The following is a 113610-nucleotide window of genomic DNA, read 5'->3' on the forward strand; positions in this document are numbered from 1 at the left end:
GTAGCCGATCACGCGGTTGAGCGGCGTGACGATCGACGGCGACGCCTCGGCGTACCGGCGGGCGCGCTCGGTGTTGGCGGTGATGCCATCCACCGTGCGCGTCGCGAGCACCGTCGCCGCGTTGCCCAGGAGACGCATGGACTCGAGGACGCCCAGCGCCATGACGGGGATCTGGACGTTGAGCTCGAAAGCGCCGGATGCGCCGGCCCACGCCACGGTGGCGTCGTTGCCGACCGCGCGCGCGCAGACCATGAGCACGGCCTCCGGCACGACCGGGTTGACCTTGCCGGGCATGATGCTCGAGCCGGGCTGAAGGTCGGGCAGGGCGATCTCGGCAAGGCCCGTGTTGGGGCCGGAGCCCATCCACCGCAGGTCGTTGCAGATCTTCGTGAGCGACACGGCGATGGTGCGCAGCGCGCCCGAGACCTCGACCAGGCCGTCGCGCGCCGACTGCGCCTCGAAGTGGTCGCGCGCCTCGGTGATGGGCAGCCCGGTGTCCTCCGCGAGCAGCTCGATGACGCGCTGGGGGAAGCCGGCCGGGGTGTTGATGCCCGTGCCGACCGCGGTGCCGCCCAGCGGCACCTCGGCGACGCGCGGCAGCGCCGCCTGGAGCCGCTCGATGCCGTAGCGCACCGCCGCGGCGTATCCGCCGAACTCCTGCCCGAGCGTGACCGGGGTCGCGTCCATCAGGTGGGTGCGACCGGACTTGTAGACGTCGGCGAACTCGGCCGCCTTGGCCTCGAGCGATCCGGCGAGGCCCTCCAGCGCCGGGATCAGGTCGTTGACCAGCGTCGAGGTCGCGGCCACGTGGACGGAGGTGGGGAACACGTCGTTGCTCGACTGCGAGCAGTTGACGTGGTCGTTGGGGTGGACGTCGGCACCCAGCGTGCGCGTCGCGAGCGTCGCGATGACCTCGTTGGTGTTCATGTTCGAGCTGGTGCCCGAGCCGGTCTGGAACACGTCGACCGGGAAGTGCTCGTCGTGCGCGCCCGAGGCGACGTCGTCCGCGGCGGCGACGACCGCATCGGCGATGCTCTGGTCGAGGACCCCGAGCTCGGCGTTGGCGCGGGCCGCAGCCTTCTTCACGCGGGCGAGCGCCTCGATGTGGCGGCGCTCGAGCGTGGTGCCCGAGATCGGGAAGTTCTCGACGGCGCGCTGGGTCTGCGCGCGGTAGAGGGCGTGCGCGGGGACGCGCACCTCTCCCATGGTGTCGTGCTCGATGCGGTACTCGGCGGCGTCGTTGCTCTGCTGGGTCATGGGGACATTGTGGCAGTCCCGCCCTCGCGACACGTTCACGGAAATCGCGTCATCGCGGACGGGTATGGCCCTCTCACGTGGTGACGTTCGATCCGCAGCCCGCCAGGAGGAGCCGATGCACGAGCCGCGCAAGCCGTGGTCACCGCAGTCCCGCAGGGACCTGCGGGAGGTGCTCGCGCAGCCGTCCCACGAGCGGGCCGTGCAGCTGGCGGCCTCGCGCAACGCGCTGGTGCGGGCTACCCTCGCGGCGTCGCGCGAGACGCCCATCGGCGTGCTGATCCACCTGTCGACCGACGAGCACGCCTCGGTGCGCGCCGCCGTCGCCGGCAACCCCGCCGTGGCGACGTCCGTGACCACGGTGCGACGGCTCGCGACCGACCCGTCGCGTCCCGTGCGGGATGCGCTCATGATGAATGCGTCAGTGCCGGGATCGCTCGTGCGCCCCGCGCGGGTTCCCGTCCCCGTCGCCTGAGGCTCGGGCGGTCTAGCCCTCGCCGAGCTCGGCGCTGCCGGGAGGGTTCGCGCCCGGTCGCGACACCGTGATCGCGGCGATGCGCGCGCACCGGTCGAGGATTGCGCCCAGCGTCTGGTCGTCGATCGACCGCAGCGCTGCGCGGCGGTCGGCACCCAGCAGCCCCTCCGACCACAACCCGTCGATGAGCCCGCCCATGAACGAGTCGCCCGCTCCGACGGTGTCGGCGACCGTCACGGACGGAGCGTCGATCGACACCTCGCGGCCGTCGGCGACGAACGCGGTGGCGCCGTCGCCGCCGCGCGTCACGACCACGAAGGCGGGGCCTCGCGCGGCCCACGCGTGCGCGACGGCGTCGACGTTCTCGCCGCCGGTCAGCCAGTGGATGTCCTCGTCGGACACCTTCACCACGTCGGCGAGGTCGATGACCTGCTCGATGGTGGCCAGCGCCTGAGCGGCGTCGCCCATGAGCGCGGGGCGCGCGTTGGGGTCGTAGGTGATGGTCGATGTGCTGCGCGCATCGGCGAGCAGGCTCACGACGTCGGCGCCGCCCGGTGCGATGACCGCGGCGATGGATCCCGTGTGGACGACGACGGGCTCGGGCGTCGGAGCTGCCTCGGCGGGCACCTCCCAGGTGAGGTCGAAGTCGTAGGTCGCGGCGCCCGTGGCGTCGAGCGTCGCCGTGGCGACCGACGTGGCCGGTGCCGTGTCGGACCCGGCGACGAGACGGACCCCCGAGGCCTCCACGTGGTCGCGCACCTGCTCGCCGTGCGCATCGGCGCCCAGCCATGTCAGCAGCTCGACGGAACGGCCCAGCCGTCCCAGCCCGATGGCGACGTTGGCGGGGGACCCGCCCGGGTGCGCGTCGGTGGTGCCGTCCTGGCGGCGCACCACGTCGACGAGCGCCTCGCCGATGACCAGAGCCGTCTCGCTCACTCGTCCTCCTCCGTGTCCTGCGCCTCGGCGACCACCGCGACCACGCCGGCATCCGCGTCATCGTCCTCGCCGCGCGCCTGGGTGATGCGGTCGCGTGCTCCGTCGAGAAGGTCCTGGCAGCGCGCGGCGAGGGCCTCGCCGCGCTCCCACAGTCCGAGGGACTCGTCGAGGGTGGCTGCGCCCGCCTCGAGCTTGGCCACGATGGCGATCAGCTCGTCGCGCGCCTGCTCGTAGGTGAGGGTGTCGATGTCGGCCTGAGACATATGCCACACGCTATCGCGTCATCGTCGCTGGCTCGGGCACTCTCAAGGGGTACACCAGCATGTACGCCTCTTCACAATGGAGTGATGACCGATGTTCAGTGAGAACTACTCGCGACAGACCGCGCTGGCGAGCGTCCAGAAGGCGCTCGACCCCAACCTCTCCGACCACGAGCTCGCCGTCCTCGCCCGTTCCGAGGAGGCCAAGGTTCGTGCCGCCGTCGCCGAGCGACCCGCCATGCCGCTCACGTCGCTGCTCAAGCTCGCGCAGGACGTGTCCCCCGTGGTGCGCGCCGGCGTCGCCCGCAACCCGCGTCCCGACATCCCCGAGGACCTGCGCCGCGACCTCGCGGCGGACAAGTCCCCCGAGGTGGTGTTCGCTCTGATCGAGAACCCGGCGGTGCCGGACTCGATCATCGCCAAGCTCGCCCGCCAGGTGCACAAGGAGTACGCGGCCACCGCCCGCGCACGCCTCGCCTCCAAGGGCGGCAGCTCGCGCATCCTTGGACGGCTCGGCATCGCCACGAGCCACTAGACCGGAGGACGGGTCCCGCGGCCGTACTGAGGGGTGCCGCGCTGGAGCCCTGGGCGTCCCGTGAGGACGTCCGGCTCGCGATGGTTGGTCGCGGGACCCGCCTTCCTCCGGACTCGCCGGCGCTCGCGCCGCCTCCTGCCAGAGCTGACTTCGTCCTGAGTCGTCGTGGTCCCGAGTCGTGTTAGGACGGAGCCGTCAGGCGTCGTCCGACGCCGTCACCGCCGTGACCGCCGCCTCGAGCTCGCCGCGCGCGACCCGGACGTGGAGCGCATCCCCGTCGCTGAGGGTCGCCGCGTCCCTGACGATCGCGCCTGACGCGTCGCGCGCGATCGCGTAGCCCCGGTCGAGAGTGCCCTGCGGGCTGAGGGCGCGCAGGCTCGCCGACAGCTCACGCGTGACGGCATCGGCGCCGGTGAGCACGGACACGAGCGCGCGGCCGGCGTGCTGGCGCAGTTGGCCCAGCCGGTCCGCATGAGGGTCGAGCATGCGCTCGGGCTGCGCGAGCACGGGCCGTCCGCGGAACTGCTCGAGCCCGCTCGCCTCGCGGTCGAGGCGATCCTCGACCGCGCTGCGCATGTCCCGCACGGCACGGGTCAGCCCCGCCCGCTCCGCCTCGGCATCGGGGACGATGCGCTTGCCAGCGTCCGTGGGCGTGCTCGCCCGGTAGTCGGCGACCAGGTCGAGGACGGGGGAGTCCTTCTCGTGGCCGATCGCGCTCACCAGCGGCGTCTCGCAGGCTGCTGCGGCGCGCACGAGCGACTCGTCGGAGAAGGCGATGAGGTCCTCGAACGAGCCTCCGCCGCGCGCGACGACGATCACGTCGACCTCGGGATCGCCGTCGAGTTCGCGCATGGCCGCCGTCACCTCGCGCACGGCGTGAGCGCCCTGGACCGAGACCCGGCGGATCTCGAAGCGCACCGACGGCCAGCGGCGCGTGGCGTTGACCACCACGTCGTGCTCCGCATCGCCCTGCGTCGCGCACACCAGGCCGATGGTGCGCGGGATGAACGGCAGGGGGCGCTTGCGTTCGGCGTCGAACAGGCCCTCGCCCGCGAGCGTCTCCTTGAGCGCCTCGATGCGGGCGAGCAGGTCGCCCACGCCAGCGTGGCGGATCTGATCGGCGTCCAGCTTGAGCTGCCCGCCGCGCGACCACCACCGCGGCCGGGCATGCACCACCACGCGCGAGCCGTCCTCGAGGTCCGCGCCCATGCGGTCGAGCACGCTCGCCTGGGTGGACACCCCCAGCGTCATGTTCTCGGACGCGTCGCGCAGGTCGAAGAACACCAGCGACTTCCAGCGCGAGGGGCGCAGCACCTGGCCCTCGACCCAGACCGGACCCATGCGGTGGACGTACTCGCCGATCTTGGCGGTGAGGTGGCTCACCGGCCAGGGATGCTCGGCGCTCGTGTCGGCAGCCTTCGAGGGAAGCTCTCCGGGCCGGGAAGCATCGCCACCACCCGAGGCGTTGGGGGAGGAGAGGCCGTCGGTCACGCCCCCTAGCGTGCCACGTAGGATGGAGAACATGCCTGACACCACCGCCAAGCGCGTGCTGCTTGCCGCGCCCCGCGGCTACTGCGCGGGCGTCGACCGCGCCGTCATCGCCGTCGAGAAGGCCCTTGAGATGCACGGGTCGCCCATCTATGTCCGCAAGGAGATCGTCCACAACAAGTACGTGGTCGAGACGCTGTCCGAGCGCGGCGCAGTCTTCGTCAACGAGACCGACGAGGTGCCCGAGGGCGCGCGCGTCGTGTTCTCCGCGCACGGCGTCTCGCCCGCGGTCCGGGAGAGCGCCGATGCGCGCAACCTCCTCACGATCGACGCCACCTGCCCTCTGGTCACCAAGGTGCACAAGGAGGCGGTCCGGTTCGCCAAGGCCGAGCAGACCATCCTGCTGATCGGCCACGACGGCCACGAGGAGGTCGAGGGCACCGCGGGTGAGGCTCCGGAGCACACCATCGTCGTGAACTCGCCGGAGGAGGCCGACGCGATCGAGGTCGCCGACCCCGACAACGTCGTGTGGCTGTCGCAGACCACGCTGTCGGTCGACGAGACGATGGAGACGGTGCGCCGCCTGCGCGCGCGCTTCCCGAACCTCCAGGATCCGCCGAGCGACGACATCTGCTACGCGACCCAGAACCGTCAGGTCGCTGTGAAGAAGCTCGCGCCCGAGTGCGACCTCGTCATCGTCGTGGGCTCCGCGAACTCGTCCAACTCGGTGCGCCTCGTCGAGGTAGCGCTGCAGGCCGGTGCGCGGACGTCCTACCGGATCGACCGTGCCAAGGAGATCCGCGACGAGTGGTTCGAGGGCGTCGAGACCGTGGGCCTCACCTCCGGCGCGTCGGTGCCGGAGATCCTGGTCAAGGACGTCATCGCTGACCTCGCCGATCGCGGCTACGCGACGGTTGAGGAGGTCCGCACGGCGACCGAGGACCTGATGTTCTCGCTGCCGCGTGAGATCCGTGCGGACATGAAGGCCCAGGAGGCCGAGCGCGCCCTCCGCGCCTAGTGCCGAGCCGCGGCGCATGCGCCGCGTGCGCGAGCAGCGCGCGCGAGCCGGGCACGAGAGCGGGGCGTTGCGCGCGAGAGCGGGGCCTTGCGCGGTCGCGCCTGACGCGACCCGAGCGCCGGTCGCCCGTTCCTGCCTTAGCGTCCAGATGGTGGCTGGCTGTCGGTTTCGCGAGGGTCGTGTGCGGTGATGGTGCCTGAGCGTCGGGCGCGGCCGCGGCCGCGGGTCAGGTGGCGCGGTCGTCCGTGAGCTCGGGCGCCGCGAGCTGCCGGACGTCGGTCTCGACCTGGCGTGACTCCGCAAGCTCGTCCTCGATGTGCTGCATGGCGCCGAAGCGGCGCGCGCTGACGAGGACCCGAGACTCGAGCGACGCGACGGTGTCGTTGTAGGCCTTGCCGGCGGAGTCGATCGCCCGCCCGACCTTCGCGAGATGCGCGCCCATGGTCGACAGCCGGTCGTACAGCTCCTTGCCCGTCGCGAGGACCTGCTGAGCGTTCTGCGCGAGCGCGTCCTCCTTCCAGGCGTGCGCGACGGTGCGGAGCATCGCCACGAGGGTCGTCGGCGTCGCGATGACGACCCGCTTCCCGAACGCGTACTCCTGGAGGTAGGGGTCCTGCTCGACGGCGGACTGGTAGAACGCCTCCGACGGGACGAACATCACGACGAACTCCGGCGCGGAGTCGAACTGCTCCCAGTACCGCTTGCCTGACAGGTCGTCGACGTGACGCCTCACGTGCTTGGCGTGGGCCTGCAGCCGCTCCGCTCGCACCGCCTCGTCCTCCGTCTCGAACGCCTCGAGGAGCGCCGCGAGAGCGACCTTCGAGTCGACGACGATTGACCGCCCGCCTGCCAGCCGCACCGTCATGTCGGGCCGCAGGTTGCGCCCCTCGCTGTCGGTGACGGACTCCTGCTCCTCGAAGTCGACGTGCTGCACCATGCCGGCGAGCTCGACGACGCGGCGCAGCTGGACCTCGCCCCAGTTGCCGCGCACGTCCGAACGCCTCAGCGTGTTGATGAAGTCCGTGGTCTTGCGGTCCAGGCGGGCCGAGGCCTCGACCATCTGGCGCACCTGCTCTCCCATGGCCGCCTGGCCTGCGGCGCGAGCCTTGTCCGCCTCGGTGGTCTGCAGCTGCACCTTCTGCAGGGCCTCGGCCATCGGCTCCACGAGCTGGCGCACGGCCTCCTCGCGGCGCGCGAGGGCCTCCTGGCCCGACTGCTGCGCCCGCGTCAGCCGTTCGTTCGCCACCTGAAGGAAGGCCTCCTGGTTCGCCGCGAGGGCATCGGCGCTCAGCGCCTTGAACTGAGCGAGCAGCCTGTCCTGGTCCCCGCGGACCTGAGCCACGTACCTCTCGTGCTCCTGCTGAAGGCGTGTCTCCCTCCCAGCGGCCGCATCGGCCTCCCGGCGCAGCCGGTCCTCGAGCGCGGCTGCCTCCGCGCGTGCCTGGGCGAGGGCGGCTCCGCCCGTGCCGGAGCGTGCCCCGAGCACGTATCCGGCGCCCAATCCGAGCAGCACAGCGACGATCGCGATGATGGCTTCAGTCATGCGCCCATGGTCGCGCGGGGGTCTGACACGGCGGGGGAGAACGCGCAGGGGCCCCGCATCGTGCACGATCCACGCCTGAAGTGTGACGAATGTCACAGGAAAGCGCTGTTCTGTCACGATTCGGACACGATGACCGTCTTCACGGGTCTCTCGATACATCTGTGAAACAAACACCGACTTATCCTGTCCAGGCTGTCCGGCGCACCAGCCGGCACCACTGTCGCCGTCGCGAAACCCCGTGGCGGCGCCATCCAAGCCCGTCAATCACGGGCGCAAGGAGGAATAGTGAAGATCAACAAGAAGATCCTCGGGGGTGTGGCCGCGCTGAGCGCTGCGAGCCTCGTCCTCGCCGGATGCTCCTCGGAGGAGGAGCCGGAGAGCACCGCTTCCGGTTCGGACACGCCCGCGGAGTCCTCGAGCGACGCGATCATCCTGGCGAACGGCTCCGAGCCCCAGAACCCGCTGGTTCCCGGCAACACGAACGAGACCGGTGGTGGCAAGATCATCGACTCGATCTTCGCCGGTCTCGTCTACTACGACGGCGAGGGTGCTGCGCACAACGAGATCGCCGCCGACATCGTGGTCGAGGACCCCCAGAACCTCACCGTCACCCTTCAGGACGGTTGGGCGTTCACCGACGGTGAGGCCATCACCGCGAACTCGTTCGTCGACGCGTGGAACTACACCGCGAACCTCGACAACGCGTTCTACAACTCGTACTTCTTCGAGGACATCGAGGGCTTCTCGTGGGACGAGCCCGTCGAGGCCATGTCCGGCCTGACGGTCGTCGACGACCTGACCTTCACGATCGCCCTGAACAAGCCCGCCGCTGACTTCGCGCAGCGCCTCGGCTACTCGGCGTTCTACCCGCTGCCCACCGCGTTCTACGACGACCCCGAGGCGTTCGGCGAGAACCCGATCGGCAACGGCCCGTACATGCTCGCCGGTGAGGGCGCGTGGCAGCACGACGTCCAGATCGAGCTGGTCACCAACCCCGACTACGCGGGCCCCCGTGCCCCGCAGAACGGCGGTCTGACCTTCACGTTCTACGCCACGCAGGACGCGGCCTACGCCGACCTCCTCGCGAACAACGTCGACGTGATCGACGGCATCCCGGACTCGGCCCTCGCCGTGTACCAGGACGAGCTCGGTGACCGTGCGGTCAACCAGGCCGCCGCGATCTTCCAGTCCTTCACCATCCCGGAGCGCCTCGAGCACTTCTCGGGCGAGGAGGGCCAGCTGCGTCGTCAGGCGCTGTCGCTGTCGATCAACCGCCAGGAGATCACCGACGTGATCTTCGAGGGCACCCGCACCCCCGCGTCGGACTTCACCTCCCCGGTGGTCGACGGCTGGTCGGACTCCCTCGAGGGCGCTGACGTCCTGGGCTACGACCCCGAGCGCGCAGCCGAGCTGTGGGCCGAGGCCGACGCGATCAACCCCTGGACCGGCACCTTCCAGCTCGCGTACAACGCCGACGGTGGCCACCAGGCCTGGGTCGACGCGACCGTGAACTCGATCCGCAACACGCTCAGCATCGAGGCCGAGGGCTACCCCTACGCCACGTTCGCCGAGCTCCGTGAGGACGTCTCGACCGACGTGATCGAGTCGGCCTTCCGTACCGGTTGGCAGGCGGACTACCCGGGTCTGTACAACTTCCTGGGCCCGCTCTACGCGACCAACGCTGGTTCGAACGACGGCGACTACTCGTCGGCCGACTTCGACGCGCTCCTCGAGGAGGGCATCTCGAACGGCGACGCCGCGGCTCGCAACGAGCTCCTGCAGGAGGCGCAGGAGGTTCTGCTTCAGGACCTGCCCGCCATCCCGCTCTGGTACTCGAACGTGAACGGTGGATTCTCCGAGAACGTGTCGAACGTCGTGTTCGACTGGCACTCGGTCCCGCTGTACTACGAGATCACCAAGAACTAAGCGGTTCACACCGAGGGCCCGCCTCGCCTCAGCGCGGGGCGGGCCTTCGGTCGCCCGCATGACCCTCGCATCGGCCGATCGCCGATGCGCGTGCCGGGTTGTCGAGCGACGGCGCCACGTCTTCACAAGAGACGGTCGATGCGCGTCGCCCCGCCCGGGCGCATTAGGATGACTTTCCAAATGTCTACGAAACATCCCGCATCCGGGGAGGCCCGATGCTGAGGTACATCCTCCGCCGCCTGCTCCAGGCCATTCCCGTCTTCTTCGGGACCACCTTCCTGCTGTACTTCATGGTCTTCTCGATGCCGGGAGACCCGATCCTCGCCATGTTCGGCGACCGCACCCCGAACGAGGCGCTGTACAACCAGCTCGTCGCTCAGTACAACCTCGACCAGCCCTTCGTGGTGCAGTACCTGCTGTACATGAAGGACCTGTTCACGGGGAACCTGGGCGTCACCTTCTCGGGCCGCTCGGTGAACGAGGTGTTCGCCGACGCGTTCCCGGTCACGCTGATGCTGGTGACGATGGCCGTCATCTTCGAGTTCATCCTCGCTGCGGGCCTGGGCCTGATCTCCGGCCTCCGCGCCGGCAAGTTCTCGGACCAGCTCAACCTCGTGGTGGCGCTGGTGCTGAACTCGATCCCGGCGTTCGTCGCGATGTTCTTCGCCCAGTACTTCATCGCCCTGGGCCTCGGATGGGCGCCGGTCACCGTAGGCGCGAACGCGACATGGTCGACCATGTGGCTACCAGCGCTCACGATCGCGCTGACGCTCTACGTCGTCGGCATGCGCCTCATGCGCGGCTCGGTCATCGAGGCGCGCAGCGCCGACTACGTCCGCACCGCGTACGCCAAGGGCCTCACGTCGAAGCGCGTCGTGCCCGTCCACGTCGCGCGCAACTCGCTGATCCCCGTGGTCACCAACACCGCGGCGAGCTTCGGCGCTCTGATCGCGGGCACGACGGTCACCGAGGGCATCTTCAACATCCCCGGCATCGGCAAGGTCCTCTACGACGCCATCATCGGCGGCGAGGGCCCCACGATCGTGTCCTTCGTGACGATCCTCACCATCATGTACATCATCGTGAACATCCTGGTGGACCTGCTCTACGCCGTCCTGGACCCGAGGATCCGCTATGTCTGACAAGAATCCGCACTACGTCGCTCCGCACGAGGAGCTCGACGAGGTCCAGATCGACCAGGTCAAGCTGTCGGATCGCAAGTCGACGCTGTGGCTCGACGCGTGGCGCGACCTGCGCCGCCGCCCGCTGTTCTACGTGGCGCTGGCCATCGTCATCCTCATCACGCTGATGGCGCTGTTCCCCACCTGGTTCACCGACGTCATGCCCCGCGACGCGGAGCTGGCCAAGTCGAACATGCCGCCCGAGCCGGGTCACCCGCTGGGCTTCACCCGCCAGGGTGAGGACATCTGGTCCCGCATCGTCTACGGCGCCTCGACCTCCCTGTCCGTGGGCCTCATCACGGTGGCGATCACCGCCGTGCTCGGCATCCCGATGGGCGCCATCGCGGGCTTCTTCGGCGGCTGGGTCGACTCGCTGCTGTCACGCATCGGCGACATCTTCTTCTCGCTGCCCTACTTCCTCGCGGCCGTGGTCGTCATGACCGTGCTGTCGGACTACCGCAACGTGTGGGTGATCTCGCTCGCCATCGGAGGATTCGCGTGGGCGACGCTTGCGCGCATCGTCCGCGCCGAGGTGCTCCAGGTGAAGCAGCAGGAGTACGTCCAAGCCTCGACATCGCTCGGCAGATCGAGGATGAGTACGCTCATCAACCACGTCCTGCCCAACTCGATCACGCCCGCGATCGCGTACCTCACGCTCGCGTTGGGCGCCGCGATCGTCGCGGAGGCGACGCTGAGCTTCCTCGGCATCGGCCTTCCCAACACGATCATGTCGTGGGGCAACGACATCTCCCAGGCGAGCATCACGGTGCGCACCGCGCCCATGCCGCTCATCTACCCGTCGCTCGCACTCATCATCACGGTGCTCGCGTTCACCATCCTCGGTGAGCTGGTCCGTGACGCGCTCGACCCGAAGGCGAGGGCACGCCGATGACCACCGAAGTGATCACCACCTCCATCGACGACCAGCCGCACGACCTGGACCCGAACAAGCCGCTGGTCCAGGTCAAGGACCTCGAGGTCTCGTTCAAGACCCAGGGCGGCGACGTGCACGCGGTTCGCGGCGTGAACTTCGAGATCTACCCGGGTGAGACCGTCGCGATCGTGGGCGAGTCCGGCTCGGGCAAGTCCACGACGGCCACGGCGCTGATGAACCTGCTGCCGGGCAACGGCCGCATCTCGGGCGGCCAGGTCCTCATCGAGGACAAGGACGTCGCGAAGCTCAACCAGAAGCAGATGGCGGCGCTGCGAGGCCACGTCATCGGCTACGTGCCGCAGGACCCGATGTCCAACCTCAACCCGGTGTGGTCGGTGGGCTTCCAGGTCCGCGAGGCCGTGCGTGCCAACGGGCTTGCCACGGGTCGCAAGGAGGTCGAGGCGCGCGCCGTCGAGGTCCTCCAGCAGGCGGGTCTGGCCGACGCCGAGCGTCGCATGAAGCAGTTCCCGCACCAGTTCTCGGGCGGCATGCGTCAGCGCGTCCTCATCGGCATCGGCCTGGGAGCGAACCCCAAGCTGCTGATCGCGGACGAGCCCACCTCGGCGCTCGATGTCACGGTGCAGAAGACGATCCTCGACCGCATCGAGTCGCTGACCCGGGCGCGCAACACCGCGGTGCTGCTCATCACGCACGACCTCGGCCTCGCCGCCGAGCGCGCGTCGAAGGTCATCGTGATGCACAAGGGCAAGATCGTGGAGGCCGGCCCGAGCCGGGCCATCCTCGCCGACCCCCAGCACCCGTACACGCGTCGCCTGCTCGCGGCCGCGCCGTCGATCGCTTCCCAGCGCATCGGCGCCACGGTCGCGGAGGACGGGGACGACGAGGGCGTCATCGAGCTCGCGTCGATCGCCAAGGAGCGCCACGAGGAGGCCGAGGCCCACGCCGGCAAGGCCGTCGTCGAGGTCAAGGACCTCACCAAGGTGTTCTCGATCCGTCGCGGCGGCTTCAAGTCCGAGGACCTGACCGCGGTCGACAACGTGTCGTTCGAGGTGCACAAGGGCACCACGCTCGCGCTCGTCGGCGAGTCCGGATCGGGCAAGACCACCGCGGCTCGCATGATCCTCGGCCTCGAGACGCCCACCAGCGGAGAGATCTCCGTGGGCGGCACGCGCCTCGATGCGGCCAAGGGCAAGGAGCTCTTCGATCTGCGCCGCCGCATGCAGCCGGTGTTCCAGGACCCGTACGCCTCGCTCGACCCGCAGCGGTCGATCGGCGCGATCATCCAGGAGCCGCTCAAGGTCCACAAGGTGGGCAACGCCAAGTCACGCCAGGCGCGTGTCGAGGAGCTGCTCGAGCAGGTGGCGCTGCCGAGCGCGCTCGCGCACCGCTACCCGAACGAGCTCTCCGGCGGTCAGCGCCAGCGCGTGGCGATCGCCCGCGCGCTCGCGCTCAAGCCCGAGGTGGTCGTGCTCGATGAGGCGGTCTCCGCCCTCGACGTGCTCGTCCAGGCGCAGATCCTCCAGCTGCTCGCCGACCTGCAGACCGAGCTGGGCCTGACGTACCTGTTCATCACGCACGACCTCGCTGTCGTGCGCGTGGTCGCCGACGAGGTGGCCGTGATGGAGCAGGGCAAGATCGTCGAGGCCGGCACCACGGACGAGGTGTTCGCCAACGCGAAGCAGCCGTACACGCAGCGCCTGCTCGACGCGATCCCCGGATCGGGCATCGACTGGGGCGTGTGACGCACCGCTGAACAGACGTGTCGGCCCGGCCTTCCCTTCGTGGGGACGCCGGGCCGATGCGCGTTCTAGCTAGTCCTCGGCCGGGTGCTTGAGTCGGGGCACCTTGGGCAGGATCGCGTCGCCGGCGGGCGGGATGTAGACATGCTGGCCGTCCTCGGTCTCGAGCGGCCGGTCGCCGGGTGCGGGCGTCGGGGCAGGCAGGACCTTCTCCGAGTTCAGCTCCTTGGCCATCTCGGCCTCGCCGGGGTTGAAGATCGATCCGAGCTCCGTCATGTGCGCGACTCTACGCCGCGCCCAGGTGCGGCGCGAGGGAAACATGCGAGCGCATCGGCGCTGTAGAGGCCTGTCCACCCCGACAGTTTCGAACGCCATGACGTCCGACACCCCGCGCGCAGGGGCCGTCGAGCGGCTTCGCGCGGCGTGTCGCCCTCGCGATGTTCGGCACTGTCGGCGGTGGGGCCGCCTGAGGGCCGATGCGCGCGCTGGCTTTCGCTCCAACTAGACTTGTCGCCCGTGGCACTCACTATCGGAATCGTCGGCCTGCCCAACGTGGGCAAGTCCACCCTGTTCAACGCCCTCACTCGCGCTGAGGTGCTCGCCGCGAACTACCCGTTCGCGACCATCGAGCCCAACGTGGGCGTGGTCCCGTTGCCCGACGCGCGTCTCGGCAAGCTCGCCGGAGTCTTCAGCTCCGAGCGCGAGGTTCCCGCGACCGTGTCGTTCGTCGACATCGCGGGCATCGTCAAGGGCGCCTCGGAAGGCGAGGGCCTGGGCAACGCGTTCCTCGCGAACATCCGCGAGGCCGACGCGATCTGCCAGGTGACGCGCGCGTTCGACGACTCGGACGTGACGCGCGTCGAGGGCTCGACCGATGAGGCGGGCGACCTCGAGACGATCTCCACCGAGCTGATCCTCGCCGACCTCCAGACCATCGAGAAGGTGCTGCCGCGCCTCGAGAAGGAGGTGAAGATCAAGAAGGGCTCGCCGGAGCAGCTCGCCGCCGTCGAGCAGGCGAAGGAGGTCCTCGAAGCCGGCCAGACGTTGTTCGCGGGCGCGGAGGCCGCCGGGATCGACACCGCGGAGCTGCGCGAGTTGAACCTGCTCACGACCAAGCCCTTCATCTACGTCTTCAACACCGACGACGCGGGTCTCATGGACGAGGAGCGCAAGGCGTCGCTGTCCGCGCTCGTCGCGCCGGCAAAGGCGATCTTCCTCGACGCGAAGTTCGAGTCCGAGCTCATCGAGCTCGACGAGGAGGAGGCGCGCGAGATGCTCGAGTCGACCGGCCAGACCGAGTCCGGCCTCGACCAGCTCGCGCACATCGGCTTCGACACTCTCGGCCTGCAGACGTATCTCACCGCCGGGCCCAAGGAGGCGCGCGCGTGGACCATCCGCAAGGGCTGGACCGCGCCGCAGGCCGCCGGAGTCATCCACACGGACTTCGAGAAGGGCTTCATCAAGGCCGAGGTGGTCCACTTCGAAGACCTGATGGAGTACGGCTCGATGGCCGATGCGAAGGCCGCCGGCAAGGTGCGCATGGAGGGCAAGGACTACGTCATGCACGACGGTGACGTGGTCGAGTTCCGCTTCAACGTGTAGAAGTCACTCTCGAGTCGCCGCCACGCGGTGAGTGCCGAGCGCTTCTGTCAGTTCCGCCTTCGTGCGAGACTTCCCGTCCAGCGATTGCGCTAGCCTTGCCACTCCATCGTCGCCAGGGGAGGCAAGATGTGGAATCTCGACGGTGCTCATATGCGCCTGGCGCGCCCGACGCGCGACATCGATGCAGCAGTTCGATTCTGGGTGGACGGCTTGGGCATGACGCTCCAGGGGCGCAAGCTCGAGGACGGCGCGCCGTATGAGGAGCTGGCCTTCGTGGGATGGCCCGAAGCGGCCTGGCATCTTGAGATTGTCAAGGATGCGGTGGTCTCGCCGAACCCCACGGAAGAGGATCTCCTGGTGCTGTACCTGGCCGGCCCCATCGACGAAGCTCTCATCGGTCGGATCAAAGCCGCCGGCGGTGCTGCTGTCGAGGCGCGCAACCCGTACTGGAACGAACATGGCGTCACGGTCGAAGATCCCGACGGGTACCGGCTCGTCCTCTCGACGCGCGACTGGTCGTGAGGCTGTCGGCTGAGACCTGCTTCAGCCTCTGAACACTGGCAGGGCGCGGCTTCGAGGCATCCAGACGTTATTCGGCTACGGAACGTGGTGGAGTTCAGATTTAACGTGTAGTTCCGGTCCAACCTCTGGCCGCTGATCCCACGCCGATCCTCGGGTCGCGTTGCTAGGTGAACGCTGAGCGCGCTGATCTCTCGCGCGTCATACGAGTGCAGCGTCGGATACGCGAGACGTCTACGTGGTCGGCTGGAGTGCGCCGAAGCTGCGGCGCAGGAGGTCGACCGCGCTGTCTGCGGCATCGGCCTCTGCCCACGCGGTGAGCGCGATGTCGAAGCAGGCGAGAGAGGCCTGGACGATGGTCTCGGCGCGCAACTCCCGGTGGTCGCCCTCGAGGCGCTCCGCGACCACGGGCGTGAGCATGCTGGCCCACAGCAGGTGCTTCTCGAAGTTCCTTGCCCGCAGTGCAGGAGCGCTGCCAAGGACCCGCATCGCCTTCTTGCCCTGCGCCTGGTTTCTTCCCGGGGCGGCGAGCAGCGCTTCGTAGGACGCGAGCAGTGCTTCCCAGATGGGCTCCTCAGAGGGGCGGGCCACGAGTTGATCCCGCACGTGCTCGCCCCAGCCAGCGGGATCACCGATCACGGTGTCCTCCTTCGCGGGGAAGTATCGGTGCACGCTACGTGGCGAGACACCGACGGCGGCGGCGATCTGCTCGATGGTGACGCTGTCGAAACCCTGTTCGTCAAAGAGCTCCACCGCGACCTCGGAGATGCGCGCCCGGACGGCGTCGCGCGCGATCGCGCGAGTGCCGCTGGGCCTGGTGACATCGTTCATAGATTCATCATATCGCGCCATAAGTGGCAGAGACTGACAGAACGGGCGTATACTGTCGTCGTCTCACTCGAGAAGGGAAACTCCATGGAACAGCGCACTCTCGGCCGCCAGGGCCTGACCGTCTCCGCCATCGGCTACGGCGCGATGGGCACCGCGGTCGGCTACGGGCCGACCGATGACACCGAGTCCATCGCCGCGATCCGCGCGGCGCACGATCTCGGCGTCACTCACTTCGATACCGCGGAGATGTACGGCTGGGGCGTCGGGGAGCAGCTGCTCGGTACCGCGCTCGCTCCGATCCGCGATCAGGTCACCATCGCCACCAAGTTCGGCTTCACGCCGACGTTCGCCCCGAACTCACAGCTCGAACACGTGCGCAGCGTCGTCGACAACAGCCTGCGCAACCTCGGCGTCGACCACATCGACGTGCTCTATCAGCACGTTCACGACCCGGCCGTCCCCGTCGAAGACGTCGTCGGAGTGATGAAGGAGTACGTCGACGCCGGCAAGGTCAAGTACCTCGGACTGTCCAACACGACGCCGGACAACGTGCGCCTGGCGCATGCTGTTCACCCGATCTCCGTGGTGCAGACCGAGTACTCGATCTTCGCGCGCCAGTCCGAGAACTTCTTCCCCGTCCTCGAAGAGCTCGGCATCGGCTTCGTCGCATACTCGCCGCTCGCGCGCGGGTTCCTCAGCGGTGCGACCAAACCCCGTAGCGAGTACGGCCCCGACGACTTCCGTCAGCACATCCCGTGGTGGGCGCCGGAGAACTACGCAGCGAATGTTGCGATCGTCGACCAGCTCACCGAACTCGCCGCGTCCAAGGGTGCGACGCTCGCTCAGCTAGCGATCGCCTGGCTCCTTGCCCAGAAGGACTACATCGTCCCCATCCCTGGCTCGCGCAACGCCGCACGCGTGGCACAGAACATCACGTCGGCAGGCCTCGTCATCACGGACGCTGACCTTGTGCGCATCGCTGAGATCGCGCCGAATGGAGGAGTGGTGGCGGGAAGCTGATCCTGGCTCCGGCGTGACCGGCGGCTTCCTCGAGCGGTGCGACCCTCGAGGAAGCCGGGTCCCCACTCGAGAGCCGTCGCAGGTTATTCGGGTACGGAATGTGGTGGAGCTCCGCTTCAACGTGTAGGTGCAACCCTTGACTCTTCTCTTAACGAGAAGTCATCGTCACGTCTTGTGAAGACTCTGCCGTCGGCGCTCACGCCGTTCGTGAGGTCGGATGTCTCCGGTGCCCTGCTCGCGGAGACGCTGGGCCGTGCCGGCGAGGAGTTCTCACTGGCGGAGCTGAGCCGGCTCACAGGCGCGGGTGCAGGTGTCGTGCACAGGGAGATCGGCAGGCTGGTCGACGCAGGCGTCCTGCGAGACCGCACTGTCGGCCGCAACCGGATGGTGCGTGCCAACCCGGACCATCCGTTGTTCGCGCTGATGCGAGACCTCATCGCCGCCACCTACGGCCCAGTGCCGGTCCTCCGCGACCTTCTCGCCGGCGTCGGCGGCGTGGAGGAGGCATACGTCTACGGCTCGTGGGCGGCTCGACGTTATGGCGACGTGGGGGACTTTCCGCGGGACATCGATGTCCTGGTGGTCGGCTCGGCCTCGAGGCGGTCCTTGGCAGCCGTGGCTTCTGCCGCGACCGACCGCATCGGCGTCGACGTCAACATCTCGCGCATCTCGCGCGACGAGTGGCTGGCCGACGAACCGACGCCCTTCGTGGCGACCGTCAAGGGTCGACAGATAGTGGACCTGAAGAGCGGCGTTCACGATGACTGACGTCCCTGACGTGATCGCGCAGATGCTGGTCTCCCGCCAGCTCGAGCACGTCGAGGTGAACCGGGCCCATGCGCAGTCCGTCATGGTCACCGCGCAGCGTCACCTCGAAACCGCGGCAACCCTGGCAGGCACCGAGGATGTCGCCATGGCCTTCACGGCCGCGTACGACGGCACGCGCAAGGCGCTCGCAGCGGTCCTTGCTGCGCACGGGCTCCGTGTGCGACCGGTGGGCGGCGCCCACCGAAACACGGGCGTCGCTGCGGTTCACCGGCCGGTCGGGCGCGCCGCACTCGAGGAGACGACAGTGTCGCCTCGCGGCAGCTCTGTCAGCCCAGCGCCTTCACCCCAGCGACACGAGCCCCGCGACCCCGGCGACGAGCGACACCGCGGCGAGCACCAGCGCCGTCGTGATCAGCACCAGGTGCACGGTGTAGAACCGCGTCCGCGCGCCGGCGTCATCCGTCGACCGCTCGTCCGCCGCGATCCGCTTCATGAAGCGCGGCCACACGGCGAACGCGAAGAGGGCATTGACGAGCAGGACGATGCTGAGGGTCAGGACCATCCGGCCAGGCTAGTGGCGTCCAGCCTCGACCGGATCACGCCTGCCGGAATTCGATCCGGTTGCCGAACGGGTCGTGGGTGTGGAAGCGAACCACGCCGGGGATGTCGTCGGCCCGCACACACGCGTGCCCGGCGTCCTCGAGCCGCGCCTGCAGCGCGTCGAGATCGGTGGTGAGCAGCGCGGGGTGCGCCCGACCGGCCGGCGTGAACGGCTCGTCGATCCCGATGTGGATCGCTGCGGAGCCCGACTCGAACCAGCACGACGCTGTGAGGCCTTCCGGCACCGTCACCTCGGGCATGCCGAGCAGCACCCCGAAGAAGTGGCGCGCGCGCTCCACGCCGTCGGCGGGGATGGCGAGCTGCACGTGGTCGATCCCCGTGATCATGCGTCGCCCACCGCGCGTTTGACGAGCGCGGCGATCTCCTTCTCCTCCTTCGCCCCGACGGACAGCAGCGCGAAGGAGGCCGGCCACATCTGCCCGTCGTCGAGTGCGGCGACGTCCTGGAAGCCGAACGTCGAGTAGCGCGACTCGAACTTCGTCGCCGGCTGGAAGAAGCACAGCACCTTGCCGTCGAGCGACCACGCCGGCATGCCGTACCAGGTGCGCGGCTCGAGCTGAGGAGCGACCTCCATCACGAGGGAGTGGAGTCGCTCGGCCATCACGCGCTCCTCGTCTGGCATCTCGGCGACCTTCGCCATGAGGTCGGCCAGCGCATCGGCCTTCTTCTTGCCGCCCTTCTCTGCGCGCAACTCCTCCGCGCGCTCCTTCATCGCCGCCTTCTCGGCGTCGCTCCAGCCGCTGCCGCTCATGGTCGCCTCCGTGTTTGTGGGTCGCGCCGCGCTCGTGGGTCGTCTCGCCTACCGTAGCCCGCGACACTCGGCCGCTACTGTGTCACCAGCCGAGGGAGGTGGGCGTTGGGCGCGGTGGACGTGAGCACCACACGACAGGACGCGGTGGCGTCGAACGTCGCCCCACCCGAACCGACCCGTCCGTGGTGGCACGTGAGCCTGCTCGGCACCGGCGTAGGACTCGTGCTCGCAGGCCTCGCTACGACCCCGACCCTGCTTCCGCGTGACCCGCTCCACCAGGGCCTCGCCATGGCCCTCGCGTTCGCGGTCGGGTATCTCGTGTCGGTGATCCTGCTCTGGGCTATCGGCCGCTGGGCCCCCCCGCCCGAGTCCCACGGTGACGCGGTGGGCGTGGGCCGCGCTCGGCGTCGCCTGGACGGTCGCGGCGCTGCTCCTCGCGAGCCCCGCGATCGCGGCCCAGGACGATCTTCGGGCCCGCGCGGGGTGGGCGCCGTTGACGACTGCCGAGGTCGCAACCGCTGCGGGGGTCGCGGTGGGCGCGACCGTCGCCTTCGTAGCGATCGGCAAAGGCCTCGCGGCCCTCGCGCGCCGACTTGGCCGCGCGATGACAGACGCCCGCAGAGGGCCGATGCGCGGGCTGGGCTCGCGCGCCGGTGCGCTGGCTCTCGCGTGGGTCGCGGTGGTCACGGGTCTCGCCGTGGTCGTGGGCGCCGGCCTCGCGGCGTTCGTCGTCTGGTACGGCAACAGCTACGAGAAGTACAACGACTCCTTCGTGGCAGGACTCGACGAGCCCTCGGGAGCGTATCGATCGGTCGGTCCCGACAGCGCGCTGTCGTGGGACCGTGCCGGGCGCGAGGGGCGGTCGATCCTTGCCGGCGCCCCGACCGCCTCGCAGATCGAGCAGGTGACGGGCACAGATGCGGTGGAGCCGGTGCGCGTCTACGTCGGACTCGAAGACACGGACGCCGGCCCCACCGACTGGGACGCACGGGCCGCGGCGGCCGTGGCGGAGCTCGACCGACTCGGGGCCGACGAGCGTGCCGCGGTGGTGGTGGCCGCGACCACCGGCTCCGGCTGGCTCGACGATCAGGCGATCGACACCGTCGAGTACCTCTACGGCGGCGACAGCGCGATGGTCGCGATGCAGTACTCGGTCGCCGAGAGCTGGCACTCCTACGTGTTCGACCCCGGAGCGTACCGAGATTCGACGGGCGCGCTCGCGGCCGCCGTGCACGACTGGTGGGGCTCGCTGCCGGAGGCCAGCCGGCCGCACCTGTACATCTACGGCCTGTCGCTTGGATCGCGCGGCGTCCAGGACTCGTTCGACAGCTTCGAGGACCTCCAGTCGTACGGCGACGGCGTCGTGCTCGCCGGCACCCCTTATGGCACCGCCATGAACCGGGAGCTGACGCAGGCACGTGCCGACGGCTCGCCCGTGACCCTTCCCGTCGTCGACGGGGGAGCGCGCGTGCGGTGGTTCTCGCACGGCCCGGACATCGCGGCGCATACGGGTCTGTGGCAGGCGCCACGCTCCATCTACCTGCAGCACGGCAACGATGCCGTGGTCTGGGTGGGTCCCGACATGCTGTGGCGCCAGCCCGAGTGGCTCGAGCCGGGCGAGCGGTCGCCCGACGTGCACCCGGCGATGCGGTGGTACCCCGTGGTGACGAGCATCCAGACGATGTTCGACTCGGCAGTGAACCTCGCCGGGCCGGACGGCGTCGGCCATCGCTACGGCTCCGACACCGCGGAGGCGTGGATCGCGGTCACCGAGGGCGCCGGCCGTAGCGACGAGGAGCTCGACGCGATCCGTCGCGAGGTGATCGGCGAGGAGCTGCCCGCAGGCTCCGACGTGTAGCGCGCCGGGGTGCCGGGCATGCCTCCTGGGCCGCCCGCGTTGCCGTCACTACTGTGGAGGCGAGCGAAGGGAGCACCGCGTGGCCATCGGACGATCGCGATCGAGGGGGCACCGCAGCGCGGCGCCCACGGAGCGGGACGGCGCCGAGGGCGCATGCCTCGTCCGCGTGGTCGAGGGTGGCGACGCGGACTGCGCGCCGGCCGGCACCACCCCCGGTGAAGCGCTCGAGCTCGCGGCGCGAGGCGACGGCCGCATGGCGGTGCTGCTCTATCCGGACACCACCTCGACCGCCGTCCAGGAGCTCGCCGACGCGTGGGACCTTCACCCGGTGCTCGTCGAGGACCTCGAGCACGGCGGCCAGCGGCCCAAGCTCGAGCGCTACGGTGACGTGCTCTTCCTCGTGGTGCGGTCCGCGCACTACGACGACGCACGCGAGCAGGTGGACCTCGCAGAGTTCCACGTCCTCGTGCGTCCCGGCGCCGTCGCGATCCTGTGCCAGGACGGCCTGTGGTTCGACGGCACCCCGGCCTCCGCACTCGTCGACCCGGACAGCGCCGCCGGCGAGCGCGCGGTGGCGGCGCTCCTCGAGGGAGAGCTGACGCAGCTGGGGCCCGAGGCCGTCGCCTATCGACTCGTCGACCGCATCGTCGACGGCTACGTGCCCGTCCTCCAGGGCGTCGCGGTCGACAAGGACGAGATCGAGAAGCAGGTGTTCAGCGCGGACCCGGCGGTGGCCGAGCGCATCTACCGCCTCAGCCAGGAGGTGATCGACCTCCAGCACGCGACCAGCTGGCTCATCGACGTGCTCGCGTCGCTGCGCGGCGGCTTCGTCAAGCACCAGGTTCCCGAGGAGCTCCAGACCTACCTGCAGGACGTCGCCGATCACCTCGACCGGGTCAGCGCGCGCATCGCCGAGTACCGCGAGGCGCTCGCCCAGATCCTCAACGTCAACGCGACCCTCGTCGCGCAGCGCCAGAACGAGGACATGAAGAAGATCTCCGGGTGGGCGGCGATCCTGTTCGCCCCGACCCTCATCGCCGCCATCTACGGCATGAACTTCGACGCGATGCCCGAGCTGCACTGGTCCTTCGGCTACCCGCTCGCCGTGGTGACCATGGTGGGGTTCTCGGTGGCCCTGTACTTCGTGTTCAAGGCGAAGAAGTGGATGTGACCGAGCCGTTCGCCACCTCGATGGTCGCCACGGCGTAGACCCCGTCGTCCGGCAGGTGCAACGTGATCGCGTCGCGCGGCATCCCGGCACCCTCGATCACCGCGATCAGCTCCTCGAGGGAGCGCGGCACGATGTGCGGCCACTGGATGATGCGCTCGACGAACTCGAGATGAGGCCTGTCAGTGCGCATGTTGCCGAGGATCACTATGCCGCCGGGGCGCGTGGCTGCGACGGCGGCGCGCACGAGCTCGGTGGCCGACGGCACGCGTGCTCGGCGCGTGTGCAGCGGCTCGGCGGGCAGGTACTCGAGGAACCCGACCAGGTCGACGAGGTCGTAGCCGCCGGCGGCGCTCGCGAGCGCGCCCAGGTCGAACAGGTCCTGGCGCTGGGTGAGCACCGGCACCCGGCCGCGGTCGGACAGCTCCTCCGCGAGCGCCAGCGCCTGCTCGTCGCCGTCGCGGACCTCGAGCATCGCGGGTGAGCCGCACGCGCCAAGATCTCGCGCGGCCGCCATGAGCGCGGAGAGCCCACCGCTGCCGAGCGACAGCCACGCCGTCGCGCCCGCGCCGGCGAACCTGTCGCGCAGGATCGCGGACACCACGGCGGCGCGGGAGCGGATGCCCACCGCGTCCCAGGTGTGGGTGAGCACGGCCCAGTCGTCGGGGCTGAGGTCCAGGGCGGGCATCCCGGGAAGCTCAGGGTCGCCCGGGTGCTCGAGCGCCCACAGCGCCGCGGCCGACGGCACCAGGTCCCGCCATCGGGGCGCGTGCCGGAACGTGAAGCCGTCGGGCTCGGTGGCGTCCTGGTCGCCCCACCACTGCGCGAGCACGGGGTGGAGCGTGGCCATCGCGGCGCGCCCCTCGGGCCCGACGCGTGGACGCGACGACCGCGTCACTCCGGCCGCTGCGAGCTCGCTGAGCTGCCGTTCGACGATGTCGAGGACCCGCTGACGCGTGCGCGGGTCGCGCTGCGCGGCGAGGTCCGTGGTCCTCACCTCGTGCGCGGCGACGCCGAGCGTCTCGCGCCCCAGGAGGTGGCATCCGTGGAGCGTGACGTGGTCGGTGGTGCCGGTGAGGCCGCAACAGCGGCGCTGCGCACCGCGGGTGCGGAGGCGAGCCTCCCCGGTCGCAGGCAGGTCGGACAGGGTGGCAAGGACGGACATCGGGGTCTCCGAGCGATAGGCGCGCCGCGGTGTGTGCGGCTGGTCAGACCACTGTGCGCCGCGCGCCGCATCGATGCTTGGGGGTCGCCTGAGGAACCCCTGAGGATCGCGCGACAGGGACGCAGCGCCGATGCGCGCGCTGGCTCAGGCCGCCGGTACGGCCTCGGTGCCGGTCACCCAGGAGGGCCGCAGCGAGGCGAAGACGTGGGGGAACAGCTCGGATCCGCCCGACGTGTTCTCGAACCGGACGTCGACGCCGTCGGCCTCGATCAGCGCGGTGTCGAGCACGAGGATGACGAGGTCGGCTCGGTCGACGCCCTCGTAGTGGCGAGCGAGGACGCCCGGGAGCTGCGCGCGGGTCGAGCAGTGCACGAACCCCTCGTCCGCCACCGTCATGCCTCGCCCGGAGACGTCGTACGGCGCCCCGGCGAGCGCATCGGCCCACTGGGCGCGGAAGGCGAGGTGGAGGATCTCGGTCACGACGCCTCCTCGGCCTGGCGGGCGCGGTACGCGGCCTGCGCCGCGCGGTTGGTGCACGTGACCGAGCAGTACTTGCGCGAGCGGTTGCGCGACAGGTCGAGCACGATGCCGTCGCAGTCGTCGAGCTCGCAGCGGCCGAAGCGCTCGAACTCGTCGGCGCGGATGACGTCGATGACCGCCATCGCGGTCTCCACGAGGATGCGCTCCGCGAGCGGCCGGTGGTCGCTCGTCGCGTGGATGTGCCAGTCGCGCCCGTCGTGCCGCACGAGGCGGGGCAGGGCGCGCTCCTCCGCGAGGATCGCGTTCACCAGGGGCACCGCGCCGTCGCGCGTGGACTTGAAGAGCTCGCGGAGCCGGGTACGGATCGCTCGCACCGCCTCGAGGTCGCTGCTCGAGGGGCGTGAACCCGAGTAGTGGAACTCGTCGAAGAAGGCGACGAGCTCCTCGTGGGTGGTGAGCGTGTCCGGCTCGAGCTCCGAGTTCGCGAGGAACGCCGCCGACTCCAGAGCCTCGGCGCTGTCATGTGCGAAAACCATTTTGACACCTTACCAAACGGGCAGTAGTGTCATGACTCATGGCCCTGATGACTCATGACACCGTGACTGCGAAGCGCTCCTTCGGCGTGCGCCGCGTCAGCGACAGCCGCCTCGCCTCGGGGCTGGTCTTCGCGATGGTGTCTGCCGCGTCGTTCGGCATGTCGGGCTCGCTCGCCCGCGGGCTCATGGACGCCGGCTGGACCGCCGGCGCCGCGACGCTCGTACGCGTCGCGATCGCCGCGCTCGTGCTCGCCGTGCCGGGCGCGCTCGCCATGCGCGGGCGCTGGCACCTGCTCCGCCGCGGCTGGGGCGTCATCGTCGCCTACGGCGTCTTCGCCGTGGCCGGCGCGCAGCTGTGCTACTTCCTCGCGGTCGGCTACCTCGACGTGTCGGTCGCGCTGCTCATCGAGTACACGGCCCCCGTGGCCGTGGTGCTGTGGATGTGGGTGCGCCACGGCAACCGCCCCACGCGCCTCACCGTCGCCGGCGCGCTCATCGCGGCCGCTGGCCTGGTGCTGCTGCTCGACGTCCTGGGCGGCGGCGCGAACGTCGACCTCGTGGGCGTCGCGTGGGCACTCGCGGCCATGGTCGGCGCGTCGGTCTACTTCGTCATCGGCGGCGACGAGTCCAACGGCATCCCTGGCATGACCCTCGCGGCCGGCGGCCTCATCGTGGCGCTGGTCGTGCTCTCCGCCGCGGCGCTCACGGGAGTCCTGCCCATCGCGTGGTCCACCGAGACCGTGCAGTTCGTGCCGTTCGCCGCGCCCTGGTGGGCCGTCGCGCTCGTCCTCGGCATCGTGACCGCGGCCACCGCCTACGTGACCGGCATCGCCGCGACCCGTCGCCTGGGCGCCCGCCTGGGCTCCTTCGTCGCGCTCACCGAGGTGATGATGGCGACCCTATTCGCGTGGATCCTGCTCGGCCAGGTGCCGCTCGCGATCCAGGTGGGCGGCGCGCTGCTGGTCGTCGCCGGCGTGGTCGTCGTGAAGCTCGGAGAGCGTCCGGCCGAGACCGTGGCCGAATCGATCGCCGAGCCGCCCGCGCTCACCGACCCGCAGGCGCCCATCCCGCTGTGAACCGTGCGCGCCTGGACAGCGTGGTCCTGGCGCGTCTCACACGTGCGGCCGGGCCGGTGCACCCCCTCCTTGCGCACCGGCCCCGGCCGCAACGAACCTGAACGACGCCACGGCGACGGGTCGTGCTGACCCGGCGACCGCATCGGCGCTCCTCTCCGACAGTTTCGAACATCCGCGCGGCGACACGCCGCTGGCGGGGCAGCCATCGCCGCGCGCGCCGGGGTGTCGTCCTCGGCGACGTTCGGAACTGTCGGTACGGGCCAGCAGCTCCGATGCGCGTGCCGGCCTCAGCTGGAGTGCGGCAGCGCCCGCAGGGACTGGCGCAGGAGCGCGTGCTCGGCGTCGATCGCGCTCGGCACCCGCGAGCCCATCGAGTAGAGGAACTCGGCGGTGTCGTCGGCCTCGGCCATGAGGGCGTCGCGGTCGACGGCGAACAGGCCGCGCCACTGGTCCTCGCTGACGCCGGCCGCCGCGTAGTCGATCTCTCCCGCGGCGGGCACGATGCCGAACGGGCTCTCGGCGCCGCGCGCGGTGCCCTCGACGCGGCCGAGGATCCACGCGAGCACGCGCGCGTTCTCGCCGAATCCGGGCCACAGGAAGCTGCCATCGGCGCCCTTGCGGAACCAGTTCACCTGGAACACGGCCGGGGGACGGCCCGTCGAGCGCAGGCGCGCGCCCGTGTCGATCCAGTCCTGCCAGTGGTCGGCCATGTGCATGCCGCAGAACGGCAGCATCGCGAGCGGGTCGCGGCGCAGCTCGCCGAGCGTGCCCTCGGCAGCCGCCGTGCGCTCCGACGCCAGGGTCGCCCCCATGTAGACGCCGTGCTCCCACGTGCGGGCCTGGGCCACGAGCGGCACGTTCGAGGCGCGTCGCCCGCCGAAGACGACGGCGTCGATGACGACGCCGGCCGGGTCGTCCCAGGTGTCGGCGATGGTGGGGCACTGGGCCGCGGACACCGTGAAGCGCGAGTTGGGGTGGGCGGCCGGGCGGCCGCTGTCCGGGGTCCAGGACTCGCCGCGCCAGTCGGTCAGGTGCTCGGGCGCCTCGTCCGTGAGGCCCTCCCACCACACGTCGCCGTCGTCCGTGAGGGCGACGTTCGTGTAGATGACGTCCCGGTCGAGGGTCTCCACCGCGACGGGGTTGGTCGACTCGCCGGTGCCCGGCGCGACGCCGAAGAACCCGGCCTCGGGGTTGATGGCGCGCAGGCGGCCGTCCTCGCCCGGTGCGAGCCAGGCGATGTCGTCGCCGATGGTCTCGACCTTCCAGCCGGGGATGGTCGGCTGCAGCATCGCGAAGTTGGTCTTGCCGCAGGCGCTCGGGAAGGCGGCGGCGACGTGGAAGACGCGGCCGGTGGGCCCGGTGACCTTGAGCAGCAGCATGTGGGCGGCGAGCCAGCCCTCGCGGTGTCCCATCGAGGAGGCGATGCGCAGCGCGAACGCCTTCTTCGCGAGGATCGCGTTGCCGCCGTACGCCGAGCCGTAGCTCCAGATCTCGCGGGTCTCGGGGAAGTGCACGATGTACTTGGTGTCGTTGCACGGCCACGCGACGTCCTGCTCGCCGGGCTCGAGGGGGGCGCCGACCGTGTGCACCGCGGGTACCCACGGGGTGTCGGGGCCGATGTGCGCGAGGGCGGCGGCGCCCATGCGGGTCATCACTCCGGTCGACAGGACCACGTAGGGGGAGTCGGTGACCTGCACGCCGTAGCGCGCGAGCGGGCTGCCGAGCGGCCCCATGCAGAACGGCATGACGTACATGGTGCGGCCGCGCATCGAGCCCGCGACGACGTCGCGGAGGGTCTCACGCATGCGGGCGGGAGGCTCCCAGTTGTTCGTGGGCCCCGCGTCGGACGCCGACTCCGTGCAGACGAAGGTGCGCGACTCGACGCGCGCGACGTCGTCGGGGTGGGAGCGCGCGAGGTAGGAGCCGGGACGCTTGACGGGATCGAGGGCGATGAGCGTGCCGGCGTCGACCAGCTGCTCGGTGAGCTCCGCGCGCTCGCCGGCGGAACCGTCGCACCAGTGGACGGCGGCGGGCTCGGTGAGGGCGGCGATGCGCTCGACCCACGCGACGATGCTGGGGTCGGCCGAAGCGGGGGCGGCGGCCGCGATGGCGGTGCGCTCGGCGGTGGCGGTCATGGGCTCTCCTCGGTTGTCTTTCTGGGTGTGGTTCCTGTGCCGGATTCAGAAGTACCTCGCTTTCGACGATACGAAGGCCACACTGGACTTCCTGGCACATCGAGGTGGAAATTTCGACCGTTCTTTCGGTATCGTCAAGAACCATGGCCGACGCAGTGACGCTGGGACGCAGGATTCGACACTTCCGCACGCAGGCGGGCTACACGCTCGACCAGCTGGGGGAGCGGACTGGGGTGGCGGCGAGCCAGTGGTCGCTCATCGAGAACGGCAAGCGCGAGCCGCGGCTGTCGCTGCTGACCGACGCCGCGAAGGCGCTCGGGGTACCCGTGCAGGAGCTGCTCGAGGACGCCCCGCCCACCGAGCGGGCCGCCCTCGAGATCGAGCTCGAGCGCGCACAGTCGGGCCATGCTTTCCGCGAGCTGGGCCTGCCGGCCCTGCGGGCCTCGCGCACGATGCCCGACGACGTGCTGAAGACGCTCGTCGGGATGCACCGGGAGCTCGAGCGCCGCGCACGTGCCGCGCTCGCGACGCCCGAGGAGGCGCGCCGGGCCAACACCCGACAGCGCCAGTACCTGCGGTCCGTCGACAGCTACCTGCCCCAGATCGAGGCGCTCGCCGACCTCGAGACGGCGGCGGTGGGTCACACGGGCGGCGCCCTCACCCACCGCACCGTCGCCGAGATCGCCTCGCGCCACGGCTTCACGATCGTCCACACCGCGGACATGCCCCACTCGGCGCGCTGCGTCGTGGATCACGAGTCGGGCCGGATCTACATCCCGCCGGCCTCGATCCCCGGCGGCCACGGTCTCCGGTCGCTCGCTCTTCAAGCGGTCGCGCACTCGGTCCTCGATCACGAGGAGCCCTCCGACTACGAGGAGTTCCTCACGCAGCGTCTCGAGGTGAGCTACTTCGCGGCCGCGTGCCTCATGCCGCACGAGCCGTCGGTCGAGTTCCTGCAGGCCGCGAAGAACGAGCGCAACATCGCCATCGAGGACTTCCGCGACGCGTTCGGCGTCACGCATGAGGCGGCCGCGCTGCGCTTCACCAACCTCGCCACCGTCGACCTCGGCATCCCGCTGCACTTCCTGCGCGTGTCCGGCGACGGGGCCGTCGTGCGGGCCTACGAGAACGACCGGCTGCCGCTGCCGCTCGACGTGACGGGCTCGTGCGACGGCGAGATCGTGTGCCGCGAGTGGTCGGCGCGGCGCGCGTTCGCCCGCTCGACCAGGACCACGGAGTACTACCAGTACACGGACACCGTGAACGGCACGTTCTTCGAGTCGACCCAGACGGGCATCGCCGACGCCCAGGAGTTCTCCATCACCCTCGGCGTCCCCTACCGGGAGTCGCGCTGGTTCCGTGGGCGCGAGTCGACCGAGCGCTTCCAGTCGAAGTGCCCGGACGCGAGCTGCTGCCGCCGGCCCACGAACGACCTCGCCACCCGCTGGCGCGGCAAGGCGTGGGCGAGCGCCCGCGTCCACCAGCACACGTTCTCGCCGCTGCCCCACGGCACGTATCCCGGCATCGACGACCGCGAGCTGTACGAGTTCCTCGAGGCGCACGCCGGCGACGAGTCGTGACCGCGCCCGGGAGGTCGTTCGGCGCGGCCGCGGCCGACTACGAGCGCGGCAGGCCCGGCTACCCGGCCGATGCGGTCGCCTGGATGGTGGGCGCCTCACCTCTCGCGGTGGTCGCCGACGTGGGCGCCGGCACGGGGAAGCTCACCCGTGCGCTCGTCGCGGCGGGTCACGGCGTGATCGCCGTCGATCCCGACCCGCAGATGCTCGCCGCGCTCGCGGCTGCCGTCCCCGAGGCCGGTCGTGTCGAGGGCACGGCCGAGCGGCTGCCGCTGGCGGCACAGAGCGCCGATGCGGTCGTGCTCGGCCAGGCGTGGCACTGGGTCGACGTCGCCGAGGGCTCCGCGGAGATCGCGCGCGTCCTCCGTCCCGGGGGCACGCTCGGGCTCGTGTGGAACATCCGCGACGAGTCCGTGCCCTGGGTCGCGGAGCTGACCAAGGCGATGCACGGCTCCGCGGCCGAGCGCCTCCTGGCCGGGGACGGGCCGCGCGTCGGTGCGCCGTTCCCCGCGCTCGAGGAGCGCTCGTGGTCGTGGGTGAGGACCATGGCTGTGAGCGACCTGCAGGCGATGGTCCGCTCGCGCAGCTACTACCTGGAGGCCGACGCCCACCGGCGGGCCGTCATCGACGAGGCGGTCCTGCGCATCGGCTCCGCCGTCGCCCGCGACGGCACGATCGACCTGCCCTACGTGACGCGCGCGTTCCGCACGACGCGGCCCTGAGCTGACGCCGGGGGGACAGGCGCGGCGGTTCGCGAGCGACCGTGGGGGCGTCAGCCGAGCAGCGCGATGGCCGCGGCGGCGACGGAGGCCACGACGATGCCGATCCCGGCCCAGTCCGCCCGCTTGACCGCTGAGGGGCCGCTCGGCGCGGCGTCGGCGCTGCCTGCGGAGCGCGAGTCCTCCACGATGGCGCCGATCTCCGCGGCGATGTGCTCCGTGCTGCGCTCGTCGCCTTCCTGGCCGCGTGCGCGCAGGCGGCGCGAGGCGCCCGACACGGGCGCGGCGAACGAGCCGATGCGCTTGCCGTCGTCACCCACGAGCTCGAGCGACCACTTGAGCTCGACGCCGGCGATGCGGTCCACCGGCATCGAGGCGATCTGCACGACGTTGCGCAGCTCGATCTCGTCGGGACTCACGACCACCGACGGGCGCAGGAACGCCGCCCAGCCGAGCCCCGCCGCGGCAAGCCCGAGACCAAGACCCACGTGCGCATCGGCGAACCCGCTCGAGGCGAGCTGCACGATGGCGACCGCCGCGCCGAAGCCCACGGCGATCCAGCCCCAGATGAGCGATGAGCGCAGACGGTGGACGACCATGTCCACCATCGTCCCACGCAGGGGATGCGTGCCCGACCGGCCCGCCACAGCCGCGCCGCGCGCGACCGGCTAGAATGTCACCGGCTCTTAGTCCGTGCGCGGCGCGCAACGGCCCGCCCGCGTCCCCTCCCCTCCAAGGAATCGAGATCCTGTCATGCCCGTGCGCTCAGACCTGCGCAACGTCGCGATCGTCGCTCACGTCGATCACGGCAAGACCACCCTCGTGGACGGCATGCTCGTCCAGGGCGGCGCCTACGGCGAACACGCCCACATCGAGGACCGCGCCATGGACTCCGGCGACCTCGAGCGCGAGAAGGGCATCACGATCCTCGCCAAGAACACGGCGATCCGCTACACCGGCGAGGCGGCCGGTGCCGAGGGCGTGACGATCAACGTCATCGACACCCCCGGTCACGCCGACTTCGGCGGCGAGGTCGAGCGCGGCCTGTCGATGGTCGACGGCGTTGTGCTGCTCGTCGACGCGTCGGAGGGCCCGCTGCCGCAGACCCGCTTCGTGCTGCGCAAGGCGCTCGCGGCGAAGCTGCCCGTCATCATCGTCGTCAACAAGGTCGACCGTCCCGACTCGCGGATCTCCGCGGTGGTGGACGAGACCCACGACCTGCTCCTGGGCCTCGCGGCCGACCTCCACGACGAGGTCCCTGACCTCGACGTCGACGCCCTTCTCGAGGTGCCCGTGGTGTACGCGTCGGCCAAGGCCGGCCGCGCGTCGCTCGAGCAGCCTGCAGACGGCGAGCTGCCCGACAACGAGAACCTCGAGCCGCTGTTCCAGACGATCATGGAGCGCATCCCCGGTCCGGCCTTCGAGGACGGCCACCCGCTTCAGGCGCACGTCACCAACCTCGACGCGAGCCCGTTCCTCGGCCGCCTCGCGCTGCTGCGCATCTTCAACGGTGAGCTGCGCAAGGGCCAGCAGGTCGCCTGGGCCCGAGCCGACGGCTCGATCCAGAACGTCAAGATCACCGAGCTGCTCGAGACCAAGGGCCTCGAGCGCGTGCCCGCCGAGGTCGCCCGCCCCGGCGACATCGTCGCCGTCGCCGGCATCGAGGACATCACCATCGGCGAGACCCTCACCGACATCAACGACCCGCGCCCGCTGCCGCGCATCACGGTCGACGACCCGGCGATCTCGATGACCATCGGGATCAACACGTCGCCGCTGGCGGGCCGCGTCAAGGGTGCCAAGGTCACGGCGCGCCAGGTGAAGGACCGCCTCGACAAGGAGCTCATCGGCAACGTGTCGCTGCGCGTCCTGCCGACGGACCGCCCCGATGCGTGGGAGGTCCAGGGACGCGGCGAGCTCGCGCTCGCGATCCTCGTCGAGCAGATGCGTCGCGAGGGCTTCGAGCTCACCGTCGGCAAGCCCGTCGTGGTCACCAAGGAGATCGACGGCAAGAAGCACGAGCCGATGGAGCACATGACCATCGACGTGCCCGAGGAGCACCTGGGCGCCGTCACCCAGCTCATGGCGAGCCGCAAGGGCCGCATGGAGTCGATGGCCAACCACGGCACCGGCTGGGTCCGCATGGAGTTCATCGTCCCGGCGCGCGGCCTCATCGGCTTCCGTTCGACGTTCCTCACCGAGACCCGCGGCACCGGCATCGCCTCGTCCATCGCGCACGGCTACGCCCCGTGGGCCGGACTCATCGAGTACCGCACCAACGGCTCGCTGTGCGCGGACCGCCAGGGCGCCGTGACGACCAACGCGCTGCTGACGCTCCAGGACCGCGGCACCTTCTTCGTGAAGCCCACGCAGGAGGTCTACGAGGGCATGGTCGTGGGCGAGAACTCGCGCGGTGAGGACATGGACGTCAACATCACCAAGGAGAAGAAGCTCAACAACATCCGGTCGGCGACCGGTGAGGAGCTCGAGCGCCTGACGCCGCCCCGCGTGCTGACCCTCGAGGAGTCCCTCGAGTTCGCGCGCGAGGACGAGTGCGTCGAGGTGACGCCGGAGAACATCCGCATCCGCAAGGTGATCCTCGACGCCACCGAGCGCGGCCGCGCCGCCGCGCGCGCCAAGCGCCAGGACGCGTAGCCCCGTCTCCACCGTCAGCCCCGCCCGGCCTCAGTTGGGCGGGGCTGACGTCGTCTCGGACCTCCTCCGGGCGGCCGATGCGCGTGCCCGGCCGCAGTGGCTACGGTGCCGTCATGAACGTGGTCACGGTGGGGGCGGTCGCGGTGGCGCTCGTGCTCGCGGGCTGCTCGTCGAGCGCCACGAGCTCGTCTGGGGAGGACGCGGCGGCGGCGTGGCCATCGACCGTCTCGCTTCCGGAGGCGGACGCTCTCGCGTGGTACGCGAGAGACCCCGGCACCGGGTCCGGAGAGGTGCACGGCGTCGCCTTCCGCGACAACTCCGTCGCCAACGAGGTGCTCAACGCCGCCTACGACGACGGCTGGGAGCTCTTCACCGCGGGCGAGGGAGGAATCGCCGAGGGGATCTATGAGGGGCCCGCGATGCGCGACTGGGCGCTGTGCCGCGACGGCGACCTGCTGCACGTGTACTGGCTCCCCCAGGAGTCGACATTCGCGGACGGGACGCCGATCACGGTGCCATCGACCCAGGTGTACGTCACGAACGACTTCGGTGGCTGTGCATAGACCGGCGCGTCGCCGAGCGTGTCATCACCAGGACCTATCCTGGGACGCATGAAGGACGCACTCGCCTACCTCGTGCTCATCGCGGGCGGCATCATCACGGCGAGCGTGGGTGCCGTCGCGCACCGCGGCTACGTCCCGTGGGGACTCGTCGCGAGCATCCTGATGGTCGGCCTCGCCGCGGTGTTCTCCCGCGCGTGGCTGGGCTTCACGGGGCTCGGCGTGTTCGCCGGCGCGTGGCTGGTCGCGACCTTCGTGTGGTCGCTCAACGGTCCCGGCGGATCGGTGCTCATCGTGCAGGACGCGGTGGGTGTCGCCTGGCTCGCGGGCGCGACCGTGATGATCGTGGCGTCGGCCCTGGTGCCGACCCGAGTCTTGGTGGGGGCACATGGCACGCGGTAAGGATGCGGCGCGGCGCGAGGCCGAGCGTCAGCTCGCCAAGAGGCGCAACTCGGCGGCGCACCGGTCGCTGCGCAAGCGCGCCGAGCGCGGCAAGGGCGCGCATCTCGCCGCCCCCGACGGTGCCGATGCGCCGGACGCCGCGGCGCTGAACTCACAGCGCCTCGAGGCCGCCGCAGTCGTGCCCGAGACCGCCGACGCGCCCGAGAGCAACGAGCCGCCCGCCGACGCGATCGAGGAGCGGGTGCCGACGTCCGAGCTGCGCGCGCCCGCATGGCTCGCAGCCGAGGGCTTCACCGCGGAGGACGCGACGCCCGCCGATGATGCGCCTGAAGCGGCCGACGAGACTCCCGCGTGGGCGCAGGACGAGGCGGCGCCGTACACGCCGGTCTTCGACCCGGCTCCGCGCCCGGGCGACCCCGACTACGTCGACCCGGACAAGGAGGAGCCCGCCGGCACGGAAGCCGACGCGGAGGGCACCGAGCCGGATGACGCCGAGCTGAATGGCCCCGAGCCGAGCGATGCCGAGCCGGAGGCCACGGAGCCGGATGACGCCGAGCTGAGTGGCCCCGAGTCGAGCGACGCGCAGGAGACGGCGGTGCTCCCGGCGGTCGATGAGGCTGCCGTCATAGACGAGCCTGCCGCGGCCAAGACGCACGAGGTCGGCTCCCCGGCACCGGACGACGCCGACGTCACGGAGACCGCCGTGCTCGCACCCGTCGTCGACGAGGAGCCGAAGGACGAGTCCCCGTCCGTCGCGCGCGCCAGCCTGCTCGGGGGAGCTGCGGCGGCTGGCGCCGCAGCATCGGCGCAAGCCGCCTCCTCGGGCGACGCCGAGACCGCCGCATCCGAGTCGAGCGCGCCGGCGATCGAGGAGAGCGCTCCAGCGACCGACGCCGTCGCCGAGCCTGCGCCCGCGTCTACCACTGCTGCGAGCGCTCCGGAGGCGAGCAGCGAGACCGCGACCACGCCGCCGTGGGCCGCCGCCCCGGCCGCAGGCGCGGCCGCTGAGCCAGCGAGCGCATCGGCGCCCTCGTCGTCCGGCGACGACGGGACCGAGGCCCCTGCGCGCCGTCGCGGGCGGTGGGCCATCGTGCCGCTCATCATCGTCGCGATCGGCGTGCTGTACGTGGGCGCGCAGGCGCTGCTCTCCGGGACCGTGCCGCGCGCGACCGAGGCGCTGGGCGTCTCGATCGGCGGCATGAGCACCTCGGAGGCGACGGGGGCGCTCGACGACCACGTCGAGGCGGCTGCTGCCGAGGACCTGGTGCTCGAGACCACGGGTCAGTCGTACACGACGACGGCGACGGCAGCTGGGCTGGCGGTGGACGCCGAGGCGACCGTCGACGAGGTCACGGGCTTCACGCTCGCGCCACAGCGCCTGTGGATGCACATCGTCGGTGGAGGTCACCTCGACCCCGTGATCACCGTCGACGACGACGCCCTCGACGCGACCGTCGCCGAGGCCGCGCTCGCGATCGACGGCCCCGCGGTGGACGCAGGCGTCGCGATCGCGGGAGAGAGCATCGAGGTGGTGCCCGGTCGCCCGGCGATCGAGGTGGATCAGCCCGCCTCGGCGCAGCTCATCGCGGCCGCCTGGCCGGGCTCGCAGACCGTCGAGCTCATCGCGACCGTCGAGGACCCCGCCATCACCGACGAGGCCGCCGAGGGCTTCGCCGCCGCGCTCGACCAGGAGCTGCTCGCCGGACCCGTGACTCTCGTCGGCGACGACGTCGAGACGAGCGTGGACGCGGCGACCGTCGCGGAGTTCTCCTCGGTGGTCGCGGGCGACTCTGGCCTCGAGCTCCAGATCGACGGCGTCGGCCTCGCCGCGCAGATGGTCGCCGACGACCCGGACCTCGCGACGCAGGGGGAGAACGCGTCGGTCACGTTCGACGACGACCACGAGATCGTCATCGACGAGGGCCGCCCCGGCATCACCATCGACGGCGAGGCGCTCGCGGGGGTCATCACCTCCGCCGCGGGCAGCGCGGACCGGACGGGCGAGCTCCCGTACACGTCTGCTGACGCCGAGGTCTCGCCTGAGGACCTCGGCATCCCGGACCTCCGAGAGGTCGTCGCCTCGTTCGACACCCCGCTCACGGCGGAGCCCGTCCGCACCCAGAACCTGCGCACCGCGGCGGCCGACGTCGAGGGCACCATGCTCATGCCTGGCGACGAGTTCAACCTGCACGAGATCCTGTCGCCGATCACCGCGGAGGAGGGGTACGGCGACGCCCACGTGATCGTGGACGGCGTCCTCACCTCTGGGCTGGGCGGCGGCCTATCGCAGATGGCGACGACGAGCTACAACGCGGCATACTTCGCGGGCTACGAGCTGCTCCAGCACCGCCCGCACTCGGTGTGGTTCACGCGCTATCCGGCGGGCCGCGAGTCGACGCTGTGGGGCTCGACCATCAACGTCCGCTTCGTCAACAACACCCCGTACGCCGCCGCCATCAACAGCTACGTCTCGGGCGGCCGCCTGCACGTGGACATCTGGTCGACGCCGCACTTCGAGGTGCAGACATCCGCGAGCCCCAAGTCCAACGTGACGCAGCCGGGCACCAAGGAGGTCCGCGCGGCCAACTGCGAGGCCAAGGGCCCCGGTCAGCCGGGCTTCACCATCACGAACACCCGCGTCGTGACGCTCGACGGCGACGAGGTCGACCGCAACGTCGACACCTGGACCTACCAGCCCGACGACGCCATCAAGTGCGTCAGCGAGGACGACGACTCCTGAGCGGTGCGGACGGGTGAATCCGCCCGCACCCTCAGGGCTATGATGGTCCGGTTCGCACCCTCGCCTGAAACGGAGATGAAGTGACCTACGTCATCGCCCTGCCTTGTGTCGACGTCAAGGACAAGGCCTGCATCGACGAGTGTCCCGTCGACTGCATCTACGAGGGCGAGCGCTCGCTGTACATCCACCCCGACGAGTGCGTCGACTGCGGTGCCTGCGAGCCTGTCTGCCCCGTCGAGGCGATCTACTACGAGGACGACGTCCCCGACAAGTGGGCGGACTACTACAACGCGAACGTCGAGTTCTTCTCGGAGATCGGCTCGCCCGGCGGTGCCGCCAAGATGGGCCTCATCGAGCACGACCACGACCTCATCAAGTCGCTTCCGCCGAACCCCAACGGCTGATCGGCGGGCATGGGACTCCAGCCGGGCGCGCTGCCCGACTTCCCGTGGGACTCGCTCGCGCCGTACCGCGCGCTCGCCATTGAGCACCCGGACGGGGTCGTCGACCTGTCGGTCGGGACTCCCGTCGACCCGACGCCGGCGCTGATCCAGGACGCCCTGCGGGACGCGGCGAACGCCCCCGGATACCCCACGACCCACGGCACCCTCGCCCTGCGCGAGGCCGTCGTCGCGTGGTTCGAGCGCACCCGCTCCGTGACCGGGCTGAGCGCCGATGCGGTGCTCCCCACCGTGGGCTCGAAGGAGCTGGTGGCGTTCCTGCCCGCGCTCCTGGGCCTGGGCGACGGTGACACCGTCGTGCACCCCGCAGCGGCGTACCCCACGTACGCCGTCGGCGCGACCCTGGCGGGCGCATCGGCCCTCGCGACGGACGACGTCGCCGCCTGGGCGGGACGCGACGACGTCCGCCTGGTCTGGGTGAACTCGCCCTCGAACCCGACCGGCGCCGTCCTGAGCCGCGATGAGCTGCGGCAGGTCGTCGAGGCCGCGCGGCGCATCGGCGCCGTGGTCGCCTCCGACGAGTGCTACGCGGCCCTGTCCTGGACGGACGCTCCGGTGCCGTCGATCCTCGACCCCGAGGTGTGCGGCGGATCGCACGAGGGGCTGCTCGCGGTGTACTCGCTGTCGAAGCAGAGCTCGCTCGCCGGCTACCGTGCCGCGTTCGCCGCGGGTGACCCCGCGCTCATCGCCGGACTGGTCGAGACGCGCAAGCACGCCGGCATGATCGTGCCCGCTCCGGTGCAGGCGGCGATGACCGTCGCCCTGGGAGACGACGAGCACGTCACCGCCCAGCGCGAGACCTACCGCGCACGCCGCGAGACGCTGCTGACGGCCGTCAAGAACGCGGGTTTTTCCGTCTCCGCCTCAGAAGCGGGTCTCTATCTGTGGGCGACGCGTGACGAAGACTGCTGGAAGACCATAGAGTGGCTCGCGAGCCGCGGCATCGTTGCTGCGCCGGGATCCTTCTACGGCACCGCTGGGGACCAGCACGTCCGGATCGCGCTGACCGCGACGGACGAGCGCGTGCAGGAGGCGTCCCGGAGGCTTTCCAAAGACAGGTAAACTCGCTGCCAAGCGAACGCACAATGGCGCTGCGCAGCGCACGGGAGGACTCTGAAGATGACGAGAGTGGTCGACGCCCGACTCACGGTCGATGGGACGACGCGAGAGCTGCCGCTCGAGCGCTCCACCGTGGGCAACGACGGGGTGTCGGTCTCGACTCTCCTGAAGGACACGGGCCTCGTGACCGTGGACCCGGGGTTCATGAACACCGCATCGTGCGAGAGCGCGATCACCTACATCGACGGCGACGCCGGCATCCTGCGCTACCGCGGATACCCCATCGAGCAGCTCGCCGAGCACTCGACGTTCCTCGAGGTCGCCTACCTGCTCATCCACGGTGAGCTGCCCAGCGAGGACCTGCTCGCGGCGCTCAACAACCGCGTGGCGCGCCACATGCACGTCCACGAGGGCATCAAGACGTTCCTCGGCGCGTTCCCGCGCGACGCGCACCCCATGGCCGTGCTGTCCGGCGCGACCAGCGCGCTGTCGACGTTCTATCCCGAGTCGGTGGGACGCGGCGAGCACGAGACCGAGCTCGCGACCGTGCAGCTGCTCGCGAAGACCGCGACGGTCATCGCCTACCTGCAGCGTCGCGTCACCGGCGGCGACCTCATCGAGCCCCGCAAGGACGGCAACTACGTCGACGAGTTCATGCGCATCGCGTTCTCCGGCCCGGACGGCGAGCTCGACATCGACCCGACCATCCGCAAGGCGCTCGACCTGCTGCTGATCCTGCACGCCGACCACGAGCAGAACTGCTCGACGTCGACGGTGCGCATCGTGGGATCGTCGCAGGCGAACATCTACGCCTCGGTGTCCGCGGGCATCGGCGCCCTGTCCGGCCCGCTGCACGGCGGCGCGAACGAGGCGGCGCTGTCGATGTTCGACGGCATCAAGGAGTCGGGCGACACGGTCGAGCAGTTCGTCGCGAAGGTCAAGGACAAGGCCGAGGGCGCCCGCCTCATGGGCTTCGGCCACCGCGTCTACAAGTCCTACGACCCGCGCGGCGCGGTCGTGAAGGACGTCGCCAACAAGGTGCTCAGCGAGCTCGGTGGCAACGACGAGACCTTCCAGATGGCGCAGCGCCTCGAGGAGATCGCGCTGTCCGACGAGTACTTCATCGAGCGCAAGCTGTACCCGAACGTCGACTTCTACACCGGGCTGCTGTACTCGGCGATGGGCTTCCCGCGCCAGATGTTCACCCCGCTGTTCGCCCTCGGTCGCATGCCCGGCTGGATCGCGCACTACCGCGAGATGATGGCCGACCCGCGCACCAAGATCGGCCGTCCGCGCCAGATCTACACGGGCGAGGTCGAGCGCGACTACACGCCGCTCGCCGAGCGCTGAGCGTGACGGGCGGGCCCGACCTGCCCGGCTCGGGCGGCGCCGGACCCGTCGTCCTGCGCCACAAGGACGCGACGCGGCAGGCGGTGCTCTACGGCGCGTTCTCGGCGCTGGTGGTCGTGGTGATCCTCGGCGTCATGTGGCTGGGGGCCCCGGGCCGCTGGTGGACGTTGGTGCTCGCCCCGGTGGCGCTGTTCGGCGCCTACTCGGCGGTGCGCCTCGCGACGCTCAAGGTGCGCCTCGACGAGCGCGGGATCTGGGAGCCCAACCCGTTCCGGCTGACCTACCTCACGCCGTGGTCGGACGTCCGACGCATGGATCCCACGACCATCGACGGGCGCGTGCGCTTCGCGACGGTGCGCATCACGCACGCCGACGGCTCGAGCCACGACGTGGCCGCCCTGCACGTGCAGTCGGGCGCGGCCTACGCCAAGCCGGCCGTCGACGGCTGGGTGAGGGCCATGCGCGACGCCAAGGCGCGCTGGTCCTGACGGGCCGGCGCTCGCCCCTGACACGCGCTTCCACCGCGCTGGCGGCGCGGACCGCCGCCCGCGCTCGTGCCCGCCCCCGCGCCGCTCGTGCCCGCCCCCGCGGGTTGAACGCACTCTGCGCGCCTCTCTCGGTGCGAGCCTCCTCGACGAGCCTGCGCTCCCGAGGTGCGCCCAGCGAGCGCTCAGCCGGTGCGCAGCTCGACGGCCGGGACCTCGCCCGCGGCTGACACCGCATCGGCGTCCCGCGACCAGGCGACCTCGCCGAGCGCCGAGGCCGTCACGCCCTCCACGTCGGCGACCGCCACCGCCCAGCGCTGCACGGCAGCGTCGAGAGTCGCGTCGCCCGAGTCGACGGTGAGGCCGGTGGCCTCGGCATCGACGTCGCCGACCATGATGTCGTACACGCCCGCGCCGAAGTCGGCCTCGAGCCGGTCGCTGAACGCGCGCGCAGTCGTGATCGACGCCTCGCCGAGGTCGCAGGTGACGTCGCCGCCGTTTCCGGTGAGGGCGGATGCCCAGAGGCGGCCCTCCTCCTCGTGGTCCGCGTACGCGTCGGGGAACGCGGATCGCTGCACCGCCTGAGCGGCCACGGTGACCTCGAGCTCCTGCCACGCGGGGACCTTCACGAGGGCCTCGTAGAAGCGATCCGTCGAGTAGTAGGGATCCATGATCTCCTCGACGGTGCCCCACCCCTGCGACGGGCGCTGCTGGAACAGCCCGACGGAGTCGCGGTCGCCGTAGTCGATGTTGCGCAGCGACGACTCCTGGATGGCGGTCGCGACGGCGATCGTGGCGGCGCGAGCCGGCAGCCCGTTGCGGATGGAGCCCGCGACGATGATCCCGATGTTGTTCGCTTGCTCGGCGGTCTTCGAGTCGGTCCGCTCCCCGAGGGTCACCGTGCAGCGACCGGAGGGGATGACGTCGTCCCCATAGCGATCCCATAACCCGGGGCCCCAGATCACGGCCGCGACCCCGACAGCCCCGATGAGCAGCAGCGCTGTCGCGGTGCGGCCCCCGCGACGGCGAGCCATGTCAGTTCGCGTGGAGCGCGGCGTTGAGCTCGACGCCCTTGCCCTGGCGCGCGACCACCTCGAGCGCGCCGGAGACCGAGTTGCGGCGGAAGAGCAGGCCGTCGCGCCCCGCGAGCTCGGCGGCCTTGACCACCACCGGCTGCCCGTCGTCGGTGGACTGCCCCACGAGCACCACCTTCGAGCCGGCGGTGACGTAGAGCCCGGCCTCGACGACGCAGTCGTCGCCGAGCGGGATGCCGAGTCCCGAGTTCGCGCCGAGCAGCGACCGCTCGCCGATCGAGATCACCTGCTTGCCGCCGCCCGACAGGGTGCCCATGATCGACGCGCCGCCGCCCACGTCGGAGCCGTCGCCGACGACCACTCCGGCGGAGATGCGGCCCTCCACCATCGAGTGGCCCAGGGTGCCGGCGTTGAAGTTCACGAAGCCCTCGTGCATGACCGTCGTGCCCTCCGCGAGGTGCGCGCCCAGGCGCACGCGGTCGGCGTCGGCGATGCGCACGCCGGAAGGCACGACGTAGTCGACGAGTCGGGGGAACTTGTCGATGCCGTACACCGTGAGCTGCTGGCCGGCGGCGCGGAAGCGCAGGCGCACGTCCTCGAAGCCGTCGATCGCGCACGGGCCCGCCGACGTCCACACCACGTTGGTGAGGGCGCCGAACACGCCCTCGAGGCTGAGGCCGTGCGGCTGGACCAGACGGTGGGACAGCAGGTGCAGGCGCAGGTACGCGTCCTCGACGGAGGCGGGAGCTGCGTCGAGGTCGATCACTGTGCGCACGGCCCTGATCTCGACGGCGCGGAGGTCGTCGGTGCGCTCGGCGTCGATGAGCGCCTGCGGCGCGCTGCCTCCGGCGGGTGCCTCCCCCAGGGCGGGCGAGGGGTACCAGGTGTCGAGGACGGTGCCCTCGCGGTCGATGGTGGCCAGGCCGAATCCGTATGCGGGTCGCGTCATGGGCACCAGGGTAGTCGGGCAAGGACGGAGGGCCGATGCGCGAGTCGCCTCTCGGGGGCGTCCTCGGCCGAGCCGCGGCTGGATAGGCTGGCGCCATGGCCGACCTCGACCTGACCGCGCCCGTCGAGCAGCTCGCGGCACAGCTGATCGACATCCCCTCCGTGTCGGGAGGCGAGCACGCGATCGCCGATGCGGTCGCCGCGGCGCTCGCCGCGTACGCCCCGCATCTGCGGGTCACGCGCGACGGCGACGCGCTCATCGCGCGCGCGGAGACGGGCGCGGCCGAGCGGGTGATCGTCGCCGGGCACCTCGACACCGTGCCGATCAAGGACAACGTCCCCAGCCGGTGGGACGACGACGGCGCCACGCTGTGGGGTCGCGGCAGCGTCGACATGAAGGCCGGAGTCGCCGTCATGCTCTCGCTCGCCGCCGAGCTGCGGGCCCCGACCCGCGACGTGACGTGGGTGCTGTACGACCACGAGGAGGTCGAGGAGGCCAAGAACGGCCTCGGTCGCCTCAGTCGTCGCCACCCCGATCTCCTGCGCGCCGACTTCGCGGTGCTGTGCGAGCCGACCTCCGCCGCCATCGAGGGCGGGTGCAACGGCACGCTGCGCGTCGACGTCACCGTCGCCGGCCGGGCGGCGCACAGCGCTCGCGCGTGGAAGGGCGTCAACGCCATCCACGGCATCGGCCCGCTGCTCGCCGCCCTCAGCGCCTACGAGCCCGCGACCGTCACCGTCGACGGGCTCGACTACCGCGAGGGCCTCAACGCCGTGGGCGTGCGCGGCGGCATCGCGGGCAACGTCATCCCCGACGCCGCGACCGTCACCATCAACTACCGCTTCGCGCCCGACAAGTCCGTCGAGCAGGCGCAGGCGCACGTCGAGGCCGTCGTCGCCGAAACCGGCCTCGGGGACCACACGATCGCCTGGACCGACCTCGCTGCTGCGTGCCGCCCCGGACTCGACGCTCCGCTCGCCCAGTCGTTCGCCGCGGCGGTCGCCGCGTCGGGAGGCGGCGCTCCTCGCGCCAAGGAGGGTTGGACCGACGTGTCGCGGTTCGGGGCTCTCGGCATCCCGGCCGTGAACTACGGCCCCGGCGATCCCGAGCTCGCGCACGCGGACGAGGAACGCTGCCCTGTCGACCAGATCCGCGCGTGCCGCGCCGGCTTGGGGGCCTGGCTGACGGCCTGACCACGGGGCACGATGGGCACAGCAGGTCACGCACGATCCACCCACCGATCGGAGGACACGTCATGACGGACTATCGCAAGGGACCGGTGCTGCTGCGCGGGCTCAACGTCCCCCAGACCTCGACCTCGGGGCGGCTGCTCGGAGGCCAGGACGAACCCGACTGGCTGCACGGCGACCCCTGGCGCGTGCTCCGCATCCAGAGCGAGTTCGTCGAGGGCTTCGGCGCGCTCGCGGAGCTTGGGCCGGCCATCTCCGTCTTCGGTTCGGCGCGCTCGAAGCCCGGCGCGGAGGACTACGAGCAGGGCATCGTCGCCGGCCGTCGCCTGGTCGAGGAGGGCTTCGCCGTCATCACCGGGGGCGGGCCGGGCGTGATGGAGGCCGCGAACAAGGGCGCGAGCGAGGCCGGCGGCGTGTCGGTCGGCCTCGGCATCGAGCTGCCCTTCGAGCAGGGCGTCAACGAGCACGTCAACCTCGGCATCAACTTCCGGTACTTCTTCGCGCGCAAGACGATGTTCGTGAAGTATGCGCAGGGCTTCATCGTCCTTCCCGGCGGGTTCGGCACGCTCGACGAGCTGTTCGAGTCGCTCACGCTCGTGCAGACGCGCACCATCACCCGCTTCCCGATCGTCCTCGTGGGTCACGCCTACTGGGACGGTCTCGTCACCTGGCTGCGCGACACCATGGCGGTCGATGGCAAGATCGCCGAGACGGACCTCGACCTCTTCTACGTCACCGACGACATCGAGGAGGCGGTGCGCATCGTCAGCGAGTACGCCAGGGGAGAGGGCACCGGGCCCATCGAGCCCGCGAGCGGCCCCACCGACGAGGGGATGTAGCCGGAGGGCCGATGCGCGCGCGACCTTCGCGCCCACGCGTCGGGGAGGCGGCGGGCCGCGGTCGCGTCACGGCCCGCGCCGAGCGCGGGCGGGGCAGGCGGGGCGTCCGGGGGCGTGTTGGGAGAGGGTGCCGCGTCAGCGTAGAATGGTCCCGGCCCCGCGGCATCCGCGGTCGGCGCGATATTCCCGGAGGAGAACCACATATGGCTGCGATGAAGCCCCGTACCGGTGACGGCCCCATGGAGGTCGTGAAGGAGGGTCGTGGCTATGTGATGCGCGTCCCGCTCGAGGGCGGCGGCCGACTGGTCGTGGAGATCAACGCCGACGAGGTCGCGGAGCTCCGCGACGCCCTCGCAGGCGCGCTGCAGTAGCAACTGCTCCGAGGCCGGGCTCGTGCCCGGTCACCCCTCGACGAGGAAGCTCACGACCGCGGTCGACGGCGCGTCAGGCGGTCTTCACTGCGACCAGCAGGCCGTCGCCGCTCGTCACGAGCATCGGCTTGAGAACCTCGGACTCGCGCACGGCCTTGAGGGTCGTCCGCACCGCCGTGGTGTTCTCGTCGCGCTGCGCCGGGTCCGGGACGCGGCTGTGCCACAGCGCGTTGTCGATCGCGACGATGCCGCCGACCTTCAGCAGCCGCAGCGCCTGCTCGAGGTACTCGGGGTACTCGGCCTTGCGCGCGTCGATGAGCACGAGGTCGTAGCCGGCGTCGGTGAGCCGGGGCAGCACCTCGAGCGCGCGCCCGGTGATCATGCGGGCGCGCTCGGGAGCGAAGCCCGCGGAGGCGAGCGTCGCGCGCGCGGCCTTGTGGTGCTCGGCCTCGACGTCGATGGTGGTCACCACTCCCACGTCGCCCATGCCGCGCAGAAGGTAGGTGGTCGAGATCCCCGCGCCGGTGCCGATCTCGACGGCGGAGCGCACGCCCGCCATGCGTGCGACCAGCTCGAGGACGCGCGCGGCCCCGGGAAGGACGGGCACGCAGCCCAGTTGATCCGCGACGTCGCGTGCCGCGAGGATCACCTCGTCCTCGGGCAGAAAGTCCTCGCAGTACGCCCAGTTGGCGGCATCGGTGCTCATGGGGTCCTCCTTCAGGAGGAATGGTATCCGTCACATAGGCCTTCTGGCCGATGCGCCCTCAGGTTCGCCATGGGAACATAGAGGTGTAGGTAACCGTTGGGACAACCGTGGAGGAGGCACAGCATATGACGCAGACGCGCGCTCAGCACGCGACGGAGTCGTCCGCCTTCACGTCCGAGACCCTTCCCCCCGAGCTCACTTGGGAGCGGATCGTCGAGGAGCACTCGGGCCGGGTCTACCGGCTCGCCTATCACCTCACCGGTAACCAGCACGACGCCGAGGACCTCACGCAGGATGTCTTCATCCGCGTGTTCAACTCGCTGTCCCAGTACAAGCCTGGCACCTTCGAGGGCTGGCTGCACCGCATCACCACCAACCTGTTCCTCGACCGCGTGCGCCGCAAGAAGCGCATCCGGTTCGACTTCATGGCTGACGACGATGCCGCGGTCGCGACCTCCGACAGCTTCGACCGCCACGAGCGGTCGGGTCAGCCCGAGGACGCCTTCGACATGTCCCACCTGGGCGACGACATCGTCGCCGCGCTCGCCGACCTCCAGCCCGAGTACCGGGCCGCGGTCGTGCTGAGCGACATCGAGGGCCTGTCGTACGAGGAGATCGCCGCCACCCTCGGCATCAAGATGGGCACCGTCCGCTCCCGACTTTCTCGCGCCCGTGCGAAGCTCCGTGAGTCCTTGGCTCACCGCGCGCCGGTGCGAGGTGGGGTGTGAGCGAGCAGCATCTCGGAGAGTTGGTCCACGACCTCCTCGACAACCGTCTCAGCCCCGCGCAGGCGGCTCAGGCCATGCATCACCTCGAGGACTGCGCCGAGTGCCGCCAGCGGTGGGACGACCTGCGGGCCGCACGTGAGGCGCTCAAGACCTCCGAGGCCGGCATCGACCTCAGCTTCGCCCAGCAGCTGCTCGACCGCGAGCGCATGGCTCAGATCGCCCAGGGCGAGTCCAAGCAGCAGGCGCGCGCAGCCCGCCCGCCGGACCGGCGGCCGATGCTCGCCGTCGCGGCAGTCGTGGCCCTCCTCGCCGTCGTCGTCTCCGCTGGCTACGTCGCGGGCGAGCCGTCCGAGGTGACGCTCGAGTTCGCCGAGCCCGAGGCCTCCATCGCAGCGTCGTCCGCGGTGGTGCAGGTGGGCGCGCAGGGCATGCGTAGCGGCGACCAGCTCCGCAGCTGGGTGCACCCCGACTGGGAGGCCACCGACCTGGTACCCGTCGAGGCCGAGGTGCTCCGGGCCCCGAGCGGGGAGAACATTCTTGTGGCGACGATGCTGGCTCGGCTCGAGCCCATCCTCGTCACCGAGCAGCACGGCCGGTTGTCGCCGCTGTTCGCCGAGTACTACGCGAGCGTTGACCTCGGTCACGCCGCGGCGTACGTCATCGGCGAGCAGCCGCGTCAGCTGGTATGGCAGACCGGAGATGTGGTGATCTCCGTGACATGCACCTGCACCGCACGCACGCTCGAGGCCGTGGCCCAGGCGTTCCCGGCGCATGGCGAACCGAACTTTGTGGACCGCGTCACGGACGGACTCGGCGAGATCGCCGACCTCGTGACCCCCGATGCGTAAGGAGCATCCCCGTGTCTGACCATTCCTTCGCGCCTCCGGGCGCCGCCCCCACCGCGCCCTCGCAGCAGCGTGACGATGCGCCCGCCGCTGGCGCGCACACCGATCTCAACGCGACGCAGCCGCTGCCGCACGGCGCGGCGGTCACCTCGCCGGCGATGCCTCCGCAGGCACCCGCGCCGGGCTCCGGCAGCGCGCCGTCGAACCCCTTCGCGCCCGGTGCGGACGGCGTCCTGTACACCGCCGAGCCTCAGCACGACGGCAGCGGCTACGAGCCGCCCCAGCCTCCCGTGCAGGCCGAGCGTCCGGTCGGTCGGGTGCGCAAGTCGACCGTCGCCCTCATCATGCTGGCCGCGCTCGTGCTCGGCGCCGGGGCCGGACTCGGTGGCGCCTGGTTCTACGACGAGTACCTCGAGCCGACCCCTTCCGTCCAGGTCGCGGGCGGCGAGCCCGTGGACCGTCCTGCCGACTCCGTCGCGGCAGTGTCCGCCGCGGTCATGCCGTCGGTCGTGTCGATCGAGGCGTCGCAGGGCGCGATCGGCGCCGCGACCGGATCCGGCTTCGTGATCCGCGAGGACGGCTACATCCTCACCAACAACCACGTCGTGGAGGACGCCTCCGCCATCACGGTCGTCATGTCCGACGGCTCCGAGTACCCCGCCGAGCTCGTGGGCGCCACCGGCGACTACGACCTGGCCGTCCTGCAGATCGACGCCACGGGCCTCACGCCGATGACGTTCGCCGACTCCGACGAGGTCGTCGTCGGCGACGAGACCATCGCCGTGGGCTCACCGCTCGGCCTGCAGAGCACCGTGACCACCGGCATCGTCTCCGCGATCCACCGCCCGGTGACCGCCGGCGACAGCTCGGGCCCGGCCTACATCGACGCGATCCAGACCGACGCGGCGATCAACCCCGGCAACTCCGGCGGCCCGCTGCTCAACGCCAACGGCGAGGTGATCGGCGTCAACTCGGCCATCGCGGCCCTGCCCGGCGTCTCGTCCTCGAGCACGGGCTCCGTGGGCCTGGGCTTCGCCATCCCGTCGAACCAGGCGCAGCGCACCGCCGAGCAGCTCATCGAGACCGGCTCCGCGACCTACCCCGTGATCGGCGTGCAGCTCGACTCCCGCTACACCGGCGAGGGCGTCCTGGTCCTCGAGGGCGAGCAGGGTGTCGTGGCAGGTGGCCCGGCCGAGGCCGCGGGCATCGAGGGCGGCGACGTCATCACCGCGATCGACGGTCGACCCATCACCCAGGCCGACGAGCTCGTGGTCCAGATCCGCGCCCAGGCGGTGGGGGATGACATCACCCTCACCATCGAGCGCGACGGCGAGGAGCAGGACGTCGTCGTGACCCTCGACTCGAGCGCCGAGGTGGACTTCGAGACTGGAACCCCGCAGCAGGACACGCAAGAATAGGCAGCATGTTCGGCATCAACGGCTGGGAGTTCCTGGTCCTCATCCTGGTCGCGATCATCGTGATCGGGCCGGAGCGGATGCCGGAGTACGCCCGTCAGCTGCGGGAGTGGGTCGTGTCGATGCGCGACCTCGTCAACCTCAACAAGGACCGCCTCAAGAACGAGATCGGCGACGACGTCGACTGGAAGCAGTACGACCCGCGCCAGTACGACCCTCGTCGCATCGTGCGCGAGGCGCTCTACGAGCCCTCGCCGACGGCGGCGGCCGAGCCCGCGGCCGCCGCCGCCGCGGCGGGCGGCGCCGCGGCGGCGGGAGCGGCAGCGGAGACCGCGCGGCCGGCCCCCTTCGACAGTGAGGCGACCTGACCCAGGTGACGGCCCTCGCGTGCCCGGCGACCGCATCGGCCCTCCGCCATGCCCGCACCTGAGGACGGAGAGTCGGCCACCTCCTCCGTCCTGAGGGCGGGACGATGCCGGGGTTGGGTCGTCCCCGCGAGTACGGAATGATGGGGGACATGAAGCCCCGCGTGTTCTCGGCCATGCAGCCGACCTCCGACTCCCTGCACCTTGGAAACTACCTGGGCGCGCTGGTCAACTGGGTCGCGCTGCAGGACGACTACGACGCGATCTACGGCGTCGTCGACCTGCACGCCCTCACCGTGGCACCCGACCCCGCGGACCTCAACCGCCGCACCCGGCGCACCGCCGCGCAGTTCCTCGCCGCCGGCGTCGACCCCAAGCGCTCCCTGGTCTTCGCGCAGTCGCACGTCCCCGAGCACGCTGAGCTCGCGTGGTTGCTGAGCACCTTCACCGGGATGGGCGAGGCCGGCCGGATGACACAGTTCAAGGACAAGTCCGCGAAGGTCGGCGAGTCCGGCACCAACGTCGGCCTGTTCACGTACCCGATCCTCATGGCGGCGGACATCCTGCTGTACGACACGAACCTCGTGCCGGTGGGTGAGGACCAGCGCCAGCACCTCGAGCTGTCCCGCGACCTCGCGGAGCGCCTCAACACCCGTTTGGGTGAGGGCTCCGCCGTGGTGCCCGAGGCGTACATCGTGAAGGAGACCGCGAAGATCTACGACCTCCAGGAGCCCACCAAGAAGATGTCGAAGTCGGCGTCCAACGGCAAGGGCCTGATCGAGATCCTCGAGGACCCCAAGAAGGTCGCCAAGGCGATCAAGTCGGCTGTCACCGACACCGAGACGGAGATCCGCTTCGACCGTGACGCCAAGCCCGGCGTGTCGAGCCTGCTGAGCATCTACTCGGCGATCGACGGCCGCTCGGTCGAGCAGCTCGTCGAGTTCTACCAGGGCAAGATGTACGGCCACCTCAAGACCGACCTCGCGGACGTCGTGGTCGACTACCTCACCCCCATCCGCGACAACGCGATGGAATGGATCGAGTCGCCAGCGCGGTTGGACTCGGTGTTAGAGGAGGGCGCGGCCAAGGCTCGCACCATCGCCCAGGCCACCCTCGCCCGGCTGTACGACAGGGTCGGGCTGGTGCCGTCGGCGTTCCGGAGGTGAGTGTGTGGCAGGCGACGAGGAGACCCTGGTCGACCGCGGCAAGACCGCGGTAGCCCAGGCCAAGACTCTCAAGGAGCGCTTCGACGCGAGCCACCCGGGGCGGACGCTCGCGCGCTACACCGAGCGCAACGGCAACGTCATCGCCGGCGGGATCGCGTTCTTCTCGTTGACCTCGATCGCGGCCGGCCTGCTCATCGCGGTGACCCTCGCGAGCTGGTTCATCGCCGGCGACGAGGAGCTGTCGGAGACGATCTTCGAGTTCATCAACGACGCGGTGCCTGGCCTGGTCTCCACGGACGGCACCTCGGGCCTGGTCGATCCAGGCGCGCTTGCCCCGACGGCCGTCACGGGGATCGTGGGCATCGTCGCGTTCCTCGTGCTCTTCAACACCGCCGCTCGTTACATCAGCGGCATGCGCATGGGTGTGTGGGCGATGCTCCAGGTCGACGACCGCACGCCGCTCCAGGGCAAGCTGCGCGACTTCGCCGCCCTGCTCGGCATCGCCCTGATGGTGCTCGTCGGCGCGGGGTTGCAGGTGGCCACGTCGATCGTCGCGAACCAGGTGTCGGAGCTGCTGTTCGACACCGCGCCCCAGGAGTGGGCGGTGCGGCTGTCCGGTGCCTCCGTGCTGTTCGTGGTCGACATGCTGTTCGCCGCGATCGTGCTCGTCTTCCTGGGCGGCGTGAGACTTCCTCGCCGTTACGTGCTCACCACCCTCGCCGTCGCGGCCTTCGCGATGCTGATCCTGCGCCAGGTGATGTCGCTGATCATCTCCGGGGTGTCGGGCAACGCGGTGCTCGCTCCCTTCGCGGGCATCCTGACGCTGCTGCTCTTCACCAACTACACGGCGCGCATCATGCTGTACTCGGCGGCCTTCCTCGGGACCTACCGCAAGGAGGGGCCGCTGTCGGCCGACGAGCTGTCCGAGCCCTTCGCCGCATGGGCCAGGGACAAGGCCGAGGTGTCGATCAGGGACCAGGGCGCCGGCGTCGTCAACCTCGATACCGGGCCGAAGGACATCTCGCTCGAGCTCGAGCGCAACGACGACGGCCTCGTCTCCGTCGCGCTCGCACCCACCGTGGGCACGCCGTGGAGCGCGATGAGCACGCGCTCGCTGAGGGTTGCGGAGCGCTTCGCGGCGTTCAGCCTGGCCGGTCGCGCGCGCGAGCGCCAGGGGATCGAGCAGCGCCTCGTGGTGCACAGCGCCCGGGACGCGTGGCTGCCCGACGTCACGATGTCCCACGACGAGGACTCGCGGCACCCGTTCGTGCTGCTGATGCACGACGACGAGCTCGCGCGCTTCTCGCGGGCGAGCGACGCCCGCGAGGCAGCCGTGTACCTCGCGGCCCCCTTCGAGGAACTGGGACAGGCCCTCCTCGAGCCCGACGGGGGAACGCTCCTGGGCGAGCCAGAGTCGGGCCTCGCGCGGATCGGCGACCGCCTGCGGTCGTGGCTGCGCCGGTAGCGTCCCACTCCTTCGACTGCCAGGGAGATCACGCCTGCACGCACGCCCGCGTGCGTGGGGTGAGGCGTCCGCCACCCGTGTCTTCCGCGCGAGCGCGGTGCCCGGTACTGTCTGGTCGGGATCGCGCGAGGGCCGCGCGGCCAGCTGAGAGAGGACCCGCTCCGTGACCACGCAGGACCCGTTCCAGAACACGCCGTCGAACAACGGGTGGACCCCCGAGCAGACCCCCACGACCCCCGAGTACCAGGTGAACTCGTACGGCGCGGGCGACACGGCCGGCTACTCGACGCCGGCCAGCTACGACTACGCCGCGCCTGCGCCCTCGACCTCACCCGCGCAGACGACCTACGCGACGCCCACGTACCCGGCCTACGGGGCGCCCGCGGGCGGCACCTCCGGCAGCGCGTCGGGAGGCACGGACGGCGTGTCGATCGGGGCGTTCGTCACGGGCCTGCTGGGCCTCGGATTCGTCGCGGTCATCCTGGGCGCGTTCGGTCTGCGCCGGACTGCGAACGGCGAGCGCTCGGGCGGCTGGATGGCGTGGACGGGCGTGGTGCTGGGCGTCATCGGCACCGCCGCGTGGGGCATCTTCGCTGGAGTGGCCATCGCGGGCGCCACGGCCGCCATCGATGCCTTCGACGACCTCGACACGGTCGTGGACTCGGAGGCGACCTACGGCTCGGACGCGTACCTCGACGGGCTCTGGGACGCATGCGAGGCCGGCGACGACACGGCCTGCGACGACCTCTACGCCGAGTCGCCGTTCGGATCGGGCTACGAGGCCTTCGGCGAGAGCTGCGGCGGCCGCGGCCTCCCCGCCGACCAGTTCTGGTGCGAGGAGGGTCGCACCTTCTAGGCGCCGATGCGCCCCTGACGCCGCGAGGGCGGCACCCCGGGTGGGGTGCCGCCCTCGCGTTCTGTCAGGTGTGACGGGGTGCTCTGGCCCCGTGCTCAGACCTCGCCGCTGGTGAGCGCGCGCTTGACCTCGGAGATCGCCTTGGTGACCTCGATGCCGCGGGGGCACGCCTCGGTGCAGTTGAACGCCGTGCGGCACTTCCACACGCCGGCCTTGTCGTTGAGGATCTCGAGACGGTCCCACTCGCCCTCGTCGCGCGAGTCGAAGATGAACCGGTGGGCGCCGACGATGGCCTGAGGACCGAAGTACTGGCCGTCCGTCCAGAACACCGGGCAGCTCGTGGTGCACGCGGCGCACAGGATGCACTTGGTGGTGTCGTCGAACCGCTCGCGGTCCTCGGGCGACTGCAGGCGCTCGCGCTCGGGCGCCGGGCCGCTCGTCATGAGGAACGGCATGATCTCGCGGTAGGAGGCGAAGAACGGCTCCATGTCCACGATGAGGTCCTTCTCGACCGGTAGGCCCTTGATGGGCTCGACGGTGATGGGCCGCGCAGGGTTGAGGTCCTTGAGCAGCGTCTTGCAGGCGAGGCGGTTGCGCGCGTTGATGCGCATCGCGTCGGAGCCGCACACGCCGTGCGCGCACGAACGGCGGAACGCGAGCGAGCCGTCCTGCTCCCACTTGATCTTGTGGAGCGCGTCCAGGACGCGGTCGGTCGCGTGCGCCTCGACCTGGAACTCTTCCCAATACTCGGTCCCGGGCTCGCGCCCGTCCAGGCCGTCAGGGTCGTGGCGGAGGATCTTGAGGGTCACCGTCATCGAGGGGATGACGCCAACCTCGCTGGGGGCCTCGGCAGTCGCGGTCATGGCCATCCCTCCTAGTACTTGCGTTCCATGGGCTGGTACTTGGTCACCACGACGGGCTTCCAATCCATGCGCAGGCCATCGGGCGTCGAGTACGCCATGGTGTGCTGCATGAACTTCTCGTCGTCGCGGGTGGGGAAGTCCTCGCGGTAGTGGCCGCCGCGGCTCTCCTCGCGGCCCGCGGCGCCGGCGATGACGACCTCGGACAGCTCGAGCAGGAAGCCGAGCTCCACGGCCTCGAGCAGGTCCGTGTTGAAGCGGGTGCCGCGGTCGTGGATCGCGATCGACTCGTACCGCTCGCGCAGGCCCTGGACCACCTCGGCGGCCTCGGCGAGCGAGTCCGCCGTGCGGAACACCTGGACGTTGAGGTCCATCGTCTCTTGCAGCTCCTTGCGGATCTGCGCGACGCGCTCCGTGCCGGACCCGCCCACGGTCTCGCGCAGGGTGGCGACCATGCCCTCGACGCGCGCCGACGCGTCGGCCGGCAGCGCCGGGCCGGACTCGATCGAGGCGGCGTACTCGGCGGCCGCGATGCCGGCGCGGCGGCCGAACACGTTGATGTCGAGCAGCGAGTTGGTGCCCAGGCGGTTGGCGCCGTGGACGGACACGCAGGCACACTCGCCGGCGGCGTACAGGCCCTTCACGACGTCGGTGTTGTTGCGCAGCACCTCGCCCTGGACGTTGGTGGGGATGCCGCCCATCGCGTAGTGCGCGGTGGGGAACACCGGGACCGGCTCCGTGTACGGCTCGACGCCCAGGTAGGTGCGCGCGAACTCGGTGATGTCCGGGAGCTTCTCGTCGATGTGCGCGGGCTCGAGGTGCGTGAGGTCGAGCAGCACGTAGTCCTTGTTCGGGCCGCAGCCGCGGCCCTCGCGCACCTCGTTGGCCATCGCGCGGGCGACCATGTCGCGCGGCGCGAGGTCCTTGATGGTGGGCGCGTAGCGCTCCATGAAGCGCTCGCCCTCGGAGTTGCGCAGGATGCCGCCCTCGCCGCGAGCCGCCTCGGACAGCAGGATGCCCAGCCCAGCGAGACCCGTCGGGTGGAACTGGAAGAACTCCATGTCCTCGAGGGGCAGGCCCGCGCGCAGCGCGATGCCCATGCCGTCGCCCGTCAGGGTGTGAGCGTTCGAGGTGGTCTTGAAGACCTTGCCGGCGCCGCCGGTGGCGAACACCACGGACTTGGCGCGGAACGTGTGGATCTCGCCCGTGGACAGCTGGTACGCCACGACGCCGGCGACCGCGACCTCGTCGCCGTCGGCTGCCGCCTGCGGGTCACCGTCGAGGATCAGGTCGAGCACGTAGAACTCGTTGAAGAACTCGACCTCCTGCTTGATGCACTGCTGGTAGAGCGTCTGCAGGATCATGTGGCCCGTGCGGTCGGCCGCGTAGCACGCGCGGCGGACGGCCGCCTCGCCGTGGTTGCGGGTGTGGCCGCCGAAGCGGCGCTGGTCCACCTTGCCCGCGGTGGTGCGGTTGAACGGCAGGCCCATCTTCTCGAGGTCGAGGACGGCGTCGATGGCCTCCTTGCAGAGGATCTCCGCAGCGTCCTGGTCGACGAGGTAGTCGCCGCCCTTGACGGTGTCGAAGGTGTGCCACTCGGCGTTGTCGTCCTCGACGTTCGCGAGGGCCGCGGCCATGCCGCCCTGAGCGGCGCCCGTGTGGGAGCGGGTCGGGTACAGCTTGGTCAGCACCGCGGTGCGCGCGCGCTGGGAGGACTCCAGCGCCGCGCGCATGCCAGCGCCGCCGGCGCCCACGATGACGACGTCGTACTCGTGCTCGGTCATACAACACTCTCGCAGAAGCTCGGGACGCCCTCCAGCAGTGCACCGGAGGCGTCGACGGGACAGGGATCGAAGGTCCAGATGACGAGCGAGCCGAGCACGATGACGACGATCATCGTGATGCGCAGCGCCCAGTGAAGGGTCTCGCGCAGGAACGGCCGGGTCGCGTAGTCGTTGACGAGCATTCGCATGCCGTTGGTGCCGTGCACCATCGCCAGCACGAGCATCGCGAAGTCCCACCACTGCCACAGCGGCGAGGCCCACTTGCCCGCGACGAACGCGAAGTCGATCTGGCTGACACCGTCGCCCGTCATCAGGTTGATGAACAGGTGCGTGAAGATCAGCACGATGAGGATGACGCCGGAGACCCGCTGGAAGATCCACGACCAGCGCTCGGCGCCGCCCACCGTGCGGCGGTTCATCGGCTTCTTGGGAGCCGTCAGCTCGGGAGCGGTCATCAGTGGCCCCCTCCGAACACGACCATCAGGTGGCGCGGCAGGAACCCTGCCATCAGCACCGCGAAGATTCCCCAGACGATCCACACCAGGAGGCGCTGGTGGCGCAGGGCCCAGGTCCACCGGTCGACGGCGATGATCCGGAGGCCATTGAAGGCGTGGAGGATGATCGCCGCGACGAGACCGGCCTCGACGATGCCGTAGATAGGGGTCTTGTATGACCCGATGACCTCGTTGTATGCCTCGGGGGAGATCCGCACGAGCGACGTGTCGAGCACGTGCACCACCAGGAAGAAGAAGATCGCGACGCCGGTCGCGCGGTGCACGACCCACATCCACATGCCTTCGCGGCCTCGATACAGCGTCGGTGCGGGGGACACGGGTTTCTCCCTTGAAGATTGACGACAGGGTGGTGCGTCTGCGGTGGCCCCATCCTAATGTGGTGTCCGTGACCTCAGATTCCACGATCCCCGTCAAGATCGATGATTTTTACCCGGTGGTGCCCGCGGGCGGCGTCGGCTCGCGTCTGTGGCCGCTGTCGCGGCCCGACAGGCCCAAGTTCCTCATCGACCTTCTTGACACCGGGTCGACCCTCATCCAGGACACGGTGGCGCGCCTGGCGCCGCTCGGGTCGGAGCTCATGGTCGTCACCGGGGAGCGCCACGCGCCCGCGGTCGCCGAGCAGCTTCCGGCCCTCGGCGCGCGCGACATCGTCACGGAGCCGAGCCCTCGCGACTCGATGGCGGCGATCGCGCTGGCCGCGGCGCTCATCGAGCACCGCCACGGCGACCAGATCATGGGCTCGTTCGCTGCCGACCACGTCATCCCCGATGCCGAGGCCTTCCGGGCGGTCGTCGCGACGGCCGTCGCGGCGGCCCGCACCGGCAAGGTCGTCACCATCGGCATCGAGCCCACCGAGCCGTCGAGCGCCTTCGGCTACATCGAGGCGGGCGCCGAGCTCGACGGGACGCCCGGCGCGTTCGCCGTCGAGGCGTTCACGGAGAAGCCCGACGAGGACACCGCTCGCGAGATGCTCGCGACGGGCCGCTACTCGTGGAACGCGGGCATGTTCGTGGTGTCCACCTCGGTCCTTCTCGGCCACCTCGCGCGGCTGCAGCCCACGCTCGAGTCGGGTGTGCGCGCCCTCGCCGCCGCGTGGGACGGCGACGGTCGGGCCGATGCTCTCGCCGAGATCTGGCCGACCCTCACCAAGATCGCCATCGACCACGCGATCGCCGAGCCCGTCGCGGCCGAGGGCGGGGTCGCGATGGTCCCCGGCTCGTTCGCGTGGCACGACGTGGGCGACTTCGACTCGCTCGCCGCGCTGCTGACTCCTGCCGAGGACGGCGCCGTGCGCATCGGCCGCGACGCCGCGGTGTCGCTCGTCGACGCCCCGGGCGCGGTCATCGTGGGCGGCTCGAAGCCGGTCGCCGTGGTGGGGATCGCGGACGCGGTGGTGGTCGACACCGACGAGGCGCTGCTGGTCCTGGGGCGCGCAGCATCCCAGCGGGTGAAGGACGTCAATCTGTAGCGTCACGCACGAGATGTGCGCTACATCACACCTACCAGGCTGGATCGATACCGAACCGTTGCCTAGCCGCAACACCTGCGCGCGTACGTGAAACATTTCCTGCGTAGCATGGGAGCCAACGCTCCCGCCTGGCGTACCCAACAGGCTCGATCTATGTGAGGGATTCACTGATGAAGAACACGATTCGCTTCGGCGCAATCGCTGCCGCCGGCGCACTCGCCCTCGCGGCATGCTCGTCCGCCCCCGAAGAGGAGCCCACGTCCAGCGCGACGGGTGGCACCGAGACCGAGGCGCCGGCCGAGTCGGTCGACTACAAGGCCTGCATGGTCTCGGACCAGGGTGGCTTCGACGACGCCTCCTTCAACCAGTCGGCCTACGAGGGCCTCCAGCGCGCCGCCGCCGAGCTCGGCGTCGAGGTCGCCGAGGCCGAGTCGACCGCCGAGTCGGACTACGGCCCCAACCTCGACGCGCAGGTTGCCGCTGGCTGCGACCTGATCATCACGGTCGGCTTCCTCCTCGGTGACGCGACGGCCACCGCCGCCGCCGCGAACCCCGACACGCACTTCGCGATCGTCGACTTCGGCTACGACGAGCCCATCGAGAACATCAAGCCGATGTTCTTCGAGACCGACGAGGCCGCGTTCCTCGCCGGCTACGCGGCGGCCTCGGCCTCCGGCACCGGCACCATCGGCACCTTCGGCGGCATCAACATCCCGACCGTGTCGATCTTCATGGACGGCTTCCTCGCCGGCGCGAACTACTACAACGAGCAGAAGGGTGGCGACGTCACCGTTCTCGGTTGGGACGGCGCCGAGGGCTCGTTCTCGGGCGACTTCGAGGACCAGACCCAGGGCCAGAACATCACCCAGGGCTTCCTCGACCAGGGCGCTGACATCGTCATGCCGGTCGCGGGCCCCGTGGGCCTCGGTGCCGCCTCGGCGATCCAGGCCGACGGCAACTCGTGGCTCGTCGGCGTGGACTCCGACTGGACCCAGTCGGCTCCCGACTACGCCGACATCGTCTTCACGTCGGTGCTCAAGCAGATCTCGAACGCCGTGTTCGACACCATCGAGGCCTCGATGGCCGAGTTCACCAACGACCCGTACGTGGGCACCCTGGAGAACGGCGGCGTCGGCGTCGCCGACTTCGCTGAGGGCACCGTCTCCGACGAGGTCGTGACCGAGCTCGAGACGATCGCCGCAGCGATCATGAACGGCGAGATCGAGCCGTCGACCGCAGGCTAAACACCTGACAGGGGACCTGGTCCCCACCCCATCGCGAGGGGCGTGCCGCGTGGACGCGGCACGCCCCTCGTGCTTGACTTGAGGGGCCGCGGATGCGGCTCGGTGCTGAGAGGACGATGGCGTGAAACTTGAGCTCCGTGAGATCACCAAGCGGTTCGGTGACTTCACCGCGAACGATGCGATCAGCATCACGGTCGAGAGCGGGACGGTTCACGCCCTGCTCGGCGAGAACGGCGCGGGCAAGTCCACGCTCATGAACGTCCTCTTCGGCCTCTACGACGCCGACGGCGGCCAGATCCTGCTCGACGACGAGCCGGTGACGTTCGCGGGTCCCGGCGACGCGATGGCCGCGGGCATCGGCATGGTGCACCAGCACTTCATGCTGGTCCCGGTGTTCACCGTCGCGGAGAACGTCATGCTCGGCCACGAGCAGGTCAAGGGCCCGGCGAAGATGCTCGACGTGGCCGCGGCGCGCGCGAAGGTGCGCGAGCTGTCCGACCGGTTCGGGTTCGACATCGACCCCGACGCCATCGTGGAGAACCTCTCCGTCGGCGCGCAGCAGCGCGTCGAGATCATCAAGGCGCTGTCCCGCGACGCGAAGGTCCTGATCCTCGACGAGCCCACCGCCGTGCTCACCCCCCAGGAGACCGACGAGCTCCTCGAGATCGTGCGCCAGCTGCGCGACTCCGGCACCGCCGTGGTGCTCATCACCCACAAGCTTCGCGAGGTCAAGGCCGTCGCGGACACCATCACCGTCATCCGCCGCGGCAAGGTCGTCGGCACCGCCGAGCCGAGCGCCTCGCAGGAGGAGCTCGCGTCGCTCATGGTCGGCCGCGACGTCTCGATGACCGTCGACAAGGACGAGGCCCAGGTGGGCGACACGATGCTCGAGGTGAGCGACCTCACCGTCGTGGACGAGGACAGCCAGGTCACGGTGCTCGACAACGTCTCGTTCGAGGTCAAGCGCGGCGAGATCCTCGCCGTCGCAGGTGTCCAGGGCAACGGCCAGACCGAGCTCGCCGAGGCCATCCTCGGAGTCATCGCGGCGTCGAGCGGCAGCGTGCGACTGGACGGCGACGAGCTGACCGGACGTTCCATCCGCGACAACCTCGAGGCGGGCATCGGCTTCGTCCCCGAGGACCGCACCGAGGACGGCGTGGTCGCCACCTTCACCGTGGCGAACAACCTCATCCTCGACCTGTACCAGGGCGCCCCCTACTCGCGTCGCGGAGCGATCGACCCCAAGGTGGTCACGTCGCACGCCGAGGAGCAGGTCGAGCGCTTCGACGTGCGCACCACCTCGATCGAGGCGCTCACCGGCTCGCTGTCGGGCGGCAACCAGCAGAAGGTGGTCCTCGCGCGCGAGCTCGCGCGCGACCTCAAGCTGCTCATCGCGTCGCAGCCCACGCGTGGCCTCGACGTCGGCTCGATCGAGTTCGTCCACAAGCGCATCATCGAGGAGCGCGACAAGGGCGTCGCCGTCATCATCGTCAGCTCCGAGCTCGACGAGGTGTACGCGCTCGCCGACCGCATCGCGGTCATGTACCACGGGCGCATCGTCGACATCGTCGAGCCCGACACCGATCGCGACACGCTCGGCCTGATGATGGCCGGCGCGCACGGAGACGAGGAGGAGGCCGCGTGAGCGACCGGAAGAAGAAGTCGGGGAAGCCCGGGGGCACGCCAGGGCCCGAGGGCGTCGACGCCCCCGACGCCGGTGAGGCGCACGAGGACTCCGCGAGCGCATCGGCCTCCAGGACCGACGCGAGCGCCGTCGACTCGACGGCCCCCGAGCCCGAGGGTGCCGGCGGCAACGCCGAGTCGGCCGCCGTCGAGGAGGCGCCCAAGTCCCAGACCGTGCTGCGCGAGATCCTCGAGAGCTCGACACTGGTCGTCATCATGGCGATCGTCGCGTCGCTCGCCATCGGCGGCATCCTCATCGTCTTCGCCGACGAGCAGGTGCGCGAGGCCGCGACCTACTTCTTCGCCCGACCCGGAGACACGTTCTCCGCGATGGGCGACGCCCTGGGAAGCGCGTACTCCGCGATCTTCCAGGGCGCGGTGCTGAACTTCAACGCGGACACCTTCGCCGGCATGATCCGCCCCTTCACCCAGACGCTGACGATGGCGACGCCGCTGATCTTCGCTGGACTGGGACTCGGCATCGGCTTCCGCGCCGGCCTGTTCAACATCGGCGCCCAGGGCCAGCTGCTGATCGGTGCGACGCTCGGCGCCTACGTGGGCTTCGCGTGGCACCTGCCGTGGGGCATCCACCTCATCGTCGCGATCCTGGGCTGCGCGCTCGGCGGCGCGATCTGGGGCTTCATCCCCGGCTTCCTCAAGGCGCGCACGGGCGCGCACGAGGTGATCGTCACGATCATGCTCAACTACATCGCGCTCAACCTCGTCGCGTGGCTGCTCACGCTCGAGGCGTTCCAGCGCGAGGGCAGCGACAACCCGATCACCCCGATCGTGGACGAGACCGCGCAGTACCCGCTGCTGCTCGGCTCGGGCTTCAACCTCCACTGGGGCTTCGTGCTCGCGCTGGCGTGCGCATGGGGCGTGTGGTGGCTCATGGAGCGCTCGACGCTCGGCTTCGAGCTGCGCGCCGTCGGCGCCAACCCCCACGCCGCCCGTACCGCCGGCATGAACGTGTCGAAGGGCTACATCCTCGTCATGGTGATCGCCGGTGCGCTCGCCGGACTCGCCGGCTCGGCCCAGGTGCTCGGCACGGAGAAGGTGCTCACCACCGCGACCGCAGGCTCGCTCGGGTTCGACGCGATCACCGTGGCGCTGCTCGGACGCTCGCGCCCGGTCGGCACCATCATGGCGGCCATCCTGTTCGGCGGCCTGCGCGCCGCCGGCCCGACGCTGCAGGTGCAGGCGGGCCTGCCCGTCGACATCGTCTTCGTCATCCAGGCGCTCATCGTGCTGTTCATCGCCGCGCCGCCGCTGGTCCGGAGCATCTTCCGCTTGCCCGCGCCGGCCCACGAGAAGGAGGTGGCGGCATGAGCGCGCCAGTCGTCGACGCACCCGTCGCCCAGGGCCCCGGGGCCAGCCCCGCCGCGCCGCGCACCAAGTCGTGGAAGGCCTCGATCGGCCTCGGCGTCACCGCTCTGGTGTCGCTGCTCGTGTTCGGGCTCACGACCCCGAGCGGCGTGCAGACCACCTTCACGATCGCGACCAGCTCGGACTTCGTGCACCTGCCGAGCCTCACGGTGCCGGCGAAGGCGGCGGCGGTCACGCTGTCGCTCATCGCCCTCGCGCTCGCCGGGTACGTGGCGTTCCGCGCCAACCAGTACCGCAAGGTGGGGATCTGGCTTCCCATCGTGTTCGGCATGGCCGTCATGGGGGCGCTGCTCGCCTGGGCCGGCGCGGACCGGTCGGGTACGACCATCCAGCTCACGGGACTCCTGACCTCCTCGCTGTTCCTCGCGGTGCCGCTGGTGTTCGGCTCCCTCGCGGGCACGCTGTGCGAGCGCTCCGGCATCATCAACATCGCGATCGAGGGCCAGCTGCTCGCGGGCGCGTTCCTCGCGGCGCTCCTCGCCTCGATGATGGGCAACGCGTACGTGGGCCTCATCGCGGCGCCCATCGCCGGTGGCCTCGTCGGCTGGCTGCTCGCGGTCTTCGCGACCAAGTACTGGGTCAACCAGATCGTGGTCGGCGTGGTGCTGAATCTGCTGGTCCTGGGTCTGACGAGCTTCTTCTTCTCGACGCTCATGAGCGACAACCCGTCGCTCAACCAGCCGCTGGGCCTGCCGCGCGTCGACATCCCGCTGCTGTCGTCGATCCCCGTCATCGGCCCGGTCCTGTTCAAGCAGAACCTGCTGGTGTACATCATGTACGCGGCCGTCATCATCCTGCAGATCATGCTGTTCAAGTCCCGCTGGGGCCTGCGCGTGCGGTCCGTCGGCGAGCACCCCAAGGCCGCGGACACGGTCGGCATCAAGGTCAACCGCACCCGCGTGCGCAACACCGTCCTCGGTGGCGCCATCGCCGGCCTGGGCGGCGCGTTCTTCACCGTCGCCTCGGGCCTCGCGTTCGGCAAGGAGATGACGGCAGGCAAGGGCTACATCGCCCTCGCCGCCATGATCCTGGGCCGGTGGAGCCCCAAGGGTGCCCTCGCGGCGGCGCTGCTGTTCGGCTTCGCTGACGCGCTGCGCGTGCAGCTGGGCATCATCGGCTCCGACATCCCGAGCCAGTTCCTCGCCATGACCCCGTACCTCGCGACCATCTTCGCCGTCGCCGGACTCGTGGGGCACTCCCGCCCGCCGGCCGCGGAGGGCACGCCGTACAAGAAGTAGGAGGGCACGTGCCCGACATCGACTGGGAGGCCCTGCGCGCGTCGGCGCGGGAGGTCTCCACCCGGGCCTACGTGCCCTACTCGTCGTTCCCGGTGGGCGCCGCGGCCCTCACCGACACCGGCGAGGTGGTGGTGGGCGCCAACGTCGAGAACGCCAGCTACGGACTCACCCTGTGCGCCGAGTGCGCGCTCGTGTCAAAGCTGCACGTCGACCACGGGGGCGCACGGCTCGTCGCCTTCACGTGCGTGGACGCCAACGGCGACCTGCTGGCCCCGTGCGGGCGCTGCCGCCAGCTGCTCTTCGAGCATGGCGGGCGAGCGCTGCTGGTGGACACCGCGGACGGCGTGATGACCATGAACGAGTTCCTGCCCGGCGCGTTCGGGCCCGACGACCTGGGGAGAGTGTGATGACCGAACGGCACGATGCGGTGGACGTGATCCGCACCAAGCGAGACGGCGGCACGCTCTCGGACGACCAGATCGACTGGGTGGTCGACGCCTATACGCGCGGCGTGGTCGCGGACGAGCAGATGAGCTCCCTCGCGATGGCGATCCTGCAGCGCGGCATGGGCCGCGAAGAGATCGCGCGCTGGACCGCCGCGATGATCGCCACGGGCGAGCGCCTCGACTTCTCCGGTCTCGGCAAGCCCACGGCCGACAAGCACTCGACGGGCGGCGTGGGCGACAAGATCACGCTGCCCCTCGCCCCGCTCGTCGCGGCCCACGGGGTGGCCGTGCCTCAGCTGTCGGGCCGCGGGCTCGGCCACACGGGAGGCACGCTCGACAAGCTCGAGTCCATCCCGGGCTGGCGCGCCGCGCTGTCCAACGAGGAGATGCACGCGCAGCTGAAGGACATGGGCGCCGTGATCTGCGCTGCGGGCTCGGGCCTCGCGCCGGCCGACAAGAAGCTCTATGCGCTGCGCGACGTCACCGGCACGGTCGAGTGCATCCCGCTCATCGCCTCGTCGATCATGTCGAAGAAGATCGCCGAGGGCACCGGGTGCCTGGTGCTCGACGTGAAGGTCGGGTCGGGAGCGTTCATGAAGGACCTCGACCAGGCACGCGAGCTCGCGGCCACCATGGTCGACCTCGGCACCGACGCCGGCGTGCGGACCTCGGCGCTGCTGACGGACATGTCCACGCCGCTCGGCCTCGCGATCGGCAACGGCAACGAGGTCGCCGAGTCGGTCGAGGTCCTGGCCGGCGGCGGCCCGGCAGACGTGGTCGAGCTCACCGTGGCGCTCGCGCGCGAGATGCTCGCCGGCGCGGGCATCACCGGCGTCGACCCCGCCGAGGCGCTGCGCGACGGACGAGCGATGGACGCCTGGCGCCGCATGATCGAGGCGCAGGGCGGCGACCCGAACGCGCCCATGCCCGACGCGCCGCACGTCGAGGAGGTCCGCGCGGAGGCCGACGGCGTGATCACCCGGCTCGACGCCCTCGGCGTCGGTGTCGCGGCCTGGCGCCTTGGCGCCGGACGCGCGCGCCAGGGCGACGCCGTCGAGGTCTCGTCCGGCGTCATGCTCCGCAAGACGCTCGGCGAGACGGTCGCGAAGGGCGACGTCATCATGACGCTGCACACCGAGACCGAGTCGCGCATGCCCCGCGGTCTCGCCGCGCTCGCCGAGGCGTGCGACGGCGCGGGCGCGATCGAGATCGGCGACAGCGCTCCCGAGCGTCGCATCGTCCTCGACACCGTCGGCACCAACGTCTGACCGTGGCGGTGAGGTGGGCGACTGCCAGCCGTCCGCACGGCGGGACCCGATGCCGGGTCCTGTCGACCGTCCCCGGGCGTCGGTAGCCTGACCTCATGGGAGACGGCTGGACACTGACCTCGGTCGCGGCCCGCACGGGCCGGCTGATCGGCCTGCGCGGCCGGTGGGCGACCCCGTACTCCGCCGCCCACGCGGCCGGACGCGCCCAGCGCGGCGGAGACGGCGGCGACACCGTGTTCGCCCGCGCGTACGCGCGTCGCTTGGCCCGCGCATCGGCCGCCGATGCGAAGGCCCTCGCGACCGCCGTCGCCGAGGTCGGGGAGGACTCCGCCGTCGCGGTGAGGGCCGCCGCGTCGGGCGCCCCCGTGGCCGCCGTCGCCGCGCTCGCGGCGAGCTGGGGACGCCTGCCCGCATCGGCTCGAGCCGTGATCCGCAACCCCGCCGGGAGCGGCATGGGCGCCCTGCGCCTGGGGGGCGTGCGCGCGCGCCAGGTCGACCCCACCACCTGCGGCGCCGCGTCGATGGCGATCATGCTGATGATGGGCGACCCGCTCGTCGCGGCGTGGGTCATGACGGGACGCACCTTCGGCGACCACCTCCCGCCCGAGGTGCTCGACGTGGTGCTCGCGGAGGTGGGGGTGCGCACCATCGAGGAGCGCTGGCACGGGCTCCAGCACGTGCTGCACCGCAGGACCACCCGCGGCGGCCTGGGCATCGCGCCGTGGCCGCGCGCACTGGGAACACCGCCGTGGCGCGTCGACGACGAGACGCGGTTCGCCGGCGTGCGCTTCCGCGGCGCGATCCTCGACGACACGGACGAGCACGCGGTGGCCGCCGCGATCGCCCACGCCTCCGCGGCGCTGCGCGACGGCATCCCGGTGCCGCTGTACACCGGCGGCGACTCGAGCGGCGGGCTGTCCGACGTCGTGCCTCGGCACGTCGTCCTGCTCGTGGGCCGTACCTCGCACGGCTTCGCGGTGTACGAGCCCGGTACGGGCCGGGTCCTGCCGCTCGCTGAGTCACGGCTCTATGGACGCGGCCCGAAGGAGCCGGCCTACGGCGCGTGGAGCCGGGCCTGCTGGCTGATCCTGCCCCAACGCCGCCGCGAGTCCTGACGGCGCGACCCCAAGTTGTGGCGGCGCGGCCCTTGAGGGCGGCCGAGCTGCGGCCCGGGTCGGCGGGCGTCCTCGCGCGCGGCTAGCCTGGGTCCATGAGTCTCACCCACGACGAGATCGTCGCCCTGCCCAAGATCGTCCTGCACGACCACCTCGACGGTGGCCTACGCCCGTCGACCCTCATCGAGCTCGCCGCCGAGATCGGCCACGAGCTGCCCTCGTCAGACCCCGACGAGCTCGCGCGCATCTTCGCGGAGAACGCGAACTCGGGAGACCTCGTCAAGTACCTCGAGGCCTTCGCCCACACCACCGCGGTCATGCAGACCGAGGACAACCTGCGCCGCGTCGCGCGCGAGGCGATCGTCGATCTCGCGGCGGACGGTGTGGTGTACGCCGAGCTTCGCTACGCGCCCGAGCAGCACGTCGCCGGCGGGCTCGACCTCCAGCAGGTCGTCGAGGCCGTGCAGGCAGGCATCGAGGAGGGCATCGCCGAGGCCGCGGAGTCCGGCCAGGGCATCCGCGCCGGCGCGCTGCTCGACGCGATGCGCCACCTGGACCGGTCCGAGGAGATCGCGGCGCTCGCGATCGTCAACCGCGGCCGCTGCTGCGTGGGCTTCGACATCGCCGGTCCGGAGAACGGGTTCCCGGCCTCGAACCACGCCGCCGCCTTCGCCGCGCTCCGCGCCGCGCACCTGCCCGTCACCATCCACGCCGGGGAGGCCGACGGCGCCGACTCCGTGAGCGACGCGCTCTTCCACGGCGCCCGCCGCATCGGTCACGGCGTGCGCATCCACGAGGACATCGAGGGCTTCGACACCGAGGAGCCGACGCTCGGCTACGTCGCACGCCACGCGCTCGACCAGCAGATCCCGCTGGAGGTGTGCCCCACCTCGAACGTCCAGACCGCGGCCGCGCCCTCCATCGAGGACCACCCGATCCACACGCTGCGCGACCTGGGCTTCGCAGTCACCGTGAACACCGACAACCGCCTCGTGTCGGGCGTGTCGATGTCGGGCGAGTTCGGCGTCCTCGTCGAGGCAGGCTGGACCAAGGACGACCTTCTCGAGGCCACCCTCGCGGCTGCCTGGGGCGCCTTCCTGCCCTACGAGGAGCGCGGCGACCTCGCCGAGCTGATCCTCGAGGGTTACGGCATCGAGCTGTAGCGCGAGTGACGGCGGGCGCCTCCCGGTTGGGGAGGCGCCCGCCGTCGTGTCGCGGCGAGGTGGAGGGGTAGGTCCCGCCGCGCGCGGCGCGTCTAGTGGGTCAGCTTGAGGCCCACGACGCAGCCGACGATCCCGAGGATGAGGAACACCTTGGCGACGGAGAACGCCTCCGCGCCGGTGGCCATCGCGTAGATGACGGTGAGGGCGGCGCCGATGCCGACCCAGATCGCGTACGCGGTGCCGACGGGCAGCGTCTTCAGCGCGTACGCGAGCCCGCCCATGGACGCCGCGAGCGCGACGAAGAAGACGACGGACGGCCACAGACGACTGAAGCCCTCGGTCTTGCCCAGCGCCGTCGCCCAGACGGCCTCGAGGACACCGGAGATGATGAGAATGACCCAAGCCATGACGTGCTCCCAGTGAGACGTCTTGTCGCAAGCGCCGGGTACGTCACCTCGTCCGGGAGCCTGGGGTGGGCTCTGATACGAGGATCGCACGGAGCCGATGCGCGGGCAAGCCGTGGTGACCAAGGTCACCACTGAGGCCGGGGTGGCTGGGTGAGCGGGGCCCGAGGGTTCACGCTGGGTGTCCCGCGGCGGCGGAGTGAGGCGCGGGGCACTGGACCGCCGCGCCTGCGCTGGCTCGGCGCGAGACCGCGCGCTGCCCGGCGTAGGCTGGACACCAGCCACTTCTTCGTCCTTGGAGGACCCCCATGACCCTGTCTCGCGCCGAGCTCGCCCAGTATGTCGACCACACCCTGCTCAAGCCGGAGTCAACCCCGGCGGACGTCGCCGACCTCATCGCCGAGGGCGCGGACCTGGGCGTGTTCTCCGTGTGCGTGTCGCCGTCGATGCTCCCGCTCGAGACCCCCGAGGGCCTCGCGGTCGCGACGGTCTGCGGGTTCCCGTCGGGCAAGCACCACTCGTCGGTCAAGGCCGCCGAGGCCGCGCTGTCGATCGCGCAGGGCGCCGACGAGATCGACATGGTGATCGACATCGCCGCAGCCAACGAGGGCCGCTTCGACGACGTGCAGGCCGACGTCGCCGCCGTTCGGGCCGCGGTGCCCGAGGGCAAGATCCTCAAGGTCATCATCGAGTCGGCTGCGCTCACCGACGAGGCGATCGTGGGCGCGTGCCAGGCGTCGGAGGCCGCGGGCGCCGACTTCGTGAAGACCTCGACAGGCTTTCACCCTGCCGGAGGTGCGTCCGTCGAGGCGGTGCGCCTCATGGCTCAGACCGTGGGCGGTCGCCTAGGCGTCAAGGCCTCGGGCGGCATCCGCACCGCCGAGGCGGCGCTCGCGATGATCGACGCGGGCGCCACGCGCCTTGGCCTCTCGGGCACCCGGGCGGTGCTGGACGGCACGGAGTCCACCGACGCGTACTGACTTGCCGCCGCTCCCCCCTTCCCGCGCCCCTCTCTCCGCCTGAGCGTCCAGATGGTGCCGCATTGTCGGTTCTGCGAGGTGTGCGTCTCCTGATGGTGGTTCGCCGTCGTCATCCGGAACGGTGCCGGACATGTACCGGGTGAGAGCCACCACGGGAGGATGACGCCATGACCGAACTCGACCACGCACTCGACGCGTCCGCACCCGCGACGAGCCACCGCACCGCAGAGCGTGACAGCGCGCTCAAGGAGCTGATCAGTTCCACCCGCCCCCGCCGACGTGCGGGCCTCAGGGGAGCGGCGATCGCCACGGGAGCCGCAGCGCTACTGGGACTCGGAGGTGTCACGGCGGCAGCGAGCCTCGGGTGGACGTCGTGGTGGGCCGAGGACGCGGTGAACGACATCACCTACACGCTCCCGAGCGGGGCGGAGTGCGAAGGGATCCTGGGGAACTTCCGTGGCAACGCTGACGAGGTCTCGGCAGCCGAGGACTTCATGGCGCAGCCCCGCCTGCTCGAGCGGCTCGACGTCGAGGCCGAATATGACCGTGCCCTCGCTGCCACCTACGTCGCGACGCTCGACGACGGGGCGGAGGTCGACGCCGGTCCCGGAACGCCGTACTGGTCGGCGGACCGCCACTATGCGATGGCAGTCGGCCACGCGACGTCGGATGCCCTCTACGAGCACCTCAGAGAACTCGGGGTTCTCGACCGGCTGAGCTATGAGACCGAGTACCGGTGCCCGGAGCTGGTCCCGGCTGACCTCGAGGCCCGCGAGATTCGGAGCGACTGGTGAGCGACTCCGCAGCGCGCCTCGAGGTCGCTCTGCGCGCCAACTCCGACGACCTGCTCGCCTTCTGCGAACGCCGGCTCGCCCGTGACGACGCGTCCGACGCGCTTGCCGAGATCATGACCGTCGCGTGGCGCCGAGCGCAACACCTCCCGGCCGTGCCGCTGGAGGCCCGCATGTGGCTGTTCGGCATCGCTCGAAACGTGGTCGCCAACGCGCACCGATCTCAGGTGAGACGCTCGCGGCTCGCGGATCGCCTGCGCGCGCTCGCGGTCAGCGCGCCTGCGAACGCGCCAGCCGCCGATGCCGGCGCGGACGTGCGCGACGCTATCAGCGCCCTGCCTCCTGACCTCGCCGAGGTCGTCCGCCTGAGGCACTGGGAAGGTTTCTCCCTCGCCGAGATCGCCACGATCGTCGACGCGCCCGCGTCGACTGTCCGCAGTCGCTACGCGGCGGCACGCGAGAAGCTCGCCGCCGCCCTCGCCGAGCCCCGCGAGCCGGTGAAATCATGACGGGGTGACATCCGCATCGGCCCTCCCGCGTGACGCACAAGCGCGGCTCGAGGAGCTGGCGCGGCTGCGACGCGTCCGCGACCGCATCGACCGCGAGCACGCCCAGCCGCTCAGCGTCGAAGCGCTCGCGGCAGGGGAGCACATGTCCGCCGGTCACCTGAGCCGACGGTTCAAGGCCGCGTTCGGGGAGAGCCCGTACTCGTACCTCATGACCCGCCGCGTCGAGCGTGCGATGGCGCTGCTGCGACGCGGCGAGTCGGTGACGGACGCGTGCTTCGCCGTGGGCTTCGGCTCCCTGGGCACGTTCTCCACCCGGTTCTCAGAGCTCGTGGGGATGTCGCCCACCGCGTACCGGGAGCGCGTGAGGGACGCGCCGCAGGACCTGCCGACGCTCGTGATCAAGCACGCGACGCGACCGGTCAGGAATCGAGAAGCGCCGCCGCCGCTGCGCGCGTAGCGTCAGAGCCATGGACATCTCGATTCACCACACCTTCATCCCCCACACCGACCCCGAGGCCTCGCTCGCCTTCTACCGCGACGCGCTGGGCTTCGAGGTGAAGAACGACGTGGGCCAGGGCGCCATGCGCTGGATCACGCTCGGCCCGGCCGATGCGGCGACGACCATCGTGCTCACGCCGCCAGCCGTCGACCCGGGCATCACCGACGGCGAGCGCCAGACCATCGCCGAGCTCATGGCCAAGGGCTCGTACGCCGCGATCGTGCTCGCCACCCCGGACGTCGACGGGGCGTTCGCGGCGATCGAGGCCACGGGGGCCGAGGTGGTCCAGGAGCCCCAGGACCAGCCGTACGGTGTGCGCGACTGCGCGTTCCGCGACCCCGCCGGCGCGATGGTGCGCATCCAGCAGCGCTGAGCCCGCGCACCTCGCCCACCCCGCGCAACGTCCGCGCGCACGGTCCCGCCCAGCGAGCGCATCGTTCCTGCTGGCACAATCAACCTCACGTCCCCACGCGAAGGAGCCCCATGGCCGAGCACGCCGCCGACACCCACGACGTCATCCGCGTCGAGGGGGCCCGCGAGAACAACCTCAAGGACATCTCGATCGAGCTGCCCAAGCGCCGCCTCACGGTGTTCACCGGCGTCTCGGGGTCAGGCAAGTCCTCCCTGGTGTTCGAGACCATCGCGGCGGAGTCCCGGCGCATGATCAACGAGACCTATAGCTCCTTCATCCAGGGCTTCATGCCGTCGCAGGCGCGTCCCGACGTCGACGTGCTCGAAGGCCTCACCACCGCGATCATCGTCGACCAGGAGCCCATGGGCGCGAACGTGCGCTCCACCGTCGGCACGGCGACCGACGTGTTCGCGATGCTGCGGATCCTGTACTCGCGCATCGGCGACCCTCAGGTGGGACCGCCGCACACGTTCAGCTTCAACGTGGCCTCCTCGTCGGGATCGGGGTCCGCGACCGTGACCCGCAAGGACGGCTCGACCGTCCGCGAGCACCGCGAGTACTCCCAGACGGGAGGCATGTGCGTGCGCTGCGAGGGGACCGGGCGCGTGTCCGAGCTCGACCTCACCCAGATCGTCGACGAGTCCAAGTCGCTCGCCGAGGGTGCGATCACCATCCCCGGGTACACGGCGGACGGCTGGGCGGTGCGGATGTACACCGAGTCCGGCTTCCTCGCCGCGGACAAGCCGGTGGGGAAGTACTCGAAGCGCGAGCGCGACGACCTGCTCTACAAGGAGGCGACCAAGGTCAAGATCGCCGGCATCAACATGACCTACGAGGGAATCATCCCCAAGATCACCAAGTCGATGCTGTCGAAGGACCCCGACGCGATGCAGCCCCACATCCGGGCGTTCGTGGACCGCGCCGTGACGTTCGCGGAGTGCCCCGACTGCGAGGGAACTCGACTGAGTGAGTTGGCTCGCTCGGTTCGGGTCGCGGGCAAGGGCATCCACGAGCTGAGCGCGATGCAGATCAGCGACCTGGCAGCCTGGATGCGCGACCTCGACGAGCCGTCGGTCGCGCCGCTGCTCACGGCGCTGCGCGACACGCTCGACTCGTTCGTCGAGATCGGCCTCGGCTACCTCTCGCTCGACCGCGCTGCGGGGACGCTCAGCGGCGGCGAAGCGCAGCGCACCAAGATGATCCGCCACCTCGGCTCGGCGCTGACCGACATCACCTACGTCTTCGACGAGCCCACCGTCGGACTGCACCCGCACGACATCGAGCGCATGAACCAGTTGCTGCTGCGCCTGCGCGACAAGGGCAACACAGTTCTCGTCGTGGAGCACAAGCCGGAGGCGATCGCGATCGCGGACCACGTCGTCGACCTCGGGCCCGGCGCGGGAACCGGTGGCGGGGAGATCTGCTTCGAGGGCACCGTCGAGGGGCTCCGGGCGTCCGAGACGCTCACCGGCCGTCACCTCGAGTACCGTGCGTCGCTCAAGTCGGCCGTGCGGTCCGCCTCCGGGGCCATCGAGATCCGCGGCGCCTCACAGCACAACCTGCACGACGTCGACGTGGACGTTCCCCTCGGCGTGCTGACGGTGGTCACGGGGGTCGCGGGCTCGGGCAAGAGCTCGCTCATCCACGGAGGGATCCCTGCTTCCGCGGGCGTGGTCACGGTGGACCAGGCGCCGATCCGCGGGTCCCGGCGATCGAATCCCGCGACGTACACCGGCGCGCTTGAGCCCATCCGGAAGGCGTTCGCGAAGGCCAACGGCGTCAAGCCCGCGCTCTTCAGCGCCAACTCCGAGGGCGCCTGCCCGGTGTGCAAGGGCGCGGGCAAGATCTACACCGAGCTTGGCGTCATGGAGACCGTCGAGTCGACGTGCGAGGCATGCGAGGGCCGTCGGTTCAACGATGAGGTCCTCGAGTACACGCTCGCCGGACAGTCGATCGCGGACGTCCTCGAGATGCCCGTGGAGGAGGCCCACGCCTACTTCTCGGAGGGCGAGGCCAAGAACCCCGCCGCCGCGAGGATGCTCGGCCACCTCGTCGATGTCGGACTCGGGTACCTCGCGCTGGGTCAGCCGCTCACATCGCTCTCCGGCGGCGAGCGCCAGCGCCTCAAGCTCGCGACGCACATGGGCGACAAGGGCGGCGTGTTCGTGCTGGACGAGCCGACCACCGGCCTGCACCTCGCGGACGTCGAGAACCTCCTCGCGCTGCTCGATCGCCTGGTCGACTCCGGAAAGACCGTCGTCGTCATCGAGCACCACCAGGCCGTCATGGCGCACGCCGACTGGATCATCGACCTCGGGCCCGGCGCGGGCCACGACGGCGGCCGCGTCGTGTTCGAAGGCACGCCTGAGGCACTCGTCGCCGACGCGTCGACCCTCACGGGGAAGCACCTCGCGGAGTACGTCCGGGCCTGAGCGACACCCAGGCACCATCGGGTGACGCGCGCCTGCGAGAATCGACAGTCACGCACCATCTCCGCGCTCAGGCTGGGAGTTGTAGACGCGCGGACGGGTCGGCGGCCTGAGCGACGCTCACGCACCATCAGGTGACGCGCGCCCGCGAGAACCGACAGCCAGGCACCATCTCCGCGCTCAGGCAGAGAAGGGCGACGGCGGGGATGGGGGTGAAGGCGCGGCGAGGCTGCGGCTAGGGGAGCAGCGCCTTCACGTCCGCCTCCAGGGCATCCATGGCGGCCGATGCGGCCTCGCGGGCGTCCGCGACCTCGCCGTCGACGGGGGTCACCACCTCGAGGTACGCCTTGACCTTGGGCTCGGTGCCCGAGGGGCGAATGATCACCCGTGCGCCGGACTCGGTGGCCAGGTGCAGCCCGTTAGTGCCGGGCAGACCGCGGAAGCCGGCGTTCATGTCGTCGGTCGACGTCACCGCAGAGCCGGCGAGCGACTCGGGCGGCGAGGCGAGCAGTCGCTCCATGAGCGCGGGGATCTGGTCGATGTCCGCGAACCGCGCGGACACCTGACGCGTCAGGTACACACCGTAGGCACGCGCGAGGTCATCGATCGCGTCGGCAAGGGTTCGGCCGGAGGCCTTGAGCTCGGCGACCAGGTCGGCGACCACGACGGCCGCGCTGACGCCGTCCTTGTCGCGCACCAGGTCGGGCGCGACGCAGTAGCCCAGCGCCTCCTCGTAGCCGTAGACGAGTCCCGCCTCGCGGCCGATCCACTTGAAGCCGGTCAGCGTGTTGGCGTGGGCCAACCCGTGCGCCGCGGCGATAGCGGACAGCTGCTGGGAGGACACGATGGAGTTCGCGAGCGTCGCGCCCTCCGGTGCGGACCCGGCCGCCCGCGACGCGACGCGCTCGCCCAGCAGCGAGCCGACGACGTCGCCGTGGAGCATCGTCCACCGGCCGTCGATGACGGTCGCGACGGCGCAGCGGTCGGCGTCGGGGTCGTTGGCGATCACCAGGTCAGCGCCCACCGTCTCGGCGAGCGCGAGCGACAGGTCGATCGCGCCGGCCTCCTCCGGGTTGGGGAAGTCGACGGTGGGGAAGTCGGGGTCGGGCTCGGCCTGCTCGGGCACGGTGTGCAGGTCGGTGAAGCCCGCAGCGGCGAGCGCCTGCTCGACCGTCTCCCCGCCCACGCCGTGAAGGGGGGTGAGGACGATGCGCACGTCAGCACGCGCATCGGCGTCACCCGATCCCGCGACGGCGGAGACGGCAGTCACGTAGTCTGCGGCGACATCGTCGCCAAGCGTGGTCCACCCGGACTCGGCGCGGGGGACATCGCTCACTGAGGGGACGGCGGCGATGCGCGCGGCGATCTCGCCGTCGTACGGCGGGACGATCTGGGCGCCCTGGCCCTGGTCCGTGACGACGCGTCCGCCCAGGTAGACCTTGTAGCCGTTGTCCTGAGGCGGATTGTGTGACGCGGTCACCATGACGCCGGCGTCCGCATCGAGCGCGCGCGTCGCGTACGCGAGCACGGGCGTCGGCAGCGTCTTGGGCAGTAGCAGCGCTTCGTGGCCTGCGGCGGTCATGACGGCCGCCGTGTCGAGCGCGAACTGGCGCGAGCCGTGACGGGCGTCGTAGCCGATCGCCACCCGCGCGGGCCCGTCGATGCCGAGCTCGACGAGCGCGTCGGTCAGGTAGCGCGCGAGGCCGGCCGCTGCGCGAATGACCACCGCGCGGTTCATGCGGTTGGGCCCGGCGCCGATCGCGCCGCGCAACCCAGCGGTGCCGAACTCGAGCGTGCCGCGGAAGCGGTCGGCGAGCTCGGCGCCGGCGTCGGCCGATCCGGCCTGGTGCCCGGCGATGATGCGCTCGAGCTCCTCGCGGGTCGCGGGATCGGGGTCGTCAGCGATCCAGGCCTGAGCCTGCTCGACGATCGAGGTCATCGCATGGCCTCCACAATGTCCGCGAGCAGCCGCGAGATGCGCGGGCCCGAGGAGGCGCCCACGTCGAGCACCTCCGAGTGGTCCAGGGTGTCGCCGCCGATGCCGGCAGCGAGGTTGGTGACGAGCGAGAGGCCGAGGATCTCGAACCCGGCCTGTCGCGCCGCGAGCACCTCGAGCGCGGTCGACATGCCCACGAGGTTGGCGCCGAGGATCGCGGCCATGCGCACCTCGGCCGGAGTCTCGTACTGCGGGCCCGTGAACTGCGCGTAGACGCCGTCCGGCAGCGACGAGTCGATCGACAGCGCGATGTCGCGCAGCCGCGGCGAGTACGCCTGCGTCATGTCGACGAAGCTCGCGCCCTCGAGCGGCGTCGCGCCGGTGAGGTTGATGTGGTCCGCGAGCAGGACCACCGAGCCGGGGCCGACCTCGGGTCGGGTCGAGCCGCACCCGTTGGTGATGACGAGCTGCTTCGCTCCGGCGGCGGCGGCCATGCGCACGCCGTGGGCGACCTTGCCGGCGTCGCGCACCTGATAGAAGTGCTGGCGCGAGCCGAGCACGAGGACGTGGCGACCGTCCGCGGTGCGCAGCGCGCGCATCTTCGACGAGTGTCCGGCGACCGCGTGCGCGTCGAAGCCCGGGAGGTCGGCGGCCTCGATCGACCCCACCTCCTCGCCGATCAGGTCGGCCGCGCCACCCCACCCGGACCCCAGCACGAGGGCGATGTCGAAGGAGTCGACGCCGGTGGCGGCGCGGAGCGCGTCGGCGGCCTCGGCCGCACGCGTGGAGGCAGTGGAGGAAGCATCGGTCATGCTCCGACCCTAGCCCCGAAATGCCTGCTTCACCGCCTGAGGCGCGGCCCGTCGCCCCGGCTCAGGACGCGCTGCCTGGCGCCCTGAGCGCGAGGTGCGCATCGCACGCGGCCCACGGACCCACGCCCTCACGTCGCCCCCGCTGTCCACGATGCGGGACAATGGTCCTATGGCGACGCGCATCGTGATCATCGGCGGCGGACCTGGAGGCTACGAGGCGGCGATCGTCGCGGTGAAGGAAGGTGCCGAGGTCACGCTCATCGAGCGTCAGGGCCTCGGCGGCAACGCCGTCCTCACCGACGTGGTCCCGTCGAAGACCGTCATCGCGACGGCCGAGTGGCGCACCATCGCGGACCGCGCCCCGCAGCTGGGCATCCGCGACACCGACGGCTCGGACTCCGCGGAGTTCTCCGAGCACGTGGTCGACATGCAGGCGATCAACGCCCGGATCCGCAAGCTCGTGCTCAAGCAGTCGCACGACATCGCGACTCGCATGGCCAAGAACGACATCCGCGTCATCGACGGCGAGGCTCGGCTGCTCAGCCCGACCCAGGTCGAGGTGGCGGACGAGGTTCTCGACGCGGACGCGATCCTCATCGCGACCGGCGCCCGGCCGCGTGTGCTGCCCTCGGCGGTGCCCGATGGCGAGCGCATCCTCACGTGGACGCAGCTGTACGACCTCACCGAGGTGCCGGAGCACCTCATCGTCGTCGGCTCGGGCGTCACCGGAGCAGAGTTCGCGGGCGCGTACCGCCTGCTGGGCTCGGAGGTGACGCTCATCTCGAGCGGCGAGCGCGTGCTGTCCACCCAGGACCCCGAGGCGGCGGAGCTCATCCAGGACGTGTTCGCGTCACGCGGGATGCACGTCGTGGGGGGCGCCCGGGCGCAGGCGGTGGAGAACACCGGCGCCGGCGTGAAGGTGACGCTCGGCGACGGGCGCGTGGTGCACGGCACGCACTGCCTCATGGCTGTGGGCTCGGTGCCCAACACCCAGGACATGGGCCTCGAAGCCGCGGGCGTCGAGGTGGACGAGCGCGGCTACATCCGGGTCGACCGGGTCTCGCGGACCACGGCGCGCGGCGTCTACGCCGCAGGAGACTGCACCGGACTGCTGCCGCTCGCCTCGGTTGCGGCGACCCAGGGCCGCATCGCGATGGCGCACGCCCTCGGCGACGCCGTGCAGCCCATCGAGCTGCGCCACGTCGCGTCCAACGTCTTCACGATCCCCGAGATCGCGACCGTCGGCGCCACGGAGCAGGAGCTCAAGGACCGCGGCATCTTCTACGAGGTGTCCCGGCTCGACCTCGCGCGCAACCCGCGCGCCAAGATGCTCGGCATCGACTCCGGGTTCGTCAAGATCTTCGGCCACACCGTGACGGGGCAGATCCTCGGCGCCGTGATCGTCGGCTCCCGTGCCGGCGAGCACATCTTCCCGCTGTCGCTCGCGGTCGCCCACCACCTCACGGTCGACCAGGTCGCGAGCGCGTTCACCGTCTACCCGTCGCTGTCGGGCACGACGTCGGAGGTCGCGCGCCGCCTGCACGGCATGCGCGACCCGCGCTGACGGTCAACCCTCGGAAGGGCTCAGCCGTCGGAATGGCTCAGCCGTCGGAAGGGCTCGGTGAGGCGCTGGGTGAAGCGCTGGGTGAAGCGCTCGGTGAAGCCGATGCGCTCGCCGAGGGCGACACGCTCGCACCCGCCTCAGGCTGGACCTCGTTGACGTCCCCGTCGACGTCAGTGGGGGCCGATGCGCCCGTCGCCACCCGCGCCACCACCGGTAGGTGGTCGGACCAGCCCACGCCGTACGTCTCGAACGAGGTGAACTCGACTCCGCGGCCGAACAGGTGGTCGAGGGTGTCCGTCTCGAGCCCCGACGGGTCGTTGCCGAGGTAGGTCGGCGCGGGCACGTCGAGCACCTGCTGGGCGTCCGCGAAGCCCGCGGCCACGAGCGCGTCGACCACGGTGTCGGACGGCTCCGGCGCGAGCGACAGGCCCAGGACCAGGGGTTGGGGGCCGGACAACCAGTCGCTGAGCGCCTCGGCCTGACCGCCATCCTCGGCGATGGACGGGATGTGCGCGGTCGCGAAGGTCGCGCCCATGAAGTCCACGGCGACGGCGCTGCGGCTGACGCCGTCCTCGCTCGCGGGCAGCTCGAGCGTGCGCGGCTCGCCGAACGCGCGCGACGTGAGGATTGCGTTGCCGAGCTGCGGCTCGTGCGCGCCCGCATAGACGAAGGGCAGCCGCAGCTCGCCCGCGAGGTACTCGAGCATGTCGGTGCCGCCGGCGATGAGGAGGCCGCGGTCGACCTCCTGCAGCATGACGACGTCGGCGGCCGATCCCCGCAGGGTCGCGTCGATCTCGTCGAGCGCGATCGAGGGCCCGCCCGTGACGCGCGGCTGGACGCCAGCGTGGAGGTTCCACGTCAGCGCCGTGGGCGCGATGAGGAAGTCCTTCGACAGGTTGCGCTCGGTCTCGTAGGTCGCGTGGGTCCAGAAGGCGAGACCCACGGCCACGATGATGCCGGTCGCCGCACCCACGAGCACGCCTGGCGCGATCCACCCCTGCGGGACGCGCCCGCTCGAGGGGCTCGCGGAGACGGCCGATGCGCCCGCCGCCTGGTCCCGTGCGTTCACTTCCGCGGCGTCCTGGCCTGCGGGCGTGGGACCGCCCGTGTCGCCGGCGCCGCGCGCCGTCTCGTCGGGGGCGCTCTCCGCGGCGTTCGTGGTGGAGGCGGCGGCAGGCGAGGCGCCCGAGGTCCACGCGAACCACGCGGCTCCCGCGATCAGCGCCGCGCCGGCGAGCACGAACGGCACGGTCGTCGTCCCCGTCAGCCCGAGGCTCGAGTCGACGTGTGCCAGGAGAGGTGCCGCCACGATCGCCAGGCCGAACACGGTCGCTGCCCCCAGCCGGCGCATCGGCGAGCTGTCGGCCGGACGCAGGACGGCAGCGGCCGACAGGGCCGCCACGGCGGTGACGATCGGCAGCGACACGGCCGCGACGAGGCCGGGACGCAGCAGCAGGACGGCGAGCGCGGCGAGGCCGAGGACGGCGAGCACCGCGACCACCGTCCGAGACGTGCGGTGCACCTGCGCGGCGAGCACCGCGCCGGTCAGCAGCGACACGATCGCGAGCGCCGAGCCCGCGGACATGCGCACGTCGGCCTGGGCGTTGACCCACGCGACGTTCGCGAGGAGCGCGACCGTGAGGCCCCAGAACAGCCCGTACGCCCACCAGCCTCGGGAGGCGCCGACGGGCTCGAGGTCGCGGCACAGCCAGCCCATGAGCACCGCGAGCGCGGCGACGACGCCGAGCGCGACCCACCCAAGCAGGTCGAAGCGCCACACCGCGTCCCAGGTGCGCAGGACGGTCTGCTCCGCGACGGCGGCCGCCGCGCCCAGGGCGGTGCCGGCGACCGTCGGCCCCGCGCCGCCGTTGCCGAGCGCCATGCGAGCGGCGAGGACGACGGTGGTGAGGGCGAGCGCGAGCAGGTAGAGGCCGGCGTTGATGAGCCACAGGCCCTCGAGGAAGGGAAGGCCGATCCGGAGCACGCCCACGACGGCGAGCATGAACAGCAGCACCATCCCGGCGCCGAAGTGGCGGCCGGCGAGCGCACACAGCCATGCGAGCACGCCTCCGGCGGCGAACGCCGCGAGCGCCGCGAGAACGGCGAGCAGTCCGCTGTCGGCGGCAAGCCCCGACAGCAGCGGGCCGGCGCCCCTCACGGCGTCGATGAGCAGCCAGCTCGCGACGGCGACGAGTCCCAGCACGCGCCGCGCGGCGCTTCCCCCCTCGGACGTGTCCATGATCGACACCGTACCTGGGCTCAGGCGGGGTCGGCGATCTCGCAGATGACGGTGCCCGAGCTCACCGACGCGCCGACGGCGTGGTCGAGGCCGGTGATCGTCCCGGCCTTGTGGGCGACGAGCGGCTGCTCCATCTTCATGGCCTCGAGGACGACGATGAGGTCGCCCTCGGCGACGGTCGCGCCGTCCTCGACCGCGATCTTCACGATCGTGCCCTGCATGGGGGAGGTCAGCGACGTGCCCGACGCGCCGCGAGCAGCGCCGCCGGTGCCGCGGCGAGCGCCGCGCTTCGTGGGCGCTCCGCGTCGCGCGCTCGCGCGTCCCGCCTGCGCCAAGGACGCGGGAAGGACGACCTCGAGGCGCTTGCCGCCGACCTCGACGACCACGCGCTCGGTGGGCTCGTACTCCGGTGCGGGGTCGGCACCCGCGCCGGCGCCACCCAGCTCGGCGACCGCATCGGCGAACTCGGACTCGATCCACGTGGTGTAGACGCCGAAGCGGCCGTGCGAGGCGGAGAACTCGGGGGCGTCGAGCACGGCGCGGTGGAACGGCAGCACCGTCGGGATGCCCTCGACCTCCATCTCCGCGAGAGCGCGGCGGGAGCGCTCGAGGGCCTGCTCGCGGGTCGCGCCGGTGACGATGACCTTGGCGATCATCGAGTCGAAGTTGCCCGACACGGTGTCGCCCTCGCGGACGCCGGCGTCGATGCGCACGCCGGGGCCGGTGGGGAAGCGCAGCGTGCGGATGGTGCCGGGGGCCGGCATGAAGTTCAGCGCGGGGTTCTCGCCGTTGATGCGGAACTCGAAGGAGTGGCCGCGCGTGACGGGCTCGAGCACGGAGATGGGCTCGCCGGCCGCGATGCGGAACTGCTCGCGCACGAGGTCGACGCCGGTGACCTCCTCGGTCACGGGGTGCTCGACCTGGAGGCGGGTGTTGACCTCGAGGAAGCTGATCGTGCCGTCGACGCCCACGAGGTACTCGCAGGTGCCCGCGCCCTCGTAGCCGGCCTCCGCGAGGATGGCCTGGCTCGCCTCGATCAGGCGACGGTTCTGGTCCTCGGTCAGGAACGGCGCGGGCGCCTCCTCGACCAGCTTCTGGTGGCGGCGCTGCAGCGAGCAGTCGCGCGTCGACACCACCACGACGTTGCCGTGGCGGTCCGCGAGGCACTGAGTCTCGACGTGGCGGGGCTTGTCGAGGAAGCGTTCGACGAAGCACTCGCCGCGGCCGAAGGCGGCCACCGCCTCGCGCGTCGCGGAGTCGAACAGCTCGGGGATCTCCTCGCGGGTGCGGGCGACCTTGAGGCCGCGGCCGCCGCCGCCGAACGCCGCCTTGATGGCGACGGGCAGGCCGTGCTCGTCGGCGAACGCGAGGACCTCGTCGGCGTTGGCCACGGGGTCCTTGGTGCCGGGGACCAGCGGGGCGCCGGCGCGCTGCGCGATGTGACGCGCGCTGACCTTGTCGCCGAGCGCGTCGATCGCCGCGGGAGAGGGGCCGATCCACGTGAGCCCGGCGTCGATGACGGCCTGCGCGAACGCGGAGTTCTCCGCGAGGAAGCCGTAGCCCGGGTGCACCGACTGCGCGCCCGAGCGGCGGGCGACGTCGATGATCTTCTCGATGTCGAGGTAGGTCTCGGCGGCAGTCGATCCGCCGAGGGAGTAGGCCTCGTCCGCGAGGTGGACGTGCGGCGCGTCGCGGTCGGGCTCCGCGTAGACCGCGATCGAGCGCAGGCCGGCGTCGGCGCACGCACGGATCACGCGCACCGCGATCTCGCCGCGGTTGGCGATCAGGACGGAGGAGAAGGCAGACACGCGGCTACGGTAGCGCGGCGGTGAACGCGTTCCCCAACGGGGCGCGGGCGGGGCAGGAACTTTGGTCGCCGGGATAAGGCTCGGTCGACCCGTTTGTGGGATCCGAACAACGAGCTTGGCGATTTCTTGGGCTACGGGCGCGTAGGTTGTGGCACGTCCACAATCGGGCGTCGTCAGCCGCGCAGCTCGTGGAAGTCCACTCCCAGGGTCCGCAGCAGCACGCGCAGCAGCGGCAGGCTCACGCCCACCACGCCGTGGTAGTCGCCCTCGATCGCCGTGACGTAGGGGCCGCCGAGGCCGTCGACCGTGAACGCCCCCGCGACCTTGAGAGGCTCTCCCGTCGCGACGTACGCGTCGATCTCCGCGTCGCTGAGGTCCGCGAAGTGCACGACGGTCGAGGAGGTGTCGCCCGCGATGGTCGCGGCACCCGTCGGTCCTCGGCGGTCGCGGCGGTTGTCGATCAGGGCATGGCCGCTGTGCAGGATGCCGGTCTGGCCGCGCATCGCGCGCCAGCGCTCCCGTGCGACGCCGGGGGAGTGCGGCTTGCCCAGGATGTCGCCGTCGAACTCGAGCATCGAGTCGCAGCCGAGCACGATCGCGTCCGGGTCGTGGCGCGCGACCACGTCGTCGGCCTTCGCGCGCGCGAGCAGGTACGGCTGATCCCTCAGCGGCAGCACGGCGCCCGCCGCGCTCGCGGACGCGCGGGCGGCCGCGAGGATCGCGTCCTCGTCCACGCCGCTGACCTCGACGCGCGGCTCGACGCCAGCCGAGCGCAGCGTCGCGAGCCGGGCAGGTGACTGAGAGGCGAGCAGAAAGGGGACGGCCATGGTCGCGAGCCTAACGGCCACGCGGCTGTCGCCACCGACCCGTCCCTCGCGATGCAGCTGGTCCCACTCTCGCTCCTGAGGAGAGCGCGCCGATGCGCGGGCGGCCTGCACGCGCCCGCCGGACTCTCGCCGGCCCGGGGAGGAGGTCCGGGCCGGCGAGAGGTGCGCCGCGGGACTACCCGGCGAGGTGCGGTGCGACGGCGGAGGAGAAGGTCTCCGCGGTGCGGCGCGCGACCTCGTCGTACGGCGCGGACCAGACGTCCTGATTGAAGATCTCGACCTCGACGTCGCCGTCGTAGCCGGTGGCCTCGACGGCCTGAGTGAGCGAGGCGAAGTCGATGACGCCCTCGCCCATGTAGCGGCGGCCGAGCAGCACGTCGGCCGGCAACGGGGTCGCGAAGTCGCACACCTGGTAGGTCGCGATGCGGCCCTCTCGACCGGCGCGAGCGATCTGCTCGAGGACCTGCGGGTCCCAGAACACGTGGAACGTGTCGACGGTGACGCCCACGACGCTCGGGTCGAAGGGCGCGGCGAGGTCGAGCGCCTGGCCGAGCGTCGACACGACCGCGCGGTCGGTGGCGTACATGGGGTGCAGCGGCTCGATCGCCAGGGTGACCCCCGCGGAGGCCGCGTGGGGTGCCAGCTCGGCGAGCGCATCGGCCACCCGGGCGCGGGCGTCGACGATGTCTCGTGAGCCGTCGGGCAGCCCGCCCACGACCAGCACGAGGACAGGCTTCGAGCCGGGTGCGCCGGCAGCCGCGAGCCGTGCCGTCTCCTCGATCGCGACGATGTTGTCGGCGATGGACGCGCGACGCTCGGGGCCCTCGGGCACCGTGAAGAAGCCGCCGCGGCAGTGCGTCGAGACCCGCAGGCCGGACGCCTCGATCATCGACTCCGCGGTGTCGAGCCCGACGGCCTGGACGGGCTCGCGCCACGTGCCGAGGGCCTCGTAGCCGGCGCCGACGGCGGCGTCGATGGCCTCCGCGAGCGACGCCGTGCGGACGGTGGCCTGGTTGAGGGACAGGCGGGGGTGCGCGGCCATCACGCCTCGATCCCATTGAGCGAGAGCATGCCGTGCCACCGCTCGAGCGCGAGCTCGGGCTTCTCGAGGGCGCCGCACGCGTTGGCGAGCTCGACGATGCGCGACAGGTGCGGGAGCGAGCGCGCGGAGTGGAGCCCGCCGACCATCTGGAACGCATCCTGGTGCCCGTTGAGCCAGGCCATGAACGCGACGCCCGTCTTGTAGTAGAAGGTGGGCACCGCGAAGATCTGTCGGGACAGCTCCTCGGTGGGGCCCAGGATCGCGCGGTAGCCGTCGACGTCTCCCGCATCGAGCGCCTGGATGGCCCCCGAGGCGTGCGGGCCGAGCGCCGCGAACGCTCCGAGCAGCGCGTCCGAGTGGCCCTGCTCGTCGCCCTCGATGAGGGAGACGTAGTGGAAGTCGTCGCCGGTGAGCATGCGCGCCGAGTCGGGCAGGCGCCGCCGGACGGCGATCTCGGAGTCCGAGTTGAGCAGGCTCATCTTGACGCCCTGCACGGCCTGCGGGTTGGCCTCGATGATCGCGAGCAGCGTGTCGGAGGCGACGGCCCAGTCGTCGGACCCGAAGTAGCCCGCGAGCTGCGGGTCGAAGGCGGTGCCGAGCCAGTGCAGCACGACGGGCTTGCCGGCGACGGACAGCACCTCGTCGTAGACGCGGCGATAGTCGTCCGCGGTCTGCGCGGCGCGGGCGAGGTGACGGCTGGCCATGAGCACGGCGCCCGCGCCGGCGTCCTCGGCGTGGAACAGCTGCTCCTTGTAGGCGTCGATCACCTCGTCGAGAGAGATGACCTGGTCCTCGACGTGGTCGGTGTTGACGCCCACCACGAGCGCGCCACCGACGCGGTTCGCCTCAGCGGCCGAGCGCACGATCAGCTCGCGCGTGGCGGCGGCGTCGAGGCCCATGTTGCGCTGGGCGGTGTCCATCGCATCGGCCACGCCCAGGCCCCAGGAGTACAGGTGGTGGCGGTAGGCGAGCGTCGCGTCCCAGTCGATCTGCGCCGGGATGCCAGGGGTGTTGTCCGCGTGGGCGACCGGGACCACGTGCGCGGCCGCGTAGGCGACGCGAGAGGTGAGCGGGCCGGTGGGCCGGGTGAGGGCCGATGCGGGGGCGAGGTCGACGCGTGACGTCGCCCCCGCATCGGACAGCAGGGTGAGCTGGGTCACGTCAGCTCTCCGCGACGGTGGGCGCCTCGGCTCCGGCGGGGGAGGCGGGCACGCCGTCGACGCTCAGCTCGGGCAGGTCGGTGCGCGCGCCGGTGCGGTGCGACTCGAGGCCCTTCTCCGCGAGCAGCATGCCGCGGGCGCCGGCGAGGAAGTCGTACGGGTGCGGGCCGTCCTCCGCGACGTGGCGGATGAACTCCTCCCACTGCGCGCGGAAGCCGTTGATGGCCTCCTCCGTGTCGGGCACCTCGACCCAGGTGGCGTCGAAGTCGATCTCGTTCTTGAGGTCGGGGTTCCACACAGGCTTGGGGGTCGCGTTGCGCGGCTGGATCTTGCAGCCGAACAGCCCGACGACCGCGGAGCCGTGGGTGCCGTCGACCTGGAACTCGACCAGCTCGTCGCGGTTGACGCGCGTGGTCCAGCTCGAGTTGATCTGGGCGGTGATGCCGCCGGCGAGCTCGAAGATGCCGTACGCGGCGTCGTCGGCGGTGGCGACGTAGGTCTCGCCGTTCTCATCGACGCGACGGTCGATCTCGGTGACGGCGCGGGCGTAGACGGACTCGACGCGGCCGAAGAGGTTCTCGAGCACGTAGTTCCAGTGGGGGAACATGTCGACGACGATGCCGCCGCCGTCCTCGGAGCGGTAGTTCCAGCTCGGGCGCTGCGACGGGTGCCAGTCGCCCTCGAAGACCCAGTAGCCGAACTCGCCGCGCACCGACAGGATGCGGCCGAAGAATCCGGAGTCGACGAGGCGACGGAGCTTGATGAGCCCGGGCAGGTACAGCTTGTCGTGGACGACGCCGTTCTTGATACCGGCCTCGGTCGCGAGGCGCGACAGCTCGAGGGCCTCGTCGAAGGACTCCGCAGTGGGCTTCTCGGTGTAGATGGCCTTGCCCGCGGCGATGGCCTTCTTGATGGCCTTGGCGCGGGCCTTGGTGACGAGGAAGTCCGCGTAGATCTCCCAGCGGTCGTCCGCGAGGGCCTCGTCGAGGTTGGTCGTGTAGTGCTCGAGGCCGTGGCGCTCGGCGAGCTCGCGCAGCTTGTCCTCGTTGCGGCCGACGAGCAGGGGCTCGACCTGGACCTTCGTGCCGTCCGAGAGCTCTACGCCCCCGGCCTCGCGGATCGCGAGGATGGACCGCACCAGGTGTTGGCGGTAGCCCATGCGTCCGGAGACGCCGTTCATGATGATGCCGATGGTGCGCGTGGCCACTGTGCCCTCACTTCTTGAGTCTCGCCCGCCGCCTCGTTGCCGCGGTGCTCCTACGTGTTTCGTCCGCGGGCTCCTCGCCCCGAACGGAAAGCGTTTACCGAGTGTAGGCAGAAGGTGAGTGCGCGCGCAAGCCCGGCCCGCGCATCGGCGCGTCGGGCACCGGGGATCCGTGAGCGCAGTTCTCACGTGCGGAGCCGCGTGCCGCGCGTGGGTGCTGGACCCGCCGAGCGGCGTGCGTCGCCGAACACAGGGAACTCTGGCGAAGGTGCCGGCGCGGCGCGCCGTGGAACGCGCGGTGCCGGGAGATCTGCGAATCGTGCCCGCGGTTGCGATCGGGGACTGGGGGAGGGCTCAGCGGCCGGGGGTCGACTCCCGCACGATGACCTCCGTGCTCACGAGCTCCGCGCTCGCGTCCCCGTCGGCCAGCGCGAGCGCGAGCGCCTTCGCGCCCACCTCCTCGAGCGGCAGGCGGACCGTGGTGAGGCGAGGCGTCACGTCGCGTAGCGTCGGGATGTCGTCGAAGCCCGCGACGCCGATGTCCGTGCCCGGCTCGATCCCGAGGTCCCGCATCGCGGACATCGCACCGACCGCCATGACGTCGTTGACCGCGAACACCAGGTCCACGCCGTCGAGGCCGCGCTCGGCGAGCTCGCGCATGCCCTCGTAGCCGCCGTCGCGCGTGAACGCTGCGGGGATGATGCGGTCCGCGGGGATGGGGCTCCCCGCCGAGGCGAAGGCGGCCGTGAACCCCGCGAGGCGGTCGCCCGAGGTGCGCAGCCCGGCGGTGGTGGTGTCGGCCGCTCGCGCGGCAGCCGCCGCGGGGTCGGTCCCTGGCCCGGCCAGCACGGCAGCGTTGCGGTACCCAAGTCTGTGGAGGCGCTCGCCGAGCTCGCGCGCGCCGCCGTGGTTGTCGAGCGGCACGGCGCGGAACGGCGCGTCGGTGGAGGTGATGAAGACCGCGCGGCCGCCGGCGGCCTCGTAGGCGGCGAGCTCAGCGTGCAGGGCGGCCGTGTGCGGGTCGGGAGCGCGACGCGAGGCGGCGAGCACGATGGCCCGAGCGCGCTGGCCACGCATCGCGCGCACCAGCTCCACCTCCCGGGCGGTGTCGCGCGAGGTCTGCGCCATGGTGACGATGAGCCCGTTGCTGGCCGCGGCGTCGACCACCCCCGCGGCGATCGAGGAGAAGTACGGGTCCGCGATGTCGCCGACGAGCAGCGCGACGGTGGTGGTCGTGCCGCGCGCGACGGCCTGCGCGGAGGTGTTCGCCGTGTAGCCCAGGCGCTCGGCCGCCGCGAGCACGAGCTGGCGGTTGGACTCCTTGACGTTGCGCGTCGACCCGTTCAGCGTGCGCGACGCCGTCGCGAGCGAGACCCCGGCCTCGCGCGCCACATCGTGCAGCGTCACGGGGGAGGTCCGCTCGAGGTCGGTCACCGGTGCTCCTAGCGTCGGGGGCGCCGGAGTGGCGCTCGTGGGGGAGGGCACGTCGCGAGCGTCGGCGGTGACGCTGTGGGGCAAGCCGTCCGGAGATAGCCTGGCACGCGGGACACCAGGTGTCACGCGGCTGAGGTGCGTGTCGGCGTTCCGGAGATAGCGCTTTCCCCCGGCGCGGGTTAGTGTGGATAGCGCTTTCCAATGACGCAAGCTGGCGCCATCCGCCCCCACGACGGCGCCGCGACCACCCCCAAGGAGCACACCGACGTGACCCCCGACCGCGCCGTGATCGCCGAGGACCGCGGTGACCGCATCGTCCTCACGGCGGGCGAGAGAGAGCTCGCCCACTACGTCTACCGACCGACCGACGTCCGCCTCGAGTCCCCGCGGCCGTACCTGAGCCCGATCCACACGCTCGGCGGGTCCCTCGTCTCGCTGTTCCGGCCGCACGACCACGTGTGGCACAAGGGCATCGCGTGGTCGCTTCCCGTCGTCGGCGACGAGAACTTCTGGGGCGGTCCCACCTTCGTCCGCGGCGACGGCTACGTGCAGCTGCCCAACAACGGCGAGCAGCGCCACGACGCCTTCGCGCTCGACCACGCCGAAGGAACCGCGACGCTGTCCGAGACGCTCACGTGGGTCACGGAGGCCGGCGAGCACGTGTTCGACGAGCGCCGCACGCTCACCGCACGGATCGTCGACGCCGAGACCTGGGAGCTGGGATTCGAGACCCGGATGACCTCGACGACGGACCGCGTCCTGTCCATCGGCTCGCCGACCACGCGCGGCCGCGACAACGCGGGCTACGGCGGGCTGTTCTGGCGCGGCCCGCGGTCCTTCACGGGAGGCACGATCGTGGCGCCCGATGCGGAGGGCGGCGACGAGCTGCGCGGGACGCGCGCGCCGTGGATGGGGTTCCGCGGCGTCCACGACGGCGACGGCGCCGTGTCCACGGTGGTCATGGCCGACCACCCCGCCAACGTGGCGCACCCGCCGCAGTGGTTCGCGCGCACCGAGGACTTCGCGTGCCTGTGCCCCGCGCCCTTCTTCTCGGAGGAGCGCCCGGTCGCGCCCGGCGAGACGCTGCACGAGCGCTACCTCGTCCTCGTCCACGACGGCGGCTGGAGCAGCGCCGATGCGGGCGCGGCCGTCGCTCGCTCGCTCGCTTCCGGCACGGGGTCGGTTGACGTCGTGTCGAGCGCCGATGCGGGTCGAGCGTGAGCGGCCCCCTCGCCCCGGGAGGGACGTCGGTGAGCGCGCTCACCGTCTACGACACGGTGGCGCCGGACGGGCTCGCCGGCGGCAGCCCGCACCTGCATGCGGTCGCGACGGAGGCGTACCTCGTCACGGCCGGCGCCGGCGAGCTGCACACGATCGACGCGGACGGCTTCCGGTCGACGCCGCTCGAGGCGGGCGCCACCGTGTGGTTCTCGCCAGGCGTGGTCCACCGAGCGGTGAACCTGGGCGGGCTCGAGGTGCGGGTGGTGATGTCGCACGCAGGCCTGCCGGAGGCCGGAGATGCCGTGCTGACGTTCCCCGACGCCGTGCTCGCGGATCCTCGGCGCTACGCTGAGGCCGCCGCGCTGCCGGGGCCTCAGGCGGCGCCGTCGGAGCGGCTCGAAGCGGCGCTGCGCCGGCGCGATCTCGCGGTGGCCGGCTACCGGGAGCTCTTCGTCGACACCGCGCACGGGCGCGTGGTGAGCCCTGAGGCGTTGGCGCGGCTGCGCACGCGCGCCGCGGCCCTGGTCGCTCCGCGAATTGACGCCTGGCGGCAGGTGGCCGCGGCCACCGTCGACCGGGTCGCGGCCGAGACCGCCGCGCGGCTCGACGCGCTGGCGAGGGGCGAGTTGGCAGCCCTCGCCGACGCGCGGGTGACCGTCCCCGCGACGGAGCACGCCTACGGCATGTGCGGCGTGCTCCAGAAGGAGGCGCCGCCCCACGACACGCACCCGACCGACCTGACCCCTGGAGGATCCCGATGACCACGACCCTGCGAGCGGCGATCGTCGGCACCGGCGCCATCGCCCACGCCCACGCGGAGGCCCTCTCTGCGATCCCGGGCGGCACCCTCGTCGCCGTGGCCGACCGCGATCCCGCGAGCGCCGCGGCCTTCGCCGAACGGTTCGGCGGGGCGGTGCATGAGTCCCTCGAGGACCTGCTCGCGGTGGAGCGGCCCGACGTCGTGCACATTTGCACGCCGCCGGGCGTCCACGCACCGCAGGCGATCGCCGCGATGGAGGCCGGCGCGCACGTCGTGTGCGAGAAGCCCGCGGCGCTGTCCCTCGCCGAGCTCGACCGCATGGTCGAGGCCGCCGGGCGCACTGGGCGCGAGCTCGCGATCGTCTTCCAGCAGCGCACCGGGACCGCGGCAGCCCACGTCAAGGACCTGCTCGACGCGGGCGCGCTGGGGCGACCCCTCGTCGGGGTGTGCCAGACGCTGTGGTTCCGCGACCAGGCCTACTTCGACGTGCCGTGGCGCGGCAAGTGGGCGACCGAGGGCGGCGGGCCGACGCTCGGGCACGCGATCCACCAGATCGATCTCCTCGCGTACCTGCTGGGGGAGTGGGAGTCGGTGCGCGCCGACCTCTGGCGAATCGACCGCGAGACCGGCACTGAGGACTCCTCGACGGCGACCGTCACCTTCGAGTCCGGCGCCGTCGCGTCGGTCGTGACGAGCGCGGTGTCCCCACGCGAGGTCTCCGCGATCCGGATCGACACGGAGCGCGCGACCGTCACCGTCGAGCACCTCTACGGCCACGGCCACGACCACTGGCGCATCACTCCCGCGCCCGGCGTCGCGGAGGACGAGGTCGCGCGCTGGGCGCTGCCGAGCATGGAGGAGCCGAGCGGGCACGTCCCGCTGCTGCGCGAGATCTACGGAGCGCTCGCTGCTGGCGAGCCGCTGCCGCCGCTCGCGGCGGACCCCGCACGGTCCTTCGAGATCGTCACGGCGGTGTACTCCTCGGCGGCCCACGACGGTGCCCGGGTCGCGCGCCAGTCGCTGCGCGAAGACACCGCGCGCATGGCCAGCCTCGAAGCGCCGGTGACCGAGCGCCGGCCCGGTCGGCGCGCCCTGAGCTGACCGCTTCGGGCTCCTGAGCGCGCCCGCGGAGGTTGCGAAACGGTCACGGTTTGAAACGTTTCCGGTTTCCCGTTGACCGGTCCCAAACTTTGGGTTACGTTACGGATAGCGCTTTCCAAGGGAGGAGGGTGCGGCGGTACCGCCCCCACGATGCCGCCACCTAGGAGAACAACGAAGTTTTCGGGAGGAATGTGATGTTCAACGTTCACAAGCGCCGCGGGATTCTCGCTGCGGCTGCGCTCACCACGGCCGGGGCCCTGACGCTCGCGGCCTGCTCATCGGACAGCTCGGACCCGGAGACCTCCGGTTCCAACGGCGGCGGTGAGGGCTCCGGCGGCGAGGCGGTCACCCTCGACTTCGCCTTCTGGGGCAACGACGTCCGCGCCGACCTGTACAACCAGGCCATCGCGCTCTTCCAGGAGGAGTACCCGAACATCACGGTGAACTCGACGTTCCTGGGCTACCCCGAGTTCTGGGAGAAGCGCCAGACGGAGGCGGCCGGTGGCGGCCTGCCCGACGTCATGCAGTTCGACTACTCGTACCTGCGCCAGTACTCCGAGAACGGCCTGCTGCTCGACCTCGGCCCGCACCTGGGCAACGAGATCGCCACGGACGGCTTCACGGAGCAGATCCTCGGCATCGGCGTCGTGGGCGGCACCACCACCGCCATCCCGATCTCGACCAACGCGTGGGGCATGTACACCAACCCGCAGCTGCTCGAGGGAGTGGGCGTCGCCGACTTCGCCGGCGGCTCGTGGGAGGACTACCAGGCCTGGATGGCCGAGGTCACCGAGGCCTCCGGCGGCGAGATCTGGGGCGGCACCGACTACACGGGCCGCATCCAGAACTTCGAGGTGCAGCTGCGCGCCGAGGGCAACAACCTGTTCAACGAGGACGGCACCCCCGGCTTCGACGAGGCTCGCCTCGCCGAGTTCTGGGAGTCGGGCGCCTCGATGCGCGGCGACGGCGCGAGCGGCATCTCGCAGCAGCGCCTGGAGGAGATCAACCCGCTGTCCGGCTTCGGCGCGGCGCTGACCACCTCCGAGCTGACGTGGGACAACTTCGGCGGCGGCTACCTGGGCGAGCTCGGCGAATCCTACACCGAGCTGGGCCTCATCGCCCCGCCGGTCACCGTCGAGGGTGCCAAGGACCTCTACCAGAAGCCGTCGATGCTCCACGCGATCGCGGCCAACACCGACAACGCGGCCGAGTCCGCGATGCTGGTCGACTTCCTGGTGAACTCGCCCGAGGTGGGCGCCATCTTCGGCACCAACCGCGGCCTGCCGGCCTCGGCTGACATGCGCGACGGCATCACCTTCGAGGGTCTCGACGAGCAGATCCGTGCGTACGAGGAGTCCATCGCGGACCGCCTCGGCGACGCCCCGCCCGTGCCGCTGGTCGGCTACGGCTCGCTCGAGGAGAAGTTCCGCGTGCTCGGCACCGAGCTCGGCTTCGGCACCGTCTCCGTCGACGACGCCGTCAGCCAGTTCTTCGCCGAGATGGACGTCGTCCTCAACTCCTGACCGTGCCGCCCTGGGGGTCCGCCGCGTGCGGGCCCCCGGGGTAGCCTCAGTCCCACCCAGGAGAGAAAGTGACCAGCACCGTGCCCCGTGCCGCAGAAGCCACGGAGTCGCGCGGAGGGGACAACGCCCCCGCCACGCGATCGCCCCGCCACGAGACCCAACGATCACGCCACTGGCGCGAGAACCTCGCCGGCTACGGATTCCTGACACCCTGGCTCGTCGGGTTCTTCGGCCTCACGCTGATCCCGATGGTCTACTCGCTGTACCTCAGCTTCACCAGCTACAACATCTTCTCGCCGCCCGAGTGGATCGGCTTCGACAACTACATCCGGATGTTCGAGGACCCGGTCTACCTCAACTCGGTCAAGATCACGGCGATCTACGTGCTCGTGGGCGTTCCGATCAAGCTCGCCGCCGCCCTGGGCGTCGCGATGCTGCTGAACTACCGCGACCGGGGAGCGGGCTTCTTCCGCTCGTCGTTCTACGCCCCGTCGCTCATCGGCGCCTCGGTGTCCGTCGCGATCGTGTGGCGCGCGATGTTCTCCACCGACGGCCCCGTCGACGACACCCTCAGCTTCTTCGGCCTCGAGATCGGCGGCTGGGTGGGCAACGTCGCGCTCGTGCTGCCCATGATGATCCTGCTGGCGGTGTGGCAGTTCGGCGCACCCATGGTGATCTTCCTCGCGGGCCTCAAGCAGGTGCCACGCGAGCTCTACGAGGCGGCCGACATGGACGGCGCGGGACCCATCCGCAAGTTCAAGTCGATCACCCTGCCGATGCTCTCCGCGGTGGTGTTCTTCAACCTGCTGCTCGAGATCATCGGGGCCTTCCAGGTGTTCTCGTCGGCGTACATCATCTCGAACGGCTCCGGCGGGCCGGCCGGCATGACCAACTTCTACACGGTCTACCTCTACAAGCGGGCCTTCACCGACGGCCAGATGGGCTACGCCTCCGCGATGGCGTGGGCGCTCGTCATCGTCGTCGCGATCCTCGCCTTCGTCCTGTTCCGCACCTCGAAGATGTGGGTGCACTACCAGGGAGACAGCAAGTGAGCACCCTGCGCGAGATCCGCACCCCCGTCGAGCCCACGCCCGGCCGCCGCGCGGACAAGCCCCGCTTCACCCGCAAGCAGATCAACACCGCGATCTGGTTCGTGGTCCTCATGGCGTTCACCGCGATCGTCCTGTACCCGCTGCTGTGGCTGCTCATGTCGACGTTCAAGGACAACAGCGAGTTCGGCCAGAACCAGGGCCTCGTCCCCAACGACCCGACCCTCGACAACTACGTCAAGGTGTTCGAGGGCATCGCGGGCGTGCCGATGTGGCGCTTCTTCACCAACTCCGCCATCATCGCGATCGCCGCGACCTTCGGCACCCTGCTGAGCTCGTCGATGGCGGCCTACGCGTTCGCGCGCATCCGCTTCCGCGGCGTCGGGATCTTCTTCGCGGCGATGATCGGCACGCTGCTGCTGCCGTTCCACGTCGTGATCATCCCGCAGTACATCATGTTCAACAACCTGGGCATGATCGACACCTACTGGCCGCTGATCCTGCCCAAGTTCCTCGCGACCGAGGCGTTCTTCGTCTTCCTCATGGTCCAGTTCATGCGCGGCATCCCGCGCGAGATGGACGAGGCCGCGAGGGTCGACGGCGCCGGCCACGTGAGGACCTTCACGTCGATCATGCTCCCGCTGATCCAGCCCGCGCTGGTGACGAGCGCGATCTTCAGCTTCATCTGGACGTGGAACGACTTCCTCGCGCCGCTGATGTACATCACGAGCCCGGAGAAGTACCCGCTCCCCATCGCGCTACGCCTGTACAACGACCAGACCAGCACCTCGGACTACGGAGCGACCGTGACGGCATCGTTCATCGCCCTGATCCCGATCCTGCTGTTCTTCCTCGTCTTCCAGCGCTTCCTGGTGGCGGGCGTGGCGACGCAGGGGCTCAAGGGCTGACATGGGCATCTCACGGGAGCAGCGTGCCGCACGGCGACTGGACCGCGACGGCATCGGCCCGGTCCTGCACGACCGGCCCATCGGCGCGTGGCCCGGCGCCGTGGGCGGCTTCGCCCTCTGGGGCGAGGTGCTGCTCACCGGCATCATGGTGACGATCGCCTCGCTCGGCGTCGTGACGGCGCCGGCCGCGCTCGCGGCCGGCAGCCGCCACCTGACCCGGTACGCGCGCTCCGAGTCGTCTCGGTGGGCGCTGTTCTGGCGCGATGTGCGCGCGGCGCTTCCCGGAGGCATCGGCATCGGCGCGGCTGCGGCGGTGCTCGCCACCGTCCTCGCCGTCGACATCTCGCTCGCGCGCACCGGCGTGCTGCCCGCGGCCCCCGTGGTCGAGGCGATCAGCTGGGCTGGTCTCCTCGCCGCGGGCACCGTGCTGCTGGCCGCGGCCGGGCAGTGGGACGCCCACGCCGGCTGGCGCGCGGCCGTGATGCGGGCGCTGTCGCAGCTGCGGGGCGACGTCGGCGGCGCGGCGTATCTCGCGTCGACGGTCGCGTTCGTGGGAGTCTGCACCTGGGCGCTTCCGGCGCTGCTGGTGCCCGCGCTCGGCTGCGCGGCCATCGCGGTGGTCGCGATCCCCGCCCGCCCTCGCCGTCGTGACGGCGAGGACCTGGCCTGACCCGGCCGGCGCATCGGCGCTGCTCGGGGCGGGTGGCACCACCCACGGAACCACGACGGCGCGGCTTCTGACGGCCGCGCGAAGGAGAGGCATGCACTACGGCGGCGACTACAACCCCGAGCAGTGGACCGAGGAGATCTGGCACGAGGACGTCGCGCGGATGCGCGAGGCCGGCGTCACCATGGTGAGCCTCGGCATCTTCGCGTGGAGCCGTCTGCAGCCGGCTGAGGGGGAGTTCGACTTCGCGTGGCTCGATCGCGTGATCGACCTGCTCCACGAGGGCGGGATCGCCGTCGACCTCGCCACGGCCACCGCCTCGCCGCCGCCGTGGATGCACGAGCGCTACCCCGAGATCCTGCCGGTGACCGCCGAGGGCGTGACGCTCGGGCCGGGCAGTCGCCAGCACTACGCGCCCAGCTCGCCGGTCTACCGGCGCCTCGCCGCGGAGCTCGTGACGGCTCTCGTGGAGCGCTACGCGGACCACCCGGCGATCGTCATGTGGCACGTCAACAACGAGTACGGCTGCCACCTGCACGCCGACTACTCGGACAACGCCCGCGACGCCTTCCGCGCCTGGCTGCGCGAGCGGTACGGCTCCGTCGACGCCCTCAACGACGCGTGGGGCACGGCCTTCTGGTCGCAGCGCTACACGAGCTTCGACCAGGTGCTGCCGCCGCGCGCGGCGCCGTACAGCCACAACCCGGGCCAGCTGCTCGACTTCCGCCGCTTCACGTCGGACATGCTCCTCGAGTGCTACCTCATGGAGAAGGAGATCATCCGCGCCGCGGGGGCGACGCAGCCCATCACCACCAACTTCATGGGCGCCTTCAAGCCGGCCAACTACCAGGAGTGGGCCGAGCACATGGACGTCATCACCGATGACGCGTACCCGGACCCCGACGACCCGGAGTCCTTCCGCGACGCCGCGTTCCAGCGCGACCTCATGCGCTCGCTCAAGCCCGGCACCCCGTGGCTGCTGATGGAGCAGGTGACCGGTGCGCTCAACTGGCGGCCCACCAACGCGCCCAAGGCTCCGCAGCAGATGGCCGCGCTCTCCATGCAGTGCGTCGGCCGCGGCGCCGACGGCGTCCTGTTCTTCCAGTGGCGCCAGTCGCGCGCCGGCGCGGAGAAGTTCCACGCGGCGATGCTGCCCCACGCGGGGACCGGCACGCGGATCTGGCGCGAGGTCACCGAGCTCGGCGCGCAGCTGGGCTCGCTGCCCGAGCTCCCCTCCGGTGGGGCCGATGCGCGGGTCGCCCTGGTGATGGACTGGGAGAGCTGGTGGGCGGTCGAGTCTCCCGACCACCCGTCGAACGTGCTCGACTACGTCGCCGTGCTGCAGCGCTGGTACCGCGCCCTGCACCGGCGTCACGTGATGGTCGACATCGTGCCGCCCGAGCGCGTCACGGCGGACGCCTACGACCTCGCCATCGCCCCCGCGCTGTACCTGCTGCGAGCCGGCGGTGCCGAGGCCCTGTCGACCTTCGTCGCCGGCGGCGGCCACCTGCTCGCCGGGCCGTTCACTGACGTGGTCGACGAGCGCGACGCGTTCCTGGACGGTGGCTTCCTCACGCGGCTCGGGCCCGCGCTCGGGGTGACCATCGAGGACTTCGGCGCGCTTGCGCAGCCGGGAGGCACCGGACAGTCCGAGGCGCCGCTCGCCGGACCGTTCGGCACCGTCGCCGGCACGCTCCTCGCCGAGGAGGTCGTGCTGAGGGGCGCGACGCCGGTCGCCACGTTCGCGGGCGGGCGCCGCGACGGCGACCCCGCGCTTACCGAGCACGCCCACGGAGAGGGAACCGGCTGGTACCTCGCCACCGTGCCCGACGAGCAGGGCGCCGATGCGCTCGCCGGCTGGGCGCTCGACCGTGCGGGCATCGCGCCCGTCCTCGAGGGTCTGCCCGTGGGCGTCGAGGCGGCCCAGCGAGGCTCGGTGGTCACGGTCATCAACCACGGGTCCGAGCCGGCGGTGGTCGACGTGGCGGGGCGCGACCTCCTGCGCGGCGAGCCGGTCACCGAGGTCCACCTCGACGCGTTCGGCTACGCGCTGGTCGACACCGCCGCATCCGACACCGCGACGCCGGACGCCGCGCGATGAGGATCGTCCTCGCGCCCGACTCCTTCAAGGGCACGGCCTCGGCAGAGGACGCAGCCGCGGCGCTCGCCGCCGGCTGGCGGTCGGTCGATCCGACGGTCGACGTCGTGGTGCGTGCCATGGCGGACGGGGGAGAGGGCACCATCGACGCGCTCGCGGCGGCGCCCGGCGCGGCGCGCCACGCGACGGAGGTGAGCGGCCCCGACGGGCGGCCCGTGACGGCCGCCTGGGTGACGCTCCCCGAGGGCGGCCTCACGACCGCGGTGATCGAGCTCGCCCAGTCCTCCGGCATCACCCTCATGGACCCGCTGGCGGCGCTCGACGCCCACACCCTCGGCCTCGGCCAGGTGGTGCTCGCGGCTCTCGAGGACGGCGCGCAGCGGCTCCTCATCGCGGTCGGAGGGTCCGCCTCCACCGACGGCGGGACCGGCGCTTTGCGAGCCCTGGGAGCCCAGTTCTCAGACGTCGAGGGTGCGCCCCTGCCGCTCGGCGCCCGCGGCCTCGAGTCGGTCGCGCGCGTCTCGCTCGACGGCCTGGTGCCGCTGCCCACCGGCGGCGTGACCGTGCTCACCGACGTCACCAACCCGCTTACAGGGCCCTCCGGAGCGGCCGCGGTCTATGGGCCCCAGAAGGGCGCGAGCCCCGAGGACGTGCCCCGCATGGACGCCGCGCTCGCGCGCCTCGCCCACGTCGTCACCTCCCAGGTGCCCGATCGCGCGCCCGACCCGACCGCGCCCGGCGCCGGCGCAGCGGGCGGCACCGCCTACGGGCTCGCGCTGTGGGGGGCGACCCTCGCGCACGGCGCGTCGGCGGTGGCCGATGCGATCGACCTCGACGGCGCGCTAGCGGGCGCCGACCTCGTGATCACCGGCGAGGGTCGTTACGACGGCCAGTCGGGCCAGGGGAAGGTCGTATCGGAGGTGGCCCGCCGCGCCGGCGCCGCCGGCGTCCCCGTGGCCCTCGTCGCCGGCGCCATCGACGCGCCGACCGACGGCTTCGCCGGGGCGGTCTCGCTCACCGACCTCGCCGGCAGCGGCGAGGCCGCGATGGCCAGCACCCTCGAGTGGCTCCGTGCCGCCGGCTCCCAGCTCGCGCATCGGCCCTGACGCGGCCCCTTCACGCGACCACCCCGGCACCCCAGCCCGACCGACCCAGCCCCGATCCACCCAGCCTCGACCGATTCAGCCCCGACCCACCCAGCCTCGACCGACCCAGGAGAACCCATGACCGACGTGACCGTCTCCCTCGACCCCAGCGCGCGCATCGGCGCTGTGCCTCGACGCCTGTTCGGGGGCTTCGTCGAGCACCTCGGGCGGCACGTCTACGACGGCATCCACGAGCCGAGCCACCCGAGCGCCGACGAGGACGGCTTCCGTCGGGACGTCATCGAGCTCGTGCGCGAGCTGGGGGTCTCGACCATCCGCTACCCGGGCGGCAACTTCGTCTCGGGCTACCGGTGGGAGGACGGCGTCGGTCCGCAGGAGGAGCGTCCCACGCGGCTCGACCTGGCGTGGCACTCCATCGAGACCAACGAGGTGGGCCTGCACGAGTTCTCGGGATGGCTCGACAAGGTCGGCTCCGACCTCATGCTCGCGGTGAACCTGGGCACGCGCGGGATCGAGGAGGCGGTCGACCTGCTCGAGTACGCGAACGTGCCCGGCGGCACCGCGATGTCCGAGCTGCGCCGCGACAACGGACGCGACGAGCCGTTCGCGATCGACATGTGGTGCCTGGGCAACGAGATGGACGGGCCATGGCAGCTGGGCCACCTCGACGCCGACTCCTACGGCCGGCTCGCGTCGCGCACCGCCCACGCGATGAAGCTCATGGACCCGTCGATCCGCACCGTCGCGTGCGGCTCGTCGAGCTGGGACATGGACACGTTTGGCGCGTGGGAGCGCACGGTGCTCGGCCACGCCTACGACAACGTCGACTACATCTCGTGCCACGCCTACTACGAGGAGCGCGACGGCGACCGCGCGGCCTTCCTCGCCTCGGGCGAGCACATGGCGCGCTTCATCCAGGAGGTCGTCATCGCGGCGGACCACGTGAAGGCGCTCAAGCGGTCGGACAAGACCATCGACATCTCGTTCGATGAGTGGAACGTCTGGTACATGAACCGGCCCGCCCCGGGCTCGTTCGACGGGAAGGCCGTCGACGAGTTCGAGTTCGCGCCGCGCCTGCTCGAGGACCGCTACACGGTGCTGGACGCGGTCGTGTTCGGCTCGCTGCTCATCACGCTCCTGCGCCACTGTGATCGGGTGACGAGCGCGTCGCTCGCGCAGCTCGTGAACGTCATCGCGCCCATCATGACGGAGCCCGGCGGCCCTGCGTGGCGGCAGACCACGTTCTTCCCCTTCGCGCTCACGTCGCGGTTGGCGACGGGACAGGCGCTGCGGGTGCCCGTGACGTCAGGGACGTTCGCCACCTCGCGGCTCGGCGAGGTCGCCGACGTCGACGCCGTGGCGACGTGGGACGAGGAGGCCGGAACCGCGGCGGTGTTCGTGGTCAACCGGGCGCTCGATGGGTCGCGGACCGTTCGCGTCGACGTCAGCGCCCTAGGCTCGACCTCGATCGCCGAGGCGCACCTCATCGCCGACGACGACCTCGACGCCGCGAACACCCTCGAGGATCCCGAGCGCGTCGCGCCCGTGGACCTTGAGGGTGCGGTCATCGAGGAAGGGGTGCTGACCCTCACCCTGCCCGCGGTGTCGTGGGCGGCTGTGTCGTTGCAGGTCGGGTAGAGCTGCGCGTCGGTTGACGGTGCTCGTCAGGTGAGTGTGCTCGCCGCCTGACGTTGCTCCCGCCCTCGCGTCGGCCACACGACAGAGCCGCAGCGAGGGCGGGGCGCCCCTTCCTTGGGAGAGCGCTAGGGAGCGGTCTGCGGCTCAGGCTCGGGCGCTGCCTGCGACTCCGCCTCCGGCGTCTCGTCGGCCGGCTCTGCCGACAGCGACTTGTCGCCGCGCGGCAGCGCCACGAGCATCAGCACGGCGGTGCCGGCCGCGATGATCGCGGAGATCAGCATCGCGTGCTGGTTGGCGCTCATGAACGCCTCCTGCGCGGAGGCCAGGATCTGCGCGGCCACGTCCCCGGCGCCGGCCTCGGCCATCTGGTCGGTCACGGCGACGGCGCCCGCGAGCGAGTCCTCGACGGCGCCAGTGGCCTCGGCGGGCAGGCCCTCGGCCGCCCCGCTGATGTTCGACGCGTACTGGTTGGCGATGAGCGAGCCCAGCACCGCGATGCCGAGCGACGCGCCCAGCTCGCGGGTGGTGTCGTTCATCGCCGAGCCCATGCCGGAGCGGTTGCGCGGCACGGAGGACATCAGCATGTTGGTCGCGGGGGTCATCACGAGCGCCATGCCCAGGGTGACGAGGCTCATCGCGATCAGGAAGTCCCAGTAGGACGGCACCGTGGGCCAGGTGGTCATGAGGAGGAAGCCGCCGGCGATGATGACGAGGCCGGGCACGACGGTCCAGCGGGTGCCGACCTTCTCGACGAGCTTGGGCACCATCGGGCCGACGATCATCATGGGCAGCATCGACGGGATGAACGCGACGGACGTGGTCAGCGCGTCGTAGCCCATCACCAGCTGGAAGATCTGCGTCATGCCGAAGAAGGCGCCCATCATCGCGAAGAAGGTGAGGGTCACGGACAGCACGGACAGCGAGAACCGCGAGCGCAGGAACAGCGTGAGGTCGAGCATCGGGTGCTTCGCGCGCAGCTCCCACCAGATGAACGCCGCGAGCGAGAGGCTGCCGAGCGCCGCGGCGATCACGGTCGCGGAGTCCTCGAAGCCGTGCGACGGGGCCTCCATGATCGTGTAGACGATGCCGGCGAGCGCGACGGTGATGAGGGCGCCTCCCAGCCAGTCGACGGGGGTCTGCTTCTCGTCCACGGACTCGGGGACGATGCGCCAGGTGACGACGAGCGACACCAGGCCGAACGCGGCGCCCAGCAGGAACGCGGAGTGCCAGTCGAAGAAGTGCAGCAGGACGCCGGTCAGCACCGAGCCGATCATCATGCCGACGCCGGCCACGGCGGACCAGATCGCGATCGCCTTGGGGCGCTCCTTCGACGGGAACACCACGTTGACGATCGACAGCGTGGTGGGCATGACGAGCGCCCCGCCGATGCCCATGATCGCGCGCGACGCGATGAGCTCGCCGCCGGTGGTCGCGAAGAACGGCGCGTAGATCGAGGCGGCGATGAAGATCACCAGGCCGACCAGCATGGTGCGCTTGCGCCCGTAGCGGTCGGCGATCGCGGCGGCGATGAACAGCAGCGCGGCGAACACGAGGGCGAAGGCCTCGACCACCCAGGTGAGCTGGAGCTGCGTGAGGGAGAACTCGACGGCCAGGTCGGGCAGGGCCAGGTTGAGGCTCATGTTCGCGATCATCGCGGTCATGAGTCCGAGGCACAGCGTCGCGAGGATCGCCCACCGCTTGCGGTAGGTGGACTCCGCGATGCCCTCGGCGAGGGCGTCGTCGAGTCCCGCGACGGTGGCGGGCGCGGACGCGGGGGAGTGGGACACGTGGCCTCCGGGAAGAGCGGGCGCCGCCGGGGTCCGGCGGCGCGGTACGATCATTCGCATCGAGCGAAGTAGTTTCCGAGAGTACTTCGTCTTGGGCGAAGTATCAAGCGCCGATGCGCGGGCTGGGTCCCAGCCCCGCCGCACCGGCGGCGACGGGAAGGGTCGGCGTGGATCGCGAGGAGCTCATCGGCCGCGTGGGCGAGCTGCAGGACGAGTTCGCGCGCTCCTCGATGCGTGCCCAATCCAAGGAGATGCTCGACCAGCACCTGACCCTGGCCCAGTTCCGGGCGTTGGTCCTGCTCCACGGGCAGGAGGGGCTGACCATGTCGGAGGTCGCCGACGTCCTCGCGATGCGCCCCAACATCGCCACCGGGGTGGTGCAGCGCCTCGAGGATCGCGGCTGGGTGGAGCGCACGCGCGACGCGGACGACGGCCGCGTGCGCCGCGTCGGCCTCACGGCCGACGGCATCGCCACGGTCGACGGCATCGTCACGGAGGCTCGAAGCGACTTCCTCGACCTCGCGAGCGCGCTCACCGACGAGCAGCTCGGCCAGATGGCGTCGATCCTCGAGACGCTCATCGTGGCGCGCGCGGCGCAGGGTCGTGGTGCGGCCGGCACTGGTGGCGCCGCGGGTGCTGAGCCCGCCGCAGACACCGATCCCGCGTAGGGGTCAGGGCGCGAGGTCGGCGTCGAGCGCGCTGCACTGCTCGGCGACCTCGCCGGGCAGCAGCGACGTCAGCAGCTCTGCGAGCGCCGCGTGGTGCGCCTCGGGCACCCGGTCGAGCAGGGTCGAGCGGATGATGGCTGTGTAGGCGGCTCGTGAGTCCTCGACGACGGCGGCGCCCTTGTCTGTGAGGACGGCCCAGCTCGCGCGCCGGTCGTGGTCGCAGGACTCGCGGGTGACGAGCCCAGCGGACTCAAGCCGTGTGATCGAGTGGGACAGGCGCGACAGCGAGGCGTCCGAGGTGCGCGCGATCTGGGTCAGCTGCAGGCGGCGGTCCGCCTGGTGCGACAGCGCGTCGAGCACGGTGTACTGGAAGTGGTTGAGCCCCGTGGCGGCGCGCAGTCGCTCGTCGAGGACGCCGGGGAGGGTGCCGAGCACTGCGGAGAACCGTCGCCACAGCAGCTCCTCGGAGCTGGTGAGCTCCGGAGCGCTGGTGTCGGTGGTCGCGGTCACGGGCCGATTCTAACAAGTTGACGCTTCAAGGGACAGTGGCCTAGCGTATTGGTTGAACAATCAACCAAGCGCTCGGGTTCGAGCGCGCCCCGAAGGAGACACCTCATGACCATCGCCTACTGGATCGTCGCCGGCATCCTCGCCCTCGCGTTCCTCGCCGCCGGAGCCCAGAAGCTCCTCCAGCCGGAGTCCAAGCTGCGCGAGTCGGGCGTCCTGCCCGAGCGCCGCGCGCTGGGCGCCGAGCGCGGCATCGGAGCGGTCGAGGTGCTGGGCGCGCTGGGCCTCATCCTGCCGCCGCTGACGGGCGTCGCGGTCGTCCTCGCGCCCATCGCCGCCGTCGGCCTCGCGATCACGATGCTCGTCGCCGTCGTCAACCACCGCCAGCACAACGAGCCGTTCGTGCCCGCGCTGGGCCTGGGCGTCGTCGCGGCCATCGTGGCGGTGCTCGGCTTCCTCGCCTGGGTCTGACCCCGACCTGCCACCACGGGCCACGCTGCGGCGGTCGCGTCTGAAGCGCGGCCGCCGCGGCGGCGTCCGTCCGTCAGGCGCCGATGCGGTCGCGGCCGATCTCGACCGCCGCCTTCCACGTCGCGGGCAGCTCCCGGACGTAGCCGGTGAACGTGTGGGTGCGCAGCAGCACCGGCGGGTGCGCGCCCTGGACGTCGAGCCCCACGGAGCGGCACAGCCACATCGCGCGCGGCAGGTGGAACTCCTGCGAGCACACGATGACGCTCGTCAGCCCCAGCCCGTCGCGGGCGTTCTGCGCCGACGCCCGCGTGTCGTGGCCGAACGGGTCGCGCGTGAGGGCGGCGGCCGGAACGCCGAGCTCGAGCGCGGTGCGCTCCATCGCCTCGGTCTCGTCGAGCCCCTCGCGGTTGTTCCCGGCGCCCGTGAGCACGAGGCGCGAGACCAGGCCGCGCTCGTAGAGCGCGGCACCCGCCTCGACGCGCTGCCTGAGGAAGAGGCTGGGCCGCCCGTCCTCCCACACCCGCGCACCCAGGACGAGTGCCGCATCGGCCGTGCGGAAGTCGCCGGTGAGGGCCGATGCGCGCTCGCCTCGCGTGCTCAGGCGCGCGTATGCCTGGGGCGCCGCGGCCGCCGCGGCGAGCAGGCGCAGCGCTCGGCTCATCCGAGCGAGTGACGCCAGGCCGAGGCGCCGCGGGCGAGCGGCAGGGCGTCGTGGCGGCCGCGTAGGGTGCGCGAGCGGTCCATCCATGCCGAGGTCGGCGCCCCCGGCGGGTCGTCGTCCTGCCCGCTCGACGCGACGGCGACGACGCCCGCCACGAGGGCGGCCAGCTCGGCCTCGTCGGGCGCTCCGCGCACGATGCGCAGTCCCGTCGCGGCGGCGAGGGCGTCCTCGGTGCTCACAGCGGGATGTTCCCGTGCTTCTTGGGCGGCAGCGACGCGCGCTTGGTCCGCAGCGCTCGAAGCGACCGGACGATGTGCGCGCGAGTCTGGGAGGGCTCGATGACAGCGTCCACGTAGCCGCGGTCCGCCGCGTCGTAGGGATTGACGATCTGCTCCTCGTACTCCGCGGTGAGGCGAGCGCGCTCGGCCTCGACGTCGCCGCCGTCCTCGGCCACCTTCGCGAGGGCGCGACGCTGGAGGATGTTGACCGCTCCGCCCGCGCCCATCACGGCGATCTGCGCCGTCGGCCACGCGAGGTTGACGTCGGCGCCCAGCTGCTTGGACGCCATGACGATGTACGCGCCGCCGTACGCCTTGCGGGTGATGACGGTGACGAGCGGCACGGTCGCCTCGGCGTACGCGTAGATGAGCTTCGCGCCGCGGCGGATGATGCCCTGGTGCTCCTGGTCGACCCCCGGGAGGAAGCCCGGCACGTCGACGAACGTCAGCACCGGGATGTTGAAGGCGTCGCAGGTGCGCACGAAGCGCGCCGCCTTCTCCGACGCGTTGATGTCGAGCGTGCCGGCCATCGACTGCGGCTGGTTCGCGACGATGCCCACGGACTGACCCTCGACGTGGCCGAAGCCCACGAGGACGTTGGGGGCGAACAGCGGCTGGATCTCGAACAGCTCGCCGTCGTCGAGGACCGTCTCCACCACGGCCTTCATGTCGTACGGCTGGTTGTCCGAGTCGGGCACGATCGTGTCGAGGGCGAGGTCGTCCTCGGTGGGCTCGAGATCAGCCTCGTGCTCCCACGCGGGCGGGTCGGACAGGTTGTTCTGCGGCAGGTACTGCAGCAGGTGCTGGACGTACTCGATCGCGTCGTCCTCGTCGGAGGCGAGGTAGTGCGCGACGCCCGACTTGGCGTTGTGCGCCTGGCCGCCGCCCAGCTCCTCGAACGTGACGTTCTCGCCCGTGACCGACTTGATGACGTCGGGGCCGGTGATGAACATCTGCGACGTGCCGTCGGCCATGACGATGAAGTCGGTGAGCGCGGGGGAGTACACCGCGCCGCCGGCGCTTGGGCCGAGGATGAGCGAGATCTGCGGGATGACGCCCGAGGCCGCGACGTTGCGCCGGAACATCTCCGCGAACTGGGTGAGCGCCGCGACGCCCTCCTGGATGCGTGCGCCGCCGCCGTCGGAGATGCCGATGAGCGGCACCCCGGTGCGCAACGCGAAGTCCTGGACCTTCGTGATCTTCTGGCCGTGAACCTCGCCCAGCGATCCGCCGAACACGGTGAAGTCCTGCGAGAACACCGCGACCTGACGGCCGTCGATGGTGCCGTAGCCGGTGATGACGCCGTCGCCGTAGGGACGGTTGCCGTCGAGGCCGAAGTTGCGGCTGCGGTGACGGCTCAGGGCGTCGAGCTCGACGAACGAGCCCTCGTCGAGCAGCTGCTCGACGCGCTCGCGGGCGGACTTCTTGCCGCGCGCGTGCTGCTTGTCCTGGGCGACGGCCTCGCGCTGGGCGACTGCCTCGTCGAGCTTGCCGCGCAGCTGCTCGAGCGCGCCGGCGGTGGACTTCTTCGGCGTGATGTCGGACACGTTCCTCCCTTGTCTGCCCGATAGCCTAGCCGCGTGGATCACCCGTCGCCCGCAGCCGTCGCCCGCTCGCGCGAGCCGCTGCGCGCGCTCGACGTGGAGCCCATCGTGGGCCCGTCCCGCCAGCTCTCGCGGCTCGACGTGGTCGCCGCGTCGCCCAGCACCAACACCGCGCTGCTGCGTGCCGTGGAGGCCGCGCCCGACGAGTGGCCGGCGTTCTCCGGCATCGTGGCGGACCACCAGACGGCGGGCCGCGGGCGCGCGGGCCGGTCGTGGGCCACGCCGCAGGGTGCGGCCCTGACGGTGTCGATCCTGCTGCGTCCCGAGGGCATCGGTGCCGCCGGGTTCGGGTGGGCTCCGCTCGTCGCTGGCCTGGCGACGGTGCGCGCGCTGCGCGACGCCGGCGTGGGCGCGTTCCTCAAGTGGCCCAACGACGTGGTGGTCGAGGCGGGCGCGAAGGAGATCCCGGGCTGGGGCCGCTGGCGCAAGTCCGTGGGCATCCTCTGCGAGGGGGTTCCGGGTCAGAGCGCGATCGTCGTCGGCATCGGCATCAACGTGTCGCAGGCCACGACCGAGCTGCCTGTCCCGCACGCCGCGTCTCTCGCGACGCTGGGCGCGACGGACCTCGACCGGGTGCGGCTGCTGCGCTCGCTCGCCGCGCACCTGCGCGACGGCGTGGCCGCGTGGGAGGGCGAGTCGGACGACTACAGCGTGCGGCCCGAGGTGGAGAAGGTGTGCGCGACCATCGGCTGGGACGTGACCGTCGACGTGCCGGGCGGGACCCCCGTCAGCGGCCGCGCGGTCGGGCTGAGCTCGACGGGCGGCCTGCTCGTCGAGGCGGACGGCGCGGTCACCGAGGTCCTCGCGGGCGACGTGCGGGTGCGCCGGGCGTAGCGCTGCCCTCACGCGAGGCTCGGCGCGATCACCTCGCTCAGCACCGCGCGTGCCTCCACTCCCTGGTCGGGCTGGTCGTAGGCGCCGGTGAGCACCGCGGCGACGATCCCGCTGTCGGGCAGCGCCATCACGTACTGGCCGCCGTTGCCGATGCCGCCGCGCCACCCCGGACCCGCGCCCCCCGGCGCGAACGATCCGCCCAGGTAGACGTGGAAGCCGTAGGCCGCATCGGCGCTCCAGGTCCGCTCCGCGGCGACCGTCGTCGCCCGCTCGAGCCAGGCGCGGGGCACGACCTGCCTGCCCCTCCACGCGCCGTCGAGCAGCAGCGCCCCCACCCGGGCGAGGCCGGTGGCGGACAGGCGTAGGCCAGACGCGGGCGACGCGTGCCCGTTGCCTCCCGCCATCCACTGCCAGGTGTCGATCCCGAGCGGCCCGAGCAGCCTCGCCGCAGCGAACCGCGGCAGGCTCGCGCCCGTGCCGGTCTCGAGGAGGGTGCCGAGAATCGCCGTCGCGCCGCCGGAGTAGCGCCAGCGCGTGCCCGCAGGCTCCGTCCGGGGCTGGCTGAGGATGTACGCGTCGCGGTCGCGGGCGAGCTCCATCGCGATCTCGCCGTTGCGCGCGTCCGCGTACGGCAGCTCCTCGCGCCACGCGGTGCCCATGGTCTTGCTCAGCACGTGCGCGACGGTGAGGTCCGCGCTTCCCGCGGCCTCCATGGAGCGCCGATGCGCGGGCAGGTGGTCGACGAGCCTCGCCTCGGGCGGCGGTACGAGCCCTTCCTCGTGGGCGATGCCGTAGAGCAGCCCCGTCACGGTCTTGGTGACCGAGCGCAGGTCGTGCAGGGTCGCCGGGCCGTGCTCGACGACGCCGAGCCGCTCGCCCCAGCGCGCATCGGCCCCGGAGCGGAAGTGCTCGGCGACGGTCGCGCCGTCCCGGGTGATGACGACCGCGTGGGCCCGGTCGAGGGCGCCGCTCGCGGCGAGGTGATCGAGGCGCGAGGCGATCGCGGAACCGGGCACGCCGACTCGCGCGGACGTCGCTGAGCTCGGGACTGGCTCGGAGGCGCGGACGCGTCTCGCGCGGTCGGGGCTCGCCGGGGTGAACACCCGTGGGCGCAGGAAGGTGCGCCACGCCCGGGGCATGCTCGACAGCGGGATCCTCGCCACGGCGCCACTGTGCCACACGGCCTCTAGCAGGCACGACCGGCGCGGCTTGGTCCAAATTCCACCACGTGGTAGAAAAGTCGTCCTGAGCGGCCTGTGCGCGCCGTCTCGCGATCTCGAGCCGTGCCATGCAAAGGAGCATCATGACCGCCGACGCCACGACCGCCACCCCCGAGGCCGCGCCGCGGCCCCGACGCCGGCTCCGCCGCGCGCTGATCTGGACGGCATCGATCCTCGGCGGGCTCGTGCTGGTGCTCGCGGGCCTGTTCCTCTACTTCGTCTGGGTGCCCGCTCCCGAGGAGCCCGACCTCGACGCTGACGTGGTGCACGCCTCGCTCACCGTCGACGGGCTCGAGCGGACCTACACCGCCGTGGTGCCCGAGGGCGTGGAGCCCGGGGCGCCGCTGTGGGTGGCGCTGCACGGCTCCAACATGGACGGCGACGGCATGCGCGGCGCGACCGGCTTCCAGCTGGACGAGCTCGCGGTCGAGCACGGCTTTGTCGTGCTCTACCCGGACGGCTACGAGAAGTCCTGGCACGGCTGCCGCACCGAGACGCCGTACCCGGCGCGCATCGACGGCATCGACGACGTCGCGTTCCTCGAGGCGCTCATCGGCGAGGCCGCGTCCGAGTACGGGTCGGACCCCGCTCGCGTCTACGGCGTGGGCTACTCGAACGGCTCGCACATGCTGTTCCGCATGGCCGCCGAGTCTCCCGGCACCTTCGCCGGGATCCAGGCCAATGCCGCGAACTACCCGGCTGCCGACAACTACGGCTGCGAGCCGCTCACCGAGCCCGTGCCGACCATCCTCGTCGAGGGCACGTCCGACCCGATCAACCCCTACGAGGGCGGTCAGGCCGGGGCCTTCGGTCAGAACCTCGGCGAGGTGCTGTCCGCGCAGGACTCCGCGCTCGCGATCGCCGCGGTCAACGGCGTCGAGGACGAGGCGACCGAGGAGGTCGTCGGCGGCACCGCCGGCGAGGCGGACGCCGTCACCGCGACCGTCTACGGCGCCGCGTCCGATGCTCCCGTCGCTCTGTTCACGGTCGAGGGTGGCGGCCACACGGTGCCGAACCCGGTGACGCAGACGCCGCGCATCATGGGCGGGGGCACCGAGCACCTCAACGCGCCCGTGGTCGCGTGGGAGCTGTTCTCGGCGCTCGAGGGCGGCGAGTAGCGGCTCAGCCCTCGACGGGCTCGACGTTCTCCGGCCCGTTGTTCCTGGGGCTACCCACGGCCTTGCGCACCGGATGCCACTCGAGGTCGGGGGCGGGCATCGCGATGACGTCGAGCAGCGTGCCCTGATCCGCGTCCCTGTCGAGCCACGCATCGAGCGCGTCCGCGCCCATCATGACCGGTTGCCGGTCGTGGATGTCGCGCATGTCGCCGCGGGCGGCGGTGGTGACGATGGTGGTGGTGACGAGCCACGCGGCGTCCTCGCCGGCGGCCTTGTCCTTCCAGAACTCGTACAGCCCCGCGAACGCGAGGGGCGCGTCGTCCTCCGGGTGGATCCAGAACGGCTGCTTGCCGTCCGCGCCCGTCTGCCACTCGAAGTAGCCGGAGGCGGGGACCGCGCATCGGCGCTTCGCGAAGGCCGTCCGGAAGGACGGCTTCTCCGCGAGGGTCTCCGAACGTGCGTTGATCATGCGCGCTCCGATGCCGGGGTCCTTCGCCCAGGACGGCACCAGTCCCCAGCGCGCCGCCTCGAGCCGGCGGCCCGGGTCATCCTCCTTGGGCGGGATCACGATCGCGACCTGCTGGGTGGGAGAGACGTTCCAGTTGGGAGCCAGGCGCGCGTCGTCGGCCACCGTCGCGATGGCGAAGTGGTCGATGAGGTCCTGCTCGGCGAGGAAGTTCGCGTACCGGCCGCACATACGAGCCATGGTGCCACGGCCCTCGAGCGGCAGCGAGGTGACGGGCGCACCCGGCCGCGCGCGCATCGGCCCTGCTCACGGCCGGAGAGCGTACTAGCGGAGACTCTCGGGGTGCTGCGCAGCGACGACGGCGGCGACGACGTGCTTGCACCAGGAGGTCTCGGTGCTGGTACAGGTGCAGGACCAGCTGGGAGCCGTGGCGTCGAGAAGGAAACGCACGGTACGGCCGCCAGATTCAGGCGTGGCGCCGACCGTCACGATGATCGTCCCGCGCTCGGTGCGATACTCGATGGCTGCTGCGCGCGCGATGCGCTCGCCCGCCTTGCGATCCGAGCGTCGTGCGTCGTCGAGACGGCTCTCGAGTGCGGCGATCCTCCGCAGGTCGTCACTCACCGGCGACCTCGCGGGCGATGATGCTGGCGAGCGCGCGTGGCTCGGAGAGCATCGGCCAGTGCCCCGTCGGGAGGTCGACGAGGGCGACATCCGAATCATCGCGGATCGGCGCGAACATCGGGTTCCCGGAGGCGGCCATCTCCCGCACCGTAGAGCTGGGAATCGAGCAGCACACCAGGGTCACAGGGATGAGGTGGCGTCGGGGATCGCGCAGCACCACGGGCTCTCGGCACGCTCCCGCCGGGTGCGGGACGCTACGAGCCGCGAGGAGCGCGCGGTCCTGGTCGGACAGGCCGTCGCTGCTCACGCCCTGGCTGGCGAGCTCTTCCAGGCCGGGAAAGGGGAGCTCCGCGATCCGGGCCGTCAGATCGGGTCGAGGAACGTGTCCGTCGGTGACGGGGCCGGAGTCGACGTACAGGATGCGCACAAGGGCCTCGGGCAAGCGATCCGCGACTGCAGTCGCGATGGCTCCTGCACCGCTGTGCGCGGCAAGGACCGCGCGACCGTGGACGAGCACTCGCCGCAGGACGTGATCGACATGGTCGTCGAAGTCGATCCCCGCTCGGTCGACATCCGCGCCTTCGAGCCCCGGAAGAGTGATCTGCTCCGCGGTCACGCCACGCTCGCCGAGCGCGCTCGCGACGTCATCCCATACCCAACCTCCAAGCCAGTAGCCGGGGATGAGCAGAACAGGTGGCGGCGATGATGCCATTTCTCCAGTGTGCCTCAGCGGTGACGTGTCGGTCAGGGCGAGAGAAGAGGTGCCCGAACGGCCGCGAGGTGACGGGCGTGCCCGGCCGCGCGCGCATCGGCCCTTCTCCACAGGCCCTACCCGATCGCGTGGAATGTCGCTACTGTCAGGGCGTATGACCACGGGGGCGGTGGCAGACATCGAGGGCGAGGTGCGCGAGCGCATCCGCACCACCGGCATGGATCCCCGTCGCGACGCCGCCCAGGTGCGTGCCTTCGTCGACGAGGCGCTGGCGTCATGGGAGAAGCGCTCTCTCACCGGAGCCGTCGCCCCGCTCGCGGACGCCGCCGGCACCGCGAAGGCCGTGATGGACGCCGTCGCGGGCCTCGGGCCGCTCCAGCGGTACATGGAGGACCCCGAGATCGAGGAGATCTGGATCAATGGGCCTCGCGAGGTGTTCGTCGCTCGTGGCGGGGAGCCGGAGCTGACGACCACCCTGCTGTCCGCCGACGAGGTGCGCGACCTGGTGGAGCAGATGCTGCGGTCGAGCGGCCGCCGGCTGGACCTCAGCTCGCCCTTCGTCGATGCGACGCTGCCCGGCGGCGAGCGCCTCCATGTCGTCATCCCGGAGATCACGCGCGAGCACTGGGCCGTCAACATCCGCAAGTACGTCGCTCGGGCGCACACCGTCACCGACCTCGTGCGGCTCGGATCGCTCACGGCGCAGGCCGCCGCGTTCCTCGACGCCGCCGTCGACAGTGGCCTCAACATCCTGGTGTCCGGCGCGACGCAGGCGGGCAAGACGACGATGCTCGGAGCGCTCGCCGGATCCGTGCCGCCGCGCGAGCGCATCGTCACGTGCGAGGAGGTGTTCGAGCTCGCCCTCGGCAACCGGGACGTGGTCGCGATGCAGTGCCGGCAGCCATCGCTCGAAGGCACGGGTGAGGTACCGCTCCGGCGGCTCGTGAAGGAGGCGCTCAGGATGCGGCCCAGTCGCATCATCATCGGCGAGGTGCGGGAGGCCGAGGCGCTCGACATGCTCATCGCACTGAACGCCGGAATACCAGGGATGGGAACGATCCACGCCAACTCCGCGCGAGACGCGATCACGAAGATGTGCACGCTGCCGCTGCTCGCCGGGGAGAACGTGTCCGACCGCTTCGTGATCCCCACCGTCGCCTCGGCCCTCGATCTCGTCGTGCACCTCGACCTCGACCTGCGCACGGGTGCCCGGCAGGTGCGCGAGGTGGTGGGCGTCATGGGCCGCGCCGACGGCGGAGTCATCGAGACCTCCACGATCTTCGAGCGGCGCGGGACGGAGCTGGCAAGGGGACCCGGGTTCCCGCCCCGCGAGGAACGCCTGCGGTCCCGCGGGCACGACGTGGCTCGGCTGCTGGCGGGAGCGTGAGATGGACGCGCTCTGGGGGATCGTGCTCGGCGTCGGGCTGTTCCTGGTGTGGTGGTCGCTGTGGGTGCCCAGCGGACAGCCGCGGGCGTCGCGCGACGGGTGGACGGCACGGACGCAGGACGCGCTCGTCCGCGCCGGCGCGCCGAGCGTCACGCCCGCGGCGCTGATCGTCACCTCCATCGGCCTGGCGGTCGTCACGTGGATCCTCATCGCGGGGCTGACGGGATCGGCGGTCATCGGCGCGTGCTTCGCCGTGATCGCCGCGCGAGGCCCCTTCGCGCTCGTCTCGGCACGCGCCCGGCGGCGGGCGGTCGCAACGCGGGAGCTCTGGCCCGAGGTGGTGGACTCGCTCGCCTCGGGCATCCGCGCCGGCCTCTCGCTCCCGGAGGCCGTCGGCCAAGTCGGCGTTCGCGGGCCCGAGGCGCTGCGCGAGCCGTTCCTCCGCTTCGCCGAGGACTACCGTGCCTCCGGACGCTTCCAGGACTGCCTCGACCTGCTGAAGGCGCGGCTCGCCGATCCCGTCGCCGACCGCATCATCGAGACGCTGCGCCTCACCCGCGAGGTCGGAGGCACCGACGTGGGCAGGGTGCTGCGGACCCTCGCCGCGTTCCTGCGCGACGACGCACGCCTGCGCGGAGAGCTCGAGGCGCGGCAGAGCTGGACCGTCAACGCCGCACGCCTCGCGGTGGCGGCGCCCTGGATCGTGCTGGCGCTGCTCGCAACGCAGGGCTCGACGACCGCGGCGTACGACTCGGCAGCGGGCGTCGCCGTGCTCGTCATCGGCGGCGCATGCACGGTGGTGGCCTACAGGCTGATGATGCGTATGGGCCGCCTTCCGCAGGAGCGGCGGGTGCTGCGATGATCGCGGCGGCCGTGGTCTACGGGACGATGCTCGGTCTCGGGGCGTCGCTCATCCTGGCGTGGTGGCGCGCGCGGCGACCGACGCTCGAGGCGCGCGTCGCGCCCTTCGTCCGAAGCTCCGTGAGCAGCGAGGTCGCGGCCCGGGACGCGACCGTCACGCCGTTCCCGACTCTCGAACGCCTGATCGCGCCGGTGGCGCGAGACCTGGCGCGGGTCCTGGAGCGATGGGGCGTGACCGCCACCGACGTCCAGCGCCGGCTCACGCGGGCTGGGTCCGCGGCCAGTCCCGAGCAGTACCGGGCCCAGCAGGTCGCGTGCGGTGCGGCCGGCCTGGGCGTCGGGTGCGCGGTCGGCGGGCTGCTCATGGCGACGCGTGGCACGAGCCTTCTCGCCGCGGCCATCCTCGTGGCGGTCGCGACGGCAGGCGGCATCGTCGCGCGCGATCTCGCGCTCAGCGCGGCCGTCCGGCGTCGCCAGCGGGCGGTGCTCGCGGAGCTCCCGACCGTCGTCGAGCTGCTCGCCCTCGCGGTGAGCGCAGGCGAGTCGGCCCCGGCCGCCATCAAGCGCGTCGCATCGACGAGCTCCGGCGTCGTCGCCGACGAGCTGCGGACCACCCTCGCGCGGGTGCGAGCGGGGGAGCGCCTCCCTGACGCGCTCTCGGCGGTGGCGGACGGCACGGGGATCGCCGCGATGCGTCGATTCGCCGATGGCGTCAGCACGGCGATCGAGCGAGGAACACCGCTGTCCGACGTCCTCCAGGCTCAGGCGCAGGACATCCGCGCCGCGAGCCAGCAGGAGCTCCTGGAGGAAGGCGGCCGGCGGGAGATCGCGATGATGGTCCCGGTCGTGTTCCTGATCCTGCCGGTGACCGTCATCTTCGCGGTCTTCCCGGGGCTGGTCGCGATCGATCTGGGCGGCTAGCGCCGCCCGGCGCAAGACCGAGGTACGGAGACAAAGGGGGATGCAATGACACGACTGCTCAACGACGCGCGAGCGCTGCTGACCGGGCCCGAGTCCGAGAGGGGGGACGTGCCGGGCTGGGTGCTCATCACGCTCATGACGGCCGGCCTGGTCGCCCTCATCTGGGCGCTCGCGGGGCCGGCTCTTGGCGAGGTCTTCACCGATGCGATCGAGTCCGTCACGGGCTCCTGACGGGGATCGCGGCAGCGCCGCCGTCGAGTTCGTGCTCGTCGGCACGCTGGTGCTGCTCCTCGGGCTCGCGCTCCTCCAGCTGATCCTCGCGCTGCACGTGCGCAACACCCTCACGTCCAGCGCCTTCGAGGGAGCCCGAAGCGCTGCGCTCGCCGATCGCGGGCTCGCCGACGGCGAGGCCCGTGCCGAGTCCCTGGCGACGGACGCCCTCGGCGGCATCTCCGCCGTCGCGCAGGCACGCGAGGAGACGGTGGCGGGAGCGACCGTCGTGGTGGTCGAGGTCGCCGCGCCCATGCCGGTCATCGGGCTGTGGGGTCCTGGGATCCTGCGCGTCGAGGCCCGAGCGTTCGAGGAGTCCTGAGGTGAGCGGCGTGCGCAGGGCCGATGCGCGGGTGGGGCTTCGAGACGACGCCGGGGGAGCGCTCGTCGAGTTTCTCGGGGTGACGGTCCTCCTGCTGGTGCCGCTGGTCTACGCGGCCATCGCGATCGCGCAGATCCAGGCGGCGACGTATGCCGCCGAAGGGTCGAGCGCGGCGGCGGCGCGTGGCGCCGCGCTCGCGATCATCGAGGAGCTCGACGGAGGCGCGAGCGATGCCGAGGCCGTCGCCACTGCGCGGGCGCGGGCTGCCGCCGTCGTCGAGCTGGCGGCGGACGACTTCGACGTCGCCGGAGCGCGGGACGTGCTCGTGCGCTGCGGCGCGGCGGGCTGCACCGGGGAGGACGGCGAGGTGCTCGTCGACGTGGTGTTCTCGGTGCCGCTTCCGGGCATGCCGAGCTTCATGTCGGGCGTGATCCCGCTCGAGGTCGAGGTGTCGGCATCGTCCAAGGCGGACGCGGGCCTGCTGTGGGCGCCATGAGAGCGCGGTGCACCCGGCGGCCTCCGGCTGGCGATGCGGGGAGCGTCTCGCTCTTCACGCTGGGGTGGATCGTCGTCGCGCTGCTCGCGATCGCCGTCCTCGTCGGCGCGACGCAGGTGCACCTCGCGCGGACCCGGCTGGTCAACCTCGCCGACGAGCTGGCGATCGCCGCACTGAACGACACGCTTCGGGACGCCTACGAGTCGGCGGAGGCCGGCGACGTGGGGCTCACCCTCGATGACCGTGCGTTGGCCTCCGCGGTCGCCGAGCGGCTCGCCTCTGCCGACGCCCGCGACTGGATTCGCGAGGTGCGCGTGGTCGAGGTCGGCAGCGAGGACGACGCGACCGTCGAGGTCGTCCTGCGACGCACGGTGCTGCCGCTCGTGCCCGACGCC

Annotated in this window: 112 protein-coding genes, 1 pseudogene and 1 riboswitch (2 of these 114 cut by a window edge); of the genes and pseudogenes, 72 read left to right on the top strand and 41 right to left on the bottom strand. The window is 71.3% G+C overall.

Features of this window, described 5'->3' with window-relative positions; translation table 11 throughout:
* Positions 1–1257: the 5' portion of an aspartate ammonia-lyase gene (locus B7K25_RS10435; protein ID WP_084106002.1), read on the bottom strand. It extends 153 nt beyond the left edge of the window; only the first 1257 of its 1410 coding nucleotides appear in the window; the start codon lies at positions 1255–1257; its stop codon lies off the left edge, out of view.
* A gap of 115 nt (positions 1258–1372) precedes the next feature.
* Between B7K25_RS10435 and B7K25_RS10440 the strand changes: the two genes are divergently transcribed.
* Positions 1373–1729 carry a hypothetical protein gene (locus B7K25_RS10440; protein WP_084106003.1) on the top strand — a complete coding sequence of 119 codons (357 nt, stop codon included), beginning with the start codon at positions 1373–1375 and terminating at the stop codon, positions 1727–1729.
* Between the two features lie 12 nt (positions 1730–1741).
* Here the strand turns inward: B7K25_RS10440 and B7K25_RS10445 are convergent, their stop codons facing one another.
* Complete coding sequence (locus B7K25_RS10445) at positions 1742–2665, bottom strand: carbohydrate kinase (protein WP_084106004.1); 924 nt, start codon at positions 2663–2665, stop codon at positions 1742–1744.
* A complete protein-coding gene (locus B7K25_RS10450) occupies positions 2662–2928 on the bottom strand; it encodes an exodeoxyribonuclease VII small subunit (protein ID WP_084106005.1) in 267 nt (88 codons plus the stop codon). The genes B7K25_RS10445 and B7K25_RS10450 overlap by 4 nt, the downstream gene beginning before the upstream one ends.
* A gap of 91 nt (positions 2929–3019) precedes the next feature.
* On the opposite strand from B7K25_RS10450, the gene B7K25_RS10455 reads away from it, so the two are divergent.
* Positions 3020–3460, top strand: coding sequence for a hypothetical protein (locus B7K25_RS10455; protein WP_084106006.1), 441 nt, complete (start codon positions 3020–3022; stop codon positions 3458–3460).
* Between the two features lie 195 nt (positions 3461–3655).
* Here the strand turns inward: B7K25_RS10455 and xseA are convergent, their stop codons facing one another.
* Complete coding sequence (gene xseA, locus B7K25_RS10460) at positions 3656–4951, bottom strand: exodeoxyribonuclease VII large subunit (RefSeq protein ID WP_234988184.1); 1296 nt, start codon at positions 4949–4951, stop codon at positions 3656–3658.
* Positions 4952–4982: 31 nt separating this feature from the next.
* Between xseA and B7K25_RS10465 the strand changes: the two genes are divergently transcribed.
* Positions 4983–5966 (top strand): 4-hydroxy-3-methylbut-2-enyl diphosphate reductase, encoded by a 984-nt coding sequence (locus B7K25_RS10465; RefSeq protein ID WP_371328300.1) that lies wholly within the window; start codon positions 4983–4985, stop codon positions 5964–5966.
* 226 nt (positions 5967–6192) lie between these two features.
* Here B7K25_RS10465 and B7K25_RS10470 read toward each other — a convergent pair whose 3' ends face one another.
* Entirely contained in the window at positions 6193–7509 is a 1317-nt protein-coding gene (locus B7K25_RS10470) for a DNA recombination protein RmuC (RefSeq protein WP_084106009.1), read from the bottom strand.
* A gap of 285 nt (positions 7510–7794) precedes the next feature.
* On the opposite strand from B7K25_RS10470, the gene B7K25_RS10475 reads away from it, so the two are divergent.
* From B7K25_RS10475 to B7K25_RS10490, 4 genes are all read left to right on the top strand, one after another.
* Entirely contained in the window at positions 7795–9435 is a 1641-nt protein-coding gene (locus B7K25_RS10475; RefSeq protein ID WP_084106010.1) for an ABC transporter substrate-binding protein, read from the top strand.
* Positions 9436–9650: 215 nt separating this feature from the next.
* Positions 9651–10577, top strand: coding sequence for an ABC transporter permease (locus tag B7K25_RS10480; RefSeq protein ID WP_084106011.1), 927 nt, complete (start codon positions 9651–9653; stop codon positions 10575–10577).
* Positions 10570–11508, top strand: coding sequence for an ABC transporter permease (locus B7K25_RS10485; protein ID WP_084106012.1), 939 nt, complete (start codon positions 10570–10572; stop codon positions 11506–11508). Before B7K25_RS10480 ends, B7K25_RS10485 begins: the two co-directional genes overlap by 8 nt.
* Positions 11505–13253, top strand: a complete 1749-nt coding sequence (locus B7K25_RS10490) for an ABC transporter ATP-binding protein (RefSeq protein WP_084106013.1) — start codon at positions 11505–11507, stop codon at positions 13251–13253. Before B7K25_RS10485 ends, B7K25_RS10490 begins: the two co-directional genes overlap by 4 nt.
* A gap of 69 nt (positions 13254–13322) precedes the next feature.
* Here the strand turns inward: B7K25_RS10490 and B7K25_RS10495 are convergent, their stop codons facing one another.
* Positions 13323–13526, bottom strand: coding sequence for a hypothetical protein (locus B7K25_RS10495; protein ID WP_084106014.1), 204 nt, complete (start codon positions 13524–13526; stop codon positions 13323–13325).
* Positions 13527–13766: 240 nt separating this feature from the next.
* On the opposite strand from B7K25_RS10495, the gene ychF reads away from it, so the two are divergent.
* On the top strand, positions 13767–14852 hold the full coding sequence (gene ychF, locus B7K25_RS10500; RefSeq protein WP_084106015.1) for a redox-regulated ATPase YchF: 1086 nt from the start codon (positions 13767–13769) through the stop codon (positions 14850–14852).
* A 126-nt stretch (positions 14853–14978) separates the two neighbouring features.
* The gene (locus B7K25_RS10505; RefSeq protein WP_084106016.1) at positions 14979–15374 is read left to right on the top strand and encodes a VOC family protein; all 396 of its coding nucleotides are present in this window, start codon (positions 14979–14981) and stop codon (positions 15372–15374) included.
* A 231-nt stretch (positions 15375–15605) separates the two neighbouring features.
* Here B7K25_RS10505 and B7K25_RS10510 read toward each other — a convergent pair whose 3' ends face one another.
* The gene (locus tag B7K25_RS10510; RefSeq protein ID WP_084106017.1) at positions 15606–16202 is read right to left on the bottom strand and encodes a TetR family transcriptional regulator; all 597 of its coding nucleotides are present in this window, start codon (positions 16200–16202) and stop codon (positions 15606–15608) included.
* An 84-nt stretch (positions 16203–16286) separates the two neighbouring features.
* Between B7K25_RS10510 and B7K25_RS10515 the strand changes: the two genes are divergently transcribed.
* Complete coding sequence (locus B7K25_RS10515) at positions 16287–17222, top strand: aldo/keto reductase (protein WP_084106018.1); 936 nt, start codon at positions 16287–16289, stop codon at positions 17220–17222.
* Positions 17223–17396: 174 nt separating this feature from the next.
* Positions 17397–17990, top strand: a complete 594-nt coding sequence (locus B7K25_RS10520) for a hypothetical protein (RefSeq protein ID WP_084106019.1) — start codon at positions 17397–17399, stop codon at positions 17988–17990.
* Positions 17991–18330: 340 nt separating this feature from the next.
* Here the strand turns inward: B7K25_RS10520 and B7K25_RS10525 are convergent, their stop codons facing one another.
* Genes B7K25_RS10525 through B7K25_RS10535 form a run of 3 tightly spaced genes read right to left on the bottom strand, consistent with a single transcriptional unit; the run spans position 18331 to position 19362 of the window.
* Entirely contained in the window at positions 18331–18552 is a 222-nt protein-coding gene (locus B7K25_RS10525) for an SCO4848 family membrane protein (RefSeq protein WP_084106020.1), read from the bottom strand.
* Positions 18553–18586: 34 nt separating this feature from the next.
* Positions 18587–18937, bottom strand: a complete 351-nt coding sequence (locus tag B7K25_RS10530) for a VOC family protein (RefSeq protein ID WP_084106021.1) — start codon at positions 18935–18937, stop codon at positions 18587–18589.
* A complete protein-coding gene (locus B7K25_RS10535) occupies positions 18934–19362 on the bottom strand; it encodes an iron chaperone (RefSeq protein ID WP_084106022.1) in 429 nt (142 codons plus the stop codon). The genes B7K25_RS10530 and B7K25_RS10535 overlap by 4 nt, the downstream gene beginning before the upstream one ends.
* A gap of 288 nt (positions 19363–19650) precedes the next feature.
* On the opposite strand from B7K25_RS10535, the pseudogene B7K25_RS13965 reads away from it, so the two are divergent.
* The 3 genes and pseudogenes from B7K25_RS13965 to B7K25_RS10545 form a co-directional block, all read left to right on the top strand.
* Positions 19651–20185: pseudogene (locus B7K25_RS13965) on the top strand (alpha/beta-hydrolase N-terminal domain-containing protein); the annotation flags it as partial.
* Between the two features lie 108 nt (positions 20186–20293).
* Positions 20294–21220, top strand: coding sequence for an alpha/beta-hydrolase family protein (locus tag B7K25_RS13970; protein WP_234988220.1), 927 nt, complete (start codon positions 20294–20296; stop codon positions 21218–21220).
* A gap of 79 nt (positions 21221–21299) precedes the next feature.
* Positions 21300–22391: a magnesium and cobalt transport protein CorA gene (locus B7K25_RS10545; RefSeq protein ID WP_234988185.1), complete on the top strand. Its 1092-nt coding sequence runs from the start codon at positions 21300–21302 to the stop codon at positions 22389–22391.
* On the opposite strand, the gene B7K25_RS10550 is transcribed toward B7K25_RS10545, so the two are convergent.
* From B7K25_RS10550 to B7K25_RS10560, 3 genes are all read right to left on the bottom strand, one after another.
* Complete coding sequence (locus B7K25_RS10550; protein WP_084106024.1) at positions 22369–23553, bottom strand: hypothetical protein; 1185 nt, start codon at positions 23551–23553, stop codon at positions 22369–22371. The genes B7K25_RS10545 and B7K25_RS10550 overlap by 23 nt on opposite strands.
* Positions 23554–23697: 144 nt before the next feature.
* Complete coding sequence (locus B7K25_RS10555) at positions 23698–24033, bottom strand: DUF952 domain-containing protein (protein WP_084106025.1); 336 nt, start codon at positions 24031–24033, stop codon at positions 23698–23700.
* Complete coding sequence (locus tag B7K25_RS10560; RefSeq protein WP_084106026.1) at positions 24030–24569, bottom strand: CGNR zinc finger domain-containing protein; 540 nt, start codon at positions 24567–24569, stop codon at positions 24030–24032. The genes B7K25_RS10555 and B7K25_RS10560 overlap by 4 nt, the downstream gene beginning before the upstream one ends.
* 38 nt (positions 24570–24607) lie before the next feature.
* Between B7K25_RS10560 and B7K25_RS10565 the strand changes: the two genes are divergently transcribed.
* Positions 24608–25645 carry a DMT family transporter gene (locus tag B7K25_RS10565; protein WP_084106027.1) on the top strand — a complete coding sequence of 346 codons (1038 nt, stop codon included), beginning with the start codon at positions 24608–24610 and terminating at the stop codon, positions 25643–25645.
* 287 nt (positions 25646–25932) lie between these two features.
* On the opposite strand, the gene B7K25_RS10570 is transcribed toward B7K25_RS10565, so the two are convergent.
* Positions 25933–27780 carry a phosphoenolpyruvate carboxykinase (GTP) gene (locus tag B7K25_RS10570; protein ID WP_084106028.1) on the bottom strand — a complete coding sequence of 616 codons (1848 nt, stop codon included), beginning with the start codon at positions 27778–27780 and terminating at the stop codon, positions 25933–25935.
* Positions 27781–27923: 143 nt separating this feature from the next.
* Between B7K25_RS10570 and B7K25_RS10575 the strand changes: the two genes are divergently transcribed.
* Positions 27924–29360: a helix-turn-helix domain-containing protein gene (locus B7K25_RS10575; protein ID WP_084106029.1), complete on the top strand. Its 1437-nt coding sequence runs from the start codon at positions 27924–27926 to the stop codon at positions 29358–29360.
* Positions 29357–30079 (top strand): class I SAM-dependent methyltransferase, encoded by a 723-nt coding sequence (locus B7K25_RS10580; protein WP_234988187.1) that lies wholly within the window; start codon positions 29357–29359, stop codon positions 30077–30079. Before B7K25_RS10575 ends, B7K25_RS10580 begins: the two co-directional genes overlap by 4 nt.
* A 50-nt stretch (positions 30080–30129) precedes the next feature.
* On the opposite strand, the gene B7K25_RS10585 is transcribed toward B7K25_RS10580, so the two are convergent.
* On the bottom strand, positions 30130–30675 hold the full coding sequence (locus B7K25_RS10585; RefSeq protein ID WP_159450188.1) for a PH domain-containing protein: 546 nt from the start codon (positions 30673–30675) through the stop codon (positions 30130–30132).
* 154 nt (positions 30676–30829) lie between these two features.
* Between B7K25_RS10585 and typA the strand changes: the two genes are divergently transcribed.
* From typA to B7K25_RS10625, 8 genes are all read left to right on the top strand, one after another.
* Positions 30830–32731 carry a translational GTPase TypA gene (gene typA / locus B7K25_RS10590; RefSeq protein WP_084106031.1) on the top strand — a complete coding sequence of 634 codons (1902 nt, stop codon included), beginning with the start codon at positions 30830–30832 and terminating at the stop codon, positions 32729–32731.
* Between the two features lie 113 nt (positions 32732–32844).
* Positions 32845–33294 (top strand): hypothetical protein, encoded by a 450-nt coding sequence (locus B7K25_RS10595; protein WP_144018976.1) that lies wholly within the window; start codon positions 32845–32847, stop codon positions 33292–33294.
* A 48-nt stretch (positions 33295–33342) separates the two neighbouring features.
* Positions 33343–33693 carry a hypothetical protein gene (locus B7K25_RS10600; RefSeq protein WP_084106033.1) on the top strand — a complete coding sequence of 117 codons (351 nt, stop codon included), beginning with the start codon at positions 33343–33345 and terminating at the stop codon, positions 33691–33693.
* Positions 33680–36433: a VanW family protein gene (locus B7K25_RS10605; RefSeq protein WP_084106034.1), complete on the top strand. Its 2754-nt coding sequence runs from the start codon at positions 33680–33682 to the stop codon at positions 36431–36433. The genes B7K25_RS10600 and B7K25_RS10605 overlap by 14 nt, the downstream gene beginning before the upstream one ends.
* Before the next feature lie 80 nt (positions 36434–36513).
* Entirely contained in the window at positions 36514–36837 is a 324-nt protein-coding gene (gene fdxA, locus B7K25_RS10610) for a ferredoxin (protein WP_084106035.1), read from the top strand.
* Between the two features lie 9 nt (positions 36838–36846).
* Positions 36847–37956, top strand: a complete 1110-nt coding sequence (dapC, locus tag B7K25_RS10615) for a succinyldiaminopimelate transaminase (protein ID WP_084106036.1) — start codon at positions 36847–36849, stop codon at positions 37954–37956.
* A 57-nt stretch (positions 37957–38013) separates the two neighbouring features.
* Complete coding sequence (locus B7K25_RS10620) at positions 38014–39303, top strand: citrate synthase (protein WP_084106037.1); 1290 nt, start codon at positions 38014–38016, stop codon at positions 39301–39303.
* A 2-nt stretch (positions 39304–39305) separates the two neighbouring features.
* Entirely contained in the window at positions 39306–39791 is a 486-nt protein-coding gene (locus B7K25_RS10625; RefSeq protein ID WP_084106038.1) for a hypothetical protein, read from the top strand.
* Positions 39792–39973: 182 nt separating this feature from the next.
* On the opposite strand, the gene B7K25_RS10630 is transcribed toward B7K25_RS10625, so the two are convergent.
* Together B7K25_RS10630 and dapD are read right to left on the bottom strand one after the other, a co-directional pair.
* Entirely contained in the window at positions 39974–40822 is an 849-nt protein-coding gene (locus B7K25_RS10630; RefSeq protein WP_084106039.1) for a hypothetical protein, read from the bottom strand.
* Position 40823: 1 nt separating this feature from the next.
* Positions 40824–41771 (bottom strand): 2,3,4,5-tetrahydropyridine-2,6-dicarboxylate N-succinyltransferase, encoded by a 948-nt coding sequence (dapD, locus tag B7K25_RS10635; protein ID WP_084106040.1) that lies wholly within the window; start codon positions 41769–41771, stop codon positions 40824–40826.
* 95 nt (positions 41772–41866) lie between these two features.
* Here dapD and dapE point away from each other — a divergent pair, with 95 nt between their 5' ends.
* From dapE to B7K25_RS10650, 3 genes are all read left to right on the top strand, one after another.
* Positions 41867–42964: a succinyl-diaminopimelate desuccinylase gene (gene dapE, locus B7K25_RS10640; RefSeq protein WP_084106041.1), complete on the top strand. Its 1098-nt coding sequence runs from the start codon at positions 41867–41869 to the stop codon at positions 42962–42964.
* 62 nt (positions 42965–43026) lie between these two features.
* The gene (locus tag B7K25_RS10645; protein ID WP_084106042.1) at positions 43027–43800 is read left to right on the top strand and encodes a TIGR00730 family Rossman fold protein; all 774 of its coding nucleotides are present in this window, start codon (positions 43027–43029) and stop codon (positions 43798–43800) included.
* Positions 43801–44003: 203 nt separating this feature from the next.
* Entirely contained in the window at positions 44004–44171 is a 168-nt protein-coding gene (locus B7K25_RS10650) for a DUF3117 domain-containing protein (RefSeq protein WP_083966629.1), read from the top strand.
* A gap of 73 nt (positions 44172–44244) precedes the next feature.
* On the opposite strand, the gene B7K25_RS10655 is transcribed toward B7K25_RS10650, so the two are convergent.
* Positions 44245–44877, bottom strand: coding sequence for an O-methyltransferase (locus B7K25_RS10655; protein ID WP_084106043.1), 633 nt, complete (start codon positions 44875–44877; stop codon positions 44245–44247).
* 125 nt (positions 44878–45002) lie between these two features.
* Between B7K25_RS10655 and sigE the strand changes: the two genes are divergently transcribed.
* The 7 genes from sigE to B7K25_RS10685 all read left to right on the top strand — a co-directional run bounded on the left by sigE (position 45003) and on the right by B7K25_RS10685 (position 51717).
* Positions 45003–45605, top strand: a complete 603-nt coding sequence (sigE, locus tag B7K25_RS10660; protein WP_084106044.1) for an RNA polymerase sigma factor SigE — start codon at positions 45003–45005, stop codon at positions 45603–45605.
* Positions 45602–46453, top strand: a complete 852-nt coding sequence (locus B7K25_RS13975; RefSeq protein ID WP_144018977.1) for an anti-sigma factor — start codon at positions 45602–45604, stop codon at positions 46451–46453. Before sigE ends, B7K25_RS13975 begins: the two co-directional genes overlap by 4 nt.
* A gap of 11 nt (positions 46454–46464) precedes the next feature.
* A complete protein-coding gene (locus B7K25_RS10665) occupies positions 46465–47868 on the top strand; it encodes a S1C family serine protease (protein WP_234988189.1) in 1404 nt (467 codons plus the stop codon).
* Between the two features lie 5 nt (positions 47869–47873).
* Positions 47874–48233, top strand: coding sequence for a twin-arginine translocase TatA/TatE family subunit (locus tag B7K25_RS10670; protein WP_084106046.1), 360 nt, complete (start codon positions 47874–47876; stop codon positions 48231–48233).
* Positions 48234–48373: 140 nt separating this feature from the next.
* Complete coding sequence (gene trpS, locus B7K25_RS10675) at positions 48374–49396, top strand: tryptophan--tRNA ligase (protein ID WP_084106205.1); 1023 nt, start codon at positions 48374–48376, stop codon at positions 49394–49396.
* Between the two features lie 4 nt (positions 49397–49400).
* Entirely contained in the window at positions 49401–50861 is a 1461-nt protein-coding gene (locus tag B7K25_RS10680) for a YihY/virulence factor BrkB family protein (RefSeq protein WP_084106047.1), read from the top strand.
* A 163-nt stretch (positions 50862–51024) separates the two neighbouring features.
* Complete coding sequence (locus tag B7K25_RS10685) at positions 51025–51717, top strand: DUF4190 domain-containing protein (protein WP_084106048.1); 693 nt, start codon at positions 51025–51027, stop codon at positions 51715–51717.
* A 95-nt stretch (positions 51718–51812) separates the two neighbouring features.
* Here the strand turns inward: B7K25_RS10685 and B7K25_RS10690 are convergent, their stop codons facing one another.
* From B7K25_RS10690 to sdhC, 4 genes are read right to left on the bottom strand one after another with little or no spacing between them, the layout of a single operon-like run.
* Positions 51813–52580 (bottom strand): succinate dehydrogenase iron-sulfur subunit, encoded by a 768-nt coding sequence (locus tag B7K25_RS10690; RefSeq protein WP_084106206.1) that lies wholly within the window; start codon positions 52578–52580, stop codon positions 51813–51815.
* A gap of 11 nt (positions 52581–52591) precedes the next feature.
* On the bottom strand, positions 52592–54361 hold the full coding sequence (sdhA, locus tag B7K25_RS10695; RefSeq protein WP_084106049.1) for a succinate dehydrogenase flavoprotein subunit: 1770 nt from the start codon (positions 54359–54361) through the stop codon (positions 52592–52594).
* Entirely contained in the window at positions 54358–54816 is a 459-nt protein-coding gene (locus B7K25_RS10700; RefSeq protein ID WP_084106050.1) for a succinate dehydrogenase hydrophobic membrane anchor subunit, read from the bottom strand. The genes sdhA and B7K25_RS10700 overlap by 4 nt, the downstream gene beginning before the upstream one ends.
* Positions 54816–55193, bottom strand: a complete 378-nt coding sequence (gene sdhC / locus B7K25_RS10705; RefSeq protein WP_084106051.1) for a succinate dehydrogenase, cytochrome b556 subunit — start codon at positions 55191–55193, stop codon at positions 54816–54818. The genes B7K25_RS10700 and sdhC overlap by 1 nt, the downstream gene beginning before the upstream one ends.
* Positions 55194–55261: 68 nt before the next feature.
* Between sdhC and B7K25_RS10710 the strand changes: the two genes are divergently transcribed.
* The 9 genes from B7K25_RS10710 to B7K25_RS10750 all read left to right on the top strand — a co-directional run bounded on the left by B7K25_RS10710 (position 55262) and on the right by B7K25_RS10750 (position 65887).
* A complete protein-coding gene (locus B7K25_RS10710; RefSeq protein ID WP_084106207.1) occupies positions 55262–56344 on the top strand; it encodes a mannose-1-phosphate guanylyltransferase in 1083 nt (360 codons plus the stop codon).
* A gap of 170 nt (positions 56345–56514) precedes the next feature.
* Positions 56515–57588 (top strand): BMP family protein, encoded by a 1074-nt coding sequence (locus tag B7K25_RS10715; RefSeq protein ID WP_084106052.1) that lies wholly within the window; start codon positions 56515–56517, stop codon positions 57586–57588.
* A 121-nt stretch (positions 57589–57709) separates the two neighbouring features.
* A complete protein-coding gene (locus B7K25_RS10720) occupies positions 57710–59233 on the top strand; it encodes an ABC transporter ATP-binding protein (RefSeq protein ID WP_084106053.1) in 1524 nt (507 codons plus the stop codon).
* A complete protein-coding gene (locus B7K25_RS10725; RefSeq protein ID WP_234988191.1) occupies positions 59230–60600 on the top strand; it encodes an ABC transporter permease in 1371 nt (456 codons plus the stop codon). Before B7K25_RS10720 ends, B7K25_RS10725 begins: the two co-directional genes overlap by 4 nt.
* Positions 60597–61895 carry an ABC transporter permease gene (locus tag B7K25_RS10730; protein WP_084106054.1) on the top strand — a complete coding sequence of 433 codons (1299 nt, stop codon included), beginning with the start codon at positions 60597–60599 and terminating at the stop codon, positions 61893–61895. The genes B7K25_RS10725 and B7K25_RS10730 overlap by 4 nt, the downstream gene beginning before the upstream one ends.
* Before the next feature lie 8 nt (positions 61896–61903).
* Positions 61904–62302 (top strand): cytidine deaminase, encoded by a 399-nt coding sequence (locus B7K25_RS10735; RefSeq protein WP_084106055.1) that lies wholly within the window; start codon positions 61904–61906, stop codon positions 62300–62302.
* Complete coding sequence (locus B7K25_RS10740; RefSeq protein ID WP_084106056.1) at positions 62302–63609, top strand: thymidine phosphorylase; 1308 nt, start codon at positions 62302–62304, stop codon at positions 63607–63609. The genes B7K25_RS10735 and B7K25_RS10740 overlap by 1 nt, the downstream gene beginning before the upstream one ends.
* A 95-nt stretch (positions 63610–63704) precedes the next feature.
* Complete coding sequence (locus tag B7K25_RS10745) at positions 63705–64724, top strand: hypothetical protein (RefSeq protein ID WP_084106057.1); 1020 nt, start codon at positions 63705–63707, stop codon at positions 64722–64724.
* 95 nt (positions 64725–64819) lie between these two features.
* Positions 64820–65887 carry an adenosine deaminase gene (locus B7K25_RS10750; RefSeq protein ID WP_084106058.1) on the top strand — a complete coding sequence of 356 codons (1068 nt, stop codon included), beginning with the start codon at positions 64820–64822 and terminating at the stop codon, positions 65885–65887.
* A 92-nt stretch (positions 65888–65979) separates the two neighbouring features.
* Here B7K25_RS10750 and B7K25_RS10755 read toward each other — a convergent pair whose 3' ends face one another.
* Complete coding sequence (locus B7K25_RS10755; RefSeq protein WP_084106059.1) at positions 65980–66294, bottom strand: multidrug efflux SMR transporter; 315 nt, start codon at positions 66292–66294, stop codon at positions 65980–65982.
* An 11-nt stretch (positions 66295–66305) separates the two neighbouring features.
* A riboswitch (guanidine-III (ykkC-III) riboswitch) is annotated at positions 66306–66370 on the bottom strand.
* 229 nt (positions 66371–66599) lie between these two features.
* Between B7K25_RS10755 and deoC the strand changes: the two genes are divergently transcribed.
* From deoC to B7K25_RS10785, 6 genes are all read left to right on the top strand, one after another.
* The gene (gene deoC / locus B7K25_RS10760) at positions 66600–67271 is read left to right on the top strand and encodes a deoxyribose-phosphate aldolase (RefSeq protein WP_084106060.1); all 672 of its coding nucleotides are present in this window, start codon (positions 66600–66602) and stop codon (positions 67269–67271) included.
* A gap of 167 nt (positions 67272–67438) precedes the next feature.
* Complete coding sequence (locus B7K25_RS10765; protein WP_084106061.1) at positions 67439–68065, top strand: hypothetical protein; 627 nt, start codon at positions 67439–67441, stop codon at positions 68063–68065.
* The gene (locus B7K25_RS10770) at positions 68062–68571 is read left to right on the top strand and encodes an RNA polymerase sigma factor (RefSeq protein WP_084106062.1); all 510 of its coding nucleotides are present in this window, start codon (positions 68062–68064) and stop codon (positions 68569–68571) included. The genes B7K25_RS10765 and B7K25_RS10770 overlap by 4 nt, the downstream gene beginning before the upstream one ends.
* Before the next feature lie 4 nt (positions 68572–68575).
* Positions 68576–69028, top strand: a complete 453-nt coding sequence (locus B7K25_RS10775; RefSeq protein ID WP_084106063.1) for a helix-turn-helix transcriptional regulator — start codon at positions 68576–68578, stop codon at positions 69026–69028.
* 10 nt (positions 69029–69038) lie between these two features.
* Positions 69039–69443 (top strand): VOC family protein, encoded by a 405-nt coding sequence (locus B7K25_RS10780; protein WP_084106064.1) that lies wholly within the window; start codon positions 69039–69041, stop codon positions 69441–69443.
* A 110-nt stretch (positions 69444–69553) separates the two neighbouring features.
* Positions 69554–71914 (top strand): excinuclease ABC subunit UvrA, encoded by a 2361-nt coding sequence (locus B7K25_RS10785; RefSeq protein ID WP_084106065.1) that lies wholly within the window; start codon positions 69554–69556, stop codon positions 71912–71914.
* Between the two features lie 232 nt (positions 71915–72146).
* Here B7K25_RS10785 and B7K25_RS10790 read toward each other — a convergent pair whose 3' ends face one another.
* Both B7K25_RS10790 and B7K25_RS10795 read right to left on the bottom strand, forming a co-directional pair.
* Entirely contained in the window at positions 72147–73850 is a 1704-nt protein-coding gene (locus B7K25_RS10790; protein ID WP_084106066.1) for a phospho-sugar mutase, read from the bottom strand.
* A complete protein-coding gene (locus tag B7K25_RS10795) occupies positions 73847–74659 on the bottom strand; it encodes a purine-nucleoside phosphorylase (protein ID WP_084106067.1) in 813 nt (270 codons plus the stop codon). The genes B7K25_RS10790 and B7K25_RS10795 overlap by 4 nt, the downstream gene beginning before the upstream one ends.
* A 169-nt stretch (positions 74660–74828) precedes the next feature.
* On the opposite strand from B7K25_RS10795, the gene B7K25_RS10800 reads away from it, so the two are divergent.
* Entirely contained in the window at positions 74829–76223 is a 1395-nt protein-coding gene (locus tag B7K25_RS10800) for an NAD(P)H-quinone dehydrogenase (protein ID WP_234988193.1), read from the top strand.
* Between the two features lie 37 nt (positions 76224–76260).
* On the opposite strand, the gene B7K25_RS10805 is transcribed toward B7K25_RS10800, so the two are convergent.
* The 7 genes from B7K25_RS10805 to B7K25_RS10835 all read right to left on the bottom strand — a co-directional run bounded on the left by B7K25_RS10805 (position 76261) and on the right by B7K25_RS10835 (position 85937).
* Positions 76261–78462: a hypothetical protein gene (locus B7K25_RS10805; RefSeq protein WP_144018978.1), complete on the bottom strand. Its 2202-nt coding sequence runs from the start codon at positions 78460–78462 to the stop codon at positions 76261–76263.
* Positions 78463–78482: 20 nt separating this feature from the next.
* Complete coding sequence (locus B7K25_RS10810; protein ID WP_084106069.1) at positions 78483–80270, bottom strand: biotin carboxylase N-terminal domain-containing protein; 1788 nt, start codon at positions 80268–80270, stop codon at positions 78483–78485.
* Positions 80271–80443: 173 nt separating this feature from the next.
* Positions 80444–81097, bottom strand: a complete 654-nt coding sequence (locus tag B7K25_RS10815; protein WP_084106070.1) for a nucleoside triphosphate pyrophosphatase — start codon at positions 81095–81097, stop codon at positions 80444–80446.
* Positions 81098–81272: 175 nt separating this feature from the next.
* Complete coding sequence (locus tag B7K25_RS10820; protein ID WP_084106071.1) at positions 81273–82139, bottom strand: sugar phosphate isomerase/epimerase; 867 nt, start codon at positions 82137–82139, stop codon at positions 81273–81275.
* On the bottom strand, positions 82139–83299 hold the full coding sequence (locus B7K25_RS10825) for a dihydrodipicolinate synthase family protein (protein ID WP_084106072.1): 1161 nt from the start codon (positions 83297–83299) through the stop codon (positions 82139–82141). Before B7K25_RS10825 ends, B7K25_RS10820 begins: the two co-directional genes overlap by 1 nt.
* A gap of 1 nt (position 83300) precedes the next feature.
* Positions 83301–84479: a Gfo/Idh/MocA family protein gene (locus B7K25_RS10830; protein WP_084106210.1), complete on the bottom strand. Its 1179-nt coding sequence runs from the start codon at positions 84477–84479 to the stop codon at positions 83301–83303.
* A 378-nt stretch (positions 84480–84857) separates the two neighbouring features.
* Complete coding sequence (locus tag B7K25_RS10835; protein WP_144018979.1) at positions 84858–85937, bottom strand: LacI family DNA-binding transcriptional regulator; 1080 nt, start codon at positions 85935–85937, stop codon at positions 84858–84860.
* 201 nt (positions 85938–86138) lie between these two features.
* Between B7K25_RS10835 and B7K25_RS10840 the strand changes: the two genes are divergently transcribed.
* From B7K25_RS10840 to B7K25_RS10885, 10 genes are all read left to right on the top strand, one after another.
* Positions 86139–87158 (top strand): PmoA family protein, encoded by a 1020-nt coding sequence (locus B7K25_RS10840; protein ID WP_084106073.1) that lies wholly within the window; start codon positions 86139–86141, stop codon positions 87156–87158.
* Positions 87155–87919 (top strand): cupin domain-containing protein, encoded by a 765-nt coding sequence (locus B7K25_RS10845; RefSeq protein WP_084106074.1) that lies wholly within the window; start codon positions 87155–87157, stop codon positions 87917–87919. The genes B7K25_RS10840 and B7K25_RS10845 overlap by 4 nt, the downstream gene beginning before the upstream one ends.
* Positions 87916–89019 (top strand): Gfo/Idh/MocA family protein, encoded by a 1104-nt coding sequence (locus B7K25_RS10850; protein WP_084106075.1) that lies wholly within the window; start codon positions 87916–87918, stop codon positions 89017–89019. Before B7K25_RS10845 ends, B7K25_RS10850 begins: the two co-directional genes overlap by 4 nt.
* A 194-nt stretch (positions 89020–89213) precedes the next feature.
* Positions 89214–90542: an ABC transporter substrate-binding protein gene (locus B7K25_RS10855; RefSeq protein ID WP_084106076.1), complete on the top strand. Its 1329-nt coding sequence runs from the start codon at positions 89214–89216 to the stop codon at positions 90540–90542.
* A gap of 68 nt (positions 90543–90610) precedes the next feature.
* Positions 90611–91594 carry a carbohydrate ABC transporter permease gene (locus tag B7K25_RS10860; RefSeq protein ID WP_371328301.1) on the top strand — a complete coding sequence of 328 codons (984 nt, stop codon included), beginning with the start codon at positions 90611–90613 and terminating at the stop codon, positions 91592–91594.
* 5 nt (positions 91595–91599) lie between these two features.
* Positions 91600–92499 (top strand): carbohydrate ABC transporter permease, encoded by a 900-nt coding sequence (locus tag B7K25_RS10865; protein WP_371328305.1) that lies wholly within the window; start codon positions 91600–91602, stop codon positions 92497–92499.
* Between the two features lies 1 nt (position 92500).
* Entirely contained in the window at positions 92501–93169 is a 669-nt protein-coding gene (locus B7K25_RS10870) for a hypothetical protein (protein WP_084106077.1), read from the top strand.
* Positions 93170–93260: 91 nt separating this feature from the next.
* Positions 93261–95267: a beta-galactosidase gene (locus B7K25_RS10875; RefSeq protein WP_084106078.1), complete on the top strand. Its 2007-nt coding sequence runs from the start codon at positions 93261–93263 to the stop codon at positions 95265–95267.
* The gene (locus tag B7K25_RS10880; protein WP_084106079.1) at positions 95264–96370 is read left to right on the top strand and encodes a glycerate kinase; all 1107 of its coding nucleotides are present in this window, start codon (positions 95264–95266) and stop codon (positions 96368–96370) included. Before B7K25_RS10875 ends, B7K25_RS10880 begins: the two co-directional genes overlap by 4 nt.
* Before the next feature lie 117 nt (positions 96371–96487).
* Positions 96488–98008, top strand: a complete 1521-nt coding sequence (locus B7K25_RS10885; RefSeq protein WP_084106080.1) for an alpha-N-arabinofuranosidase — start codon at positions 96488–96490, stop codon at positions 98006–98008.
* A gap of 125 nt (positions 98009–98133) precedes the next feature.
* On the opposite strand, the gene B7K25_RS10890 is transcribed toward B7K25_RS10885, so the two are convergent.
* Complete coding sequence (locus B7K25_RS10890; protein WP_159450189.1) at positions 98134–99795, bottom strand: MFS transporter; 1662 nt, start codon at positions 99793–99795, stop codon at positions 98134–98136.
* Between the two features lie 167 nt (positions 99796–99962).
* On the opposite strand from B7K25_RS10890, the gene B7K25_RS10895 reads away from it, so the two are divergent.
* The gene (locus tag B7K25_RS10895) at positions 99963–100463 is read left to right on the top strand and encodes a MarR family winged helix-turn-helix transcriptional regulator (protein WP_159450190.1); all 501 of its coding nucleotides are present in this window, start codon (positions 99963–99965) and stop codon (positions 100461–100463) included.
* 3 nt (positions 100464–100466) lie between these two features.
* Here B7K25_RS10895 and B7K25_RS10900 read toward each other — a convergent pair whose 3' ends face one another.
* Positions 100467–100973 carry a MarR family winged helix-turn-helix transcriptional regulator gene (locus B7K25_RS10900; RefSeq protein ID WP_084106083.1) on the bottom strand — a complete coding sequence of 169 codons (507 nt, stop codon included), beginning with the start codon at positions 100971–100973 and terminating at the stop codon, positions 100467–100469.
* A 105-nt stretch (positions 100974–101078) separates the two neighbouring features.
* On the opposite strand from B7K25_RS10900, the gene B7K25_RS10905 reads away from it, so the two are divergent.
* Positions 101079–101441, top strand: coding sequence for a DoxX family protein (locus B7K25_RS10905; protein WP_084106084.1), 363 nt, complete (start codon positions 101079–101081; stop codon positions 101439–101441).
* 73 nt (positions 101442–101514) lie between these two features.
* Here the strand turns inward: B7K25_RS10905 and B7K25_RS10910 are convergent, their stop codons facing one another.
* From B7K25_RS10910 to B7K25_RS10920, 3 genes are read right to left on the bottom strand one after another with little or no spacing between them, the layout of a single operon-like run.
* Complete coding sequence (locus tag B7K25_RS10910) at positions 101515–102102, bottom strand: vancomycin high temperature exclusion protein (protein WP_159450191.1); 588 nt, start codon at positions 102100–102102, stop codon at positions 101515–101517.
* Complete coding sequence (locus B7K25_RS10915) at positions 102099–102341, bottom strand: acyl-CoA carboxylase epsilon subunit (RefSeq protein ID WP_084106086.1); 243 nt, start codon at positions 102339–102341, stop codon at positions 102099–102101. The genes B7K25_RS10910 and B7K25_RS10915 overlap by 4 nt, the downstream gene beginning before the upstream one ends.
* Positions 102338–103927: an acyl-CoA carboxylase subunit beta gene (locus tag B7K25_RS10920; RefSeq protein WP_084106087.1), complete on the bottom strand. Its 1590-nt coding sequence runs from the start codon at positions 103925–103927 to the stop codon at positions 102338–102340. The genes B7K25_RS10915 and B7K25_RS10920 overlap by 4 nt, the downstream gene beginning before the upstream one ends.
* Before the next feature lie 33 nt (positions 103928–103960).
* Between B7K25_RS10920 and B7K25_RS10925 the strand changes: the two genes are divergently transcribed.
* The gene (locus B7K25_RS10925; RefSeq protein WP_234988196.1) at positions 103961–104818 is read left to right on the top strand and encodes a biotin--[acetyl-CoA-carboxylase] ligase; all 858 of its coding nucleotides are present in this window, start codon (positions 103961–103963) and stop codon (positions 104816–104818) included.
* A gap of 8 nt (positions 104819–104826) precedes the next feature.
* On the opposite strand, the gene B7K25_RS10930 is transcribed toward B7K25_RS10925, so the two are convergent.
* Positions 104827–105981: a serine hydrolase gene (locus B7K25_RS10930; protein ID WP_144018980.1), complete on the bottom strand. Its 1155-nt coding sequence runs from the start codon at positions 105979–105981 to the stop codon at positions 104827–104829.
* A 140-nt stretch (positions 105982–106121) separates the two neighbouring features.
* On the opposite strand from B7K25_RS10930, the gene B7K25_RS10935 reads away from it, so the two are divergent.
* Positions 106122–107156: a PHB depolymerase family esterase gene (locus tag B7K25_RS10935; protein ID WP_159450192.1), complete on the top strand. Its 1035-nt coding sequence runs from the start codon at positions 106122–106124 to the stop codon at positions 107154–107156.
* 4 nt (positions 107157–107160) lie between these two features.
* On the opposite strand, the gene B7K25_RS10940 is transcribed toward B7K25_RS10935, so the two are convergent.
* The 3 genes from B7K25_RS10940 to B7K25_RS13605 are packed head-to-tail and all read right to left on the bottom strand — an operon-like array spanning position 107161 to position 108958.
* Complete coding sequence (locus tag B7K25_RS10940; RefSeq protein WP_371328302.1) at positions 107161–107919, bottom strand: SOS response-associated peptidase; 759 nt, start codon at positions 107917–107919, stop codon at positions 107161–107163.
* A 27-nt stretch (positions 107920–107946) separates the two neighbouring features.
* On the bottom strand, positions 107947–108246 hold the full coding sequence (locus tag B7K25_RS10945) for a hypothetical protein (RefSeq protein ID WP_084106090.1): 300 nt from the start codon (positions 108244–108246) through the stop codon (positions 107947–107949).
* Complete coding sequence (locus tag B7K25_RS13605) at positions 108239–108958, bottom strand: alpha/beta fold hydrolase (protein WP_144018981.1); 720 nt, start codon at positions 108956–108958, stop codon at positions 108239–108241. The genes B7K25_RS10945 and B7K25_RS13605 overlap by 8 nt, the downstream gene beginning before the upstream one ends.
* 154 nt (positions 108959–109112) lie before the next feature.
* Between B7K25_RS13605 and B7K25_RS10955 the strand changes: the two genes are divergently transcribed.
* The 7 genes in view from B7K25_RS10955 to B7K25_RS10985 are tightly spaced (at most 45 nt apart) and all read left to right on the top strand, a layout consistent with a single transcriptional unit that may run on beyond the window.
* Positions 109113–110345, top strand: coding sequence for a CpaF family protein (locus B7K25_RS10955; RefSeq protein ID WP_084106092.1), 1233 nt, complete (start codon positions 109113–109115; stop codon positions 110343–110345).
* Position 110346: 1 nt separating this feature from the next.
* Positions 110347–111207: a type II secretion system F family protein gene (locus tag B7K25_RS10960; protein WP_084106093.1), complete on the top strand. Its 861-nt coding sequence runs from the start codon at positions 110347–110349 to the stop codon at positions 111205–111207.
* A complete protein-coding gene (locus B7K25_RS10965) occupies positions 111204–112127 on the top strand; it encodes a type II secretion system F family protein (RefSeq protein ID WP_084106094.1) in 924 nt (307 codons plus the stop codon). Before B7K25_RS10960 ends, B7K25_RS10965 begins: the two co-directional genes overlap by 4 nt.
* A 45-nt stretch (positions 112128–112172) precedes the next feature.
* A complete protein-coding gene (locus B7K25_RS10970) occupies positions 112173–112358 on the top strand; it encodes a hypothetical protein (RefSeq protein ID WP_084106095.1) in 186 nt (61 codons plus the stop codon).
* Positions 112330–112719, top strand: coding sequence for a TadE/TadG family type IV pilus assembly protein (locus B7K25_RS10975; RefSeq protein WP_084106096.1), 390 nt, complete (start codon positions 112330–112332; stop codon positions 112717–112719). The genes B7K25_RS10970 and B7K25_RS10975 overlap by 29 nt, the downstream gene beginning before the upstream one ends.
* Position 112720: 1 nt before the next feature.
* On the top strand, positions 112721–113215 hold the full coding sequence (locus tag B7K25_RS10980) for a pilus assembly protein (protein WP_234988198.1): 495 nt from the start codon (positions 112721–112723) through the stop codon (positions 113213–113215).
* Positions 113212–113610, top strand: the 5' portion of a protein-coding gene (locus B7K25_RS10985; protein ID WP_144018982.1) for a pilus assembly protein TadG-related protein. The gene runs 60 nt beyond the window's last position; only the first 399 of its 459 coding nucleotides appear in the window; it begins with the start codon at positions 113212–113214; the stop codon falls past the right edge of the window. Before B7K25_RS10980 ends, B7K25_RS10985 begins: the two co-directional genes overlap by 4 nt.

This window comes from Demequina sp. NBRC 110056 (assembly GCF_002090155.1).
Lineage (GTDB): Bacteria > Actinomycetota > Actinomycetes > Actinomycetales > Demequinaceae > Demequina.

Excerpts from the sequence above, each read along its gene's own strand:
- B7K25_RS10750 (WP_084106058.1), top strand. The coding sequence starts at position 64,820 with ATGAGTCTCACCCACGACGAGATCGTCGCCCTGCCCAAGATCGTCCTG.
- B7K25_RS10700 (WP_084106050.1), bottom strand. The coding sequence starts at position 54,816 with ATGACCGCTCCCGAGCTGACGGCTCCCAAGAAGCCGATGAACCGCCGC.
- B7K25_RS10620 (WP_084106037.1), top strand. The coding sequence starts at position 38,014 with ATGACGAGAGTGGTCGACGCCCGACTCACGGTCGATGGGACGACGCGA.
- dapE (WP_084106041.1), top strand. The coding sequence starts at position 41,867 with ATGGCCGACCTCGACCTGACCGCGCCCGTCGAGCAGCTCGCGGCACAG.
- B7K25_RS10575 (WP_084106029.1), top strand. The coding sequence starts at position 27,924 with ATGGCCGACGCAGTGACGCTGGGACGCAGGATTCGACACTTCCGCACG.
- B7K25_RS10875 (WP_084106078.1), top strand. The coding sequence starts at position 93,261 with ATGCACTACGGCGGCGACTACAACCCCGAGCAGTGGACCGAGGAGATC.
- B7K25_RS10550 (WP_084106024.1), bottom strand. The coding sequence starts at position 23,553 with ATGTCCGTCCTTGCCACCCTGTCCGACCTGCCTGCGACCGGGGAGGCT.
- B7K25_RS10740 (WP_084106056.1), top strand. The coding sequence starts at position 62,302 with ATGACCGAACGGCACGATGCGGTGGACGTGATCCGCACCAAGCGAGAC.
- B7K25_RS10830 (WP_084106210.1), bottom strand. The coding sequence starts at position 84,479 with ATGAACGGCGTCTCCGGACGCATGGGCTACCGCCAACACCTGGTGCGG.
- B7K25_RS10715 (WP_084106052.1), top strand. The coding sequence starts at position 56,515 with ATGAAGAACACGATTCGCTTCGGCGCAATCGCTGCCGCCGGCGCACTC.
- B7K25_RS10440 (WP_084106003.1), top strand. The coding sequence starts at position 1,373 with ATGCACGAGCCGCGCAAGCCGTGGTCACCGCAGTCCCGCAGGGACCTG.
- B7K25_RS10600 (WP_084106033.1), top strand. The coding sequence starts at position 33,343 with ATGAAGGACGCACTCGCCTACCTCGTGCTCATCGCGGGCGGCATCATC.
- B7K25_RS10965 (WP_084106094.1), top strand. The coding sequence starts at position 111,204 with ATGATCGCGGCGGCCGTGGTCTACGGGACGATGCTCGGTCTCGGGGCG.
- B7K25_RS10530 (WP_084106021.1), bottom strand. The coding sequence starts at position 18,937 with ATGATCACGGGGATCGACCACGTGCAGCTCGCCATCCCCGCCGACGGC.
- B7K25_RS10805 (WP_144018978.1), bottom strand. The coding sequence starts at position 78,462 with ATGGACACGTCCGAGGGGGGAAGCGCCGCGCGGCGCGTGCTGGGACTC.
- typA (WP_084106031.1), top strand. The coding sequence starts at position 30,830 with ATGCCCGTGCGCTCAGACCTGCGCAACGTCGCGATCGTCGCTCACGTC.
- B7K25_RS10535 (WP_084106022.1), bottom strand. The coding sequence starts at position 19,362 with ATGAGCGGCAGCGGCTGGAGCGACGCCGAGAAGGCGGCGATGAAGGAG.
- B7K25_RS10880 (WP_084106079.1), top strand. The coding sequence starts at position 95,264 with ATGAGGATCGTCCTCGCGCCCGACTCCTTCAAGGGCACGGCCTCGGCA.
- B7K25_RS10465 (WP_371328300.1), top strand. The coding sequence starts at position 4,983 with ATGCCTGACACCACCGCCAAGCGCGTGCTGCTTGCCGCGCCCCGCGGC.
- B7K25_RS10495 (WP_084106014.1), bottom strand. The coding sequence starts at position 13,526 with ATGACGGAGCTCGGATCGATCTTCAACCCCGGCGAGGCCGAGATGGCC.
- B7K25_RS10525 (WP_084106020.1), bottom strand. The coding sequence starts at position 18,552 with ATGGTCCTGACCCTCAGCATCGTCCTGCTCGTCAATGCCCTCTTCGCG.
- B7K25_RS10790 (WP_084106066.1), bottom strand. The coding sequence starts at position 73,850 with ATGACCTCGATCGTCGAGCAGGCTCAGGCCTGGATCGCTGACGACCCC.
- B7K25_RS10690 (WP_084106206.1), bottom strand. The coding sequence starts at position 52,580 with ATGACCGCGACTGCCGAGGCCCCCAGCGAGGTTGGCGTCATCCCCTCG.
- B7K25_RS10505 (WP_084106016.1), top strand. The coding sequence starts at position 14,979 with ATGTGGAATCTCGACGGTGCTCATATGCGCCTGGCGCGCCCGACGCGC.
- B7K25_RS10975 (WP_084106096.1), top strand. The coding sequence starts at position 112,330 with ATGCGATCGAGTCCGTCACGGGCTCCTGACGGGGATCGCGGCAGCGCC.
- B7K25_RS10645 (WP_084106042.1), top strand. The coding sequence starts at position 43,027 with ATGACGGACTATCGCAAGGGACCGGTGCTGCTGCGCGGGCTCAACGTC.
- trpS (WP_084106205.1), top strand. The coding sequence starts at position 48,374 with ATGGGGGACATGAAGCCCCGCGTGTTCTCGGCCATGCAGCCGACCTCC.
- B7K25_RS10565 (WP_084106027.1), top strand. The coding sequence starts at position 24,608 with ATGGCCCTGATGACTCATGACACCGTGACTGCGAAGCGCTCCTTCGGC.
- B7K25_RS10480 (WP_084106011.1), top strand. The coding sequence starts at position 9,651 with ATGCTGAGGTACATCCTCCGCCGCCTGCTCCAGGCCATTCCCGTCTTC.
- dapD (WP_084106040.1), bottom strand. The coding sequence starts at position 41,771 with ATGACGCGACCCGCATACGGATTCGGCCTGGCCACCATCGACCGCGAG.
- B7K25_RS10785 (WP_084106065.1), top strand. The coding sequence starts at position 69,554 with ATGGCCGAGCACGCCGCCGACACCCACGACGTCATCCGCGTCGAGGGG.
- B7K25_RS10940 (WP_371328302.1), bottom strand. The coding sequence starts at position 107,919 with ATGCGCGCGCGGCCGGGTGCGCCCGTCACCTCGCTGCCGCTCGAGGGC.
- B7K25_RS10670 (WP_084106046.1), top strand. The coding sequence starts at position 47,874 with ATGTTCGGCATCAACGGCTGGGAGTTCCTGGTCCTCATCCTGGTCGCG.
- B7K25_RS10650 (WP_083966629.1), top strand. The coding sequence starts at position 44,004 with ATGGCTGCGATGAAGCCCCGTACCGGTGACGGCCCCATGGAGGTCGTG.
- B7K25_RS10765 (WP_084106061.1), top strand. The coding sequence starts at position 67,439 with ATGACCGAACTCGACCACGCACTCGACGCGTCCGCACCCGCGACGAGC.
- B7K25_RS10885 (WP_084106080.1), top strand. The coding sequence starts at position 96,488 with ATGACCGACGTGACCGTCTCCCTCGACCCCAGCGCGCGCATCGGCGCT.
- sdhA (WP_084106049.1), bottom strand. The coding sequence starts at position 54,361 with ATGACCGAGCACGAGTACGACGTCGTCATCGTGGGCGCCGGCGGCGCT.
- B7K25_RS10960 (WP_084106093.1), top strand. The coding sequence starts at position 110,347 with ATGGACGCGCTCTGGGGGATCGTGCTCGGCGTCGGGCTGTTCCTGGTG.
- B7K25_RS10870 (WP_084106077.1), top strand. The coding sequence starts at position 92,501 with ATGGGCATCTCACGGGAGCAGCGTGCCGCACGGCGACTGGACCGCGAC.
- B7K25_RS10485 (WP_084106012.1), top strand. The coding sequence starts at position 10,570 with ATGTCTGACAAGAATCCGCACTACGTCGCTCCGCACGAGGAGCTCGAC.
- B7K25_RS10955 (WP_084106092.1), top strand. The coding sequence starts at position 109,113 with ATGACCACGGGGGCGGTGGCAGACATCGAGGGCGAGGTGCGCGAGCGC.
- B7K25_RS10560 (WP_084106026.1), bottom strand. The coding sequence starts at position 24,569 with ATGGTTTTCGCACATGACAGCGCCGAGGCTCTGGAGTCGGCGGCGTTC.
- B7K25_RS10455 (WP_084106006.1), top strand. The coding sequence starts at position 3,020 with ATGTTCAGTGAGAACTACTCGCGACAGACCGCGCTGGCGAGCGTCCAG.
- B7K25_RS10795 (WP_084106067.1), bottom strand. The coding sequence starts at position 74,659 with ATGACCGATGCTTCCTCCACTGCCTCCACGCGTGCGGCCGAGGCCGCC.
- B7K25_RS10655 (WP_084106043.1), bottom strand. The coding sequence starts at position 44,877 with ATGAGCACCGATGCCGCCAACTGGGCGTACTGCGAGGACTTTCTGCCC.
- B7K25_RS10840 (WP_084106073.1), top strand. The coding sequence starts at position 86,139 with ATGACGCAAGCTGGCGCCATCCGCCCCCACGACGGCGCCGCGACCACC.
- B7K25_RS10490 (WP_084106013.1), top strand. The coding sequence starts at position 11,505 with ATGACCACCGAAGTGATCACCACCTCCATCGACGACCAGCCGCACGAC.
- B7K25_RS10755 (WP_084106059.1), bottom strand. The coding sequence starts at position 66,294 with ATGGCTTGGGTCATTCTCATCATCTCCGGTGTCCTCGAGGCCGTCTGG.
- B7K25_RS10905 (WP_084106084.1), top strand. The coding sequence starts at position 101,079 with ATGACCATCGCCTACTGGATCGTCGCCGGCATCCTCGCCCTCGCGTTC.
- B7K25_RS10585 (WP_159450188.1), bottom strand. The coding sequence starts at position 30,675 with ATGGTCGTCCACCGTCTGCGCTCATCGCTCATCTGGGGCTGGATCGCC.
- B7K25_RS13605 (WP_144018981.1), bottom strand. The coding sequence starts at position 108,958 with ATGGCATCATCGCCGCCACCTGTTCTGCTCATCCCCGGCTACTGGCTT.
- B7K25_RS10470 (WP_084106009.1), bottom strand. The coding sequence starts at position 7,509 with ATGACTGAAGCCATCATCGCGATCGTCGCTGTGCTGCTCGGATTGGGC.
- B7K25_RS10970 (WP_084106095.1), top strand. The coding sequence starts at position 112,173 with ATGACACGACTGCTCAACGACGCGCGAGCGCTGCTGACCGGGCCCGAG.
- B7K25_RS10850 (WP_084106075.1), top strand. The coding sequence starts at position 87,916 with ATGACCACGACCCTGCGAGCGGCGATCGTCGGCACCGGCGCCATCGCC.
- B7K25_RS10815 (WP_084106070.1), bottom strand. The coding sequence starts at position 81,097 with ATGGCCGTCCCCTTTCTGCTCGCCTCTCAGTCACCTGCCCGGCTCGCG.
- B7K25_RS10910 (WP_159450191.1), bottom strand. The coding sequence starts at position 102,102 with ATGAGCCGAGCGCTGCGCCTGCTCGCCGCGGCGGCCGCGGCGCCCCAG.
- B7K25_RS10730 (WP_084106054.1), top strand. The coding sequence starts at position 60,597 with ATGAGCGCGCCAGTCGTCGACGCACCCGTCGCCCAGGGCCCCGGGGCC.
- B7K25_RS10800 (WP_234988193.1), top strand. The coding sequence starts at position 74,829 with ATGGCGACGCGCATCGTGATCATCGGCGGCGGACCTGGAGGCTACGAG.
- dapC (WP_084106036.1), top strand. The coding sequence starts at position 36,847 with ATGGGACTCCAGCCGGGCGCGCTGCCCGACTTCCCGTGGGACTCGCTC.
- B7K25_RS10780 (WP_084106064.1), top strand. The coding sequence starts at position 69,039 with ATGGACATCTCGATTCACCACACCTTCATCCCCCACACCGACCCCGAG.
- deoC (WP_084106060.1), top strand. The coding sequence starts at position 66,600 with ATGACCCTGTCTCGCGCCGAGCTCGCCCAGTATGTCGACCACACCCTG.
- B7K25_RS10820 (WP_084106071.1), bottom strand. The coding sequence starts at position 82,139 with ATGGCCGCGCACCCCCGCCTGTCCCTCAACCAGGCCACCGTCCGCACG.
- B7K25_RS10605 (WP_084106034.1), top strand. The coding sequence starts at position 33,680 with ATGGCACGCGGTAAGGATGCGGCGCGGCGCGAGGCCGAGCGTCAGCTC.
- B7K25_RS10515 (WP_084106018.1), top strand. The coding sequence starts at position 16,287 with ATGGAACAGCGCACTCTCGGCCGCCAGGGCCTGACCGTCTCCGCCATC.
- B7K25_RS10510 (WP_084106017.1), bottom strand. The coding sequence starts at position 16,202 with ATGAACGATGTCACCAGGCCCAGCGGCACTCGCGCGATCGCGCGCGAC.
- sigE (WP_084106044.1), top strand. The coding sequence starts at position 45,003 with ATGACGCAGACGCGCGCTCAGCACGCGACGGAGTCGTCCGCCTTCACG.
- B7K25_RS10450 (WP_084106005.1), bottom strand. The coding sequence starts at position 2,928 with ATGTCTCAGGCCGACATCGACACCCTCACCTACGAGCAGGCGCGCGAC.
- B7K25_RS10570 (WP_084106028.1), bottom strand. The coding sequence starts at position 27,780 with ATGACCGCCACCGCCGAGCGCACCGCCATCGCGGCCGCCGCCCCCGCT.
- B7K25_RS10630 (WP_084106039.1), bottom strand. The coding sequence starts at position 40,822 with ATGGCTCGCCGTCGCGGGGGCCGCACCGCGACAGCGCTGCTGCTCATC.
- B7K25_RS10935 (WP_159450192.1), top strand. The coding sequence starts at position 106,122 with ATGACCGCCGACGCCACGACCGCCACCCCCGAGGCCGCGCCGCGGCCC.
- B7K25_RS10745 (WP_084106057.1), top strand. The coding sequence starts at position 63,705 with ATGGGAGACGGCTGGACACTGACCTCGGTCGCGGCCCGCACGGGCCGG.
- B7K25_RS10595 (WP_144018976.1), top strand. The coding sequence starts at position 32,845 with ATGAACGTGGTCACGGTGGGGGCGGTCGCGGTGGCGCTCGTGCTCGCG.
- B7K25_RS10855 (WP_084106076.1), top strand. The coding sequence starts at position 89,214 with ATGTTCAACGTTCACAAGCGCCGCGGGATTCTCGCTGCGGCTGCGCTC.